This is a genomic window from Bacteroidota bacterium, assembly GCA_016720935.1.
Lineage (GTDB): Bacteria > Bacteroidota > Bacteroidia > AKYH767-A > 2013-40CM-41-45 > JADKJP01.
In genome coordinates, this window is record JADKJP010000006.1 from 576,714 (window position 1) to 692,056 (window position 115,343).

The window sequence follows — 115,343 nt, forward strand, 5'->3', positions numbered from 1 at the left end:
ACATTGTCGGAATAGGATATACCTTCACATCATTCTGATTTATTTTCTGAAAATTAACGCGACCGCGTAGCAGTGGATACCTTCTTCACGGCCTACGTAACCAAGCTTTTCGTTGGTAGTTGCCTTGATGGATATGTCCTCTGAAGGGATGCTCATTACGGTCGAGAGCGCTTCCTGCATTTTAGGGATAAAGCCAGCTATTTTAGGCTTCTCCAGACAAAGTGTAATATCCAGATTTCCTATCTCCCAGTCTTTCTCTAAAAGGAGTTCACATACTCTTTTAAGCAAAATTTTACTGTCGATATTTTTAAATTCTGAGGAAGTATCCGGGAAGTGCTTTCCAATATCTCCAAGGTTGGCAGCACCTAATAAAGCATCGCACATAGCATGGATCATGACATCTGCATCGGAATGTCCAACCGCACCTTTTGTATGAGGAATACGAATTCCGCCGAGCCAGAATTCCCGTTCATCCCTGAGCTGATGAACATCAAAACCAAAACCGATTCTTATTTTTTTCATATCCGTTTACAAAGAAAACACAAAAAAGAAAAGCGGATGAAGAATCACCCGCTTTTCTTTTAAATAAATATTTCATGAGCTTATTCAGTACTATCCTGATTTTCCTTTTTCAAGCCTTCAAAATCAAATATGAGGGTGAAGCGGAGAGTATTTTCAAGTGGGTTTCTTTGTGTGGTAGGAATGAGGTAAGCAAAATCAAGTCCGAATACATTGTAGCGCAAGCCTGCACCGATAGTGAAGAATTTACGGTTTCCTTTTGTACTTGCCTCGTGAAAATAACCGGCACGGATTGCAAATTGTTTATCATACCAATATTCAGCACCGATAGAGTAGGTGAATTCTTTCAGTTCTTCTTTGAATCCTGCGGGAGCATCAGACCATGAACTGAACAGAGCAGCCGGCACTCCGACATTACTCGGGTCTTTACCGGCCTGAACAATTTTATTGAAGTTCGCGTCAAGGCTGTCGCGGCCATCATTGGTTTTCAAATAAACCGGCGGAGTCGGAACAAGTAATTTATTGATATCCGCTCCGAAAGCGATGGTGTTGTAGTTATCCAGATCAATTTTCAGGTTCGTTCCTAAACGGAAGTTCATCGGAATAAAATCCTTTGATTTTGTATCTGTATAAGAAATCTTGGCGCCAATATTGGAGATATTCAAACCGATTCCAAGCAGTGATTTTTTATTTGAAATTTCTACATCCTTCCTGTAATAACCTGAGATGTCGGCTGCAACAGAAGTACCGGCGTGTGTTTGAATAGTGTTGTTGGCAATGGCCACACCACCGGTAAGGTTGGAATAGATGTAACGCAATGCGAGTCCACCGGAAATATTTTCTCCCAGTTTGCGTGCATAAGCCACATCCAACGCCCACTCATTAGGATTGAAAGAGCCGACTTTCTCAGCGTTGTCATTCGTGAAGTCAATGTTTCCGAGAGAGAAGTAAAGAAGGGAAGCGGCAATTGCCTGATCGCCTTTGAGTTTTTTGTAACCGGAAATATAAGCCAGGTTGATGTCATTCACCAGGGCACGAAGCCATGGGGTGTATGAGATCGAGAATCCGAAATTTTTATCGGCGAAAGCGAGTTTCGACGGATTCCAGTGAATGGAATTCGGATCCGGAGTGGTTGCAACACCATAGTCGCCCATTCCACCGGCACGGGAGTCAGGTGCGATTTGGAGGAAAGGAACAGCGGTAGTGATAGTGTTGATCTGACCGAGAAGAGAATCTTTAAAAGAACTGATCTGTGCAGATGAAGAACCTGCTGCCAGCAGGAAGCTAAAGATAGCTATAAAGGCCTTTTTTTGAGTAAAATGCATCTTGGTTCTAAAATGTGGACGGCAAATATACGTGAATTAACAAGAATGGTTTTGTTTAATTAACGCAGAATCACGAGTTTTTCAAATTTATCAGCATAATCTCCGTCTTCTGTGCGAACACGGAGCTTGTAAACATACACACCTTTTCCGATTCGGTCACCAAAATCATCCAAACCATTCCATTCCAGTTCATCTGAACGGTAACCCTCCGAATATATTCTGCTTCCGATGGTTTTTATCAGTTTTCCGGAAACAGTGAAAATCTGAACCTGGATATCCAAATTGGTATAAGGACGATTATGTTCAAACATAAAGGTCGTATGTGTTGTAAACGGATTCGGGTAATTCAACACATGTTCAAGCGCCAGTTTCGCTGATTCAGCTACAACAAAATCAGTGCTTGCTTCACTGGAATTATTGTACACATCCCAAACTTTGAAGTTGACAGTGTGCGGACCGGCTGCAAGATCCTTAAACGGATATTTCACTTTTCCTTTTTGGTAGCTGTTCAGATCATTTTCATAGTAATCATTCAGCACATAAATCTTGCTGTTGCTATTGTCGAGTTCTGCCGTTACATCATGACCAATACCGGTACCAACAGTATTTAATCCGCTGCTGTCAGTTACAACAGCATACAATACCGGGTTCTTGTCTGTCATTCCTCCGCGAACAAATTTATCATCATTGATATACAATTTGATTGCAGGTCCTTGTGCATCCGCGGGAACAGAATTGTCATAGCCGCCAACAATAACACTATTGCTGTAACCTGCCGCGTCCATCGAACCATTCTGAGCGTAATAGCTGAGCTTACCAAAACCGTATTGGAACTGGATATCTTTTGGAACCACAAAAGAAAATGAGAAGTCACCATTGACCACACTTGATTTACCACGATAGATAATATTCTTCTGAAGATCAAATGGAGCCGCGTAGGATGGATCATTCGTTACATTCCTGTCGTTACCAAGAGTATAATAGGTGACCCATTTATCATAGACTGTAGGATAGATGATTCCGTTAAAAGATGTCGCCTTTATGCCATTCACATCCAGGATTTCACCGGTGATGGTTATACGTCTCAAAGCTTTGAGTGTATCAACCGCGGAGGTGATATTGGTGCCGTTGATTGTATTGGTTTTTACAGACATTTTCGGATATGCCATGCGTAATGCGGGATCTCCAATCAGGATAAAGTTCCTTACATATTGATCGGTATACACATCGATTTTTGTTTGCTCAAAAATATCTCCGATGGTTGGCATGCGCCCATCAATTTCGGTAAATACATGAGTATAAAATTTCTGGCAAAGATTGTAGTTGGAGCTTGAGAAAGCGAGTCGGGAAGTGGTGAACAGACAAATTCCACCTCCGTTCGGATTAAGAAAAACCAATTCACCGGCGGAGGTTCTTGCAGGGTCATCAACACGAGTGAATTCACAAGTAGCTGTAAGAAAAGCGGGAAGAGCATTGATGTTCGTCCAGTTGTTGATGTCATCAACTTCCAGGAATCGTTCATGTCCCCATCCAACTTCACCACCATGTCCGATATAGGTTAATAATAGAGAACCTTTTTGTACGCGATCAACCAATGCTGCATGACCGTCAGGATAGCGATTGCCACCAGGGGTGGATTGCTGGTTGTAAGCATCCATGTAAATTTTATCAATGTTCAGCAGTGGGTAGTCTCTGCTGAATCTGCGCGCAAGCGTATCCGCTTGTTTAAAATGTGTATTGCTATCCTGATCATCACTTACAAAGGTGACAACATTGCGCCAATCACCATAAACGGTATTGTTAGTTCCATTCGTTGTTCCGGGATTGGTAATATCACCACCTGCATAATGAATGATTTTTCTCACCATTGCTTCCGCTTCCTGAACAGATTTCACTGGCAAACGACCGACACTCAGGTCAACAATTTCACCATTGTTCCATTCTCCTTCGGAATCATCCAGCAGTCCAAAGAAGTCATCCGACATATATGTTTGAGTCTGATTGAGTGATCCGGAGGATTGGTAGGAAGTAACAAAATTTGTGTTCGAAGAAACCCTTGATTTATTGTCGTAGGAAGCATCACCAAGAATCAGTAAGTACCTTGGAAGATCACCGGGAGCATAGGCTCTGTCGTAAAACATTTTTACAAAATCCCGGATAGCGGAAACATCCTGGGCACCCGAAGAAAATTCATTAAAAATTTGTTCTGTGGTCGCTACCATCGTAGTCATGTTGTCATGTGTACGATGTAAATCTGCAAGGTCGTTTGCCTGATTAATAAAGGATGGATTAGTAACAATTAGGAGGCTCGCTTTTGGAGAAGCATGCAGATTCTGGTTATCAATTTGTCTGCCGGGAAAAGGAGTGTATGCGGCACTTTCGCTGAAAGCGATAAATTCATGAAGTGTACCGGTTTCAGTGGTGAAGCTGGTCGTACCGGAATTAAAATCGGATTGTTGTATCACCACATTCAAAGGATCAGTCACATCGAGCAGTGTTACTGAAGCATTGGTGTTACTGATTTGAAACTGGCTGACATTTCCTGTACCGACTGATCTTGCATCACGGAAGTGAAATTGATTTCCCTGGTTAAGAAAGTTCAGGTTGCAGCGAAGATTCATTTCAATAAAATTTAGCCAGCCCTGACCATTTGGATCCGCGGAGCTCATTGAAACCGCAACATTGAGTGTAGAGGAATTTGGGAACAGGTATTTTGATATATAAATAGGGGCAGCGTAATTATCTTGTGGTGAACTTCCTACTGAGGAAAATGCCTGGGTAATAAACGTTTGTCCGTTCAACGCCATGCTGAAAGAATTGCTCGCGCTGTTCTCCGCTCTGCCAAGTAATGAGGATCGCAACAACAAAGTGTCTGAAGTAATGACACTCTGGAAATTGAAAGTAAATGACTGCGTATTGTTTACGTTGTCAAAATTTTCGCCATACCATTCTCTTCCTGATTTCAGGAGATTCACCGCGTCAATTTCATGAAACCCATATTCGTCAAAAGAGGTGACGGTGTTCGTTGGAGTAGCAGTTGAAGAAGCACGGGTTGTAATCCGTTTTCCCTGTCCAAGACTGGTGGTGAGGAAATAGAATGTTGTATCCGAATACAGGTTAATGACGTGACTGAATCTGTTGGTATTTGGATCGGGTAACCATTGAGTCTGGCTCGTACCGTAGAACAAAATATAGTCTGTTTGATCGAAATGTCCATCCGATTCACCGACAACCTGGACCGCATTTTCCTGGAGGTCATCACGGCGGGATTTGGAATTTGCCATGGGCACCATTCCGCCACCATTTCCATAAATCCTGATGTTCTGCGGATCGATGTTGTCAACATCGACACCCAGATTTTTCAGATCGGTGTAGGTCATTTTATAAACACCTTTTTTAATCAGACCAAACTTGAACCAATCACCATTTGCAAGCACACTGTTGGAAGTATAATACCTGGCCGGCGATTGGCGGTTTGCATTTGCAGTTGGAGTCAGTTCAAGATCAAATGAGACAAGACGTTCATAGCCGGATCCGTTTTTGTTTTTGCGAATCGGAAGAATCCTTACTGATGCGTAAGGGACTTTTTTTCGGTATACCACCGATGTAGTGACATTGAATTCGGTTTCAATTTTTTGAGGAAAAGGAATAAGCTGAGATTCACGAAGTGGTTCTGTTTCAATATTGGTAATTCTTGCCTGGACAGAGCTTGTGTTCCCGGAAAGTTTGACGGTTTGCACATATTCAGGAAGAAAATCGGCATTATAGGAACCTCCCTCGAAACGCAGGGAATGAACAGGGGTGCCATCCGGCATGGAAGTTTCCAGAGCTGGCTGCCAGTTGATTTTTTTTCTGTCTTGAGACAAGGATCCGGTGTCAGCCGACTGAGTCAGGAAAGGAACAAAAATGAACAGGATAGTCCATAGTCTTTTTTTATACATGGATCGAAACTGCGTTTGGTTTTGGTTAAATGGAAAAAATGAATGTGTAATCCTCGTAACGAAGACCGACCTCGAATATTTTGGTAAACAAAAATATTCAAAATTGCTGAAAGAGGACTTCTTTCGTGATGTTCTTTTTGTAAATCAACACTTTCTTACCATTTCATGACCCTGAGATTAGTTAAAAATCAGGACAAGGTATCTGGAATAAATTTTTCATCGGCCAATGAATCATTTTTTTTATCTTTAGCAGGATTTTCGGAGCCATTGTATTTAAAAATCATTAAAATTGTCGTCAAATCTTACACTGGGTTTGAAAGGTGGTATTTTGATCATCAGCAACGTGCGTAACTCTATAACTTCACAAGCGTAAGACGTAACTTAAAATAAGTTCAAATGCTCAGGAAAGTATTGTTGTGGTTTTTTCTCCTGTACTCAGGTGTTGCACTTGCGCAGGATCCTGAGTTCACACAATTCTACGCGAATCCACTTTACCTGAATCCGGCTTTTGCAGGAACTGCCCGTTGTCCAAGACTGGCCCTCAATTACCGGAATCAATGGCCCGCTCTGACCGGAACCTTTGTGACATACACTGCATCGTACGATCAGCATGTCGAGGCACTGGGTGGTGGCTTGGGTTTATTGGTATTGAATGATAAGGCCGGAGAAGCTACACTGACAACAACCAATGTTTCCGGAATCTATTCCTACCAATTGAATGTAACCCGTGAATTTTCCGTAAAATTCGGATTACAAGGAACTTATGTTCAGAAAAAGGTTGACTGGGATAAGCTGACTTTCGGTGATATGATTGATCCGAGATATGGATTTATCTATGAAACCCAGGAAATTCGTCCAAATACCAACAAAAGCTTCTGGGATTTCTCGGGAGGTATTTTGGGGTACAGCAATCGGTATTACGGAGGGGTGGCAGTTCACCACATGACTGAACCTGAGGAGTTTTATATAAAATCTTCACCGGGAAGTAAGCTTCCTATGAAAATTACAGCTCATATCGGAGCAGTAATTCCGATTGCAGGTAACAGGGATGGTACAACCTATATTTCGCCTAATTTCCTGTATCAGAAACAAAGAGATTTCCAACAGTACAACATCGGTTTGTATGTAGCAAAAGCCCCGTTGGTAGGCGGTTTGTGGTACAGAGGTGGTGATGCTTTTATCGCCCTGGTTGGACTTCAACAAGGAATCTTCAAATTTGGATATAGTTATGATGTAACTGTTTCCAAACTCTATAATGCTTCAGCAGGATCACACGAATTGTCGCTCGGTCTTCAATTTGCCTGTCATCCTAAGAAGAAGCGTTTCAGAACGATAAAGTGCCCTTCATTTTAGTAATTTCAAATAAAATAAATACATTTGGCAATCGTTTAAGCCCCTAAACAACAACCAATCACCCTAATGAAAAAACTCATTTGGAATAGCTTCAGCCTGGTTGCTGTTGCATTACTTTTTTCTTCCTGCGGGAAGGAGAAATCTTCCGTTACAGGTTGGAATTATAATGATCCCAAAAACGGTGGCTTTGAAGTAGTCCCTTACGATGAACAGGAAACCGGTCCGGGTCTGGTCCTGGTAGAAGGTGGTACCTTCACCATGGGTCGTACCGAGCAGGATATCACCATGGACTGGAATAACATTCCACGCCGTGCTACGGTAAGTTCATTCTATATGGATGAAACAGAGGTTGCCAATGTTCATTACCTCGAATATCTGTACTGGATCACCCGTGTTTTTGGCGCGGATTATCCGGAAGTATATAAAAGAGCATTACCTGATACATTGGTATGGCGTGATAAATTGGCATACAACGAACCATTGGTTGAGTTGTATTTCCGTCACCCTTCCTATCAGCAGTATCCTGTTGTTGGTGTGAACTGGTTGCAGGCAAGCGACTTTTGTGCCTGGAGAACGGACCGTGTGAACGAGCAAATTCTCATCCGCGAAGGTATCCTGCGAATCAACCCGAACCAGATTAACGAAGATAACTTCAATACAGACGCTTATCTGGCAGGACAATATGAAGGTCTTGTAAAGAGTGACCTGATTGACCTCAATCCAAGTTCAGGAGCAAACGGAACACGTAAAGTTCGTATGGAAGACGGTATCCTTCTTCCGCGTTACCGCCTGCCAACCGAAGCAGAGTGGGAATATGCCGCTCTTTCACAAATTGGAAATACTATTTACGAGCGTGTAACTGATCGCCGTCAATACCCGTGGAACGGACATATCGTTCGTAATAAAGAAGAAAAATACAAAGGTCAGATGATGGCCAACTTCAAGCGTGGTCGTGGTGACAATATGGGTACCGCAGGCTTCCTGAATGATAACGCGGATATTCCTGCACCGGTACATTCTTATTGGCCAAATGACTTCGGTCTGTATAACATGGCCGGTAACGTGAACGAGTGGGTAATGGATGTGTTCCGCCCTCTTTCTCCGGAAGATAAATCCGACTTCAATCCGTATCGTGGTAACGTGTACAAAACACAACAACGTGACGAAGAAGGTGCCATCACAGAAAAAGACAGCCTTGGTCGTGTGCCAATGAAAGATACAGATGAAAGTCCGGACCGTAGAAATTACACCAAAGCGGATAATATCAATTACCTCGATTCTGATGAGCCAGAAATCAAATACGATTTCGGTATCACTTCAATGGTAAATGATCAGGCTCGTGTTTACAAAGGTGGTTCATGGAAAGATCGCGCGTATTGGATGTCTCCGGGCGCCCGTCGTTTCCTCGATCAGGTACAAAGCACTAATGATATCGGATTCCGTTGCGCAATGACGCGTGTGGGTAGTCCGGTTGGTTTAGGAGCAAAACCGAAAACCAAGTAAAATAAAAAAGCATTCATGAAAAGAGCTTCCATTTTGGAGGCTCTTTTTTTTTGTCTAAACATTCGGGAAGTGATTCGCCAGAGTGTTTATTGAAATGATAAGTACTTGCCAGAAGCGTTCTGATGGTGCTGTTTCAAATCGTACAATCAGGGCGCAAATTATTTATTGCGGATTCTCCTTTACATTCTTCTTGAAGATGAAATAGATTGGAATTCCAATCAGGATGATTACCAATCCGTACAAACTGGATGTTGTCTGGTAAATCAGCATATCAAAAGCGACCATCGCTGCCATGAAAATGTATAAGGCAGGAATTACCGGATAACCAAAAGCTTTGTATGGCCTTTCCATGTCAGGTCTTTTCTTTCTCAAAATGAAAAGCCCGGTGATGGTAAGGATGTAAAACAACATCACAGCAAACATGATGTAATTCAGAAGATCACCATAGGTTCCTGAAAAGCAGAGTAAGCAGGACCAGATGCATTGCATGGTGAGAGAATTAGCAGGAACATTATTCTTGTTGAGTTTGGCTGCCTTTGGCAGGAACAATCCATCTTTGGCCATTGCATAGTAAACCCTTGCCGCAGTAAGGATGAGTCCGTTCAGACAACCGAATGTGGAAATCATAATCATTAGTGCCATGAAAAATTTTCCGTTGGTTCCAAGTATCGTTTCCATTAACAATGTCGCTACACGGTCGTTTTCTGCATGCTGGATGGCATTGATTGGCAATACATATATATATGCAACATTGGCGAGCATATAAAGAACCATAACCGTTCCGGTTCCGATGAAGAGTGAAAGCGGCAGGTTGCGCTGTGGATTGTGTACTTCCCCGGCGGTATAGGTTATGTTGTTCCATGCATCAGCGGAAAAAAGAGAGCCTGTCATGGCGGCGCCAAAAACACCAATCGTGGTAAGCGTGATCACACTTGGAAAAGCAGGAGAGAAGTTGGACCAGTTTCCTGCACCGTTTATTCCGAAATACAAACCAAGGATAACTAGCAACAAGAGCGCGATCACTTTGGATACTGTAAAGATGTTTTGAAGATAAGCTCCGGCTTTCACATCTTTAAAATTGTAAAGAGTAAGCAGGATAATTATGGTGATGGCAAGTAATTGTTGTGTACTGATATGAAAAGAAGATAAATGGAAAATGTAATTATCACCCGAAATCACAGGAAAGAAAACTCCTGTGAACTTCGCGAAAGCCACACCCACAGCGGCAATCGTACCGGTTTGGATAACGGAAAATAATGTCCAGCCGTAAAGGAATCCATACATTTTACCATAAGCTTCTTTTAAATAAATGTATTGTCCGCCGGCACGCGGCATCGCTGCTGCAAGTTCTCCATAACTCAGGGCTCCGAAGATGGTAATGATGGCAGTGACGACCCAAGCCAGGAGCAGCATTCCGGGAGTTTCAACCTGCCTTGAAATTTCAGCGGATACAATAAAAATTCCCGAGCCGATCATGGAGCCAATAATAATGGCGGTGGAATCAAAAAGGGAGAGGCTTTTTTTCTCTGTGGACATAAGTAAAGTTTATGGTTAGTAAGATATTTACTCCCTTCTTAATCCGCAAGATGTTTCGGGCTTTCATTTCAGGTATTTATAAACGCAGGTTTTGCTGCTTGTTTCCCATCAAACCGGAATACAGGTTTTGAAGGAAAACGTATCTTCACACCCGCAATGACCAGAGAAGAATTATACCAACAGATCATTAAAAAGAGTTCCTATTTGTGTATTGGACTCGACACCGATATTACCAGGATACCTTCCTTTTTGTTAAAAGAAGAAGATCCTGTGTATGAATTTAACAAGCGCATCATTGAGGCGACCAGTGAATATTGTGTTGCATATAAACCCAATCTTGCCTTTTATGAATCCTTAGGTCCGAAAGGCTTGATTTCACTGGAGAAAACAATGAACCTGATTCCGGATAACATTTTCACGATTGCAGATGCAAAGCGCGGAGATATTGGGAACACTTCAGAAATGTATGCACGTACATTTTATGATTATTTTCATTTTGATTCTGTCACGGTTGCTCCTTATATGGGGAAGGATTCCGTTACGCCATTTCTTCGTGAAGGCAAATGGGTAATTCTTCTCGCGCTCACCAGCAATGCGGGATCTATGGATTTTCAACTTTCCGAAATTTCATCTCCCGTAAACGGAAAGGAAGAGAAATTGTACGAACATGTTCTTCGTACATCACAAAAATGGGCGGATGCGGATAACATGATGTATGTTGTTGGTGCAACTCATCCGGATTTGCTTTCTTCTATTCGTAAAATTGTACCGGATCATTTTTTGCTGGTCCCGGGAGTTGGAGCTCAGGGCGGGAATTTGCAGGAGGTCTCAGCGGCAGGTATGAATAAACAATGCGGACTGCTGGTAAATTCTTCCCGGCAAATCATTTATGCATCGAATGGTGCCGACTTTGCAGATGCTGCTAGGGCTGAAGCCTCCAAAACGCGTGATGAAATGAAAATTATTCTGGAGAAATATTTTGCCTGAATAAAGCATAGCATTTGTTCATGAGATTGCCAGATGAAGTACCACTTTTCTCACATTTTAAAATCTTGCATTCAATAATATTTTTCGAAAACTAATTCGCTTATAGTGGACGGGGAATTTCTTTCTATCCTTTTATTTTGGAAAGAAAATATATTCCGATGAATGAAGCATTTTTACATTACCTGTGGCAGTACCGATTATTTGATTCACGTGAACTGCTAACCTCCGAAGGCAATTGTGTTGAAGTCGTCAGACCCGGGAAACTCAACACAGACTCAGGTCCTGATTTTTTTAACGCCCAGCTGAGAATCGATGGAACACTCTGGGCAGGGAACGTAGAAATTCACATTCACGCTTCCGACTGGCAAAAACATGGACATCATTTTGATTCAGCTTACGACAATTGTATCCTGCATGTTGTTCATGAGAGAGATGTGAAAACACTGCGCAAAGACGGAACCTGTGTTCCAACCATTGAATTGAAAGACCGCTTTCCCGCTCATCTCTGGTCGAATTATCTGCAATTACTTGGAACAAGAGGATGGGTTCCCTGTGAACATCGCCTGAAAGAGCTGGATAGTATCACTGTCAACAGCTGGCTGGATAGAATCTGTGTGGAGCGACTGGAAGAGAAAACAAAACAGATCCGGCAATTCCTTCATTTGAGCAGGAATGATTGGGAGGAAACATTTTACCATTCTTTGGCTAAAAATTTTGGCTTCCAGGTAAATGGTTTACCCTTCGAGTTACTTGCACGGTCGTTGCCACTTCGCCTGATTCATAAACACCGCTCAAGGCTGATGGAAGTGGAGGCTTTGCTTTTTGGTCAGGCCGGGATGCTGGCTAGGGAATTCCACGACAATTATCCGATCTCTCTTGCGACAGAATTCAGGCATCTGAGCCGGACATATAATCTGAAGCCGATCAGTGCCGCTGCCTGGAAGTTTCTCCGTTTGCGACCCTCCAATTTCCCAACCATCCGAATCGCGCAGTTCGCGCAATTGCTGAAATCGACAGAAAATCTTTTTTCTAAAGTGATGCAGATAGAATCTCTGCGGGACGGATATGATTTATTCAGAATAAACACTTCGGAGTATTGGTTGAATCATTTCGTCTTTGACAAACCTGCGGATGCAATCCAGAAGAATATGGGAAAAGGCTCGGTCGAAAATATCCTTATCAATACTGTAGTACCCTTCCTTTTTGCCTGGGGCAGTGAAAATGGTTCCGAGCAACACCGGAAAAAAGCACTGGAACTTCTGGAGAAAATTCCCGCGGAGGACAATCATCTGATCCGGAGCTGGAAGGATGCCGGAATCCCTGCTCATTCGGCTTTTCAGTCCCAGGCCCTGGTTCAATTGAAAATTCAATACTGCTCCGAGAAAAAATGCTTATCTTGTGCCATAGGAAACCAGCTTATCAACTCGCTCCCATGACACTAGTTTCTTCCATCCGCGATTATTTTGAAAGACAGGCATTCGGTGTTTGCTCCTATCTGGGAGATAAACTCAGCATGCGTACTTCTGTCATTCGTTTGTTTTTTATCTATGCTTCCTTCCTTACGGTAGGATCGCCATTGATCGTGTACATGATCCTGGCCTTTTTGATCAAGATGAAGTCGTATGTGCGCAATCGCAGGACTTCAGTTTGGGATCTCTGATGTCCATCTTTTGTTGATAGAATATTTTCCTGATTTTATTTGGGGAGATAGCTTATTAATCTTTTCCGGAATTTTTTCTGCTTTGAATTTTCTTCTCTACTTTCATCATTCATAATTGTTCAATGCGGAGGATTAATTTCTATTTGGTTTTTATCAATTGCTTTTTGTTGACGCTGTTGTCTGCAGTCAATGCGGATGCTCAACATTGGACTTCACTTGGTCCGGATAGTTTTCCTGCACTAATGCGTCCGTTTGATTATTCCCTGAAAATTGCAAACGGTATTGGTCGTGTCAGCGGCGTTTATTTTGCACCGAAAAAGAAATGTTTTTTATCAAAGAAAAAGAACCAGGAGATGTTTGCCGGAACTCCCTATGGTGGATTGTGGGTTTCTTCCGATTCGGGCAATCATTGGAGTTCATCAGGTTCGGACAATTTTCCAAATCCCGGTGTTGCGTCACTTGCGATTAATCCACGTGATCCGAAAATTCAGTTTCTCGCGACAGGTGATCCGGATTGTATTTTGAATCCCAATGAACCTTCGCTTGGTTCGGAATCCTGTCAGGGCAGAGGTGTACTAAAATCAATAGATGGAGGGAAAAATTGGAGCGCGCCAATAGGCCAGTGGTTTACTTGTGAAGAAAAAGAGGATACATCCTTTTGGTCATTTCCAAGCCACAAGATTTTAAGAAAACTTGTGATTCATCCACGTCAGCGCAATGTACTTTTCGCGGTGATCCATACTTATACAAACGCGACCAAATCATTTGACGGAATGGTTTACAGAACCAGCGATGCCGGAAAAACATGGCATCCGGTTTTATGCGCGCAGGATGGATTTTTAAAAGATCTGGAATTTCAGCCCGGGAATGACGATGTAATCTATGTTTCAGGACGGACCATTTACAAAAGCAGTGATAGCGGTTTGCATTGGGAAGCATTACCGAACAGAGGTTTGCCCGCAGATTCTCTCGTCCAACGCTGTGAACTTTCTTTCAGCGCCGCGAAACCTGAGAATGTATATGCTTTATTCATCCTGAAAAATTCATATCAAAGTGATTTTTATCTGTCGGAAAATTCCGGAGTATCCTTCAAGAAAAGATTATCGCTGCCTGCGAGTCCGGAATGGAGAACAGCACTCGCCGCCGATCCATTAAACGCCGATGAAGTTTATTTTACCGCAGGCAACAGAGTCAATAAACTGATTGCTTATGCCGGGAAATGGAATTACAAAAACGCGGGCAATGGTTTGCACGATGATGTACACGATCTGAATTTTGATCCGGAGAGAAAGACCTTGTATGCTTCAACAGATGGAGGATTATACAAGACAACAGATGGCGGAGAAAATTGGACCAGAATCAGCAAAGGCTTGAATATCGCGGAATGCTGGAGTGTGGCTGTTTCTCAAAAGAAACCATATCGTGTTTTGGCAGGAATGCAGGATTGCGGAACGCTTCAGTATCGACCGACCGGTGACTCATTAAATGGTTGGTTCCAGGTTCGTGGTGGAGATGGAATGGAAGCTGCATTTGATCCGATCGATCAAAAGATTCAATACTCGAATGACGGGAATAATAATCTCTTGTCCCGCACTGAGGATGGAGGAGTAACCTGGTCCAGAAATCTTGCAGCATCCCGCAAACAACAGGGAAATTATTTGCGTCCTTTTTTGATTGATCCTGTACATCCGAATGTACTTTATACTGCTTATCACGATGTCTTCAAAAGCACGGATCGGGGAGAGACCTGGAAAGTAATTTCTGCGTTCGATGTACCGGATCCGAAAGCGACAATTGTTGCTCTGGCTGTTGCGCCATCGGATTCTCTCACCATGTATGCCGCTTTTGCAGGCTGTGCATGGACAACCAAACCGGAAAAAAAATTATTTAAAACCACCGACGGAGGAATTACCTGGACCGACATCACCGAAGGTCTCAAAGGTGTAAACTATACTCAGATTTCTTGTCTGGCTGTCCAGCCGGATGATAAAAATACAGTGTTCGTCGGTTTTCGTGGAGGATGGATTTACAAGGTGATGAAAACGGTCAGCGGTGGAACCGGAAAAAATGCCTGGGTCAATTTTTCCTCCGGATTAGCTCCGGATGATGATGTGAATGCGATTCTGTTTGACCGCGATAAATTTCATACGGTGTATATCGGAACACATACAGGCGTGTTTATGTGTCGTGATAAAATTAATGCCTGGCAATCGTTCAGCAAAGGTTTGCCCCGAGTGATGGTTTGTGATTTGGATATTCTAAGTGAAACAAAGGAACTGTATATAGGAACTCATGGCAGGGGTGTGTGGAAAAGTCCTCTTTTTGGTGAATGAAAGTTCCTTTTCCTCAATACAAAGAGCTGATTTATAAGGCCTGAACATTGGATTTCAGATCTCTGAAACATTTTCACACATTAATTAATCATCATTGATTGTTGGAAATTATTTCCCGGTTCTTCCTGCCTTACCGAACAGAATTTTACATTTATACCAAATCTCATATAGGTTTCCGAAAATAATAGATAAGAAACCTTCTTAGAATTGGTTATTCCTCCAAACCAATTTCTAAAACAGAATTAAAGGCGGCATAAACAACCTATGGAATCCTTCGATTTCCAAAATATTCTAACCAATTTCAGGTATTTCAAGAAACTGTACTATGCTATCGCGATGGTAGTGCTGGTGCTGGTTGTCGGGATTGTTGGCTATTATACCATCGAAGATTATACTTTTCTTGATTCGGTTTTCATGACAGTGATCACCGTTGCAACGGTAGGTTACAGGGAAGTTAAGGAGCTGGATGACGCGGGGAAAATATTTACATCCATTTTGATTATCTTTAGCATTGGTACTTTTGCCTATGCGGTTTCAGTGATTACACGTTACATTATTGAAGGTGAATTTCAAACGTATTTCAGACACTATCGCGTGAACAAAGAAATCCAAAAACTAAAAAATCATGTTATTGTTTGTGGTTTCGGTAGAAACGGCAGACAGGCATGTGAGCAGTTGCGTTCGGGTGACGAAAAGTTTGTCGCCATCGAAGCAAAACCTGAGCTGGTCGCGAAGATGCGTGAGGAGGACAATATCCTGTTCATCGAAGGCGACGCGACAAAAGATGAAGTGCTGATACAGGCAGGAATTGATTCAGCCAAGGCATTGATTACCGCGCTTCCGAGCGACGCGGCAAATGTATTTGTCGTACTTACGGCGAGGGACCGGAATCCAAAACTGAAAATTATTTCACGAGCCTCGGAAGACGGTTCGGAGCATAAACTCAAACGTGCCGGTGCCGACAATGTCATCATGCCGGATAAAATTGGCGGTACGCACATGGCCGCGCTGGTGACCAAGCCGGATGTTCTTGAATTCATTGATCACATCACAGGACGGATCAATATCCGTCTGGAAGAAATACATTTCAGTTCGCTGCCGGAAAATATGCGCAACAAATCCATTCGTGATCTGGAGATCCGCAATAAAACCGGCGCGAATATCATCGGTTTTAAAACCGCGGATGGTGATTATGTCATCAATCCTCCGCCGGAAACGATCATGATGCCGGATGCAAAGCTGTTTGTGCTGGGTACACAGGAACAAGTGATGCGTTTTAAAGAAATTCTAATCAACAATTAATTTCCTTTTGGTTTGAAAACAATTCTGGTAACCGGAAGCAACGGTTTGTTGGGACAAAAAATTATTTATGCACTTCTTGGAAGAAGTGATGTTCGCTGTATCAGTACATCGAAAGGCGCGAACAGAATGAAAGTGAAGGAAGGCTATGTGTATGAGGAGCTGGATATTTGTGACAAAGAGCAGGTTCTGAAGATTTTCGAAAAACACCGTCCGGATGCGGTAATCAATACTGCTGCTTTAACCAATGTGGATGCCTGCGAGAACCGCAAAGAGGAAGCCTGGCAGCTGAATGTTACCGCTGTCGAAAACCTGATTGAAGCGAGCGCAAAATACGGAACACATCTGGTTCATCTTTCTACTGATTTTGTCTTTGACGGCGAAAACGGACCGTACGTTGAAACAGATGTTCCAAATCCGCAGAGTTATTACGCGATGACAAAATATGAAGCGGAGAAAAGACTCGCCGCGAGTAATTTGTCCTGGGCAATCTTGCGGACCATTATCATTTATGGTGTAGTGGATGATAACAGCAGAAGCAATGTTGTCTTGTGGACCATCAATTCATTACGTGATAAGAAAACCATCAACGTCATCAACGACCAGTACCGTTCACCCACCCTGGCGGAAGACCTCGCGGATGCATGTATCGAAGCCTCGCTGAGAAAAGCAAAAGGAATTTTTCATGTCTCCGGCCGGGAAGTGATGTGTATTCTCGACATGGTGCGTATTGTCTCCGGATATTTCGGACTCGATCAGGAATACATCAACCCGATTTCTTCCGCTTCACTTAACCAACCTGCTAAAAGACCACCGGTAACCGGATTTATAATTCAAAAAGCAGAGCGTGACTTGGGATTTAAGCCTGTTACTTTTTTGCAAGGATTGGAAGTGGTGAGAAAGCAATTGAAGAGTTGCGGGGTTGAGGTTTGATATTGTGGATGTTTTTCTGAAATTATTTTAATCCAACAGGCACCCAAATTTCCTCCTCCGAATCCGGATGATTTTGTTTGTACTTACTCCCGAGAATTTCAAAATGAGGCCGGGCGTCGAGGTGAAATTCTGATTGAGGCAGATATGAATTGAAAATATACTGAAAAGCCTCGGCTGCATTTTTTGTATCACCAGTATAAGTAAATACCGCGTACAAGCCGGATGATAAAATAAGTGTCTCCATGCCTTCGGGAACATTGTCAAAATTCTCAACCTCGACAGTTGCCCATCGTTCAAATTCTTTTTTTGGATCGAATTGAGAATGAAAATTCAAAGGAAACACAGCGACTGAATACAGCTCCTCTCCAATTCTGTTTGCAATAGAATTCCGCAAAGGCATAAACCTTTGCCAGAGCTCGGTGACGGTGTAATTTACATAAGACAAAGTCTTGTGCATTCCGACCAGTTTCTTTTCAGGAAGCATTTTAATTTCTGGTACCGGGTTTATCGGCATGTGAAAAATATTTTTTCCAAGATAAAGAATTTGAATTTATGAAAGTGATTTAAACAAATACGCTTTGCTCTAAATCGCCTGGTTCAAATTGAAAAAAAATCACAAAATGGATTATTGCACTTTAAAAAACTTCTGAATCCACAATCCTTTATCGGTTTCCATTTGCAAAATGTACAATCCTTGTTGAAGCGAAGAAGTATTTACCTCTATGTATTCTCCGTTTTTCAAAATTGAAAAATCAGATTGAATTGTTTTCCCAAGAAGGTCAGTGATTGCGAGACTTTTCAAAGGTTCTTTTGAAAAATTTTGAATGTATAAAATATCACGAACAGGGTTTGGGAAAAGTGTGTATCGAGTGAAATGGATAGTATTTGAAGAGATGTTGGTAGGCAAGCTGTCGCAGGATGTACCACCCATAGCTCCGAGCTCATAGAAGGGTAGGTTTGGAACAGAAGCCTCGTTGTAACATGGCAATACTATGCTGTGTTGTTGTACATCGCACGCAATACCAAGACTGTCGGGATGGTTAATCACATGCATATGTTGTGCTCCACCAAATGAGGCAATATATATTTTGCCGTCTGAGCCTAATTGGGACAATGCAAAGGCATTGGCAAATGGATCAGCAAATCCATCCCAAACAGCAACGGTATCCTTACTTGCTGAAATGTTGGTAGCCTGTAAATTGTACTGGTACAAATTCTGGCGATCTGAAATATATAGCAAATTAGAATTTGGTGAAAAACAGCAGCCCGCACCAACATAAAGATGAGGCATTGAAATATGGATGTGATTACTTAGCAGTCCAGTACATCTATCAAAATCGAACAATTCAAGATCATTGTAGCTATCATAACTTGCAAATTTTAAACCGTTAGACGAAAATATTGCCTGACCTACATCATGTTTGATGATACCAATATTTTGAATAAACGGTCCAATCAAGGAATCATTGGCAATTAGATAGGAATAGAATGAATCATTGTCCTGCCCATGAAAAAAGAGCCACCAGTCCCTTCCATTTCCATGTTTAACGGCTGAAATCTCGCCTTGCATAAATTGACCGGCAATGATGAATTGATTTTTTAAAGTAACGGCACCCAGCCCGGAATTTAGTGACATATCAATTACATGGAATAATAAGGAATCTCCATTTCGGGTGGTATAATCAACGGCCATCTGAAATAAAAAATATTTATTGCTGTCAGTACTAAAAGGAATTGCAATTGCACCTTGCAGATTAGGTAAACCAAATTCATAATAATCATCTCTAAATGGACCGGGTATTAATCCACTGCCATTCATCATCGTATCTCCGCTGGCATCTGCAATGAAATCTCCATTCGTAGAAAATAACATATTGCCCCCGACATCACAAATAGAAGCGTTCAATTCGAACATGTTAATTTGTGTGGACCCTGGTTGAGGAATGAGCGTCATGCTTCCTCCTGTAAAATCCATTTGAAAAACTGTTCCTCCTCCTTGCCAATATCCTATTTGCCATGCATTTCTTCTGCCCTGAGAGTATGAAGAATGGTTTAAAATAATAAGGATGAGGAACAGGTTTCTTCTCAAGACCTTCATGGAAACGAAATTTTAATATTATTTCTTCTAGGGTTTCAAAAAGTAAACACTGATGGTCCAGTCCCAAAGTTAGTCGAAAATAAATTGTAAAAAAAGAATACTTCAAACTTCCTGTTGATGGATATTTGTTTAGTGAGAAATTCTAAAGGTTTGGATTATGACTCATGTGATTTCAAATAGAATTTCAAACCTATTCGAGCCATAGATTTATTGAAAATAATCACCCGCTTATATTGGTTGCAGTTCTTGCATAATCTTGATTCATTTGCAAGACAACATTCCAAATCATCCTTCGAAAAAAATCAAATTGAAAAAGAAGAAAAGAATACTAGATCCTGTCTGGACAGATTATTTTACTTTTTCGAAACGGGAGAGAAAAGGTTTGATAGTTCTACTGGTCATCATCATAGCCCAATGCACTGGTATTTTCTTCTTGCATTATTTTCCTTATGAAAGAGAACCTATCGATCTGACTGCATATAATTCTGAACTGGAGAGATTGATCATCCGTGATTCGCTTGCCATCAAAAAACCAGATTCCTTTTCTTCATTTGAAAAAAAAGTTGATGCTTCTGAACAAATCAGAAAACTTTTCGCATTTGATCCGAATAGCATTGGCAAAACAGAGTGGGAGCAATTGGGTTTAAGTTCAAAGCAAGTCGCGACGATAGTGAACTTTGTTTCAAAGGGTGGAAAATTCAGAATGAAAGAGGATCTGAAAAAAGTTTATGGATTTAAAAATGCTGATTACAATCGTTTGCAAACCTATATCTCTTTGCCTGATTCAGGAACCTATTATTCCGATAAAAAGGCAGCGAAAGAAAAGAAGAAGGAAGCTCTTCATGTTGATTTGGCCAAAGCTGATTCTCTTGAAATTCTCAAGCTCCCCGGAATTGGTCCGGGCTTTACTCACCGGATCATTGCCTACCGAAACAAACTGGGCGGGTTCTACTCATTGGAGCAGTTGCATGAGGTGTGGGGATTCAGCGATAGTTTGTACACTACCTTAACAGGACTGGTGTATTTATCAGACACTGTTCCCTTCAATCCCTTGCGCATCAACACTATTTCAAAGGAAGAGTTAAAATCTCATCCCTATGTCGGTTACAAACTTGCCGGCTTGCTAATCAATTACCGGGACCAGCATGGTGCTTTTAAGAGTCTGGATGACTTCCGAAACCTGCCCTTGATAACTGAAGAAAATCTCCGTAAACTTGCGCCTTACTTAAAATTCAGGGACTGAGTTGCTCCTGAGCGTTTTTTCTGTTTGATTCTTTTTACAGGAAAATCGCAAAGGAATTTCTCTTTCCGGTCGCAAAATTTTACAATTCTGATTTTCTGATGTCACAAACCATTCAACCGGTATCTACACAATTGCAGGAACGTCTGCGTACAGTGATCCGTGATGTTCCGGATTTTCCAAAGCCGGGAATTCTGTTTAAAGACATTACGCCAATTCTGCTCGACGTAGATCTTTGTAAAGATATTGTCGATGGAATGTACAGTGCCTTCGCTGATCAGAAAATCGACGGGATTGTCGGAGTGGAAAGTCGTGGTTTTCTCTTCGGCTTAATGCTCGCGCAAAAATTCAGAGTCCCTTTTATCCCGATCCGGAAAAAAGGAAAGCTTCCATACAAAACCGTTTCTTACGAATATCAGCTGGAGTATGGTTCCGCTACGATGGAAGTACACGCGGATGCGATTTCCGCCGGAAGTAATTTGCTTGTTCATGATGATTTGCTCGCAACAGGTGGAACCGCAGCTGCTGCCGCGGAACTCATCCGCGGACAGGGTGGAAGTGTAGCGGGATTTTGTTTCCTGGTTTCTCTGGGTTTTCTGAATGGTCAACAGGTGTTGAACCAGTATTCACCAAAAACGATTAGTCTTATTAACTATTAATAAATTGATTTATGGAGTTCAAGCAGACTGAAAACCAGTCAATGATTGCGGAAACCATCCGGAAATTCGCGGAGACACACATCCGTCCGGATATGATGAAATGGGATGAAGAGCAGATTTTCCCTGTGGAAACATTCAAGAAAATGGGAGAGCTCGGATTGATGGGGATTCTTGTGCCACACAAATACGGCGGCGCGGAACTGAGTTATTTCGAATACATCACCGCGATTGTGGAAGTGGCAAAAGTATGTGGCTCTGTAGGTCTTTCCATGGCCGCGCACAATTCATTGTGCACCGGACACATCATGGCATTCGGAAATGATGAGCAAAAACAAAAATACCTGAGTAAACTTTCTACCGGAGAATGGATCGGCGCCTGGGGACTCACAGAAGCAAACACAGGAAGTGATGCCTTGCGTATGCGATGTGTCGCGAAACAGGATGGAGACCATTGGGTGCTCAACGGAACCAAAAACTGGATCACTCATGGTAAAAGTGGAGATGTAGCGGTTGTCCTCGCCCGTACCGGTGAACTTTTGGATTCCCGTGGAATCACAGCATTTGTTGTAGAAAGAGGAACTCCCGGTTTTAAAGCCGGAAAAAAGGAGAATAAACTCGGGATGCGCGCTTCAGAAACAGCGGAATTGGTTTTTGAAGATTGCCGGATCCACAAAAGCCAGGTTTTGGGTGAAATAGGAGAAGGCTTTATCCAGGCTATGAAAGTCCTGGATGGAGGTCGAATCTCCATTGCTGCCCTTTCAATTGGGATTGCCAAGGGTGCTTATGAAGCTGCTTTGAAATATTCCAAAGAAAGAGAACAATTTGGCAAGCCAATCAGTGAATTTCAGGCAATTGCGTTCAAATTGGCCGACATGGCGACCCAAATCGAGGCTGCAGAATTGCTCACTTATCAGGCTGCTGATCTGAAGAATAAACACCAGAAATGTACAAAAGAGAGCGCTTTCGCCAAATATTACGCTTCGGAAGTAGCAGTAAGGGTTTCCACGGAAGCTGTCCAGATCTTCGGGGGCTACGGTTATACCAAGGATTTCCCGGTTGAGAAATTCTACAGGGACTCCAAGCTCTGTACGATCGGGGAAGGAACCTCCGAAATCCAAAAACTGGTGATTTCTAGGGAAATTTTGAAGTAGAATTTGTTGATTAGAAGGATTTCACTATTTTTGCCGTCCTTATAAAAGAATAAACATGATCATTGTACCAATTAAAGAAAACGAGTCGATCGACAAAGCCCTTAAAAAGTTCAAAAAGAAGTTTGAACGTACAGGTGTTGTTCGTGAACTTCGTCGTCGTCAGACCTTCGAAAAGCCGTCAGTAACCCGCCGTCAGCAAGTGATCCACGCGCGTTACATCGACCTCATGAAGCGTAGCAACACGCTCTGAGCCTCGTGTAGGCGGTATCAGGATATTTGATTATCTTTACTATCAACTAATTTGTTCTGTTGAACATGTCAATGGTTGTAAAGAAATCTGAAGGGAAAAAATTAATAGCAGCAATGCATTAATTTTTTCCCTTTTTTAGTTCAGAGAAATCCTGATGAATATTCAAAGTTTCCTTCAATACCTTCAATTCGAAAAACGATTTTCTCCGCATACGCTGCTGGCGTATGAATCCGATCTGGAGCAGTTTTTCACCTATCAGAAAAAAGCGTACGAAGTTTCAGAGGTTTCTGAAATCAATCATCCCATGATCCGCTCCTGGATTGTGAGTATGATGGAGCAGGGGATCACTCCACGATCCATTAACCGGAAAATAACAACACTTAAAACATATTACAAATTTCTGTTGCGGAAAGGTGAGATTCACCTGAACCCGATGCTGAAAGTGTTGTCTCCTAAAACATCCAAGCGGCTTCCCGTATATGTAGAAGAACCAAAGATGGATCTGCTTTTTGATGAAGCAAATTTTAGCGGTGATTTTGAAGCCATTCGGGACCGGCTGATCCTGGAGTTTCTTTATGCCACCGGAATGCGTTTATCGGAACTAATTGGTCTTACGGATAAAGACGTTGATCCTTTCCAGGGACAGTTAAAAGTTCTGGGAAAAAGAAACAAAGAGCGCATAATTCCGTTTACTACTAAGTTAAAAGGTCTGATCAAGGAATACCGGGATGAGCGGGATCAACACTTTTCTGCCGTTCCCTCGTTTTTCGTTACAGATAAAGGCAAAACACTGTACCCAAAATTGGTTTATAGAATCGTCACACGCAGGCTCGGAGAGGTAACAACGCTGGACAAGAAAAGTCCGCACATTCTTCGCCATACCTTCGCGACGCATATGCTCAACAACGGTGCAGACATCAATAGCGTAAAAGAATTACTTGGCCATGCGAATCTAAGCGCCACCCAAGTATACACTCACAATACAATAGAAAAGTTAAAACAAGCTCACAAACAAGCCCACCCCAGGGCCTAAATTTTAGGAGGATTTCTATGAAGATCAGAGTTCAATCCATTCATTTTGATGCAGATTCTAAATTACTGCAATTCATTCAGGGAAAAGTTGATAAGCTGTTGCAATTTTATGATCACATCATCGGTGGTGAAGTGTTTTTGAAAATTGACAAATCAAGCGATAACAAAAATAAAATAGTCCAGATCAAAATAGAGCTGCCCGGCAACCATATCCTGGCGAAGGAGCAGTGTCATACTTTTGAAGAGGCAACTGATTTGTGTATGGAAACATTGTCACGTCAGATTAAACGTCACAAAGAAAAGGAAAGAGGAATCTGATCCTTTCCGGCTTCCAAACCTGTAAGATTTACAATGATTTTTAACGAACTCCGTTCCATACGAAGCGTATTCGTATGGATTAGGAGAAAATGTCTATGAAGAGGATTCTTGTCCTGTTATGTTGTATTGCTTTTTCATCTACGATGAGAGGGGAGACCATTGGTGCTACTCAGGTCGTGGTGAAAACTGTCATTACATCTAAGGACACTCTGCGTTTACAGTTTCTTCGTGATTCATCGTTGTACAAAGAAGGCTGGGATACACTTGCACAAGCCCGCTTCTGGCGCGATGTTATTTCCATGAGCAGCGATTCCTGTATCATCAATGTGGCATCTTGTCGCAAGCCTGTCGATATCGTGAGTCGTTCCATTTGGATGAATCAAACAGAATCTGAAAAGGACTTTTTTAAAGACAGCGTATGTGTTGCCAACTGTCTCGACAGCGCTACTAATTTGTATGTCACTGCGGGTAAAGGAGAATTTTACGAAGTAAAGAAAACGCTTCAGGATATCAGCAAAGCGATCACTGTTTTTGAAGAACAGGATTGTGATCCATGGTATGCGCAGGCGATTCTTTTGATTGAAAGTCCGGGTAAAAGCAAAGCTCGTTCCTATGTCGGTGCAGGCGGACCTTTTCAGTTGATGAAAAGTGTTGCCAAACGTTATGGTTTGAGAATTACCAAGACTCATGACGATCGTTCGGATTTGGAAAAAGCAGGAAGAGTTGCAGCAAAGTTGCTGAAAGCCGGCTGTATCGCCAACGTAAAGAAATATCTTGACGAAAGAGGCATCGTTTATAAAGAAACGGATATCTGGTTTCGTTTGCTGGTGCTGCATGCTTATCATGCTGGAGCAGGTAATGTACATTGTGTGATCAACGCGCTCAATCCTTCTCAGGGTGGAGTGCAGTTGTTTCAGCAGATCTGGCAAACTACCTGTGGAGGTTTTAAAAACGAGTCACAGAATTATTCCCAGATCGCCCTGGCTTCATTGGTTAATTTTGATCAGCTTGTTCAACAGGATGGTGACACTGTGTTTTTGGTACAGGGAGATAAATATCTCAGGAAGTATCACCGAAAGGGTTTGAAGCCCTGGGAGGCTTATGAATCGCTGACCAATATTCTTCGTCATTATGAGCAGGATTTCATCGACGACATGATCTCTTACGATTATTTCATGAAACGTGTGAATGCGATTCGTAAAGAGTATACTTACATTGCTTCGTCGGTCACCAACTCAGACAAAGAAATTTCCCTGAGAAAATATCCTGCCAGCGAAGAACACCTGAATCAGTTGGCTGCAAGTCTTACAAAACGCCAGCGTTATGAAGATGCTGTCAAAATGCTGAAACTGAATCTCGACATGAACCCGGATTCTCCGGCGATTCAGGACAGTCTTGAAAAAGCGATGCGTATGTCGGGTGCCAAAAGCACTATCCGGCAATCCAATTCCAAATCAGCTTCCGTTAGCCGTAATTCCTCCAAAGGAAAACGCTAATAAATCTCTTCCCCGCTTTCAGAATTATTTTACTTTTGATTCCTCACAAAGGATCAATTGAATGAAGCGTATCCGGCTGTTGCTGTTCACATTATTTTTATTTCAATTTTCATCTGCCTTAGCCGGAAAGACTTTCCTTCAAGTTTTTACGAATCTTGAATCCGTGGAGTCAGATATTTCATGGACAAACACGGAGTCCATCATTACCGGTGATGCCTATTCCGGAACTCATTTTTGCCGAACAGATTCATTGCATCCTTATGGTTTTGGGTACAAAGGAAAATTTCCGGGAGCATCAGCATTTAAAAATCTACACATTCGTTTGGATGCGCAAGTCAGGATGAACGGTGTAAATCCGAATTGCATGCTGGTAATCAGTATTCAAAGAGGAGATTCTACCGTGTACTGGGAAAGCTATCCTATTCGTGAAGAAAAGAAAATAATTCCCGGTTCCTGGTTTTTGAATCAACAGGAATTCAGTATTCCGTCGAACCTGACAGATTCTTCCAATACACTTGCGATTTATATCTGGAATTCTTCGAAGACCTCTTTGGTGGATCTGGATGACGTCAGTTTTTTGGTAGAAGAAAAAAATCTGCCTTCTTATCTGATCCCCGGGATTCCGAAAAGCACTTTGTCTTCCTCCGCATTTTCCAAATTATATTCCGGCAAATATTTTTCACTTGATTTTGATAAGCTCAATGGAAACCTGAAAATTTTTGGAGCTGATAATGGTATTCTGTTTGATCGATTCCTGTTGTATGCTGATGTGAAAAGTGGAGAGAAAGATGAAAAGTCGGACTTGGTTTTTTTTACAAGTCAATTTAAATTTCTTTCTGATTCCAGTATTGATAAGAGCAGAGTATTAAACTTTGAAGCAAGTAACAGTTATGCCAATACCAGAATTGTATTTGAGTTTTCTGAAAATGAATCCTCATTCGCGGTTCGCACGTCTACAGTTTTCATAAAGGGCACATTTGTAAATCGAATTGCATTGCTTGCTGATTTTGTTCCTTCATTAAAGGAAGTTTATCTTCCCTCCTCACTGAGTGATACATCAGGCTTTCAGCATGAATACTGGCTGGGGAAATGCGGATTTGCCGCAGGGGAGGATGAGTCTGGTTTTCGGATTGTTTCCTGCAGACAACTTTCGTCGATACAACTCGATGTGGATTCTCAACGATGTATTTTCAACCTGGATTATAATCTTGATCATCCTTTGTTACATTTTCCATTGAGTAAAAGAAAATTGGGTGTGTACGAAGATTATTCTTCATCTTACTATCAAGCCGGAGATACATTGTTCAACAGTGTTACAATTTATGGCAATAATGCGGCCGCATGTTTTCCTCGTATCATGAAAAATCCTGAGGGAAAAACAGCCGCGATTATCTGGACTGAGCATGCCGATTATACAGATTTGATTACACACCGTGCTGTTTATTTTGGTGCTGATACAATTGAAACAAGTGAAGGTGCAAGCGGAGGGTTTATCAAAAATAAAATCCCTGTCACCAAAAGTGTTTTTTATGCGAACCCTGATAAAGTTTCCAATGCTGTTAGAACCGGCTTTCTGAAAACAGAATCAGCCTCCATGATTTCTACTCCCGGCTATACGGATTTTTTAAAGGACCTTCAGAAAAATGGCAATGAAATTTGTCTGCATACACCGGATCATTACACTTGTACCCGAAAACTCCTTCAAACTTCACTCGAAGAGACCTCTCGTTTGTTTAATTCCACTACATGGATTGATCATGGATATGACAATGCTTTAAAGAGTAACCGTGAAGATCTGGCCTGCGATGGACTGGATAGCAGCTCGAAGTTTTATTCAGCTGATTTGTGGAAGCAATATGGGCTAAAGTATTTCTGGAACAGTTTCTATGAAGATTCCGGAATGTTTGCTCCATTTCATTTTTTCTCCTTTTTAACTGTGCCTTATTCCGGTTGGGGCGAACGTTTTCCAATGTCAGATTATTGGCGACATCCTACAAGAAGTGGTGATTTGATACACTGGAGAACCGTGAATACTGTTGATTTGCCGGATGGAAGCATGTGGAATTTTATTTTTTCGGAAACAAAATTAAATGACCTTGTTCAAACGAGAGGGACATACATTTTACACGTCTACCCTGCAAGGCTGGACTCAACAACCGGATTTTACAGAAGGGAAAACAATCATTTTGTAATTGATCCGGAATTTGAGAAAGCGCTTGAACGGCAGGCTGCGCTGCGTGACCAGGGAAAACTGAACCTCACAACTATTCGGGATTATTTAGACTACCAGGTTGCTCTTGAACATGTGGAGTTAATCCCATTGTCGGGAAATAGCGCAAGGATTAAGAACGCTTCCGGCTCGGATCTGAAAGGTTTGAGTTGCTCCATTAAATCAAACGAAGTGAAAGTAGAAGGGAAGGCCTATGAATCTTACAGACAAGATGGAGATTTGGTAATTTGGTTTGATCTGTCAAAAGGTGAAAGTGTTGTGGTCACCTGGAAATAAAATAGTGCAGGGATTTCTTTGATTGAAGGAAAATGCACTCGTACATCATACTAATTAATTGAGCCATTTATGATTAAAAAAATTTTACGAATCCTTTTAAAAACTGTGTTGTGGTTTCTGGGATTGAGTGTGGCCTCTGTCATTTTATTTCGTTTTGTTCCTGTTCCTGTTACACCTTTGATGCTCATACGATGTGTGGAACAAAAGTCGGATGGTAAAAGCATGAAATTGAAAAAAGACTGGACCCCCATTGATGAAATGAGCGCGACCATGCCATTGGCGGTGATTGCTTCGGAAGACCAGAATTTTGAGGAGCATTTTGGATTTGATCTTGACGCCATCCGGAAAGCTCAGCAATACAATGAGCGTCATAAAGGCAAACGAATGAAAGGAGCGAGTACTATTTCACAGCAGACAGCCAAAAATGTTTTTTTATGGCCATCGCGCTCCTGGATCCGAAAGGGTTTTGAGGTTTATTTCACTTTCTTAATCGAAATTTTCTGGAGCAAACAACGGATCATGGAAGTTTATCTGAATGTGATTGAAATGGGTGATGGTGTTTATGGAGCGGAGGCTGCAGCTCAGGAATATTTCCACAAACCTTCGAAAAAATTATCTGTACGGGAGGCTGCTTTGATAGCAGCAGTCTTACCCAATCCCAGAAAATGGTCTCCGGCGAAACCAACGGCGTACATCCAGAGAAAATCGGGTCGGATTGTGCATTTTATGAGTCGCCTGCAATTGGAAGATTTTTAATAAGTAATGTGCAGAAAGGGATGGACGACGTTTACCATGATTATAGTTCCATTCACGAAAGCTCAGAGTCCTCCGTCAAGCCGGGATATGGATTAGCGGATTCCTCTGAACGCTTCATCAAAGAATCCTGTTCTTACTTGTTTCCTTCCAATCTTTATTTCATCTTTGAATTCAGTTTCGGAATCTGCCTGCACTCTTGAAAGACAATTTTCAGAATATCGTCTTTCCGGATTCCGTTAAATGAATACAACAGGATTCAATTGAGTTTTCAAATCCAAACGTGAACGAATATATAAAAAGCGATAAGGTGCGCTTGAGCGCCTTTGTGTTGCTTGTTTTTTTGTCCAGGCTCCCATTCCTTTCTGCCGGTTACGGTTTGGATGGGGATTCTTGGGCTGTGGCGATATCAGCCATAAAATTGCATAGTTCCGGGAATTACATTGTTTCACGTCTTCCCGGTTATCCTGTTCAGGAGTGGCTCACATCACTTGTCATTGGTGGTGGCCCGATCGTGGTTAACGGGCTGACCGCTCTTATCAGTACAATTGGATTTCTATTCTTCGCACTCACATTACGGGCACTGCGTTTTCGATCCGTTTATCTTGCAAGTTATGCTCTTGCAGCCATACCGATAATTTATATTCACAGTACCACAGCTATCGATTATAATTTCGCCCTGGCTTTTATTCTGATTGCCTTATTCTTTGTCATAAAGGACAAACCGGTCATTGCCGGAGTTTTTCTCGGGCTGGCCATTGGTTCCAGAATCACAAGTGGCGCAATGTTGATTCCATTGGCCATCATGCTTACCAAGACAAGTGGGTTCAAGGATAATCTGAATCGAATATTGAAACTTGCAATACCGGCTATAGTATTGGGTGCTGTTTTGTTTATTCCTGTGTTTCTGCAGTACAGTTGGGGCTTTTTCACTTATTACGATGTTCCATACCCATCGATTCCCAAAGTGCTGTATAAGTTCTCTATCGAAGTCTGGGGGGTGCTTGGTTTTGTTTCTTTACTTGTTGCTACAGCCTTGTTATTTCTGCCTGTTAGGGAATCATCTCAAAAATATCTTTTCCCACGCTCCGTGAATGAACGATTTGTTGTTTCCTGGCTGGTGGCTGTAGATTTATACATCATCGCTTTTTTAAAATTACCGATGGAGTCGGGATACTTAATTCCGATCATTCCTTTTGTCCTACTTATTTTTGGAAAATATCTCTACCAGCGTGCCTTTAATTTTTTGTGTATCGGACTCATTCTTTCACCATTCTTTTTCAATATCTCTCCTTCTGAACGTTTTGATGCAAGTAGCCCGTCACCGGTTTCGTTTCGGTTTAGTGCGGGAGGCGAAGAACTTGTTTTTGATGTTCTGAAGGGGCCGGTATTTTCATACAATTCCCGCAGGGAGAATGGAATGAAATTTTGTTCTGATGTGTTGACAATGACGGATACTATTTCTCAGCGATCGGTGCTGGTAGCAGGGCGTTGGTATAATCAGCTGGTATCGGAAAATGGAGATACGCTCAGGAAGAATATAGTTTTTCGCTCTTATCTGGATGAAGAGGCTGTCGTAAATTATTTTGCAAAAGGCTATGTGATTTACTTTATGCCGAGACAAGATTTTTACAATCAGGAGATGCGTGGGGTAGATTTACACGTTTATGGTGCAGTTCCTTTTTTAAAAGAAACCCGTTATTAAATTCCGATTCCGAAACCAATTCTCAGCACTGGATTCCGGTAAGGCGAATACCTGGATTCATTGACATTGTATAGAAAAAGGATGTTGGCGGAAGCTCTTTCGCCCAGCATTTGACGATAACCACCACCAAGGAAAACGCTGGTGACATTTTTTCGAACGTAGCGGTAAATTTCCGGCACTTCCATATTCAGTACTTCCACTTCGGCATGTGCAAAAAGGTTTTCGACGATAGTATGTCTGGCAAAAACGCTGCCTCCATAAATATTAGTTGAGTAATTGTAATACGAATCCTTGAATTTATAATAGAGATATTTGAATCCGACTCCCATCGCGAATTTATCGGTGATTTTATATCCGAGGATGGGTGCGAGGTCGATGATGGTTTGACTGCCGAATTGTAAACCAATATTTCCTCCTGTGAAAACATGATCCCAGAATGGAGCGCGAGCGGCAGGTGCTGCCATTGGAGTAGGGGGTTCATTTTCCTGCGCAAATGCAGGAATGGAAACAAGGCAAGAGAGCAGAAATAGGATGAGGCAGTTTTTTTTCATAGATGAGCTTGGATGTAAAGATAATGAGTTTCTCTTCTTGTGCTACTCAATGCATGACTAAGAAATGCGATGACATGTGGCAATCATGAGTGGAGAAGAATTCGATTATGAATGACGATTATCACTTGTGATGAGTACAATTTTTTTCACCTTTGGAGAACGAATTCAAATCTTGAAAAATCTGTTTTATGAATATTATTGTTACCGGCGCAAGTAGTGGAATTGGTTTTCAGGTTGCCTTACAACTATCAAAGGATTCCAGAAATAAAGTATTTGCTGCCAGCCGGAGCAGTGAGCGTCTGGATACATTGAAAGAGGAAGCCGCGCATCAAAATTCAGAGTCACAGATTATTCCTTTAGTTGGTGATATTTCGAAACCGGAGGATATTCTTCGGTGGAAGGAGGAATTGATGAATGAATGCACACACATTGATTTCCTCGTGAACAATGCAGGAGCCCTGATCAACAAACCATTTCTCGAGTTGGACGACAGAGACTGGATGGAGGTTTACGATACGAACGTATTCGGTATTGTTAAACTGGTACGTATGTTATTTCCGTTGATGGAGAGGGCACCGGGCAAAGAGCGTTCCTCAGAAGTGAAGGGAGGAAAGGAAGTGCGTGCACATATCGTTAATATCAGCAGTATGGGTGGAGTACAGGGGAGTGTAAAGTTTAAAGGGTTGAGTGCATACAGTTCGAGTAAAGCGGCGGTTATTAATCTCACGGAGTGTTTAGCGGAGGAATTTGGTGAGGTGGGAATTGCAGTGAATTGTCTGGCTTTAGGATCAGTGCAGACAGAGATGTTTTCCGCGGCGTTTCCAGAATTCAAGGCTGCAACGAGTCCTGCATCGATGGCGGCATTTGTTGCTGATTTCACGATGAACGGATATCGTTTTTTCAATGGTAAAGTAGTGCCGGTTTCGTCATCGACACCCTGAACTTTAGTTTCAGTATTTTCCGTTCAGAATCAGCAGTTATCATAGGGGCAAACTGACGTTTGATCAGGGTTGGTGGTTGTTTTGATTTTCAGGGGAAAATGGAGGGATTAGGAAGCTTCCGGACTTGTTAATAAATATTATTCATCAATATTTGGATGGGAATGAATTCTTACTACATTTGCATCCCCTTTCACACCAGTTCTTTCACACAAAGGGGCACAGAAAAGCGGTTTTTTGATTATTTGAGCGAAAGCTCGCGTAGTTTTAGAGAAAAGCAAGATTTGTGATTGATAGTGTGCAAATTATGAGAATTTGAAAAAATATTTCATAATTTGTTTGGAAAGTAAAAAGTAGTTACTACTTTTGCATCCCCAAATTGAAAACTAAGTCCTCAACCCAACGGGGTTGATAGAGATAAAGTCAACGTTCTTTGAAGATTTGAATAGGAAATAACAAGCCCTGAACTTCGCAATTTCTTTGTGATTTTCAGATTAACGTAACAATCCCACAGAGCATTTAAGAATCAACTTTACAATGGAGAGTTTGATCCTGGCTCAGGATTAACGCTAGCGGCAGGCCTAATACATGCAAGTCGAACGGCAGCGGGTGTAGCAATACATGCCGGCGAGTGGCGCACGGGTGCGTAACGCGTATGCAATCTACCTATAACTGGGGAATAGCCTTCCGAAAGGAAGATTAATACCGCATAACATCACGAAACGGCATCGTTTTGTGATCAAAACTCAGGTGGTTATAGATGAGCATGCGTGACATTAGCTAGTTGGTGAGGTAACGGCTCACCAAGGCGACGATGTCTAGGGGGTCTGAGAGGATGATCCCCCACACTGGTACTGAGACACGGACCAGACTCCTACGGGAGGCAGCAGTAAGGAATATTGGACAATGGCCGCAAGGCTGATCCAGCCATGCCGCGTGAAGGATGAAGGTGCTATGCATTGTAAACTTCTTTTGTCCCGGAATAAACCCCTGATTTCTATCGGGGCTGAATGTACGGGAAGAATAAGGGACGGCTAACTTCGTGCCAGCAGCCGCGGTAATACGAAGGTCCCAAGCGTTATCCGGATTTATTGGGTTTAAAGGGTGCGTAGGCGGGTTGTTAAGTCAGTGGTGAAAGCCTACAGCTCAACTGTAGAATTGCCATTGATACTGACGATCTTGAGTATGGTTGAGGAGGGCGGAATGTGTCATGTAGCGGTGAAATGCTTAGATATGACACAGAACACCGATTGCGAAGGCAGCTCTCTAAGCCAATACTGACGCTGATGCACGAAAGCGTGGGGAGCAAACAGGATTAGATACCCTGGTAGTCCACGCCCTAAACGATGATCACTCGATGTGTGCGATATACTGTACGCGTCTGAGCGAAAGCATTAAGTGATCCACCTGGGGAGTACGACCGCAAGGTTGAAACTCAAAGGAATTGACGGGGGCCGCACAAGCGGAGGAGCATGTGGTTTAATTCGATGATACGCGAGGAACCTTACCAGGGCTTGAAAGTTAGTGAAGGATGTGGAAACATGTCCGTCAGCAATGACACGAAACTAGGTGCTGCATGGCTGTCGTCAGCTCGTGCCGTGAGGTGTTGGGTTAAGTCCCGCAACGAGCGCAACCCCTATCATTAGTTGCCAACAGGTTAAGCTGGGGACTCTAATGAGACTGCCCGCGCAAGCGGTGAGGAAGGTGGGGATGACGTCAAGTCATCACGGCCCTTACGTCCTGGGCTACACACGTGCTACAATGGCCGATACAACGGGCAGCCACATGGTAACATGGAGCTAATCCTAAAAGTCGGTCTCAGTTCGGATCGAGGTCTGCAACCCGACCTCGTGAAGCTGGATTCGCTAGTAATCGCGCATCAGCCATGGCGCGGTGAATACGTTCCCGGGCCTTGTACACACCGCCCGTCAAGCCATGGGAGTTGGGAGTACCTGAAGTCGATCACCGCAAGGAGTCGCCTAGGGTAAAACCAATGACTGGGGCTAAGTCGTAACAAGGTAGCCGTACCGGAAGGTGCGGCTGGAACACCTCCTTTCTGGAGAGGTTTGTTACGTCCTGATTAATTTCAGGAAAATAGGCTTGTTATTTCCTTTCTTTCTTCAAACATTATTGTAACCCAAAACGGGCTTTAGGGTGGTCCCTCCATTCTGAGAAAAGGTAAAGTCCCTTGTAAAGGGAATATAGTCCCGTAGCTCAGCTTGGTTAGAGCACTACACTGATAATGTAGGGGTCAGCAGTTCAAATCTGCTCGGGACTACTATTAAATTCGTTCTTGGGGAATTAACTCAGCTGTTAGGCATCGGGTTTTCTTGGGAGGGGTTTTGGGAGAAAGGGTTTCCCCATTAAAAAAAACTTGGGGGTTAGCTCAGCTGCAGAGCACCTGCTTTGCAAGCAGGGGGTCATCGGTTCGCCCGACATTCCCCCCCAGAAAACCCCCCCCGCGGGGGGGGGGAAAAAAAAAAAAAGAAAATAAATGGTTGCTAAGAGCCGGTTAACAACCGGGAGGGTCATCGGTTCGACTCCGATATTCTCCACCAGGGTTTTCACAACGGTGAAAATTGAAATTTGATCGGGGTTTACAATTAGAAATTCCGGTTTATTGATAATACAAGATCCTTTACAACGGTAAAGGTTAATTTGATAGAATGCGGTGAAAAGCTCAATGGATGAGCGGCCTGATGTTTACATTGGGAAGGCAACGGTTCGATTCCGGGTTCTCCACTAGTTTCTCCTTCCAGAGAAACAACGTTCTTTGACATATTGAAAGAAAACACAAGAAATTGTAATTAAGATTTATCGTTGAGATAAGAAAGTTATTAAGGGCGCATGGTGAATGCCTTGGCTCTCAGAGGCGATGAAGGACGTGATAAGCTGCGAAAAGCTCCGGGGAGGTGCAAACAACCTTTGATCCGGTGATATCCGAATGGGGCAACCCGTCATACTGAAGGTATGACATCTAATAGATGCCAACCCAGGGAACTGAAACATCTAAGTACCTGGAGGAAAAGAAAACAACAGTGATTCCCCAAGTAGTGGCGAGCGAACGGGGATTAGCCCAAACCATGATTGTTAAGGCAATCATGGGGTTGTAGGACTGCAATGTGAACATATGCGTTAAGCTGAATCTTCTGGAAAGTTGATCCATAGAGGGTGATAGGCCCGTAAGCGTAAGCAATTATGTTCTAGCAGTATCCTGAGTACCGCGAGGTCGGAGACGCCTTGTGGGAATCTGCCGGCACCATCCGGTAAGGCTAAATACTCCTGAGAGACCGATAGTGTACTAGTACTGTGAAGGAAAGGTGAAAAGAACCGCGAACAGCGGAGTGAAATAGAACCTGAAACCGTGCGCTTACAAGCGGTAGGAGTCCCGTAAGGGATGACTGCGTGCCTTTTGCATAATGAGCCTACGAGTTACTCCTCACTGGCAAGGTTAAGCTCCTAAGGAGCGCAGCCGAAGCGAAAGCAAGTCTGAATAGGGCGTATAGTCAGTGGGGGTAGACGCGAAACCTTGTGATCTACACATGGGCAGGATGAAGGATGGGTAACACCATCTGGAGGTCCGAACTGGTGAGCGTTGAAAAGCTCTCGGATGACCTGTGTGTAGGGGTGAAAGGCTAATCAAACTGGGAAATAGCTCGTACTCCCCGAAATGTCTTTAGGGACAGCGTCAAATGAATTGTCATAGAGGTAGAGCTACTAATAGGGCTAGGGGGCTTCACCGCCTACCAAACCCTGATAAACTCCGAATGCTATTGACAACTATTTGGCAGTGAGGCCTGGGGTGCTAACGTCACAGGCCGAGAGGGAAAGAACCCAGACCATCAGCTAAGGTCCCCAAATCTATGTTAAGTTGATCTAACGTGGTCCGATTGCATTGACAGCTAGGATGTTGGCTTGGAAGCAGCCATTCATTTAAAGAGTGCGTAACAGCTCACTAGTCGAGCGATCGGGCGTGGATGATAAACGGGCATTAAACATAGTACCGAAGCTATGGGATCGAAAGATCGGTAGGGGAGCATTCTAACTGCACCGAAGGTGTGCTGTAAGGCATGCTGGAGCGGCTAGAAAAGCAAATGTAGGCATAAGTAACGATAAGGCAGGTGAGAAACCTGCCCACCGAAAGACTAAGGTTTCCTGATCAACGTTAATCGGATCAGGGTTAGTCGGAACCTAAGGCTAATCCGAACGGAAATGCCGATGGCAAACAGGTTAATATTCCTGTACTGGTGCAATCAGTGAAGGGACGACGAAGGAGTGAAAGGTCTGCGTACTGACGGAAATGTACGTTAAAGCCAGTAGATTCAGGTGCTGTAGGTAAATCCGCAGCGCTTATCGATGGTGACAGTACCGAGAGTCTTCGGACAATCGGATAATGACCCTAAGCATACTTCCAAGAAAACTCTCTAAACTTATGATTGTACTGCCCGTACCGTAAACCGACACAGGTAGTCGAGAAGAAGATTCTAAGGTGCTCGAGTGATTCATGGCTAAGGAACTCGGCAAATTAACCCTGTAACTTCGGGAAAAAGGGTGCCCTCTTCGGAGGGTCGCAGAGAAATGGCTCAGGCGACTGTTTAACAAAAACACATGGCTATGCTAAATCGAAAGATGATGTATATGGCCTGACACCTGCCCGGTGCTGGAAGGTTAAGAGGAGATGTCAGTCGCAAGACAAAGCATTGAATCGAAGCCCCAGTAAACGGCGGCCGTAACTATAACGGTCCTAAGGTAGCGAAATTCCTTGTCGGGTAAGTTCCGACCTGCACGAATGGTGTAACGATCTGAGCGCTGTCTCAGTCATGAGCTCGGTGAAATTGTAGTAGCGGTGAAGATGCCGCTTACCCGCAACGGGACGGAAAGACCCCGTGCACCTTCACTACAACTTTGCATTGATTCTGGATAAATGATGTGTAGGATAGGTGGGAGACTTTGAAGCGGTGGCGCTAGCCATCGTGGAGTCAACCTTGAAATACCACCCTTCATTTATTCGGGATCTAATCCCGCTCAAGTGGGTGACATTGCATGGTGGGTAGTTTGACTGGGGTGGTCGCCTCCAAAAGAGTAACGGAGGCTTTCAAAGGTACCCTCAGCACGCTTGGTAACCGTGCGCGGAGTGCAATAGCATAAGGGTGCTTGACTGTGAGACTTACAAGTCGAGCAGGTACGAAAGTAGGATATAGTGATCCGGTGGTTCCGCATGGAAGGGCCATCGCTCAAAGGATAAAAGGTACGCCGGGGATAACAGGCTGATCTCCCCCAAGAGCTCACATCGACGGGGAGGTTTGGCACCTCGATGTCGGCTCGTCACATCCTGGGGCTGGAGAAGGTCCCAAGGGTTCGGCTGTTCGCCGATTAAAGTGGCACGCGAGCTGGGTTCAGAACGTCGTGAGACAGTTCGGTCCCTATCTGTTGTGGGCGCTGGAAGTTTGAGAGGACCTGACTCTAGTACGAGAGGACCGAGTCGGACGTACCTCTAGTGTACCTGTTGTGGCGCCAGCTGCATCGCAGGGTAGCTATGTACGGTTGAGATAAGCGCTGAAAGCATCTAAGCACGAAACTCGCCTCAAGATGAGACTTCCTTTAAGGGTCGTCGAAGACTACGACGTTGATAGGTTGCAAGTGTAAAGACAGTAATGTCAAAGCTGAGCAATACTAATTGCCCGTAGACTTTAGATCTCCACCTGAATCTCAATTATAATTTAGTGTGTTTTCTTTCTCCAATATGTCAAAAGTTATTTAAGACATTTATGGTGACTTTAGCGTTGGTGTCCACCTCTTCCCATTCCGAACAGAGCAGTTAAGCCCAACCGCGCAGATGGTACTACAGTAACATGTGGGAGAGTATGTCGTTGCCGTAAATTATAAACCCGTCATTCGTAAGATTGGCGGGTTTTTTTTTGCCCTGATTTTAGCGGGGAACTAATAAATTTCAGAGAATGTTTTTCTAATCGTAAGATTCAAAACGGATGTATTGCTTTTCATACCCCAATTTCATCAATCGCTCTTTTGATTCCCTGATCATTTCTTTCCAACCACAGATGTAAAAGTAAGCAGGACGCTTATCGGAAAACAACTCTTCGTAAACAGGATGGACATATCCCTTTCTCCCTGTCCATCCCGGATTGTCTCTGGAAAGAACAGGAATGAATTTGAATTCCGGTTTTTCTGATTCAAGTTTTTCAAATTCTTTTCGAAATAAAATATCCTGCTCAAACCTGTTGCCGTAAATCAAAGTAATCTTTTTGTGAGTTTGTTGCCTGGCAAAAAGATCAAGAATCATGGACCTCAACGGTGCTATTCCTGTTCCGGTACTGATGAAACACAATTCACGATCGATACTTTCAGGTAATGCATACTTGCCTAAAGCATTCATGGATACATTGAGCTTGTCACCAATCCGGACATGTTCCCACAAATATTGCGTGCCCTTACCGTGAGGCTTGAAAGATATCACAAGCTGTATGGTATTGTCGGAGGTGGGTGCAGATGCAATTGAATACGCCCGGTTGTGGTATTTACTGTCTATCGGAAGATTCAACATCACAAACTGGCCAGGCTTAAAAACAAAATGCTCCGGACCCGGAAATTGAATGGAGAAAATTTTAACCCTGTCAGATACCTGAAAGATGTCACTAACCAAACATTCCTGAAAAGTGTGAGGCATGAGATCAGAATTTCCTTAGTACTTCTTCAATTCTATCCAGCATCACATCATGTATATCGAGATGCGTAACCATGCGGATCTGTTGCTTACCAAATTGCATGGCTTTAATATTGTTGGTCATTAAATGCTCAAGCAGTTTCTTTAGATCGGTTGCCGCTGATACACGGAAGATGATGATGTTGGTATCTATTGGTAATACCTCTTCCACCCAAGACAATGTGTTCAGTACACTTCCGATTTGTCGGGCACGGAGATGATCTTTTTTCAGAAGTGGAACGTGATGATCAAGCGCATAAATACCGGCAGCGGCAAGATAACCCGCTTGTCGCATTCCACCGCCCCAGGCTTTTCGGATTCTTCTTGCTTTGAAAATATTTTCTTTGGTTGAAAGTAACAAGGAACCAACCGGTGCTCCCAAACCTTTGGAGAGACAAAATCCCACAGTATCAAATAATTTTCCGACTGCGTCCGCTGAATCACCGGTTTCAGTCAATGCATTGAAAATTCTTGCTCCGTCGAGATGGACATTGATCTTCTGAGCCCGGCACAGGTCGGAAATCTCCTGCATTTCTTTGAGTGAATAATAACTACCTCCGCCTTTGTTTGAAGTGTTCTCAACGCAAACCAGAGTAGTTGGCGAAATGTAAGAGAGGTTCGGAGGGTTGATATTTTCTTCTATCTGTGATGCTTTCATTCGACCACGATTACCTTCAATAAAACGAAGAGATACACCTGAATTAAAAGCGACTCCACCTGCTTCATAGTAAAAAATGTGCGCGAGTTTATCACAGATGACTTCATCCTGTGGTTGTGTCAGCACCTTAATGGCCAATTGGTTTGCCATTGTTCCTGATGTCACAAAAAGCCCGGCTTCTTTACCAAAAAGTTTCGCTGCCTTGGCTTCGAGCATTTTAACAGTTGGATCTTCTTCAAACACATCATCGCCAACATCCGCACGAAACATAGCTTCAAGCATTTCCGGGCCGGGTTTGGTCACAGTATCACTCCTTAAATCAATTATTGGATAGTTGCCCATAAATGTAAAGGTGGAAAGTTTTTTTCATAGAAAAAATTCCGTGACACAGAAAAGGCAGCTCTTTGGGCTGCCTTTTCTTCTCTCCAGGTTATTATATCAATGAGCTGTTGTGTCGGCAGGTTCCGTTTGTGGAGTATTTTGCTGTTGCATGGCTCTTCTATGGTCCATCATTTTCTTTCTCCGATCATCTTTCATCTGATTGTAATGATCCATTTGCTCTTTGCTCAGTATTTTTGAAAGCGCCTGATCAGTTTCTTCACGCTGCTTTTTCATGTTCTCACGATTTTTTTCTTCTGTCGCTCCTCTTTTCAGGAATAGTTCACGAACCTGTTGGGTTTGTTCTTCAGACAGATGAAGTTGAGATTTCATTCTCAAAGTTGCCTTTTCGGCTCTTTCGGCAGGGGTAAGATCTGAACGGTTCTGGCCTCTTTGGGCTAATACTGAACTGAACACGCTAAAAACAAGCAGACTGAATATTATGGCTGATCTTTTCATTTTCTTTTTTCTTTGTGACATAAAGAAAAGCCATAGGTTTAATCCGGTACTATTTTTTTCTGAGTACCATTAATCCGTCACGGACCGGAAATAAAACATTTTCAACACGGATATCGGTATGAACCATATCGTTAAAAGATTGCAATGCCCGGGTGTCTTTATCTAGCTGATCCGGTGGTAAAACAATTTTTCCGCTCCAGAGAACATTATCTGCAATGATGAAGCCGCCTTTTCTTACCCGGTCAATCACAAGATTGTAGTAATTGGAATAATTGATTTTATCCGCGTCTATAAAAACCAAATCAAATGTTTCAGTGAGTGTAGGTATGATGTCGAGTGCATTTCCGGAATGAGTAACAATTTTATCTTTCATGCCGGATAGTTGAATATACTTGTCCACCATTGCTTTCAATTCGTCATTGATATCGATGGTATGAAGCTTTCCTTCAGGAGCCAATCCTTCGGCCAGACAAATGGCCGAATATCCTGTGTAGGTGCCGATTTCAAGAATTGCTGCGGGTCGGATCATGTGACTGAACATACTCAATACACGTCCCTGCAAATGTCCTGAAAGCATTCTGGGCATTAGTACTTTTGCATTCGTCTCATGATTCAATGCCGCCAATACATCTGATTCAGGAGTGGTGTGCGATTCGATATAATCTGTAATCGATTGATCGAGGAAGTCCATAATACACGAATTAATAATTGAGAAAAAGCATGGTCACTTTTTCCGGATAAAAAAACAGAAAAAAAACAGACAGACTTAGTTCCAGTCTTTCGCTTCACCGATTTGTACCTTCTGTACATTTTCAATTCGGTGATTTAATCCTGTATCGCCATATTTATCTACAAATGCGATAATGGAAAAGGAGGAAGAACTGATACCGGTGAGGTCAACAGTATAAGTTTTTACAAAATCATTTCCCCGGGTCATCAGAGACTGAGGAATCGGATCACCGGCCAAACCATTGTCGGAAAGGATTCTGTGTAAAACATATTTATGGCTGTAATTCCGGATTGTATCATTCTGAAGATAAAGAGAGCTCGTTGAATCAGGAGTCAATCCCTCCTGGCTGTAATCATTCAGCTGTGAATACAATGAATCATTTGTTCGGATTACATTTTGAACAAGGTATACATGTACACGATAATCACCAAACATCGCGTCGCTGAAACCTGTGTGTACTGAAAGACTCAATCTGTTTCCGCTGATATTTTTAGCATCGATCGCCAGACCGCAACGGGGAATTGCACCGTAAAGAGAGGTGAGCTTTTGCCCCCAGAAATCCGGAATAAGATCTGAAGTACCGGTAACCTGGCGATTGATCATTCCGGAAGGATAAATGCCTGTTGGGTTGAAGAGACTGTCTATGTAATTCTGTCCATTCGTAAAATTAGTAATGGATGAATCAATCATGATATCCAGGGAATGGATGTCAACGAAATAAAAACGGTCAGCATACTGAGTGATCAATGAATCCCTGAGGAGGTGAGCCTTTGGACATTGTCCGCACAAGGAAGACGTAAATTCTTCCAAAAGCATTTTCTGGTCAAACCGGCCAGGAACCGCGGAAATATCCGGGGCATTGGCAGGATCTGCAATTTCAGGAGCATCGTTCTTACATCCCCAGAAAGAGAAAATTAGCAATAGGCTGTATATCCATTTTTTCATAAATCCTGTGCTTTTACTCCCGAAAAGTAAGCATTTCTGATACTTTAAAGAAAAATATTAAGTGTATTTTTTAGAGCAATTCCCGCCTTAAATTCTTTTATATTTGGCTCCTCAAAATCAAAAAGATGAAGAATTTATCATTTATACTGAATATTGTCCTCCTGATAGCGGTAGCGGTACTGTATTATCTGCATTTTTCTGACAGCAAAAGCACTGAACAGGCTGTAAGCCCTGCTTTACAGGTCGCAAAGGATCTTCCTTCGGTTCCCGGGGGCATTGTCTTTGTGAATTCCGATTCTTTGTTGGATAACTACGCGTATTTTAAGAAAAAGAAGTCTGAGCTCGAAAGCAAACAGGAGCGAATCAAAAATGAACTGGAATCAGAAAGTGCAAATCTGCAAAAAGATGCGGCTGAGTATCAGGAAAAAGCTCCCGGAATGACGGATTTGCAACGCCAGCAAACAGAAGAACAGTTAATGGCCCGCCAGCAAAAACTCATGGACAAGAAAGACATGCTCCTTGGGCAACTGGATGAAGAGAAAAACAAATCCTCTGAAGAACTTTATACTCGTGTTGCATCATTCATCCGCTCCATGAATGTAAATAACAAGTACAATTTTGTTTTGGGATATTCAAAAGGAGGAGGAATCCTTTTCGCGAATGATTCGCTCGATATCACACACCAGGTTATCCAGGGATTGAATCAGGAATACGAAGCAGCAAACAAAACAAAGTAAGACGACTGCTTCAATTTTCTTTTTTAAAAAAATAATGCCCCGATTGAATGTAAAAAATTCTTTGGGGCATTTTTTTATCTGTATATTATCACAATAATTTAATGAATGATTTAATCAAATCTATTTCATAAAATCAAATTTGATCGTTTTCAATTCTTCTCCTCTTTCATAATAAACGATGGAAGATAATTTTCCATCTTCATTATAGTATTCCCATTTTCCCTGGTAAAAATAGTGCAGGCTTTCACCTTCGTAGACCAGGATTGCATTCCCGGAGCTTTTTCTTTTTCCTGATTCATAATAATATTTTGTGCGAATCAGCCTCTTTCCAAAGCGTTCTTTCTTCCTCAGCTTTCCATTTTCATAATAATATTTCCATTTTCCTTTTTCATGTCCATGTTTGTAATGACCATGATATTCTACCTGTTTTTTAGCGGAATCAATGTAGGCGATCCAATAACCTTCAGGTATTCCGTTTATGTATTGATTTCTTTTTTTCTTCCAAAACTGAGCAGAAGTATTCATGTGTTGAATACTGAAAATGCAGATGAGACAGGTCAAAAATTTAGTGACTTGGTTCATTTGTTGAGAAGCAGTTTGATGTAGAAGGAAGGACTTCGGAGACGCGATCGCATGTCAAGGTCTTCAAACATGCAGGTAATGGATTCTCTCAGTGTTTTGCTTTTCGAAGCCTTGTTCACCACAAAATTGAACAGCCAGGCTTGATTGGTTAGTTTTTGCAGTGTGTGGCTCAATTTTAATTCACTCCACAAAGTCTCATAGATTTTGTCATCATACGTGGATAAAAAACCGGCATCAAATCGTTGTTCATGAATCGCTTTTGAAATAACTTCAGAAGCAATCATCCCGCTGGTCATGGCATTCCCGATGCCTTCACCGGTAAAAGGATCGATCAGTGATGCGGCATCACCCACGAGGAGAAAATGTTCTCCCGACAGTTTTCTTTTTTTTGATCCAAGCGGAAGGCCCCATCCTTTTCTTTCAGATACCTGTTTCGCAAATTGAAAACGTTTTTTCAAAACAGGGTTGGACGCGATGGCTTTGTCCATCTCAGCATTCAGATTAATTTTCTTCTTAGAGATGACTTCGCTCAACATACCAACACCCACATTGGCCATTCCATCGGGCATCGGGAAGATCCACAGATAGCCGGGAAGAAAATCTTTCAGAAAATGTAATTCTATAAAATTTTGTGGATGAAGATCACTTACACCTGAATAGTATGCACGTAAACCAGCGCAATAATGTTTGTTTTCTTTTTTGTAGCCTGCAAAATGTTTCGCGACGATGGAGCGATCACCTTCCGCGCCAACGACAATTTTTGATTCTACCTGTAGCTTTTCTCCGTGATTATCCAGCAGCACGCGCACACCGTCCGCGGAATATTCCAGATCGACAATTTCGGTATTCTCAAGAACGGTTGTATAGGTTGGATCAAGTTTGCGAAACAGGAAGTGGTCGAAATCTGTTCTTCTGGAAATAAATCCCGGTGCATGTTTAAGAGTTTCCGGATTAGAAGTAAATGGAATATCCAGCACGCGTCCGTTCGGTGCTACGAATTGAACTCCGTAACTTCCAAGGAATTCCTTTCCTGAAGAAAGTTGTGGGACATAGGATTTGTCAAGCTGGTTGAGTACATGTACAACTTTTCCACTCAGTGCATCCCCGCAAATTTTATCTCTTGGAAAGGAAGCTTTATCCAGGATGATGTGGTGGATTTTCTTCTTGCTTAAAAACAGGGAGGTTGCAGTACCGGCAGGACCTGCCCCGGCAATCAGAACTTCAGCTTGTATATCGGAAAATCGCATTCGGTCTCTGGCAATTCATTCACATTTTCTGATTTGATTAAAAATGTGTGAATGGCTAAAGATATGAAAATCGTTACGATCTGGATATGGGCTTGTAAATTGTATTTTGGATGTTTTGTCTGCTGAGAAGTATATATACTTCATTGCGGAATTTGTATCTTGGTGGGAGAAATTATTGAGATCAGGTTTGATGAAAAAATTTCCTTTTGTAATTCGGGTTTACGGGTTGTATATCAATCCATCCAATGAGGTGTTGGTGAGCGATGAATTTGTTTATGGTCATCGCGTCACGAAATTTCCCGGTGGCGGACTTGAGTTTGGCGAAGGGACGATTGATTGTTTGCGTCGTGAGATGATGGAGGAAGTTGGCCACTCATTTGTGGTGCTGGAACATTTTTACACTACCGACTTTTTTGTTCCATCCGCATTTAACCCGGAAATTCAGGTGATGTCAGTCTATTATTTGATGCAACCTCTTGGCGAATTAGATCTTAAGACATCATCAAAACCCTTTGATTTTGATTCACAGAAAGAGGGTGCGCAGTCTTTCCGCTGGATAGCTTTGGAGAAAATGAATACAGAAGATTTCCATCTTGTTATTGATCGCCATGTTGCCGGACTTTTAAAGAATCGGCATTCTTCCTGATGTCCTTAAACATACGGGCAGATATAAAACCATCCGCTTTCAATTGCGAGATGAGTGAATCGCATTCGTTTTTTTCTGTAAAATTGGAAACGAGTACCTGATATTTGCGATGTTGCAGATCTCCCGCAATCCTGATTTGCGCGGCCGGCAGGTGATAATCCAGAGCAATATGACTGGCCATGTAAAACGCGTGCTTCCAGTATTCAGTTTGCCAGACAAGAACTGTTTTGCCACTAAGTTCCGTTATTCTTCCAAAGCAATCCCAGATATCATTTTCAATAAAAGTGGAGTCCTTCCAGGGCAAATGATCAAACAGGTTCATTACCTGAATTGTTACCGGGGCGACACCAAATGGAACCATTTCAAGTTTCATCGCTGCTGAGTGGCTAAGGTCGATGATCCTGCTTCGAACAAATGGTCCGCGATCGTTGATGCGTACAATCGCGTGTTTTCCGTTTTTTTTATTGTAAACGTTAACGATGGAGTTGAAGGGGAGCGTCCGGTGAGCGGCTGTAAAATCATTTTTATCGTAAAACTCGCCGTTGCTGGTTTCCTGCCCCTGGAAACTATCATGGTAAAAAGAGGCTTTGCCGGAATTGGATATGGAATCTTTTTTCTGTGCGAATGCCGGATTCAATTGCAAAAAGGCAAAGCAAAGAAATAATATTTTGATGATAAATCTCAAGACCATGTTTATTGCTTTGCCGGAAGTGATAAAATCTGATTAAATTATACCTAATCCTTAATCAAATAAAATCTTTGCCAGGAAATTAATTTTTAATTCAATCGGCGTGAAATGATATGTTCAATTTTCAGGAACAACTCGGCAGGGCTGAACATTCTCCAGTTCATTTCATCGAGTTCTCCGCCAAAAACCATATAATAATCAAGATTGAATCTTTCCATTTCTATCATTACATGAGGACGGAAATTGATGGCAGCTATCCAGCCTTCTTCAACATCCTGAAACCATTCTTCGTAATAGCAATCGTCGGAGCCATGGAAATTCAAAACATTTTCACCAATCAGTATAAATTTACTTATTCCTTCCGTCATCATTGGCTCAATCACTTCACGTTTCAGGAACATGATGTCGTTGTACAAAGCGTCGTTCCATTCACCGATAAATTCAATGACTGCATATCCGCGTTCGTAATCCGCGAATATAACTTTCAGGTAGAGTGTCGCTGAACCGAACTCATCCCATTGCGGATGGATGTAATAATTGTAAACTGTATTGGTAAATTCAAATTCACTATACACCGTGCCGTGGAAAGGCGAGAGTTCGTCTTCCGAAGCAATGTAAAGCTCTCGCCAGTTATAGAAGGGTTCGATATCCTGCACGGTAAAAGAGGATCAATTGTTGTTTAACGCGAAGATAATAATAATATTTCCTGTGATGAAGGAAGTTTACCGGAAATCACAAAATGAAAGCATTGAAATAGAAAAAAGAAAGTAAAAGAAAAATGTTATATAAAAACAGAGGAGAAGAATGCTAAATCGAATTATTTTTTTACCGCGTCAAGCGCTTTTCTGACACTTCCATATTTATTCAGAAGTTGTCCGGCTTCAATCGCAGTAATGTTGAGTTCATTCATGAGCATGGACGTACCTCTTTTGATAAGTTTGTTATTGGTCAGTTGCATGTCGACCATTTTATTTCCTTTCACACGACCGAGCTGAATCATCACCGAAGTTGAAATCATATTGAGCACAAGTTTTTGCGCGGTACCTGCTTTCATGCGTGTGCTGCCGGTGACAACCTCCGGGCCAACAACAATTTCAATAGGGTAGTGTACATTTTTTGCAAGCGGGGAATCCGGATTGCAGGTGAGGCCAATACAAAGAATATTGTTTTCTCTGCAATGTTTCATTGCTCCAACAACATAAGGTGTAGCGCCGGATGCTGCAATACCCATGACGACATCATGTTTTGAAACACCATGCGATTGCAGGTCCTTCCAGCCTTGTTCCGGATCATCTTCAGCAAATTCAACTGCTTTTCGGATGGCTGTATCACCACCCGCAATCAAACCGATCACGCGACCATGTTCGAGTCCATAGGTCGGAGGCAATTCAGAAGCATCAACAATTGCCAGCCTTCCGCTCGTTCCGGCACCAAGATAAAACAATCGTCCGCCCTGCCTTAATTTCTCACTAATCAGTACTACAACAGTTTCGATGCGGTGCAATGATTTTTCAATGACATTTGGAACTGTTTTGTCCTCCTGATTGATCGCATGCAAAAGGTCATACACGCTCATTTTCTCAAGTGAGCTGTAATTCGAATCTTTTTCAGTTGTTTTTTCTTCCATGAAATTCTTACCCGAAACAATTTGCAAGGGAATAGTTTTAAAAAATGGTCTTCATTTTGAATCCAATTTTACCGGAAACCCGGAAAATCGTTAGGATTGTATTCCTGCATGAGTCCATATGCAGCGTCTACGATATCTTCGACAGAAGGTTTGGAGAAATAATCACCATCTGACCCATAGGCAGATCGGTGAGCCTTCGCTGTGAGTGTCCTTGGTGATGCATCCAGATAGCGGAAGCCATCCTGAACTTCAAGTACTTGCTGGAGGATATAGGCGCTTGCACCTCCAGGAACATCTTCGTCCAGAATGAGTAGCTTGTTGGTTTTCTGTAAGGAAGCGGCAATAGAATGATTCAAATCAAAGGGGAGTAAGCTCTGAACATCTATGAGTTCTACGGAAATACCCAGTTCCTGTAATGACCGCATTGCTTCCTGGGCAACTCTGACGCAGGAACCATAGGTTACCAGTGTGATGTCTGACCCTTCCTGTATAGTTTCCGTTACACCAATTGGTACCCGGAACTGACCGAGGTTTGCCGGGAGCTTTTCTTTCAAACGATATCCGTTGAGACATTCCACTATCAGTCCGGGTTCATCTGCGGCCAAAAGTGTATTGTAAAATCCTGCTGCCTGTGTCATGTTTCTGGGAACCAGAATATGCATCCCACGAAGCGCGTTGATGATCATGCCCATGGGTGAACCACTATGCCAGATTCCTTCAAGGCGATGACCACGTGTACGAATAATCACAGGAGCTTTTTGTCCGCCTTTGGTGCGGTACTGCAAAGTGGAAAGGTCATCACTAAGAATTTGAACCGCGTAAAGCAGATAATCCAGGTATTGAATTTCCGCGATTGGCCTGAGACCACGTAAGGCAAGTCCGATACCTTGACCGGCAATAGTAGCTTCACGAATACCAACATCGGAAATCCGGATCTCACCATATTTTGCCTGCAATCCGGCGAACCCTTGATTTACATCACCAATTCTACCCAGATCTTCTCCGAAAGCCACAAGCCTTGGGTCGTTGTTAAAGAGCACATCAAAATTCGCCTGTAATATTTCTCTTCCGTCCATCAGTGGAGCTTCCGCATCATATTGAACAGGAACAGCGGAAACATTTAAAGCCGCTTCTTTGGATTCACTGTGCAAATAAGAATTATAACGATCGAAATTTTTTGCGGTATAATCCTGGTTCCAGTGAATCAATGAATTTCTGGCATCAGAATTTTCATTTCTTGCCAAACGTAAAACACGATGAACAGCAGCAGCAATGTCCCGTCGTGCAGGATCCATCATGGCTTCGAGTTCAGATTTTACTTTAAGGATAAATGGACTTGCACTGCTGTTTGCAGCTATTGCTTCGAAGTGAGCGGAAACAACTTTTATTTCTTCCTTGATGGGATTCATGAAATCGTCCCAGGCCTGCTTCCTGCAAGCCGATGCATATTTTTTTGCTGCGGCATCAATCTCATCACATTCTTCATTGGATGCAATGGCAGAGGAAATCATGAATTCCCGCATTTTGCGCAAACCGTCAAATTCTTCTTCCCAGGCAAGACGCTCTTTGGATTTGTAACGTTCATGAGAACCGGATGTGCTGTGTCCCTGGGGTTGAGTAACCTCCTGAACATGGAACAAGACGGGGACATGTTGTTCACGACAGATTTTTATTCCTTTCTCATACATCTCACACAAGCCGGGATAATCCCAGCCTTTACCGCGAAGGATCACATAGCCTTCGCCTTTGTCGTTACGTTCAAACCCTTTGAGAATTTCAGAAATATTTTGTTTTGTTGTCTGGTATTTTGCGGGAACAGAAATTCCATAACCATCGTCCCAAACCGATATTGCCATTGGAATCTGTAATACACCGGCAGCATTGATCGCTTCAAAAAAGACACCTTCTGATGTACTTGCGTCCCCGATGGAACCGAAGGCGACTTCATTTCCATTCACAGAAAAACCATTTACAGTTTTTAATTCCGGGTTGTTTCTGTAGAGTTTGGATGCCCATGCTAAACCGACCAGACGAGGCATTTGTCCCGCAGTAGGAGAGATGTCCGAAGAAGAATTTTTCATCCGGGTAAGATCTTTCCAACTGCCATCGGGATTCAGACTGCGTGTGGAAAAATGTCCGTTCATAGAACGTCCGGCAGAAGAAGGTTCTGCTTCCACATCCGGATTGGCATAAAGCTGAGCAAAAAATTTGGTGATGTCGGATTGCCCGATAGCAAACATGAAAGTCTGATCGCGGTAATAACCCGCACGAAAATCCCCATCTTTGAATTGTTTGGCCATCGCAATTTGCGCCAGTTCTTTTCCATCACCGAAGATGCCGAATTTTGCCTTTCCGGTGAGGACCTCTTTTCTACCCAACAAACTTGCCTGACGACTTTCTGATGCGATACGGTAATCATTCAAGACTTCCTTTCGGAAATCTTCGAAACTTAAATCTCTATTAACAGAACCTGCTGGTGACTCTTTCATAAAAAAAATCGTGTTTGGTGTCCTTACAAATATAGGAATTTTTGGAGGTTGTAATGAGGTGTTAAGCTTTGTAAATATAACTAATGGTTTTTCATTTATTTGCTTATTGGGCAGTGCTTTATTGCGCTGAAGTTTAGATTTCTAATACGGAAGCCTTTCTATCCAACGGCCATTTTGTTCACAAAATTTTATCGATAATTAACTGAATCCTAATGAATGAATCATTTTCTTTCAAAGATCACCTTTTAATCACCAAAGCATGCCGATATTGTGCTCCAATTCAATAAAACGGTAAATGAAACTGGTGATTCATTTTGTAGGCTTCCTGACATTTGTCATCATCGGAACCTCCTGCGAACAGGCTGTAAGAAAGCCTGAAAATAAAGCTGTTCCTGTTGAAAGGATGATGCAGAAAAGCGAAGGTCTGATCCGGATTGATCCATCGGTATTAGTTTCTGAAAAAGATACCATTTGTGGAATGAGTCTTCGAGATGGTATTTCTGACACCCTTCATGTTCAAGATAAAATCTATGGCTTTTGCAGTCCGGGATGCAAGGCTACATTTCAAAAACAAATTGCAGTAAAATGAAATTATTTCAATCGGTCTTCGTTCGTTTTTTTATTGTCGGTCTGATCACACTTGGGTTCATGATTTATGCCTATACTATCCTGAATCCTGAAAAAGATGAAACAGAATTATTGCCGGTTTATGGTCCGCGCAACGAAGACAGCACAGATCACAAAATAGCCTCGTTTTCATTCATTGATCAGGAAGGTAAAAAGGTAACGGAAGAAGATGTCAATGGAAAAATTTATATAGCGGATTTTTTCTTTACCACCTGCCAGGGGATTTGTCCGATTATGTCAGGACAAATGCAAAGGGTGTACGAGCATTACAAAGGGGATGAGCGCATTCATTTTTTATCTCATTCAGTGAAACCGGTGGAAGATTCAGTTCCGGTTTTGGCGGCTTATGCAAAAGAACATGGGGCGGATGCAAAGCAATGGCAATTTCTCACCGGTGACAAGAAGGAGCTCTATGAAATGGCAAGGAAATCGTATCTTGTGAGTGTAACGGAAGGCAATGGTGGTCCGGAGGATTTTGTGCATACACAGTTTTTTGCACTGGTGGATCCGGAGAGAAGGATTCGGGGATTCTATGATGGAACGGATTCAACAGAAGTGAATAAACTCATTGATGACATTCATGTATTACTCGGCGAGCCACATTAATTTCATTTTTCGAATTGCTTTAATCGCATTTTTCTCTTTTCCTTTTTCCTCGTTCGCTCAACATACGTCTGAAACCGATTTTCAACAGTTATTAGACTTAGAAAAAAAATCCGCAGGTATTCATCAACGACAAGCCGTTTCGAATTTCATTCCATTGACTTATGATGTTACCGGAGCAAGATGTGAATGGAATCTGGATCCTGAGATTCGTTACATCAGCGGAAGTGTGATGACAAAATTTATACCGGTTGGAAATTCGCTTCAACAGATGGATTTTGATTTGTCACATTTGCTTACTGTAGATTCAGTACTTTATCACGGAGCATTGATTTCATTTCAGCATACTGCGTCGGATCATCTGATAGTAAATTTTCCTGTCGTTCTTCCGGTACAACAAATCGATTCCGTTGTGATTTTTTATCATGGTGAGCCGGGTGTTTCCGGTTTTGGGTCATTTGAAATTGATGATCACCACGGTTCTCCGATTTTGTGGACACTTTCCGAGCCTTATGGATCAAAGGAATGGTGGCCTTGTCATCAGGATTTGAATGATAAAATTGATACACTGGATGTTATTGTCACGACACCTTCTCAATACAAAGTCGCGGGAAATGGTGTATTGAAAGATGAATATACAATCGGAACAAACAGGATTACACATTGGCAATCGACCTATCCCATTGCTGCTTATCTGGTAGGAGTTGCTGTAAGTAATTATTCAATTATTTCGGACACCTTACATCTCAGCGATGGCACTTTATTGCCTGTTGTTAATTATGTTTATCCGGAAGATTCCGCGAGACAACACTCGAAAATAATCAATGACCGGTTTTATGATGTGCTTTTGTATTTTGACAGTTTGTTTGGAACTTATCCATTCAGCAAAGAGAAATACGGACAGACACAGTTTGGATGGGGAGGAGGGATGGAACATCAGACCATGAGTTTCATTGGCAATTTTGATCCTTCTTTACTTGCGCATGAACTCGCTCATCAGTGGTTTGGTGATAAGATTACCTGTGGAACATGGCAGGATATCTGGTTGAATGAAGGTTTTGCAACTTATCTGCAGGGGTTAGGACGAAAAAGAATTGTTCCTTCTACTTGGGCTTCCTTTCTGACAGGACTATCAAACACGATCACTTCCAAACCTGATGGCTCTGTTTTTTGCGCGGATACTACTGATGTTGGAAGAATTTTTGATTACCGGCTAACTTACAGCAAAGGTGCTTATGTTCTGCATATGTTACGTTGGGTACTTGGAGATTCTGTTTTCTATTCTTCGATTCGCAGTTACATCAGTGACCCTGGGCTTATTTATTCGTATGCAAAAACGGATGACCTGAAAAGACATCTGGAAACTGTAAGCGGAAAAGACCTGAGTGATTTTTTGATCAATGGTTTTATGGATCAGGTTATCCATCCTATCATTTGGAATGGAACCAACAGAATAATGTTGTTGATTTGACTATTGAACAGACACAATCCGATACTTCGGTAGAATTTTTTCAGATGCCTGTTCCTGTTGAGTTTTCCGGACTTAATGAAGACACGATCATTGTATTTGATCATCTTTATCCGGGTCAGACATTTTCTTTCAATTTGAATTTTGAAATAAAAAATATTTTCTTCGACCCTGAACGTTGGATATTAAGCGCTGAAAATTCAGTCATTTCAACCCGACAGAAGAACGCATCGGAATATCCGGTATTACTTTTTCCAAATCCCGCTCAGGATCATGTCTCCGTTTATTTTAGCGAACAGGGTTTCCCGGTTTTGTCGGCCCGAATTATTGATGCAACAGGAAGAATAGTAAAGAAAGTGAATTTTGATTTTCCTTCTTCAAATGTGGATTTTGAAATTTCTTCACTAGCCGTTGGTTTCTACATTATCGAAGTCGAAACCTTCGATCGTTTGACAAATCTTCATTTTGTGAAATCACGATAATTGTTGTCGTAGTTGTCCTTTTTCACCAAGTGAATCCTTCCATTCGCCTTGAAGTATCGTTTTTATTCAGATTTCAAGTGTTTTTTCATACATGATCTTTTTCCTTTTCCTTGCATTCAGGACCTTTTCAAATTATTTTTACAATCTGCGAAAACCCCCCATTTCCTGAGTGAATAGTTATGCCCGGTACATACCTTGAAGGTATTGTGCATGCGAATATTGTAATTGATACACAATGAAAAAGAAACCGTTATTCCATTTTTCTGAAATTACCTCCAAGGTGTTCCTTCTCTTGTTTGTGATCGTGTTCTTTTTACAGAGCAAATCATTTTCTCAGGGAAGTTCAGCTTCGCTCTGGAATGTGATACCTGAATCATCCATTGAGAACGCTGATAAAAGAGAGGAGAAGCCTGTCGCTTACAAAACATATTCACTGGATTTGCAAGCTATGCAATCTCTTTTGCAAAACGCGCCGATGGAAGGGACATCAAATGGAAGGATTAGTCAAACCGTTGTTGAAATTCCCATGCCGGATGGCAAGCTTTCGAGATTTCGTGTTGTTGAATCACCGGTGATGGAACCTGCATTGGGTAGAATGTATCCTTTCATTCGTACTTTTTCCGGACAAGGAATTGATGATCCGACAGCTGTAGCCAGATTTGATTACACCTTGTTTGGTTTTCATTCGATGATTATGTCGGCAAATGGCTGGTACTTTATTGAACCATTCATTTTGGGAAATACAAAAGATTACATCGTTTACAATAAAAAGGATACCAGAAGAACCGACAATTGGATTTGTGAAGTGGATAGTACATTTCAAATTTCCGGTATACAAAATCCGCAACAATCTTCAGTTTACAGAACCAATGGAGCTTCATTGAGAACCTATCGTCTGGCACTTGCCTGTACAGGTGAATATGCGGCTACTTATGGTGGAACAGCAGGTGGTGCGATGTCCGGGATGGTAACATCAGTGAATCGTGTGTCGGGCGTTTATGAATTGGAAGTTTCCATCCGTCTTGTATTGATTGCAAACGATAATTTACTTGTTTACACAAATGCCGCTACCGATCCCTATACAAACGGATCAGGCACGACGATGTTGACTGAGAATATCAACAACATTAATGCTGTCATCGGAAGCGCGAATTACGACATCGGACATGTATTCAGCACAGGTGGAGGTGGAGTAGCGGGACTGGGTGTTGTATGCGGAACATCAAAAGCCCGCGGTGTAACAGGACGAGGTTCACCAATCGGTGATGCATTTGATATCGATTATGTCGCGCATGAAATGGGACATCAGTTTGGAGGCAATCATACATTTAACAGTGTCACCGGTTCTTGTGGCGGAGGGAACAGAGCAGCTTCAGCGGCATATGAACCGGGGTCCGGTACAACGATTATGGCTTATGCAGGAATTTGTGGTGCGGATAATATCCAGCCCAACAGTGATGCAATATTTCATACTAAGAGTTTTGATGAAATTGTGATTTACAGTACAACAGGAACAGGTAACACTTGTCCTGTCACGACTGCCAATGGAAATACCGTTCCAACCATTACAAGTGCAGGAGCGAATTATACAATTCCTTATTCAACTCCGTTCAAACTTACAGGGTCTGCCACGGATGCAAACGGTGATGCGCTTACTTATCTTTGGGAAGAATACGATGTCACTGCGACAGGAAGTGCTCCGAATAGCCCAACGGGTAACTCTCCGATTTTTCGGGTTTTTGTTCCGACAACTGACCCGACACGTGTCTTCCCTCGCATGCAGGATATTGTAAATAATACACAGACACTTGGTGAGCTTTTGCCAACTTATGCGCGTACATTGAATTTCAGATTTACTGTTCGCGACAATCGTCTCGGTGGAGGAGGAGTGAACCATCCTGATACCACAGTGAAAGTAACAGTTGCAGTTACAACAGCACCTTTTGCTGTCACTGCACCAAATACCGCGGTCACCTGGAATACAGGTACAGTACAAACTGTTACCTGGCAAGTGGGAGGAAGTAATCTGTCTCCTGTAAGTTGCGCGAATGTGAACATCCTTTTATCAACTGACGGAGGTTATACTTATCCGATTACACTACTTGCCAATACTCCGAATGACGGGTCACAGGCAATCACGGTTCCGGTTGTTCTTACTTCCCAGGCAAGGGTAAAAGTTGAAGCTGTTGGGAATATCTTTTTTGATATCTCAAATACAAACTTCAATATCATTACTTCGAACCCTGTAGTGACTGCTATTTTCACTACAGCTCTTCCTTCGTCATCTATTTGTGCAGGCGGACAGGTCAATGTTGATTTCACTACTGATGGACCGGCTAATAGCGGAAACATTTTTACCGCTTATCTGTCTGACAATACAGGTGATTTCACAAATGGAGTCAGTATCGGTACACTTGCAGGTACAAGTGCCGGTACGATCAGTGCAATCATTCCTGCAGGAACTGTTTTGGGCGGAAATTACTTTATCCGAGTCGTTAGTTCAAATCCGGTAGTGACAGGTTCGAACAATGGAGCAAATCTGATTGCAATCGCGCCACCGGCAATTCCGGGAGCTGTCAGTGGTACTGCTACCGTTTGTCAGGGGCAAAGCGGAGTAGTATATTCTGTTCCTGCGATTGCGAATGCGACGGGCTACGCATGGTCATTACCCGCAGGAGCAAGCATTACTGCAGGGTCAAATACGAATTCCATTACAGTGACTTTTTCCGCATTAGCAGTTTCAGGTTCTGTTACAGTTCAAGGAACAAATGCCGGTTGTAGCGGATCAGTGTCATCGCCCTTTGCTGTGGTTGTGAATCCTATTCCTGTTTTAAGTGCAATCACCGGTTCGAAAACAGCTTGCGCCGGGCAGAGTTCTTATGTTTATTCAGTTACAGCTACAGCAGGAACTACAGGTTTCAACTGGACACTACCTACAGGAGCAACGATCAGTGCAGGAGCGAATACGAATACCATCACAGTGAATTATGCTTCAAATGCGGTATCAGGTACACTGATTGTATACGGGTCAAATTCCTGTGGGAATAGCACAACGGTTTCTTCTTTCATCAATGTTGTTCCGCTTCCACAGACACCTGTGATCAGTGCAGGTGGTCCGACTACATTTTGTTCGGGTGGATCCGTGCAACTTTCGTATGTTCCGACAGGAAATACAGTGTACAACTGGAGACAGGACGGTGTTTTGATTCCGGGTGCAACATCCAGCACATATAGTGCAACCACTTCAGGTAATTATGATGTAATTGCTGATTCAATAAAACCTTTCAGCATCGCGCCTGCGCTGGCTATTCCTGATTTCAATGCATGCGCGAATGCTACTAGCAGTATTGTGGTATCCGGATACACCGGGACAGTTACTTCTTCCGGTATCAGTGTTCGCATCAACATCACGCATACTTACGATGCCGATTTAAGTCTGGTGCTTATTGCTCCGAATGGAATGATCCTCGGATTAGCCAATCAAATAGGAAGCAGCGGAGATAATTTTACCAATACAGTTTTCTCGGATGCAGGAACAGCACAGATCCCTGCAACCGGTGCTCCTTATACCGGAACTTACAAACCTTACACGGCTGTATTCAGCAATACTTGTGTGACAACGACTGCTACTTCTTTCGCTTCGCTTGGCGGAGGTTCGATCAATCCCAATGGAACCTGGTCGCTCATCGCATATGATTTAGCGAGTGTAGATGTTGGAACAATCAATGACTGGACCATTTCTTTCCCCGCGTCCTTAAACAGCCCTTGCCCTAAAGTTTCAGCAACAATTCCTGTTACAGTAAATCCTGCTCCTGTTATTGTTTCGCTTTCACCGTCATCCGGATCAGTTGGAACTCCGGTTGTGATCAGTGGAAGCGGATTCTCCGGCGCGACATCGGTAAGTTTCAATGGTACCAATGCTTCTTTTGTAGTTGATAATTCTTCGCAGATCACAGCTACTGTTCCTGCAGGTGCAACGAGTGGAACCATCACGGTGATTACACCTTGTGGTACAGCTGTATCTCCTGTGGCATTCACTGTCACAACTTCTCCCATCACCCTTAATCTGACAGTATTGATAGAAGGATTTTATACCGGCGGTGGATTGATGAATGGCGTATTATCTCCATCAGTTTGCGATACAGTAACAGTGAAACTTGCAAATGCAATTTCCCCTTATGCTTTTGCAGCGACACAGAAATCTACCGTTAATACATCCGGACAGGGTAGTTTTGTATTTACAGGAATCAGTTCCGGATCGTCATATTATGTAGTTGTTCAGCACAGGAATTCACTGGAAACATGGAGCGCGAGCCCGGTGGTATTCAGTGGAAGTTCGGTGAACTACGATTTCACAATCGCGTTGAATCAGGCGTTCGGATCCAATCAAATCCTTGTTTCACCCGGACTCTATGCGATTCGTAGCGGTGATGTAAATCAGGATGGTATTATTGAAAACGCGGATTTCACTTCTATCCAAAATAACTCACAGCTCTTCACCGCAGGATATTTTCCCGGAGATATCACAGGAGACAACCTGATTGAATCTGCGGATTATTCATTGATCGAAAATAATTCTCAGCTCCTGTTGATGGTCGCGCATCCTTGAAGAAGGCAGATTTATTCCTCATTTCGATTGTTGGAAGAAAATATTTTCAATGCCAGACTGAAGCTGCAACTACGAAAGTCGCGAAGACGATGCTTGCTATTCCATTCGTTGTAAAGAATGCAAGGTTTACTTTGCTCAGATCATCCGGCTTGATTAAAGTGTGCTGATAAATCACCAATGCTGTGAATAAAGCGGCACCCACCCAGTAAAGGTTTCCGAATGTACCCTCTATTCCGGCAATGACGACAAAAAGGATGCAGAGAAAATGAAGAATTGAAGAAAAAATCAAGGCGTTTTTTCTTCCAAAAAAAGTCGGGATAGAATAGAGTTTTTCTGATTTGTCGAATTCATCATCCTGCAAAGCATAGATGATATCAAATCCACTCACCCAGGTAATTACAGTAAAGGAGAAGAACAAAGGCAGCCAGTCGAAACGGCTGGTGATCGCCAGGTAAGCTCCGATTGGAGCAAGTGACAAACCGAGTCCAAGCACAAGATGACAAAGCCAGGTAAATCTTTTTGTATAGGAGTAACCCAACACAACAAGCAGGGCGACAGGAGAGAGATAAAAGCAAATCGGATTGATGAAATAAGTAGTCAGCACGAAAAGCACTGAACTGAGAATCACAAGAAATAATGCGGCGCCTGCGGAAATTGTTCCTGCGGGAATTTCTCTCACTTTCGTTCTCGCGTTTTTTGCATCGATGGCTCTGTCGGCCCAACGATTGAAAGCCATCGCGGAAGTACGAGCCAAAACCATGCAAAGAATGACTTTTAACAAGAGCCAGACATCCGGATGGCTGTCGGGTTGGATAGCTCCCAATGTATATCCTATCGCGGCGAATGGCAGTGCAAACACCGTGTGGCTGAATTTAACTAAGGAGAGATAATTTTTTAGTGTTCTGATCACGACTCTGAATTCGGAGCGCTAATGTAGGGAATTCGTAATTTATAGCAGGCCACAAATAAAAAATGATGGCCTGGCCATCATTTTCTGTTCTATGTGAAATTCTCTTTTTATAGAATAATCAGTTTGTTGATTTTAATGGGCTTACCATCGAGCAGGAGGAAGCAATTGTACATTCCAGAAGTCCAGCTGTCACTATTCAGATCAATGGTATTTGCTTTGTCTTTTATTGAGATCCTTTTGATTTCCGCACCAACAAGATCGGTGATCACGATATCCGCTTTGTGATAATTTCCAGCAGTTGTCAGATCGTAATGAAGTGTCGTAGCATGTTCAAACGGATTCGGATAAGCTCCGAAATTTACATTCGCGTATTCATCCAGTTCATCGATTCCAACAGTACAACCTTTTACCACACCGTAAGCATTCACTTTTCCATAACCCCAGCGGTTATCAGGTAAACCATTTCCGGTGAATGCATCTTTGTCGGCACAGTTGATGATGGCTTCTTTTACTTCATCATAATAGGCTGTCGGATTTTTCTGGAGATACAATGCCGCGATACCCGCCACAACAGGGGAGGACATCGAGGTTCCGCTACTGCGTTTGTGTTTTTTTCCGGCAGCGACTTTTTCCGGTTCGATAGCGGCAAGCAGGTTCAGTTCCGATTGTGTTCCACAGGAGATCAGCCATTCGCCGGTCGCGGTGATGTCAGGCTTGATACGACCGTCACGCGTAGGACCATGACTGGAGAAACCTGACAATTGTCCAACGACAAGATTTGTGTCACGAGTGATCGCGTAGTTTGCGTTGGTGTAGAAATTTCTGTTGATATAACTACCAACGGTTATCACTTTATCACTGCAGGTAAATGAACTTACGATCGTTTGATCTGTATCCGGTTTTTTGTATTTCAGAATTTGTGGATAAGAAACAGTATCGGGGAGGTTGTCGAAAACCATGTCGTAACTCCATCCGTCGAGATGTCCCTGTCCTGTACTCATAAAGCGCCACAAATACCGACTGGTATCAGTTGGTGTAATGTTCGTGATAGAATCCGGTTCAATGAGAAATTCAACAGAGTAATTTCCGTTCCAGTATTGATTCAGACTTTGGATAATTCCCAAACGGTTTCCGTTAAGACTTAAAGTATCAGTCGAGAGCACACCGAGGTTGTGCATCACTGTATTGAAAGGTAAACTGTTCAGCGTCGTATATCCGTGATTGACGCGGTCAATGCCGAGTGAAAACTGTATGTTTTCAAAATCCGCTGAGTCGCCCCAGGCCTGGATGTAAATGCTCTGACTGCTCAATTGTAACCATGTAAAATTCGTATCCGTTCCGGCATCATAACCAAGGTGGAGTGGGGCGGAGCCTGCATTGCCGGCGGAACACACTACTACGTGTCCGGGTTTAGAACTAATCAGGTTGTCGATCGCCTGTGCCTGGATGTCTTTTCCGTCATGCGAACCAAAGTAAGTTCCAAGACTCACATTGATGACTGCAGGTTCTCCAAGTTCATCGGCTCTATCAAAGATGTATTTGATCGCATCCACCAATGAAGAAAGAAATTCATTGTCGGGACGATTCAGATTCATTTTCACAATGATGATATCCGATTTTGGTGCAACACCTTTGTAATTGTTCAATGCCAGTCCGCTGCCACAGGCAATTCCTGCTACGTGTGAACCATGACTGAATGGACTGTCGTAATGTTGTGTGGATGTATCAATCTGGTTACCGATGTATTCTTTTCCATAACCATAAGGTTGCGCCTGTGTTGCCGTATCAAAATTGATGATAGCCTGATCCCAGAGAAATTTAATTCGTGTACGTCCGTATTCATCCCTGAAATCAGGATGTGTGTAGTCGATACCTTCATCGATGATTCCTACAACAACACCTTCACCGTTGTAATCCTGCGGCAGATTGAATCCCTGCTGTACTTCAGTCACGTGATTGTTCACCAGCATCTGGTTGTTCATCGGCTGAAGTTTCATGTCGTTGTCTTCGATGCGTTGGATTTTTCCGGATGAAGCGAGTTGTGGGATTTTGCTCAGCGGAATTCTAACCGCCGCAATATCACCGGCCGCGTATTTGAAAACTCCTCCGACAGATTCCGTAAGCGAACGGATTTCGTTCACATCGCCTTTTATAAAAACCGCCACCTGGTGATCAGACTGTCGGGCCTGGCTCAGTTTCTTTTGAAGCGAAAAATTCAGTTTCGAACTTTGCTGTCCTTGTGCGGAGAAAATTAACATCAGCAAGGCGGAAGAAATTGCAAGTAGTTTTTTCATCGGAATGGATACAATCAATGGTGATTCTGGTCTCTTACAGAGCTTATCTTCCAATTGTTGCATTTTCACTCTTAATTTTGTCGTGTTTTCGGGTGATAAAGCATTAATTATTAAACATTTTTGTCGAAATTCGCGGCCGGGTCGCAAAAGCTTGCCCTCTGAATTTTAAATCAAAATCATATTAATCTAAATTCCTGGAAATCAGAATAATGTGTAATTTATTCATTTGCAATAAATTACAGTGATTCCTTAGGTCCGGAAGAACAAATAAGCATCAATGGCAGACGATAAAAAGATCATCTTTTCGATGGTCGGAGTGAGTAAAATTTATCCTCCGAACAAACAGGTATTGAAAGACATATACCTGTCGTTTTATTACGGAGCAAAAATCGGGATCCTTGGTTTGAACGGCGCGGGTAAATCTACGCTCATGAAGATCATTGCCGGTCTTGAAAAATCTTTCAACGGTGAAGTGGTTTTCTCACCGGGATATTCTGTAGGATATCTTTCCCAGGAACCCGATTTCGATCACAGCAAAACTGCCCGTGAGGTGGTGATGGAAGGCGCGCAGAAAGTAGTGGATCTCCTGAAAGAATTCGAAGAGATCAACAACAAGTTCGCTGAGCCGATGGACGATGACGCGATGAACAAACTCATCGCCCGTCAGGGTGAAGTGCAGGACGCGATTGACGCGGCCGGTGGTTGGGAGATCGATAACAAAATCGAAATCGCGATGGACGCTTTGCGTTGTCCGGATCCCGAAGCATCTGTTGCAAACTTATCAGGTGGTGAAAAACGCCGGATCGCCTTGTGTCGTCTCCTGCTCCAGGAGCCGGATGTGTTGTTGCTCGACGAGCCAACGAATCACCTCGACGCTGAATCCGTGTTGTGGCTCGAGCAACATTTGCAACAATACAAAGGCACTGTCATCGCCGTAACACACGATCGTTACTTCCTCGACAATGTAGCCGGTTGGATTCTTGAACTTGATCGCGGAGAAGGAATTCCATGGAAAGGAAATTACTCTTCATGGCTGGAACAGAAATCAAATCGTTTAGCTCAGGAAGAAAAAACAGAAAGCAAACGTCAGAAAACATTGCAGCGTGAGTTGGAATGGGTGCGTTTGTCACCGAAAGGTCGGCATACAAAATCCAAAGCACGTATCGCGGCATATGATAAAATGTTGAATGAAGATGCAAAGGAGAGAGAAGACAAGTTGGAGCTTTTCATTCCACCTGGACCAAGGTTGGGTTCCGTAGTCATCGACTTCGACAATGTCTCCAAATCATTTGGCGACAAAATGTTGTTTGAAAATCTCAGCTTCTCACTTCCACCTGCAGGAATTGTTGGTGTGATCGGACCAAACGGTGCCGGTAAAACTACTTTGTTCAAGCTCATCATGGGACAGGAGCAAGCAGATACAGGCACAGTAAAAATCGGCGACACAGTAAAGATTGCCTACGTGGATCAGTCACACGATGATCTGGTTTCCGGCAAAAGTGTGTATGAAATTATTTCCGGTGGAACAGATTCGATGATGGTTGGTGGACGTGCTTTGAACTCACGTGCCTATGTTTCCAAATTTAATTTCAGCGGAACGGATCAGAGCAAAAAGCTGGAAGTACTTTCCGGTGGAGAACGCAACCGCGTGCATCTCGCGATCGCGCTGCGTGAAGGTTCGAATGTACTTTTGCTTGACGAGCCTACGAACGATATCGACATCAACACGCTTCGCGCGCTCGAAGAAGCGATTGAAAACTTTGCCGGTTGTGCTGTGATCATTTCCCACGATCGTTGGTTCCTCGATCGCGTTGCTACACACATTCTCGCCTTTGAAGGTGATTCACAGGTTTATTTCTTCGATGGTAACTTCAGTGAATACGAAGAGAACAAGAAGCAAAGACTTGGGGATACTCAGCCGCATCGGATCAGGTACAAGAATTTAGTGCGTTAATTTTTTTAAGCAAAGACGCGGAGGGCGCAAAGGATTATTTCTTTGCGCCCTCTGTGTTTTTGCGTGAAATCATGGCAATTTTTTATTTGAAATTCTGACTCCAGTCATTTGAAAATTTTCGGAAGCAGTCTATTTTAATCAATTAAAATAGATTGAAAATGAAAGCCAATATTATCAGGAATCTGCGACAATTTCTGGTTTGTCTTGTTGCAACATTATTTTTCGGACTTAATTCTTCTTCATTAAAATCGCAAAGCTGGTCGGATGTCGGTGGCGGTGTTGGTGATTTTGTGAACGCGATGACGGTTTACAATGGAGAGCTCATTGTAGGCGGGCGATTTACAAACGCCGGTGGAGTTCCCGCGAATTATATCGCGGCATGGAACGGGACGAGTTGGCATGCTTTGGGTTCCGGTACCGACGGATGGGTGAATGCGCTTGCGGTTTATAATGGTGAACTCATTGCAGGAGGCGGTTTTTCAACAGCAGGAGGAGTGTCTGCCAGCAATATCGCGAGATGGGATGGAAGTTCATGGCAGGATGTTTCCGGCGGCACAAACGCGCAGGTTGCCGCTCTTACTGTTTATAACAACCAACTCATCGCAGGAGGATATTTTACAGACGCGGAAGGTATAGCAGTGAATTACATCGGTGCCTGGGACAACAACGGCTGGTATCCTTTGGGAAGCGGTATGGGTGGTTCGCAGGGACAAGTGATGACTTTGGATGTTTATGCCGGTGAATTGATTGCCGCGGGATTTTTTACAAGCGCGGGCGGAAATCCGGCCAGCCACATCGCGAAATGGAATGGCACTTCGTGGTCTACATTGGGAACAGGAATTACCTGGATCGTATACTCTCTATGCAATTATAATAATACGCTGATTGCCGGAGGATATTACACCAATGCCGGAGGAATCAATGCGAATAGTATCGCGGCCTGGGATGGGGCTTCATGGTCGACATTAGGAAGCGGAATGGGAGCAACCGGTGTTGGTTACGATTATGTATTTGGACTTGCAACGTACAATGGAAGTTTGTTTGCCGGTGGCATGTATCTCACTGCCGGAGGTGTAACCGCGAATGGCATCGCGAAGTGGGATGGAAATCAATGGTACGATTTGAATGGAGGCGTGTGGTTTGGAGGAAGCAATGCCTATGGCGTGAACGCTCTTGCGGTGTATGGAAATGAACTCTATGCCGGAGGACTTTTTACTTCGGCCGGAACAGTTGGCGCATCACATATTGCGAGGTGGTCAGAACCGCTTGTCGGTACCAGCGAATCGAGCAGTGGAAGCAAAGAACCTGAACTCTCGATGAATCCGGTCTATCATCTTTTGCAGATAAAATTTAGTAGTAGTATTCAAAAACCTGTCGGCCTGACTTTGTACAATCTTGACGGAAAAGTTTTAAGGTCCGAAACTTTTCAATCAACAGGCAAAGATGGAAGTTTATACATTGACATTCGGAATTTAGCTCCGGCAATTTATTTGCTCAGGAGTGAAACAGGTAAAGATCAATTTGTGCAAAAGGTTTTTATTCGGAATTAAAATTGCAAGGTTATCATTGAGAGTTTTGATTTAAACACATCTTATAATTTCTTTGCGTAGTTAGCGACTTGGCGAGAAATAATCTTATTGAGTTGAAAATCAACAGAAAACAAGCCTATTTGTTCGCCCTTCAATTGTGAATATCTGTGCTTTTCAGCGGGGAATGCGAGAGACAAATGGTTATTTTTGTACTCTGAAACCGGAATTCAGCTTTTTGCCTGGTGCCGGTTTTGATGTTGTAAAATCCTTATGAAACCTTCTATTCCCAAAGGGACCCGTGACTTTTCTCCTTCAGAAATGCTGAAACGGAATTTTATTTTTGATACGATTCGTTCCGTGTATCAGCGTTATGGTTACGAGCAGATTGAAACTCCTTCGATGGAGAACCTGAATACTCTGGAAGGAAAATACGGGGAAGAAGGAGACAAATTATTATTTCGGATTCTCAATAGCGGTGACCCCTTTGAGAAATATCGTTTGGCTCATCTTGAAATTAAAAATTCTGATGTCGCTGAAAAAGGTTTGCGTTATGATCTTACCGTTCCTTTCGCGCGTTATGTGGTGATGCATCAGAATGAAATTGTGTTCCCGTTCAAACGCTACCAGATTCAGCCGGTGTGGAGAGCTGATCGTCCGCAGAAAGGACGCTACCGCGAATTTTATCAATGTGACGCGGATGTGATCGGCAGCACTTCTCTCCTCAATGAAGTAGAATTACTGCGCATCATCACCGATGTTTTTGACGCGCTGAAAATTGATGTCCTGATAAAACTGAACAATCGGAAAATTCTTTCCGGTATCGCCGAAGTGATTGGCGAAGCGGATAAAATCATTGATATCACTGTCGCGATTGATAAGCTGGATAAAATTGGACTCGAAAAAGTTAACGAAGAACTAAAAGCAAAAGGATTGTCGGAAAGCGCCGTGCAGAAATTGCAGCCGATCATTCTGCTGAAAGGATCCAACGAGAACAAACTTGAATCACTCAAGTCGGTGCTGAAGGATTCCGCGATTGGAAAAAAAGGCATCGAAGAAATCGAAACGATTTTCAATCTGCTTCAGTCGGCAAATCGTAATTCTTCGAATGTCGAACTGGACATTACCCTGGCACGCGGACTGAATTACTACACCGGCGCCATCATTGAAGTGAAAGCAAACGATCAACGCAGTTCCTTCACCAGCAGCATCTGCGGCGGCGGACGCTACGATGACCTCACCGGAATTTTCGGATTGCCCAATGTTAGCGGAGTCGGAATTTCTTTCGGAGCGGATCGCATTTACGATGTGCTCGAAGAAGTAAAAGGCTTCCCGGATTTCTCGGGAATCTCTACGAAAATACTCTTTGTGAATTTCGGTGAAGAAGAAGCGAAATATTGTCTGCACCTTGTCGATCGCATTCGCCAGGACGGCATCAACGCCGAATTGTTCCCCGATTCAGCCAAGATGAAAAAACAAATGAGTTATGCTGACGCCAAAAAGATTCCTTACGTCGCGCTCATTGGCACTGAAGAAATGAAGAATGGAATCATTACAGTCAAAAATATGAGCTCAGGTGAACAAAGCAAGGTGACGATGGATGAGCTTTTGCATTTGCTGAAGTGAGTTGGTTTTTAGTGCTTGGTGCTTGGTGCTTAGTGGTTAGTTGTTAGTTGTTAGATGTTAGTTGTTAGTTGTTAGTTGTTAGTTGTTAGTACTGTTTACTTATAAATAATCCTCGCGCTCTTTGCGTCCTCTGCTTTTTTGCGCGAAATAATACGAACTTGATATGACTACCCACAAAATATCTCTTAAAGGTCTCGATTTCGATACGATTGAAACACTCATTCGTGATGAAGTAAAACTAGCTCTCGGTGAAGACGCGAAGATCGCGATCAACAAAGGCCGGAAATATCTTGATCTGAAATTAAAGGAACACAAAGAACCGATTTACGGAATCAATACCGGTTTTGGTGCTTTGTATAATAAATCAATACCCGAGAAGGACCTCGGCAAATTGCAGACGAACTTGATGATGTCACACGCCTGCGGTGTGGGCGAACCGGTTCCGGCAGAAGTGGTGCGACTCATGCTCATCCTGAAAATTCAGGGACTGGCATTTGGAAATTCCGGTGTACAGTTGCAGACGGTTGAACGCCTCATCGACTTTTTTAATCACGATATCCTTCCTGTGGTGTATCAGCAGGGTTCACTCGGCGCTTCCGGTGACCTGGCTCCTTTGGCGCATTTGTGTTTGCCATTGATCGGAGAAGGGGAAGTCATTTTTGAAGGCAAGCAATATGCCGCGAAAGATATCCTGAAGAAATTCAAATGGAAGCCAATTGAATTGCAAAGCAAGGAAGGTCTCGCGCTGTTGAACGGAACTCAGTTCATGTCAGCCTACGGTGTGTATTGTTTGCTCAGAAGTTATCAGCTTGCATCGCTTGCAGATTTTATCGGTGTGATTTCGCTCGAGGCTTTCGATGGTCGTCCTGAGCCTTTTGATAAACTCGTTCACAAAGTTCGCCCTCACCAGGGACAAAGCGATGTCGCTGAAAATATCCGGAACATTCTGAAAGGTAGTCAGCTGATCAAACGCAAAAAAGAACACGTACAGGATCCTTATTCCTTCCGTTGCATCCCGCAGGTTCACGGTGCTTCCCGCGACGCGATCAATTATGTCGCGAATATTTTGCTGACGGAAGTAAATTCTGTTACAGATAATCCGACCATTTTCCCCGATGATGATAAAATTATTTCGGCTGGAAATTTTCACGGGCAACCACTAGCTTTGGGAATGGATTTCCTGGCAATTGCTCTGGCAGAGTTGGGAAGTATTTCCGAGAGAAGAACCTATTTGCTTATTTCCGGACAAAGAGAATTACCTCCTTTCCTTGTAGCGAATCCCGGGTTAAATTCCGGGTTTATGATTCCGCAATATACAGCAGCGTCAATTGTTAGTCAGAACAAACAGTTGTGTACACCGGCCTCTATTGATTCTATTGTTTCTTCGAACGGACAGGAAGATCATGTGAGTATGGGAGCGAATGCTGCGACAAAATTATTCCGTGTTGTGGATAATGTATATTCAATTCTTGCCATCGAATTATTTTCTGCAACACAAGCACTGGAATTCCGCAGGCCGGCAAAAAGTTCTGATATGATTGAAGATTTCGTTTCCGGATTCAGGAAGCAGGTGAAGTTTGTGGAAGAGGACAGGGTGATGTACGAGGATATCCGCGCGGCGAAGGAATTTCTTGAGGCGTTTTAAATCTTAGTGTCCTTCGGGTCTTTGCCAGAAAAAATATCTCCCTATCGGGGCGAAGGACGCAAAGATGATAGATTAAGTTCGATTTTCATTAGTCCAAATTTGCAAGCAAATGGAAACAGTAAAACTCGGACTAAAAGAAAACTGGAAACAGTTTACTTTACTGGTTATCATTAACGGATTTGTGGGTGGCATGGTAGGATTGGAACGTTCCATTCTTCCACAGATTGCTAATCAGGAATTCGCCATCGCTGCGAAAACCGCTATTCTTTCCTTCATCATTGTTTTTGGGATTGTTAAAGCGTTCACAAATTATTTTACCGGCAGGCTTTCAAATAAATTCGGTAGAAAAAATTTGCTTGTCGCCGGTTGGTTGATAGGAATTCCCGTTCCATTCATGCTCATGTATGCCAACAGTTGGAACTGGATTATCGCAGCGAATATTTTACTTGGAATTAACCAGGGATTATGCTGGAGCACAACCGTTGTAATGAAGATTGATCTGGTCGGGGAGAAGCAAAGGGGATTTGCAATGGGTTTAAATGAATTTGCAGGATACTTTGCTGTTGCGTTTGTAGCCTTTCTTACAGGATGGATTGCCTCTGAATACGGCTTAAGACCTTATCCGTTTTATATTGGAATAGCGCTTGTATTTTTAGGTTTTTTCACAAGTTTGTTTTTAGTGAAAGACACGGGAGCACATGTAGCGCATGAGAGAAGGGAAAGCGCTATTACAAGATTAAAAAATCCATTTCTGGATACTACGTGGAAAAATAAAAATCTTGGTTCTGTAACACAAGCCGGATTGGTTAATAATCTGAATGATGGAATGGCTTGGGGATTGTTTCCGATCCTGCTCGCCACGAAAGGATTTTCCCTGGCGCACATTGGGATCATCACAGCTATTTATCCGGCAGTGTGGGGGATCGGTCAGTTGTTTACAGGACGTATGGCAGATTATTTCTGTAAAAAAGACTTATTGTTTCTGGGTATGTTTCTTCAGGGATTAACGTTGATCTCATTTCCTTTTGCAGAATCAATGACTTTTTACATTGTTCTTTCTTCCTTGCTTGGATTAGGAACTGCAATGGTTTATCCAACTTTTCTTGCAACAATAGCGGTAAATACCAACCCTGTTGATCGTGCGAACAGTCTTGGAGTATTTCGGTTGTGGCGGGATATGGGGTATGCTATCGGAGCCATTCTTACCGGACTGATCGCTGATTCATTTGGGATTAATGCTTCTATTGTATTTATCGGTTTACTTACGATAGTTTCTTCAGGAATTATATTTTACAGGATGCGATGCACAGAACATGGTTCAGTTAAAATTCTGGCTAGATTTTTTGGGAAACACAAGCATTCAGGGCCTGACTGCGGTACTCATTTGCCCTTCAATTCAAAACTTGATTCTTCGGTTGCAGCGTAATAAAATTCTAATCTATTGACATTATTTTTCAGCTTGGAATTACACGGGCATTTTCCGGATGACCCGTCCGTCTAATTTACAACCTCCTTTAGCATGCTGAGGATGGTTTTTATCGATGGTTGGATCCTCCGGATCAGAATTGAAGGACGGCTTTCCCCATTGCTTAAAAATGAATAAACCATCTGACTCTTCAAGTTGTTTTTAATATTCAAACTGCAATCCTTTTTAAAGGACTTTAGCTCAATTTTAGATTATTTATTCGCGAAGTGTGATTCTGACGTAATTGAACCCTTGGAAGTAAATTGTTTTTTATACAGTACTTATTAAAGCTAGAGAAATTGAATATTCTTTAAAATCAACCCTATCTCAGGTTTTCATTCATTTTTCAGGAAACCTGTATTGAGCGAATAAACCTACATTTTAGATGATTTCCATCAGTTTCCTGAAATATAGTTCAGAAAGGATTGCAATTCCGGTTTGAATATTTGTATCTTTGTAAGTGAATACTCACTAACATTGTCAGGATGGAAAAAATATACGGGAAGAACAACATCGCAATCGGTTTTTTGGTGATGGGTTTATTTATGTTCTATGGATTCCTATTGATTTACTTCAGGGACTTTGCACCGGGAAAAGCGGAGTGGGTGGATTCTTACAGTATTGGGAAGCATTTTGAAAGCAGGCTGGCTCATGTTCACGGGAACTTGTTTGCATTTTTGAATATACTGATAGGATACCTGCTTTTGCATTTCAGGGATAAGCTGAAGCATGTTAAAATAATTTCATGGTTGGCACTTACAGGTTTACTGATGCCGCTGGGCATTTTGTCAGAAGTATATTTTGGCTTGCCTCCTGTGCTGGTGCTGGTTGGGGCTTTGGCAATGACAGCTTCTGTTATCTGGCTTGGATTTAGTTTTGTAAAAATGCAGCAGATTCATTCTTAATTTGACAGATACATAAAGATGGATCTATCAGAAAGACAACTGGAAATAATTGAAGCAGCGGGGAGAATTCTAACTTCTTCCGGTGTGAGTGGTTTGACAATAAAAAATCTAGCTGCGGAAATGAAATTTTCTGAAGGTGCAATTTACAGACATTTTAAAAGTAAAGAGGATATTATCATTGCAATGCTGAATTACCTTGCCCAAACAATGGATTCCCGTTTGACAGGAACTCTTGCAACCGAATTGTCGGTGGAAGAAAAGTTCATTGCATTGTTTCGTAATCAATTTTCGTTTTTCAAAAAGAACCCTCACTTTGTTGTTGCTGTGTTTTCTGACGGCTTAATGGAAGCAAGCCAATCCATTAATGAAACCATCCTGAAAATAATGGACGTAAAGCTGAAGCATTTGTATTCTGTGCTAGCAGAAGGGCAGAAAAAAGGAGTCTTTACGAAAAGTATATTGACCGCTGAATTGGTGCACATTGCCATGGGTGCATTCCGATTACATATGTACAAATGGCGGGTTGCCAATTTCAGCTTTGACATTCAGCAAAGCGGGGATACTATGATTCAGTCAGTGCTTACTTTAATCAGAACCAAATCGAAATGAAGAAAATATTTCTCTATTTGTTTGCCGTCATCCTTGCTGCTTTTGGATTGCTTACTTTGTTTCTCAGCAGTTCAGTGATTTTTGATTTATTCGGTATCAGGGCTAAAGAAGGAAATTATGTACTCTTCATCGTCTGGGCGAATTTTATTGCCAGCTTTATGTATCTTTTTGCTGCATATGGAATTGTTAAGTCCAAAGCCTGGACGAGTTCAATTTTAAGTATAGCTTCTGTAGTTTTGCTGGTTGCATTTCTTGGATTGATGATTTGGGTTTACAAAGGTGGAATTCATGAAACAAAAACAATAGCCGCAATGATCTTCAGGATAAGCGTCACGGTGGTTTTTACAGCACTTGCATATTATATCATCAATAAAAAAAGCATCCAAATGAAAACAAAAATTCTTCCTCTGATAGCAGGGACATTATTTTTATTTAGTTGTGGTAACGCCACAAACGATAAGACATCGGTACCAACAGATTCCACTATCCATGAACAACACCATGAAGCAGCCGTAAGTAGTGCTCTTGAGTTGAACAACGGTGAGAAATGGACCGTGAATCCGGAGATGATGGTTCATGTTCGAAACATGGAAAACGAACTGAATTCTTTTGCCGGAACCAGATTAAGCGATTACCAGGGCTTAGCAACAAAATTGCAGCAATACAATGATCTGATCATTTCAAGTTGCACCATGAAAGACAAGGCCCACGAGGAATTGCATAAATGGTTGTTGCCCTATATTGATTCAGTAAAGGAATTATCTGAAGCGAAAGATGAAAGTGTTGCTTCCGCGCAATTTCTGAATGTTAAAAATTCATTCGCACAGTTTAATGAGTATTTCCAATGAAAAATATCGTAATTATCGTTTTAGTACTGACAATTGGTTTTTTCTCCGCCTGCAACAGATCCGGCACGGAACAACAAAGCAAATCCAATGAGTCTGGTTTGCCGCTAGATGAACAAGTTATTCCGGAGCCGGTGACAGATTATCTGGCATTGGGCAAAACGATTGCAACATCAACCCAGGCAGTTCTTGCTAAAAATCTGCTGGATGCAATGAACAAAAATGGAACGGAGTATGCTTTGCAATTTTGCAATACAAAAGCGATTTCTCTTACTGATAGTATGTCTCAAGTACTGATTGCAAGTATAAAGCGGGTGACTGACAAACCGCGAAACCCGGGGAATCAGGCTAATCAGGATGAGTTGAGCTACATGGAGGAACAAAAAAACAGAATGATGAATGGCGATAGTGCTATAGCTTCATTGAGAGAACTGGATGAAAAAATGATTGGTTATTACCCGATTGTTACCAAGGCAATGTGTCTTCAGTGCCACGGAAGAAAGGATGTAAATATAAGTCCGGCGACATATTCTACTATTCGCAAACTTTACCCATCCGATAAAGCGATCGGTTACAGTGAAAATGAGCTGAGAGGTTTGTGGGTAATTGAAATGGTAAAGAAATAAAAGGGGGCAAAACGATGAATATAAAAGAACTGCATACTACTGAAAAAGAAGTTTCCGCCGTTTCATTTTTCAAGAGTGATCAGGCAAATGCGACAGCATTGCAAATTCTGAGTGGAGGGAAGTTAAACGAGCACATCACAAAAGTACCGGCCTTGTTAATTTGCCTGGAGGGCAAGGTGATTTTCAGAAATGAAAATGGAATTGAGCTGCCATTATTTTCCGGGGATTTTATCATCATTGAACCAATGGTAAAGCATTGGATCGAGGCTGAAATAACTACTCAATTGGTATTGATAAAGTAGGATACCCTTCAATTCAGAACCAGAAAAACGATTTGACAGGAAGAATTTGATTGCAAATTGGTTAAAATTATTACTTTTGGCATGTGAGTTGCCGACATCAATTTTTTGCACGAATCCTTGTCATTTATCTGATGGCATTGTTTATAATGCCTTGTCACGATTCCTGTGATGCAGATGATCATTCAATTACAGTTACGATTGAAACCGCACAAGATCACCATGAATCCGAAAGTGATTTTTGCAGTCCTTTTTGTAGTTGTGCTTGTTGTGCTACGGCGATTCAGGGATTAACTTTTGTAGAAGTGAAGGCTCCTGCACATTTTTCAATTAATAATTTTGTGTTGTTGAACCCTGATTTTTGTTTTATCAGCAATAGTTCTATCTGGCAACCTCCAAAACTTGGTTAATGAAATTTTAATGGTCCATTTGGAGCATTTTATTTTTCACTGCAAATTTTCGCTGTGAGGCTTATTGCATTTCATTAAATTCAGAAATCATGATTGAAAAAATCATTCAGTTTTCCGTAAGGAATAAACTGATTACCGGAATATTCCTGATCCTCTTCGTTGCCTGGGGTGTTTATTCCACTACACAACTTTCCATCGATGCTCTTCCGGATGTAACCAATAACCAGGTGCAGGTAATCACGACTACTCCTAATCTTGCTACGCAGGAGGTGGAACAGTTCATTACCTATCCTATAGAAATGCAGATGAAAACAATTCCTGAAGTCGTGGAGTTGCGTTCTACTTCGCGTAGCGGGTTATCGGTAGTCACCATTGTTTTCAAAGATAAAGTCCCGGTAAACATAGCGAGACAACAAGTTTCCGAGCGCTTAAAGATGGCTGAGGAAGATTTGCCAAAACAATTTGGTACTCCAGAGATTGTCCCTCCAACAACCGGATTGGGCGAAATCTATCAGTATACAATTTCCGCGAAGGAAGGATTTGAAAAGAAGTATTCGATTATGGAACTGCGTACCATCCAGGACTGGATTGTTAAGCGCCAGCTCGTCGGTACTCCGGGAGTAGTGGATGTGAGCAGCTTTGGCGGATACCTGAAGCAATATGAAGTCGCGATTGCTCCGGAAAAACTCGTGAGCATGAATATTTCCCTCACAGAAGTATTTGATGCGCTTTCGAAGAACAATGAAAATACGGGAGGAAGTTATATTGACAAAGGACCGAATATCTATTTTATCCGGGGAGAAGGCTTGATTGAGAATACTGAAGATGTCGAGAATATTGTGGTGAAAAATCTCAATGGTATTCCGATTAAAATTCATGATATCGGAAAAGTTCAGTTTGGGTTTGCTCCACGCTATGGAGCAATGACACGAAACGGAGAAGGAGAAACAGTAGGTGGTGTTGTGCTCATGCTGAAAGGTGCGAACAGCGTAAAGGTGATTGCCGATGTAAAAGAGCGGATGCTGAAGATTGAGAAGAGTCTGCCGGAAGGATTGATGATTGACGTGTTTGTGGATCGAACCAAACTTATCGAACGAACCATTGGCACTGTGAGTAAAAACCTGATCGAAGGTGCCTTGATTGTAATCTTTGTATTGGTGCTTTTGCTCGGAAACTTTCGTGCCGGATTGATTGTCGCTTCTGTGATTCCTTTGTCCATGTTGTTTGCGATCTCCTTGATGAATGTCTTCGGAGTGAGTGCGAATCTGATGAGTATGGGGGCACTCGACTTTGGTCTGATTGTGGATGGGGCAGTCATTGTCGTCGAAAGTATGCTGCATATATTTTCTAAAAACTACCGCAGCAACACACTTTCCCAGAAACAAATGGATCATGAGGTAATTGCAAATTCATCAGGGATTATGACAAGTGCTGTTTTTGGACAAGTAATTATCCTAATTGTTTATGTACCAATTTTTGCATTAACGGGAATTGAAGGAAAAATGTTTTTGCCGATGGCACAAACAGTTTCTTTTGCAATCATCGGTGCCTTGCTCTTATCGCTAACGTATGTACCCCTCATGTCTAGTTTATTCCTGAATAAGCAGATTACTCATAAGGAAAGCTGGAGTGATAAATTCATTCTTTGGGTTTTGAAATTCTATACACCTTTTTTATCCAGAGTATTGAGAAATAAAATGAAAGTCATTTTAGGTTCTGCACTCATTTGGATAGCTTCCATCTTTTTGTTTAACTCTTTGGGCGGTGAATTTATTCCGGAAATGGATGAAGGAGATTTCGCTACGAATTATACAATACGACAAGGAAGTAATCTTCAGCAAACTATTCGGACAGGAACAGAATTAGAAAATATTCTTCTTAAAAAGTTCCCGGAGGTTCTGGAAGTTGTCTCGAAGATTGGTACTTCTGAAGTGCCTACTGATCCTATGCCGATCGAAAGCGCTGACTTAATTATTATATTGAAGGATAAAAAAGAATGGACCTCAGCAAGGGACAAAGAGGAGTTAGCGGAAATGATGAATAAGGAATTGAGTGTTCTTCCCGGTGTGAATCTGTCCTTTGAACAACCGATCCAAATGCGATTCAATGAATTGATCGCCGGTGTGAAATCGGATGTGGCGATTAAAATTTTCGGAGAAGATCTGGATGTGCTGTTCAAAAATGGGAATAAAGTTGCCTCCATTATCAGCACAATACCCGGAGCTACCGATATTAAAGTGGAGCAGGTGGTAGGGATGCCACAACTTGTTGTGAAATACGATAGGGATAGAATTGCTCAATATGGATTGAACATAGTTGATGTAAATAAAATCCTCAATACTGCCCTTGCCGGCGGAAAAGCAGGTGTTGTTTATGAAGGAGAACGCAGGTTTGATTTAATTGTACGCCTTGACAAAGTTCGCGATGCTGATGAAGAAAAAGTAAAAGGCATTTTTGTTCCATTACCCAATGGCTCACAAATTCCCTTAAGTCAGATTGCGGATGTTAGCTTTCAATCTGCTCCCGCACAGATTTCAAGGGAAGATGCGGAGCGAAGAATTGTAGTGGAAGCCAATGTCAGAGGACGGGATATCCAGAGTGTAGTGGAAGATATGCAGCATAAGCTTGATACAGAGTTAAAATTACCACCTGGATATTTTCTCACTTATGGAGGTACTTTTCAGAATTTGAAAGAGGCTAAAGCTCGTTTATTTATTGCAGTGCCTATCGCTTTGTTGTTGATTTTTCTGTTGTTATTTATTAGTTTCAGAAGTATCACAGAAAGCTTGATTATTTTTTCTGCAATCCCACTTGCCGCGATAGGAGGAGTTGTTGGGATATGGATCCGCGGTATGAATTTCAGTATCAGTGCAGGAATTGGGTTTATCGCATTATTTGGGGTGGCTGTATTGAATGGTATTGTACTGATCGCTTATTTCAATAAATTGAGAGAAGAAGGTGAGACTGATGTTAAAAAACGGATTTTGAAAGGGACTGCTGCACGGTTGCGACCGGTGCTGGCAACAGCCGCAGTAGCTTCACTTGGATTTTTACCAATGGCACTTTCAACTTCAGCAGGAAGTGAAGTTCAAAAACCTTTAGCAACAGTTGTCATAGGAGGATTGATATCCTCGACATTATTAACGCTAATTGTTTTGCCGGTTTTATATGGAATGTTCATCGACAGGAAAAGGCGACCGGGTAAAATAGTGCTGAGTGTTCTCTTCTTGTTTTCGGTATGTTCAGTAAACGCTCAAACTCCCCTGAGTCTGGACAGTGCTATCCAGTGTTCTTTACGAAATCATCCGATGATGTATTCGGCTGCTTATTCTGTGCAGCAGCAAGAAGCACTGAAGAAAACAGCAATCACTCTGGAGCCGGTCAATATTACGTATACAGCCGGACAGATAAACAGCAATTTGAATGACTACAATTTGAATGTTGGGAGTGGAATTAAATTTCCAACGGAAATGTCGGCACAATGGAATTTTCAGAAGGAGCAGGTCGCTTTGGCTAAAGCGCAACAGAACGTGAATAAAGGAACATTGATCCGGAATGTTTCGGCAGCGTATGTTCAATTGCAATATGGGATGCAACATTTTGCACTTGTGGATACATTGGAAAAAATCTATGTCAATTTTGCCCGATATGCAGATGTAAAATATACTTCTGGTGAAACCACTTTGCTTGAAAAATTATCTGCAGAAAGTAAATTGAAGGAGATTCAACTCAGGAAACAGGAAGCTGAAGCAAATCTGCAAATTTGCAGAAGTGCATTGCTGCAATGGATGGGGGAACCTTCTTCAAAAGAGCTGGTCCCTGTTGAAGCGGATAGACTCCCGATGCCGGTGATTGTTGAGAATGCCGGGTTGTCAGGGACTTCGTTCTTTCTGCTTCAGCAACAACAACTGGCTGTTTCACTTGCGTCCTACAATTTGGAAAGGTCGAAATACGCCCCGTCTTTTCAATTCGGATATTTCAATCAGAGTCTGGACCGGGTAAATAATTTCAGTGGATATTCTGTTGGTGCTTATATTCCAATTTTCAAAACAGGACAACAGGGCCGTGTAAAATCAGCCCGGCTCGGTGTAAAAATTGCTGAGCAGGAACAAAAGAATTTTGAATTGAATATGAATGCAGCGTACATCGAAGCAATACAACAATTAAATACGAACAAACAGAGCCTGGATTATTTTCAAACTGAAGGCCTCAGTTTTGCAGATAAGATTCTCAGTGTGGCGAATAAGAGTTATCTCAGTGGTGACATTGGATATACGGAATACATCTATTCTTTGGATAAAGCTTTCGAGATCCGGATGAGTTATCTTCAAAAATTTGCAGCTTACAATCTGGCTATTGTACAGCTCAGGTATTTACTCAATCAGTAATAACATATTCTAAAAATGAACAAGAAGAAATCCATTATAAAACTCCACTATTTGATCCTGATAATTGCAATTCTCCTGGCGGCTTGTAGCAGTCCTGAACAGAATGCTGTCACTACTAATGAGCATACAACAGAAAGGGAAGGTCTAATTCATCTGAGTCCTGAACAACAAAAGGCCATTGGTTTGACTACCGGAGAGATTATTCAACGAAATCTTAAAACTTCACTCAAGGTCAATGGCAAACTTATGTTACCGCCACAGAACCAGGCACAGGTAAGTTTGTTGGTAGGAGGAATTGTGAAAGATATCCTTGTTCAGGAAGGCGCATTGGTGAACAAAGGTCAGGTGTTGGCAACAATTGAGAATATTGATTTCATTCAAATCCAACAGGATTATCTCCAAAGTAAATCAACTCTCGTTTATCTCAAGGCTGAATTTGAAAGGCAAAAAGAATTGCAGAAGGAAAATATCAATGCCGGCAAAACCTTTCAAAAGGCAGAATCTGATTATATTCATGAACTGTCCAATCACAATGCGTTGAAACAGAAACTTTCTTTTTACAATACGGACGCAAATATTTTAAATCCTGATAATATCCGGTCAACTTTCAATGTACTGGCTCCAATTGCAGGAAATATCCACACCATTACAATCAATATTGGAAAATTCGCAGAGCCAAACAAAGAACTTTTCGACATTGTAGACAATCGTTATTTGCATATAGACCTGACCGTTTTTGAAAAGGATATATCTAAGATACACGAAGGACAAAAGCTGACATTTACAGATGCCAATGATCCAGGGCATCTTCACAATGCTACTATTTTCAGTGTTAACAAAGCATTTGAAGACGATCAGCAAGCAGTCATTGCACATGCAAAAATTGATCATGTGAGTGAAACACTTTTACCTGGAATGTTTATTGAGGCTCGAATCAATATTGACAGCAATACAACTGCAACACTTCCTTCGATTGCTATAGTAAATAATGGGGATGAACATTATATTTTCGTTGAAACAAAATCTGGTGAGTACAAACAAGTTGCAATCCGGATGGGTGCCAGTGATCAGGACTGGACAGAAGTCATTCCATTGCAAACATTGGATGAAAAGAGTAGAGTCGTGATGACCGGGGCTTATTATTTATTGAGTGAATTGACAAAAGGGGAGGGAGAGCATCATGATTAACTAAAAAAAACATTTCTGAGCAATTTTCGATCAGGATGACCAACATCACATTTCGATGGTTGGCTTGTACAATTCAAGCAGGAAAAAAGTGAGAAGGGTGATTTTAACATATGCTTTCAGTGATTTCAAGTTTTGTTACATGTTATCGTGATTCCGATCATAGGTAATCTTTTGTTTCGGTGGTAAATTCAGTGGTTTATTTATAGTTAACGATATAATTCTACAAAATCATGAAACAAAAATTTACTCTGCAATTAGTATTAATGATTGGAATGCTTGTCAGTTTCCAGAAGTCAAATGCACAATGCAATACAGCCGGAAGCGGAACGAACGGAAACGTTCATTGTTTGTATACTGATTCAATGAACAACTGTATGTATCTCGGCGGCGGATTTCAAACCTCCGGTATGGATTCAATGAACCATTGCGGATATTGGAATGATTCAACCTATCATCCTATGAATATGATGGGACACAATGGTTGCAATGATTCTGTATGGTGCTTTGTCATGTTTAATGGAGATTTGTATGTTGGAGGAAATTTTACTATGGCCGGCGGAGTACCGTGTAATCACATAGCACGTTGGGATGGAAATTCGTGGTACGCGGTTGGGAATGGCTTTAACGAAGCTGTTCATGCTTTAGCGGTATATAACAACGAACTATATGCCGGCGGAGAATTTACCTCATCAGGAGTTACACCAATTAATTACATTGCCAATTGGAATGGTTCGCAATGGAACCAGGTGGACGGTGGCGTAAATGATGATGTTGAAGCTATGTGTGTTTGGGATAGTGTCCTGTGTATCGGTGGCGATTTTACCATGGCAGGAAGCATTACCATGAACCGTATTTGTACATGGGATGGAGTTAATTTTGCAGCAATCGGCTCTGGATTTACTACTGGTATGATGGGTTCCTGTATGGTACATTCGCTTTGTGTATACAATGGAAATTTGTATGCAGGTGGGATGTTTGAACATGCGAGTAGTCAGGATATGCACAATATCGGAATGTGGAATGGTTCCAACTGGGTTTCTATTGGACATGTGGAAGGTTCAATGCATGGCGAAAATGGAGTGAATGCGATGTGTGTGTACAATGGTCAAATGTATGTTGGTGGTAATTTCGGTTCATGCGGTTCACAGGTTGCAAATAATCTGGGATGTTGGAATGGATCAACATGGTCCACCATTGGAACAGGAATGAATGGCGAAGTAAATGCCCTTTCTGTATTCCATAACGAATTGTACATGGCAGGCGATTTTACCAGTGCTGCCGGAACAGCTGCTAACAATATCGCAAGATATTCTGCAAATACTGGAATTCAATCATTCAATTATGATGAGACAAATCTTTCTACTTATCCGAATCCGTCTACTGATTTCATTCAGGTAAAATGGGTGAATAAGACGCTTTCTGCAGGAACACTGGATATTTTGGATATCAAGGGTAAAGTTGTCCTTAAGCTGGAAGTTGGTATGATGACAACTGGCAGCCATTCAAAAACTATTTCTGTAAAGGATTTAAGTGAAGGAATCTATTTTCTGAGATTGATTTCAGGTGCTTCAGTTTCACAAGTGCAATTTGAAAAAGTCAGATAGGCGTTTTATTGAAAAGTATAAAAACAAGAAGGAATGATCGGTATTTTGATCATTCCTTCTTGTTTTTATTTATGTGTGCATTTCGTTTATTTTCAGTATCCGGAATTTTAGTCATCCTCATGTTCATTCTTTCCTGACTGATTTTCATTGCCTTTATTCTTCTTTGTTTCTTTTTCTCTCCGATTCAAATCGCCAGTATTGACATTACTCCCCGCTTCATTGTTCATCCGTATATCATGCTCATTCGCGCTTTTGTGACAGTTGGTACATTTGCTGAAGTTTGAGATACCTTCTTCAACGTGCTCCTGCCTGATTTTATCGACGGAATGTTCATGACAACCATAACAAGTGTAAGCACTGAAATTTCCGGAGCTGTGACAGGTGTTGCACTCAACATTGTGATCTTTGTCGAGCTGGAAATATTCTGAATGATTGAATGTTGAAGGCTTCCATTTTTCTGTTCCGTGACATTTTGAACAGTTGTCCTTGAAGTTCCTATGATAAGCGTCATCCGGAGTCTTATGGCAGGAGGAACAATTGTTTTTTGCATCACTTGCAATCATGTCGTGATTGAAGATCACATCTTTTTTCCAGTCATTAGTGTTGTGACAGTTTTTGCAGGCGTTTGACAATTGCTTGTGGAGATTGTCAATTGGTTGTGTATGACAACTTGTGCAGTTGTTGATTATTTCGGCGCTTAGAAGTTCATGATTGAACAGTAATGTAGCTGATTTTGGATTGATCCCTTTGTGATCAGTATGGCATGCTGTACATTCCTGGTTTTTGAGTTGCTCGTGGAACAGTATTTTCTCCTGAACTGCCTGGATCCCCGGATGCAGCGTAACTTTTCCGATGTCGCTCAGCTTGTGACAGGCAATACATTTTTCTGAATCCGTTCCGCGAAATGGTGTATGACATGAAGCGCATTTGTTATTTAAATCCTGATGACCTTGTATCAGTTCACCAGGGTTCAGCATGAAGTGTGGATACTGTACCATCAGCCATACACACAAAAGAAGAGATCCGGTTACGATTAGCTTTTTCATTTGCTGTACATCAGAATGGTGACAATATGAAAAATGGACAGCACAAGCAGGATCAATGTGATCGGTAAATGGACCACTCTCCATTTTTTCATCAGGTCCACGGTGATGGAATCGAAGAAGAGCTTTTTATCCGCTTCGATTGGTTTCATTCCTGAAGTAATGAGAGCCTGTCTTCTTTCTTTCAGCGATTCATTCGCTTTCTTAAGCAGAAATTTTCCAATCAGTCCACTTGCCACAGCAATGAGTAACATCAGGATGGCGAGCCAGGGAAGGATGGCATTGAAATGAATTCCTGCATGAACCAGCAACATCACTGAACCTATCCATGCAAGGTATTCGTGTAATTCAAGGAGCTTTTTCGGAGAGCCGGATTCAATTATTTTCCGCTTTCGCAAAGAATAAATGAAAGAAAGTAAAATTACCAGTGTCCCGCCTAAACCAAAGTAGCGTCCAACAAAAACAAGGTTGAATCGGTGCAATAAATAATCAATAGCAATGGTCAGAAAAATCATCAAAGCGTACCATTGAAAAAAAGGTACAACGTATTTGAAAAAAATGGGTTGTTTCATCAGGGATGTATTTTCTTTCCGTGTAAAATTAAGTAATCCGGATTGAATGGGGGATGAGGAATGTCAGGGCGACTGTTTGGATTTTAGATTTTGGATTTTAGATTTTAGATTTGGGTGATTGGTGCTTAGTTTTGGTGTCTGGTATAGTGAATATTGGGGTTTGAGGGTTTTTAGGTGATGAAATGGCTTGTTTTAACAATTCTGATCCAGGTAACGAGTTTTTAACTCATATCTCATAACTCATAACTCATAACTCAGGACAAACGTCCCCCGTCCCTTCTTAAATTTGAATAAGCAGGTATTTTAAGCTAAATTTGCATAGATTCTAAACCCTTCAGGGGTCTGATTTCGTATTGATTGTAAAGGAATGATTCGAAGCCTGATTTTTTTCTGTAGTTTATTGATTCTGTCGGTTTCCGTTCGCGGGCAATTGGCCAGGATCGATGATTTGAATCTGTCGGCTTTTTCAAAAAGGAGCAGGGTAGAGGCACGTGAACTGCAACTCGTTCCTGAGAAATACAAAACGCATCCTGATTACGGTTTTATTCCTTTTTCCGGTCCGCCTTCAAAGAATTGTGTGGAGATGATCGATAAACGTGATGCTTCATCACGCTACTTTGTTGAGATCGGTAGTAATGGAAAACATTTTTACCAGCAAAGCGCTTATGGTGCGATCAATTACAAAGATGAAAACGGATGGTGGAGAGAAATCAATTATCGTTTGAGACCGGATGAAATTGTTGCCGGTAAGTTTCATGCGAAACACCAGCCAACCCCTTTATCCATTGACCTAAACAATCATTACACTGAATTTCTCATCGACGGAACGCTGATACAGTTCAATCGTGATTTGGATCTCGTTCATGTGGATGAAAACGGACATCAAAGCAGTCTGGGTACACCTGATTGGTCGCATTACACAGCCGGTGATGATGGTGTGCGGATCAATAATTTTTACCCCGGAATGGATGTTGTTTTCATGGTGAGACAAGGAATGCTGGAAACCTCAGTGATCCTTACGTCGAGACCAAATTTCAGTTCAGGTTATGTTGTACTGAAACAAAAGTTCGAAATGCCGGCTGATTGGAAAATGGAGATGGAACAATATTCCTCTTCCGTTATCGGTGATCCTGCTGAAGTGAGGATCCTCGATGAAAACAGAATTGAAAAGCTCAGCGTGGAGCGTTGTTATGCATTCGATAATCATGCTAATCCCACACGTTATGATCTTACCTCCAAGATTCAGAATGCAAATGAGTTGTTGGTGTTTACTCCGGTGAGTTGGCTGAACAATGCAGCTACTGCTTATCCTGTTGTCATTGATCCGGCTGTGATTACACAGAATACTTTCGCGTTGGGCGCGATTACCGGAACTCAGTTCAGCGCAGTATGCTGGACCAACAGTTGTGATTACAACCTGGCAGTGCCAACTCCTGCGAACACAACAGTGACAAATATTTACACCTCTTTTGAATATTTCGCGACAGGCGCATGTTTTGGGCAGGATGGAGGATTCAGTATTGATTACGGTGCCTGCCATTTTCCGAATGCCGCTCCGGGCGTAATCACATGTCCGATTCCACTGACGAATGTAAACTGCGGTGTAGTAAACAATACAACGCTTCCTGATTTTCAGGCTTGTTTGCCCACACCTTCCTGTGTGGCTCAGAATTTAAATTTCACCCTGCATTTCTATCGTTGCAATAACGATCCAAGTGCGGTGTGTGGAAGCGCATGTGTTCGTGCTTCGCAGCCCTGGATCATGTTTATCGAAGGCCGTACGCTTGAACTTAATAACATCACACCGCCTCAACAGATTTGCGGCGGGGATTCTATTTTGGTTTCCGGAGATCCATTGTATGGTGTAGGTCCTTATCAATTCACCTGGAATCCTGCCGCGGCTAACAACGATTCAATTTATGTACGACCACCATCTACAACTACCTATACGCTTACCGTTACAGATGCCTGTGGAACCACTGCCAGTGGCAGTTCGACTGTTACAGTAACTCCGAATGTGAATCCGGGATTTTCTTTTAGTCAGAATCCTGTTTGTATCAATCAGCCTGTTACCTTGTTTGGTGCAGGAGGTGGAGCAGTAGCAAGCTATGACTGGACATTGCCGGGATCGAGTGCGCCGGGTGGAGCGATTCAGAATAATAAACAACCCATTCTCACTTATGCAATTCAGGGTTCTTACCCGGTGACGCTGAATTTCAGCAATGCCGGTTGTGTTTTTGATTCTACTCTAACGCTGACAGTCGATGGCTTGAATGCCGCGACGGTTGCTTTGTCAACAGTTCCGGCAAGCGCGATTTGTCCGGGTGATACGATGCATTTTTATGCGGCACCGACAAACGGAGGATCCGCGCCGACATATACCTGGTATGTCGACGGAACACAGGTGCAAAGCGGCAGCGCGGATTCATTGGCTTATCACAACTTAAATAACGGAAGCCTGGTGCAGGTAGTGATGAATTCAAATTCTTCCTGTGCATCACCGACCATTGATACCGCTTCTGTATTTGTGAATGTGACCAATGCTGTTTCTCCTTCGGTGAGTATTTCTCCGGATACGACAGTTTGTCCCGGATCTTCGGTTACTTTTTCAACCACTCAATTTAATGGCGGTTCAACACCAACGTATCAATGGAGTGTGAACGGAGCGAATATCGGTGGAGCGAATGCCTCTACGTTTACGACAACCATCACCGCTACGGATACAGTAATTGGTGTGGTGATGACTTCTTCCCTCGGTTGTGTCGCGACTCCTACAGGTGCTGACACCGTGCATGTCGCCTTGACGACTCCTGCAACTCCGCTGGTAACTATTTCGGCCAATCCATCCGGTGCGATTTGCCAGGGTGATTCTGTTCGTTATACAGCTACTTCAACATACGGTGGAAGTAATCCTTCCTTCCAATGGTTTGTGAATGGAATCCCTGCGGGAGCAGCTTCATCGGATTCTACATTTTCCTTCCTGCATCCTGCAAATGGAGATTCTGTAAGTGTCGCGCTTACATCCACGGCTCCTTGTATAAGCACAAGCAATGCTTCATCTTATTCGATCATCAGTGTGAGTCCTGCCGCCTCACCATCGGTAGTTGTTTCAGCTGCACCTTCCGCTTCGGTGTGTCAGGGTGATTTGATTTCATTCACTGCCAGTTCCACCGGGACAGGAAGTGCTCCGGTTTTCTCCTGGTACATCAATGGTGTAGTGCAATCGGATACAGACAGTTTGTTTTCATCGTCTACATTGAGTGATCATGATTCGGTCAGCGTGATTGTTCAATCGTCTCTCAGTTGCGCGATTGTTACATCGGATACTGCGAATGTGGTAGTGAATGTAAACGCGACTGTTGCGCCAACAATTTCCGTAGTTCCGGCGACAGCCGGTTTGTGTGTCGGTGATATCATACAGTTGGTTGCGTCATTCTCGAATGGAGGATCTGCGCCGGTGATCAGCTGGACACAGAACGGAACGGCAGTGGGAACCAACAATGATACTATTTCTCTCGCTTTACAAAACGGGGATATCATCGTGGCCACGCTTACTTCCAACAGTGCATGCGCGACTGTTGCCGTTGTACAATCGAACAATTACATTGCTGCCTTATCCGCCTATGTTACACCGGCCGTAAGTATTTCCGCATCACCCGGAACAACCATCTGTCAGGGACAAACGGTGAACATCACCGCGCAGCCTTTGGATGGTGGTACCAATCCGGTTTACGACTGGCAGGTAAATGGAAGTTCTGTCGGTAGCGGAAGTTCTTATCAATCCAATACCTTTCAGCAGGGTGACCTGGTGAGTGTGGTGATGACATCATCATCGCCTTGTGTAACACAGACTACAGCGAATTCCAATGTCGTACAGATCTCAACCTTCCCCGCGCTTTCGGTGCAGGTGAATGGTGCGAATAATATTTGTCCGGGTACACCGGTTACACTCACTGCACTTCCTTCGGGAGGTGACGGTGGTCCTTACAGTTATATTTGGGAGGAGAGTATTCAGGATACTAATTCCATTTTTATTTTCCCGCAGAGTACTGCTTATCACAGTGTGACCATTACGGATCAGTGTGGTTCAACTCCAAGAACAGATTCACTGTTGGTCCAGGTCTTGCCCGGTCCGAATGCTGATTTTGTTTTTTCTCCTGAAGATCCAACCACCTTCAACAATACCGTTCAGTTTCTGAACCAGAGTACATTCGCGACTTCTCATACCTGGTATTTCAGCGATGGAGACACAACGAATGTGTTGAATCCAGTACACACTTTCCAGACACCGGGAACATACGATGTAATGCTCGTAACCAAGAGCCCTACGGGTTGTTATGATACTTTGCGTTACAGAATCATTGTGCAAGAAGATATTTCCGTTTTTTATCCGAACTCATTTACTCCGAACGGAGATCTCGTGAATGAAACCTGGTCACCGATAGGAGCGAGTCTGGGTGATTATGAATTCAGCATCTGGGACCGCTGGGGTGAGAAAATTTTTGACGGAAATAAAAATAAGCCCTGGGACGGAAGTGTTAACGGTTCCACTCATCCTGCACATGATGGGGTTTATGTATACAGAGTCGATCTGAAAGACCCGAAATTTGAAAAACAAGTCGTTACAGGGCGTGTGACGATTGTGCGATAAGATTTTAACATTTCATCAGTTTAATTGAATACCTGCGTTTTATTGCATGAGATTTTCATGAAATCATAAAAATCATCTAAATCCAGGTCTCCACTTGTTTTTTTTGGTGCTTTTACCTTAATTTTGCTTACCCTCTTCCCAATCATGGCTAAGAATTTTGTCAGTAACAAAGACGAAACAGTGCGGATGTTTGAACATCCCGTACTCGAATCATTGACGCGGATTCATTTTACGGTACCGCTGTTCATTTTCGTTCCGGTGATCCTGTATTTTGGTTACCAAAGTATTTTTAGTTACCAGCTAGCATTCATATCCATTGCCGCTTATATTTTGCTGGGTCTCACTGTGTGGACATTGACGGAATATGTCTTGCACCGTTTTGTTTTTCACTGGATGCCTCCTGGTAAAATAGGAGAGAGGATGCATTTTATTTTTCATGGTGTTCATCACGATTATCCCAGCGATAGTAAGCGTTTGGTGATGGTACCTACGGTGAGCATACCTTTGTCAGCATTATTTTATTTTCTATTTCGATTGATGTTAGGAGCAGCTCATGCAGCCCCATTTTTTATCGGTTTCATTGCCGGCTATTTGTTTTACGACATGACGCATTATGCCATTCATCATTTTAATTTTAAAAGTAAATTCTGGCTGAATCTCAAGCATCATCACATGTTGCATCATTACAAAGACATGAATAATGGTTATGGTGTGAGTTCCAAGATCTGGGATTATATTTTCCGGACTACTTTCCCTGAAAAGCATTCCTGATCTCTGCACTCTTTACGTTAAATATTTGGCGAAAAACTTGTCTCATCCTTTAACGGGAGGCGCAAAGGACGCAGAGATTTTTTTGGTTTTTTTAATTGGGTCTGATTATTTTCGACTCAACCGTGCTATGCTCGTACATGGTTTACAATTTTACAAGAAAAGATATTACCAAATAAACTAAAAGATCTCTTCGAGATGACAGCCGCTCATTCTGATGAGTGTCGTCCTTTCCCGCCGAACAAAATTGTTTCATTTTACTGAATTTATTTGGCGGGAAAGGACGACACAATCGTACACCATTCGATCGTCATCTCGCAGAGAACTTTTAGGTCAATTGAAAAAAAACGGTTACTTGTCTTTATGACCATGTCCTCAATTTTTCTTAGCTAGAAATCTTGATTTTGTTTTAGAAAAAGTACCGATAATATTGCTATCGTTCATTTGTCATTGGCTAGATAAGGGGCCAAGTCCGCCATCGCACAGGCTTTCGTTAAAGACTTGTCCCAGCAGGAGTATATTGAACAACACTTGGTAAGCTAACCCTGGGCGCAGCGAGGGACGAGCGAAGCACAGGCGGGGCGTGAGTGAGGAGGGTGAACTCGTCGTTCCAAAAAATCTATGTATCCTCCCATTGAAGGACGGGAGGCGCAAAGGACGTAAAGGTTATTCTTTGATAAATCGTAGATTGAATGAACGACTTGAAGTGGTAAGGGAAAGCAAATAGATTCCGGGTTGTGCGTGGAAGTCTGTGATTTTGTTTTTGCCGGCGGTGAGATTTTGATGCGAAGTGTAAATTATTTTTCCGCAAAGATCGAAAATCTGGATCAGTACTTTTTCATTGATGGTTTCGCTTACTGCAAGATTCAATTCGTTGTTTACCGGATTTGGGAAGACTGAAATTTCAGAACCTGATAAAATATTTTGAGAAAATCCGGTCGTTACATCCTGACGACAAACGGTGAAACCTGTTCCGCTCAAGAAGCGATCGCGTGCGGGAATGTTTCCACTGCTGATGGCATTTGGATAACCGATAGATGGCCATGTTCCGCTGTTGATCCAGAAGGATGGTTGTGAAGTTAAATAGTAAGAAGAATCATTGAGAGAAGATGTTCCTGACGGAGTAGTAGTTCCTTTTACGTTGTTGCCGTATTCAAAATGTCCGCTGCCTGTGAGCGCGTAATTGCCGAGGAAGGCTCCTGTATTTGTAATTTCATTACCTACGAAATTTTGTGAATCGGATTCAACGGTTCCGGAAGACATCAGTATTCCATATAAATCTACACGGTTGCGGAAAAATGTATTACGCGGTCCGGTTGGTCCCCAGGTCTGATCGATCTGGAGATTCTGAACGATATTGCTTTCAAATAGATTCGCGAAGGTGTAATGTCCGTGCATGGAAATGTCGGCTCCGTAATTCGCGGGAAATTCAGAACGGTTGGGTTCGAGACTATAATTGTATGCGATCACATTTCCATTCGCGCCACACTGCATTGAAAAACTATGACGAAGATGACGCATGATGTTGTTCTCAACTTTGCATTGTCCGGTATGTCTGAACAATGTGATTCCGTAACCGTGTGTTGAAGTGCCGTCATATTCGAAACAATGATGAATGTAACATCCGGTGATTTCGATATTGGAACAACCATCCAGCATAATGTGGCTTCCAATACTTTTTGAACTTTCTACTCCGCGTACCCAGCAATTTACGGCGTTCATGAAAAAAATATTGTAACAGGTGCCGGTATGAACACTATCCGCTCGTGAGATTTTCAGACATTCAATGCCAACTTCACGCTTGGGATCGAGGTTGTTCATACGAACATGCAAGGTGGAATCGTAACTGATACGAAGTGGTTTGTCAAAAAACAAAGTGTCTCCTGAAATGTTGGTGATGTGCAAGATTTGCCCAACGGAATTGTCGGCCCATGAAATCGGCTGTGTATCCCAGCTGCCGTTGTCCTCTAAAAAGTTGGCATAATCACCGGGTGCAAATTGTGTCGGGTCGCTGACGACGATAGAAGTACTTCCCTGAGTATAGCCGGATATAACAGGTGGATAAAGTCCGGAAGGATTACCGATCACATCGATGCAGTTTGTGGGAGAACCGTTCAGATTAAACAGAAGATGTGTTGAGTCCGCTGATGCTCCGCGCAGGATAATACTATCCGGAAGTCCGATCGTAGAGCCAATTAAATATGTTCCCGCCGGAAAATAAATTACAGCCCGTGATCCGCTTGCCGCACTGATGGCCTGATAAATCGCTGGGAAATCATTCGTGACTCCGTCACCTACGGCACCAAATGTTGTCACGTCAATTATTACCTGTGAATCCGGAATCGAATCTGGATAACCGGCACCGGTCCAGTCTGTGAATCGTTCAGCGGGAATGACCTGAGCAAATGATGCCTGAGAAAAAAGGAAGAATAAGAAAAACTTCAGGATGGGGGAGTAGAGATTCTTTTTCATGCGAGAAAAGATAATATCTTTTCCTCAATCCACGGCGGGGAGCATGAAAAAAATCAACTCAGGTGTTGGGTTTGTAAGAATAGGTAATGACTTCTCCCGGTTTTTTATTTTCTGTGTACTGGTATTTTACTGTTTGCTCCGGTTCCGGAAGTTTGGTCACCTCCGTCAGCCTGAAATGAATATTGATATTCTTGTGAAAGATGACACGCAGGCCTTTGTAAATTTTCTTTTCGTACTTCAGGAGTTTGACAAGGCGAATGGCTTCTTCATCGCAGCCATAACCGATGCCATGTTTTAATCTCGCGTCCGTAACCTGGCCATAAGCATCCAAATCGAATTCAACGGAAACTGTTCCTTCGATTTTGTTTTTGACAGCTTCTTCAGGATAGCGAAGATTCTCTTTGATGAACTGATCAATCGCTTTGTTCCCGCCGGGATAATTGGGCTGGCGGACAAAACTCTCAGGTTTGCGGTATTTATCTTTTTTCAAAGTCGTGTGTTGGGAAAGCTAAGATAGTCAGGGAAGGGCATTCAAGCATTTTATTTTGGCGAGAATCTTTCAAAACGTGGCAAAAAAAAACCTGTCCGGATGGGACAGGTTTCATATTTCTTCAAGAAAAATTATTTCACCTTACCGGAATAGCTCCAGTCACGTGTATCTATTTTAATGATTTCACCGGTGTTCACGAACAAAGGAACCTGAACAATAGCCCCGGTTTCAACGGTAGCAGGTTTAAGGGTGTTGGTGGCGGTATCGCCTTTGAGACCGGGCTCGGTGTAAGTTACTTCGAGTTCAACGAATGTAGGAGGTTCCGCGATGAGTGGCTGATCGTTTTCGAAAGCGATTTTTACGGTCATGCCTTCTTTCAGAAGTTTCGCGTTATCACCGAACATATCGGCAGGGATATGCATTTGTTCATAGGTTTCATTATCCATTACCACGATGTGTTCGCCTTCAGGATATATGAACTGCATTTCTTTGTATTCTACACGAGCGATTTCAACTTCTTCACCTGCACGGAAACGGTTTTCTACCACTTTTCCGGTCTTGAGATTCTTCATTTTAGCCTGGTAAAATGCCCGGAGATTGCCGGGTGTACGGTGCTGGAATTCGGTCACCTGACAAAGTTCTCCATTGTAACGCAGGATGCTCCCGACTTTCACATCTCCAGTATTAGCCATTTTATTGAAAATTAAAGGGTTTTGATTAATAAGGTTTGCAAAAATAGGATTTTTAGGCTCTGAAATCAAGTGAAAAGCCTCAATTTTCTGTGCTTTGTACGTATTATACAAAAATGACCGAAAAGTATGCTTAGGTGGGCAAAGCGGCCTCTTTAACCAGCAGATCCCGGTAATGTGAATAGATAGCGGATTTAGAGACAAAGCCGATGTATTTTCCATCTTCCACCACCGGCAGGTTCCATGCTCCGCATTGTTCGAAGGTTTGCATGACTTCATGCATGCTGTCCTTTATGTCCAGGATAGCGGGAGGAGAAATCATAAGGTCTTTGAGAAAGGTGACCGGATATTTTTCTTCCGAAAACATAATGCTTCGGATATCATCAAGCAGGATGACTCCGGCGAGAGATCCGTCTTCGTTGATGACGGGAAAAATATTTCGCTTCGAAACGGAAATGGCTTTTATTAAATCGCCGAGTGTTTGATCAGGATGAACGGCATTAAAATTTTTTTCGATGTAATGGGAAAGTTTCATGTGATTCAAAACGACATTGTCTTTGTTTGCTTCCGGAAGATTTCCCTGCTGAACAAGTTTTTTTGTGTAGACAGAATATGGATTGTAAAAACGTGTGATGAGAAAAGAGATGGATGATACGATCATTAATGGAACGAGCAAAGCATAACCGCTGGTGATTTCAGCGATGAGAAATATCGCGGTGAGTGGAGCATGGATGATTCCGCTCATGAGTGCAGCCATTCCGATTACGATGAAATTTATTTCGTTCAGTTCGGCAAAACCAAGTAAATTGATGGCTCTTGAATATGCGAAGCCGAACATTGCTCCCATAAAGAGTGAGGAGCCGAACATGCCTCCATTTCCGCCGCTGCCCATGGTGATTGACGTCGCGGTGACTTTGAGAAAGACCAGCAGGAAAGCGAGGACAACCATCAGCCATGGACCAATCGCTCCGGGGAGAAGCCAGTTTGGCCTAAGGAACTCCGCGTGATTCTGCAGCAGTTGTTGAACGCTGTCGTATCCTTCTCCGAAAAGTGGTGGCACGAGGAAAATAAAAATTCCGAGCAGTAATCCTCCTGCAATTGCTTTGGTGTAGGGTGCTTTGTATTTATTTGATAAATCTTCGAAAGCAAAATATATTTTCTTTCCGATGATGGAGATGAATGCGCAGAGCACCGCGAAGAGGAGATAATAAAATATATGCGATGCATTCCACGAATTGGTGATGAGTACGAAGGGTTGTCCGGAGAAAATAAATCGTGAGAAGAGTGCGGCTGTCGCGGATGAGATGAGCAAAGGTACAACGACCGGCAAGGGCATATCGACCAGCAAAATTTCGAGCGCGAAAATAACTCCGGCTATCGGAGCATTAAAGATCGCGGAGATCCCGGCTGCTGCACCGCAAGCGAGAAGTAGAATACGTTCCTTTGTTCCAAATCCAAATCGACGCGCGACGACACTTCCAATTGCTGATCCGGTAGATGCAATAGGAGCTTCCAATCCCGCAGATCCTCCAAAGCCAACGGTGAGAATACTCGTGATCATCTGGGAATAGACTTTGTCCTGAGGGATATTTCCTGAACGACGGGAAATGTTGAAGAGTATATTCGAAACACCTCGCCCCATATTTCCTTTCAGGAATGTCTGTACATAATACGTAGTGAGTACGATTCCAATTGCCGGTAACAGAATGTACAAAAACTCCAGACTGAAATGATAGACCACGAGCTGAATAAACAGGCGAATCAGGTGAATCCCGTTTTTCAAAACCACCGCACTCATCGCGGAGAGCAATCCAATGAGGATGCTACACATGATTAGCAGACGTTTGGTATTCGCGTACTTTTTCATGATGGTTTCATGAACCTGTGGCAGATGGTTATAAGAATCGAAATTACTGATTTCTTTTGAAGAATGTGCCCTACCGGAAAATAGAGGATTCCGGGAATGTTTCTATTTTTACGCCGGATAATGAAAGCCGGATGTTTGAACCTTTCTGTACAAGAAAATATCGATTTCTTCGTTTGCTTTCATTCCGGTTTTAAATCAAATTTCAGACGATGGCTTTTCAAAAGTTAATGAAATATGGACTTGTGTTTGTTTGTCTTCTGACTTTTCAGCAGATACGAGCTCAGGACAGCGTTCAGGTGATGATCTATGGAAAAGCCTATCAGAAAGGACATCCTGAGATTCGTCTTGATGATCTGATGATCATAAATCTTCGAACTTCGCAGGGAACATTTGGAAAGGCGGATGGATCATTTCAGGCCAGCGCGATGAAATCAGATACATTGCTGGTCGCGTCAACAGGATATGAATACAAACGGATTACGTTCAGAGATTCTGTTCTCAAGCCAGATTATACCATCGAAGTCCCCCTGGTGAAACTAAATGTAAAACTGAAAGAAGTAGTCATTTTCGCTCCACGTGATCTGGAGAATATTTACAAGGACATCGAAAAGCTTGGTTATAACAAACGTGATTTTCAGATTGGCGGTATTCCGGCATTGCAAAGTCCGATCACATTTTTGTACCAGGAATTCAACCGGCTGGAACGACTGAAACGTCACAACGCGGAAAGGATCAATAATGATAAACGCAGGGAATTACTCAAAGAATTGCTTGCCAACTATGTCGCAGCTGATATCATCAATCTCGACAATTCAGAGTTTGATTACTTCGTCGACTTCTGCAACGTCCCCGAAGAATACATGAAAACCGCGACACAGTATGATTTTTGTATTTATGTCAAGCAGAAGTTTGAGATTTATAATATGATGAAGCGAGGGCGGTAGTGAGTTCCGGGTTAGATGTTCAAAGTTCGAAGTTCAAAGTTTGTGGTATGAATTAGTAGTAACCACTAAGCACTAACCACTAACCTCTAAGCACTAACCACTAAGCACCAACCACCAAGCACTAACCACTAAAAACTAACAACTAACAACTAGTCTGCGCCTTCCCATTTGCTTACGACAGCCGTCGCGACGGCGTTGCCCATGACGTTAGTAGCGGAACGGCCCATATCAAGGAGCCAGTCGATGGCGAGCAAAAGTGTTAGTCCTTCCTGGGGAATATTAAAGGTTTGCAGCATACCCGCGATAACAACAAGCGAAGCACGCGGCACTCCGGCCATTCCTTTGCTCGTTACGAGCAGAATCAACATCATTGTAATTTGCTGCGCGACGGAAAGATGCATGCCATAAGCCTGAGCGATGGACATAGTCGCAAAAGTCATGTACATGATAGATCCGTCGAGGTTGAAGGAGTATCCAAGCGGCAATACGAAGCTGATTATTTTGTCCGGACAACCAAAGCGTTCCAGTCCTAGGATGGTTTTAGGCATCGCGGCTTCGCTGCTTGCAGTCGAGAAGGCAAGCAGCATAGGTTCTTTCACATGTTCGAGTAGTCGGAAGAAATTGATTTTAAACAATGCGCAGATTCCAAGCAGGATCACAAATACAAAGAAGATCAGTCCGCCAAAGAAGCATAGAATAATTTTTACATATCCTCCCAGTACATCCAGACCTTTACTCGCGATGACTGCTGTCATGGCTCCGAAAACCGCCAGTGGCGCGATTTTCATGACATAGGATGTTACTTTCAGCATGATGTGCGCGATGGAATCAAAAAAATCAATGACGATTTTTCCTTTTTCATGCAGAGAAGCAGTGGCCATTCCAAAAAAGAGTACGAAGATGATGATTGGCAGAATCTGGTTGCGCGACATTGCATCTGCGATACTTTCCGGAAAAATATGCGAGACAAATTCCCGTGCTTCAAATGGTTTTGGTTGGACGGGAACCAGACTGTGTGCATCCGGTTGTAACAATGCTGTTCCCGGTTCAAAGATGTTTACGATGATCAAACCGAGGACCAATGCGATGAGCGTAGCGCCTGTAAAATAGATCAGTGTTTTGAGCCCGATTCTTCCAACAGTTTTGAAGTCGCCTACTTTGGCGATGCCGGTGAGTAAGAGAGAAAAGACCAGCGGAGCGATAATCATTTTAATGAGTCGCAGAAAAATATCGCTGAGTACCTGCATGTTCTCCGCGAAAGGTTTGATATTCTCAGGATCAGGCCAGTTGTGTCGGTACCAGGCTCCCAAAGCTATTCCAAGCAGGAGTCCGATGATGATTTGTCCGGTTAAGGTTATTTTTCGCATGAACAGGTTCTGATTGAGTTCGATAATTAAAACGTTTAATCTGTCATTGTTTTCAAAGCTAAGATATTTCTATTATTCAGCCTGCGCTGAAATATTTTAATTCTTCACAAGGGATTCTGTACTTTGCAGGATGCAAAATTGGCCACAGCCCTTTTTAGAGCGGATGAAATCGGAGTTGGGAGATGAGTACCAGGCTTTTCTGGAATCGCTTTCAACTGTACCGCCTGTGAGTATTCGTCTCAATCCGTTCAAGCCGGGTTTTAATGTGGAAGGACTGAGTCCTGTTCCCTGGTGTAATTCAGGGTATTATTTACCACAGCGGCCTGCATTTATTTTTGATCCGCTTTTTCATGCCGGAACTTATTATGTTCAGGAGGCGAGTTCCATGTTTTTGGAAACTGTTTACCGGCAGGTATTTCCGGATGAAAGTCCAAAGCTTGCACTCGATATGTGCGCCGCGCCGGGAGGGAAGTCTACGCATCTTCTTGCATTGTTGTCATCTGAAAGTTTGTTGTTGAGTAATGAAATCATTCCGAAACGCAATGCCATTCTCCGGCAAAATCTGGTGAAGTGGGGAAATGCGAATGTTTTTGTAACGCAAAATAATCCGGAAGACTTCAGTAAACTTGGTTCTCTCTTTGATCTGGTTGTAGTGGATGCACCTTGCAGTGGGGAAGGCTTGTTCCGTCGTGATCCGGAAGCGGCAGAGGAATGGTCGGAAGAGGCAGTACAACATTGTGCTGTGCGACAAACGGATATTCTGCAACAGGCGATGTCCGCTTTGAAACGAGGAGGGATTTTAATTTACAGCACCTGTACCTTTGAAAAAGCTGAAGATGAAGATCAGATCCAATCGCTGATTGATTCAGGTGAAGCGGAATTGATTGAATTGGGAAAAACATTTGAAGGTATTGTGCAGACTTCATTTGGTCTGCGTTTTTATCCTCATAAAATCCTGGGTGAAGGATTTTTCATCTCCGCGCTTCGTAAAACCGGGAATGATGAGCATGCCAAAAAAGTGAAGAAAACATTTTTGCTCCAGAGAGTACCTGAAGCGATAGCAGGATATTTCCGTGACGCTTCCAACTTCCGGATTTTTGTACATGAAGAGCGTGTGTATGCAATACCTGTTCCCTTTGTGGATACATTTCTGCATCTTAGTGAGACTTTGTTTATTCGTCAGGCCGGAATTTTTGCAGGGACGGTAAAAGGGAAGGATTTCATTCCATCTCATGATCTTGCCTTGAATGTACAGGTGAATTCTGATAACAGAGTTGTTGATTTGGAAGAAGACAAAGCATTACTTTTTCTCAAAGGCGAGCCGGTTCCCGTTGATTCAGTTGAAAAAGGCTGGCATCTTGCCTCTTACAAAGGTCTTCCTCTGGGATGGATCAAAGTTTTGCAGGGAAGGGTGAATAATTATTTACCGAAAGAATGGAGAATTCACAAGGACCTGCCTGAGGAGTACCGTTGAACTGAAATCATGTTTTTTCAAAACCTGCATGTATATCTTTGTACTATGTTTAATTCCATTAGGAATAGGTTATTCGTAGCTGTATTTTTTATTATTGGAATTTCTTTCATCATTTCTTGTAGTGAAAATGCAAACAGAAATGAAGCAAATAATCATACAGAGATCGATACAAGCGGAAGTTTTCGATTACATCTGACAGATTTTTTTACGGATAGCTCCGGGATAGATTCTTTCATCAGCCGGCATCCGGAGTGTTATTCTGATTCTGGTTTACTTATTGAATTTTACAAACGCAGAAATTTTCGTTTCGCATGGATCAATAAGGATGGTATCATCGAACATTCCGCCCATTTGATCAACCTGATTTCGGGTTCAACAAGAACAGCGATGATGGACACTTCCATTGCCGCAAGACTGCAAATTTTATTTGATTCAGTGAAAGCTGTTCCTCTAATGGAATTACACGAAAGCGGAATAGCGGAAGAAATGGAGTTAAATTTCACGGCCGCCTTTTTTGCTTTTGCACGCAGTGAATATGTGGGTGTAGAGGATAGCGTTTTCCGAAATCTTGATTGGTTTATTCCAAGGAAAAAAATTGATTTCGATGGACTGCTGGATTCTATCCTGAATAAATCGCCGCAGGAGATGGTGAATAGTGAGCCTGTGTATTACATGTATAGCAGACTGAAAAGCTATTTGAATTTGTATACGGAATTAGCCTGTAACGAAACCTGGGATAGCTTGACTCAACCCTCGAATGATTTAAAGCCCGGCAGCAGGGATTCGATCATTCCTGTCATGAAGCATCGTCTGCATTTACTGGGAGACATGGGGATTCTTGATACATCCGATGTTTATTCTGATTCTCTCAGTATTGCCGTCAGACATTTTCAGTCCAGATATGGTTTGAAAACAAGCGGCATAGCGGATAAGGAATTTTTCGAAGCACTCAATGTTAAGCCGGAGGTACGTCTCCGGCAATTGCTCGTTAATATGGAACGCTGTCGCTGGCTTCCGATGCGACCGAAGGGAGAGTTTATTGTGATCAATTTGCCGGAATATAAAATGTATGTGAATTCGGATGAGACAACATTATGGGAATGCAATGTCATAGTTGGAAAAGCATCGAATAACACCGTGATTTTTACTGATAGTCTGGAGTATATTGTATTCAATCCATACTGGAATGTTCCGGATAAAATTATTTTTGACGAGATCGCACCGGAGATGGTCAGGGAGCCTTCGTATTTGAAAAATCATCACATGGAGTTGGTAAGTTATTCTAATCCTTCACGAGTGGTAGATCCCAAATCAGTTGACTGGAAAAATCCCGGACTGAAGAGATTTCCATATTTACTCCGGCAAAAACCGGGGCCATGGAACGCGTTGGGTAGTATCAAATTTTTGTTCCCGAATAATTATAGTATTTATCTTCATGATACACCGGAAAAGAAATTGTTTGATCAACACGAGCGATCCTTTAGTCATGGCTGCATACGTGTGCAGAAACCTTTAAAGCTTGCAGAGTTCTTATTGAAAGATGATTCACTTTGGAATAAGAAAAAAATACAATCTGCCTTAAAAAAAGGGAAAGAAAAATTCGTCAAACTTATTCACAAAGTTCCTGTTTCAATTTTATATTTCACAGCCTGGGTAGACGATGCCGGAGTATTGAATTTCAGAAAAGACGTGTATGGACATGATGTGAAAATGGAGAAAGCGGTGTTTGAATTTTAGATTTTAGATTTTTGATTGTAGATTTTCATGTTCATAAAACAATATTTTTTTTAATTACAATCTACAATCTACAATCTACAATCTACAATCTACAATCTACAATCTACAATCTACAATCTACAATCTACAATCCACAATCTACAATCTACAATCACCAATCAGCAATCTACAATCAAAAATCTTCAATCCAAATCCTCACTCATACGCCTTCATATCCACATTCTTCCCTCTAGTCCCTTTAAATCGTTTCCAGAATTTTTCTCTCTCCATGATGGATTTGAAATTTGGGTTGTAGGCACTTTGTGGATCTATTTTCGGGTCTGTTTTTACAGGATATGCGGCATTGAGAGAATCTATGACCATGGGAATTAAGCCTACAGAAGGTTCCAAAACTTTTCTTGAATAGCGTTTCAACATTCTGGTTTGAAATGGATCAGATGCTAATGCGATGCGTTTGAAACCAAGTTGTTTTGACTTCTTATAAGAATAGAAAATATTCTCGGTGCTGTGTTCGGCTTTTGTTTCAAAAAAGATATGTTCTTTCGGGATACCAAGTTTTTCGGCATAAAGCGCCATGATGATACCTTCATAATAGGGTGAATACACTGAGGAGCCGGAGTACATGACGTTTTTAGCAATGCCTTTATCATACAGGTATTTTGACCAATAGACTCTTCCTTTCATGGTTGAATCCCATTTAGCGTTGTTAAACGGAACTCCTGGAATAACAATGATGTCGTAAGGTTCTGAAGCAGCTTTACTCAGCAGATTGCGTGAAGCTTTTTGTGAGAAAGAACAGGAGTAGAGTGAAAATAAGATGGATATTAAAAATAACCCTGTGGATGTAGATTTCATGTTCAAGGAAAGGAATGTTTTGTGTTTCATCTTTATCTAAAGGCGGGAATAGAGTGATAAACAAGCTTTTCGCTAAAATGTTCAGACTTGTAGCAAAATTACCATTTCTGCGGAATCAGGCTATGAACCTTTGAAGAATCCTGCTTAACCTGACGTGCGTCAATTTCCGGACTCCCGGTCTGGCTTATCTTGTCCGCTTCTATCATCTTTTTGAATTACAGATTATGATTACAGAAGCATTGATTTCTCCTAAAAGTATAGTCATTGTTGGTGCCTCAAATGATACCTCGAAGCCGGGGGGGAAGGTTCTCAGGAATATTCTCGATCACAATTACAGCGGACAACTTTTTGGTGTAAATCCAAAAGAAAGTAATGTTCAGGGTGTACATTGTTTTCACACATGTAGCGAATTGCCGGAAGTCGACCTTGCAATTATCGCAATTTCAGCCACGCATGTGGAGGAAACAGTACGAATACTTGCTTATGAAAAGAAGTGTAAAGCGTATATCATATTTTCTTCAGGCTTTGGTGAAATCGGAGCGGAAGGTAAAGCGTTAGAGAAACGATGCGTTGATATTGTAGAGTCCGTTGGAGGTACACTTATCGGACCGAATTGTATAGGAGTGCTTACACCGACCTACAAGGGAGTATTCGCCGGACCGATTCCAAAGTTTAGTCCGCAGGGATGTGATTGTGTTTCCGCTTCAGGCGCTACTCTCGTTTTCATTCTGGAACAGGCGATACCGAGAGGACTTACCTTTTCTTCTCTATTCTCTGTCGGAAACAGTGCCCAGGTCGGTGTTGAAGAAATTCTTGAGTATTGGGATCAGACTTTTGACCCGGAAAAAAGTTCCAGGATCAAATTGTTGTACATGGAAGAAGTTTCCAATCCGGAAAAATTTCTCAGGCATGCTTTGTCACTTGTACGAAAAGGATGTCGGATTGCCGCGATAAAAGCAGGGACTACAGAGGCAGGATCCAGAGCGGTTTCTTCGCATACGGGGTCTTTAGCCGGATCTGATACTGCTGTGGGTGCATTGTTTAGAAAAGCGGGTATTGTTCGTTGTTACAGCAGAGTGGAGCTTGTTTATGTTGCCGCAATCTTTGCTCATCAACAGTTGAAGGGAAATCGTCTGGCAGTAATCACACATGCGGGTGGCCCGGGTGTGATGCTCACGGACATTCTGATCAAGGGTGGTATGAAAGTTCCCAAACTGGAAGGTCCGGCTGCGCAATCTTTGCTTGGTAAATTGCATCACGGTTCGTCGGTATCAAATCCTATTGATTTTCTTGCCACGGGTACTGCTGAGCAATTGGGAGCCATTCTTGATACAGTTGAAAATGATTTTGATGAAATAGATGGTTCTGTCGTGGTATTCGGTACAACGGGAATGTGGAGTGTCAATAATGTTTACGAAGTGCTGCATGAGAAAATGAAGACGTGTAAGAAACCGATTTTTCCCATTCTTCCTTCCGTGATTCAGGCGGCTGATGAAGTGAGTTTGTTTCAATCAAAAGGCGGTGTGAATTTTACTGACGAAGTGAGTTTTGGTTATGTGCTTTCGCGTGTTTACAGAACGCATGAAGCATTTCCTGAAGCTAAATTGCCGGAAGTTGATTTGTCAACGATCAGATCCGTTATTGATTCAGCAGATAAAGGTTATTTGCATGCGGGTGAATGTGTTCGTTTGCTAAAAGCTGTTGGCCTAGAACAAGCTCCCCAATATTTTGCAAGGAATGCTGAGGAGTTGCAGGATGCCGCAAATCTGCTGGGCTTTCCGCTTGCGATGAAAGTTTCTGGTCCCTTGCACAAAACAGATGTGGGAGGCGTGAAACTGTCTATCCGAACACATGAAGAAGCATTGATGAGTTTTGATAAGCTGATGCTCATTCAGGGAGCGGATGGTGTGATTGTTCAGCCCATGTTGTCGGGGCAGGAATTATTTCTTGGAGCTAGAAAAGAAGATAAGTTTGGACACATTATACTGTGCGGACTGGGTGGAATTTTTGTGGAAATCTTCAGGGATATTTCATCGGGATTATCGCCAATAAGTCGTGATGAAGCTTACGCTATGATCCAAAGATTACGTTCTTATCCTTTGATAAAAGGAGCGAGAGGAAAAGCGGGAGTAAATGAAAATATATTTGCGGAATCAATACTCCGCTTGTCTGCTTTGTTGGAAGCTGCCCCTGAAATTGTTGAACTGGATATCAATCCACTTCTTGGAACGATGGATTACCTGAAAGCTGTGGATGTACGAATCGCGATTGAAAAATAAGATTCGATTTTTTTTATTTATTCCTGATACAACTGATTGTTGTTGTATTCAAGTTCTTTTATTTCCACTTTAAACCAGGTGAAATCCCCATCCTTCAATTTCCAGGTAACCTCACTTTTCGAAGGGATGATGATTCCTGAAAAGGTTCTATAGTTGGAACAGCTGATGTGCCAGGGTTCAACAGAGTATTTCCCATTGAATTCTCCATAACGCATTCCGTCGAATGATTTTATATTTCCAAATTCATCGAAGGTAAAAACACCTGTGACCGATTGTCCATAGCAGGTCATGATTGCCCGCGCTGAAATAGAATCAATGGCTTCCCATTTCATATATTTTTCAAGCGCGCCTGATGGGAACCATGTCATTTCAGCAAGGTAACGCATCATGGAACCTTTGTCGATTTCTTCACCCTGACTATTCACGATATTGATCAGAGAATAGGCTTTGATGTTCATGCTACCTTTTCCATCTACATATTTATCACATCCGGCGACAGGCATGAATGCGGACATATCCATACGGACAGTCCATACAAATCCGGGATTTTGGACTGTAAAATATTGAAAGGCACTGGCAGGAGACCATTTTCCTCCCGGTGCAGTTAACATGGAGCAGGATTGTTGTAATCTGATTGATTTAATTTTTTCCCTTCCGACAACGCCCGAATGAATCAGCCATTTCTTCACCGGGGCAGGGAGTGAATCCAGATTTTCAGGACGGATGATTTGTTCTTCATTTGTGGATTGAAGTGAAAATAAATGAACAATATCCTCACGACTTTCTTTCTGAAAATTCCAATCAGACATCGCGATAATTGCAAAAGGCAGAATAATGATGTTGGCGATGGTTCCGGCTTTTGCATCTTTCCAGTAGAGTATGATCAGTAGTTGCGATAAAATAATGGCCGCTATTCCTGTTATCCACCAGGTGTTTGTTTCCAGGAGAAATGAAATTCCGGTGATGATGAAAAGTAAACAAGTTAGTCCCCAGAAGTAACCGGCAATTTTTGCGAAAGCAGGGGAGAGTGGTGCAATTGTTTTTCCACTGAACTTTGGAATTTCAGCAAGACGCAGTTCTCTTATAAAGCCAATGAGATGGATGAATCCATGAATAATAAGAATGATAATAAAAAGGATTCGGAGCATAGCCTGTCAGACTCAAATCTCCTTTCTCATACGATCTATAGAAGCGTGGTAAATAAGTGCGAAACTTTCTTCTTTCATGTATTCGGTCAGCTTCGGTTGCCATTCCTGTGCCTTGTCCGATAATTCCATCATCTTTTTATTGTTGAGGACATCATCCGGATAAGTTTTTTGTATAGCGATGACTTCAATGAATTCATCCATCCATTGTCCATATCTAAGCATGAATTCCTGTTGTTCCGGATTCAATTTGTGAATTGCCTGATGGTCTATAATCTTTGCCAAAGCTCCGGTGCTAACTAATCCGGCTCCGGCTGTAATGCCGAGAATTTTTAAGAATTTTCTACGGGTTGAATCTTGATCAGTCATGGGGTAAATTCTAAAATTTAAGAGAGTAAAATATATTGGATCATCAAATATCGCGACACTAAAATGTTAAATTATATCTGAATTTGCAAGACCCTTGAAGATTTATTTGCAGATCGATGTTGATTTGCCATTGGAAAAGCTGCTGTAAGGAGGCTCTTATTTGACGAGATTCATATGATGAATGTCATGATTTGATTTTGTGAAAATTCGACATTTGATACTTATGAGAAAAGTAATATTTTTCCTTAGCAGTTTTATGCTTTTGTTCCTGAATATGCCCGGAGCTGTTGCGCAGGATGTATCGATGAGTGATTCTATGGTTGTCAGTTGTCAGGCTAATTTTTTTGACAGCGGTACATCAGGCGCGGCATACTCTCCAAATGAAAATTACACTCTAACTTTTCAGTCGGCAAGTAACTGTATTTTGGACATTGTTTGGACTAATTTTGATTTGGGTGCGGGGGATACGCTGTTTATCTATGATGGATGTGATCTTTCGGCCTTACTTATTGGAACATTCACTCAGACGTCTTTACCTCTTGCTATTCAATCTACCGGAAATTGTCTGACATTTCATTTTACTTCTGATGGTACAGATGAGGGATCAGGTTGGGCGGCGGAAGTATCTTGTCCAACTACTCCGGTTGCAGGCATTCTCACTGACGGTCCAACGGAATTCTGTGGGGGAGACAGTGTGCATCTGATTGCAAGCGGAACAGGTACCGTTCATTGGAATACACTTTCAAATGAAGATACTATTACCGTCAGTTTTCCCGGTACCTACGTCCTTACAATTACCAGTGCAGGCGGATGTTCCGATACAGCGGTGCAGGAAATTACTGTATACCCATTACCACCGGTTGGATTCATTCTGGATCAGGATACTTTTTGCACACAAGACCCTGCTTATCCAATGACAGGGGGATTTCCTGTCGGAGGGGCCTATAGTGGAACAGGAGTGGTCAATAATACATTTTTTCCATCACAAGCCGGGCAGGGAGTTGTAACTGTGTATTATACCTACACCGACAGCAATGGCTGCAGCAGGACCATTCCGCAGTCGATCACTGTATTAATTTGTCAGGGAGTAAAACAGTTTCAAGTAATTCCGCTTGTACAATTAATGCCTAATCCTGTCCATGATAATCTGAATATTGAAATCCAAAGTTCAGATGAATTTGAGATGTTGGTGGTGACGGATATCCATGGAAGATGTATTCAAACAACTTCGCTGAATCATCTTTCCAATGAATTTCAAATGGATGTTCATGATTGGATTCCCGGATTTTACTTTTTCAGATTCGTTGGGAAGAATCAGGCATGCTTTAAAGTGGTAAAAACTGAATAATGTTGATAAACCTGTTCATTTTCCAGGATTTCTAATTATAAAAAAATCATCTTTAGTACAAATTTTAAGGATACTTTGTTGCCCATACTTAATCCAATATCTATGAGAAAATTGCTACTTCTGATTTCAGTAATGTTTTCAATTCAGTCACAGGCACAGACCATCAAGATATTATTTGATGCTTCGAGTGCGCAAATGGCAGCTAATGCTGATTGGGTGATTGACGCAGACACCAGAAATTTAAAAACAGGTTCAGGTGGGTTGATGGTGACAGGTGGCAATGAATCGAATCCTCAGCGAATTCCTACTCCGGCTCAATCCGGAATTACGGCAAATACATCTGAAACTTATTGGGCCGGTGCATTATCGGCATGGGCTGTTGATTGTGCCAAGAAGGGATATATTGTTGAGACTCTTCCTTATAATGGTTTGATTACATACGGTGTGACTACTAATGCACAGGACTTGAGTAATTATAAAATCTTTATTATAGACGAACCGAATATCCGATTCACCACTGCTGAGAAAACTGCGATGTTGAATTTTGTAAACAATGGTGGTGGATTGTTCATGATTGCAGATCATACTGTGAGTGACCGGAATAATGATGGATGGGATTCACCTGCAATCTTTAATGATTTCATGACCAATAATGGTTCCGTCAGCAATCCTTTCGGGATTGCCTTTGACCTGGCAAATTTTTCACAGACTTCTTCCAATATTCTGAATTCTGCTACTGATCCGATCCTGCATGGAGTAATGGGGAATGTAACAGGATTGCAGTTCAATAACGGCACAACCATGACCCTGAATCGTACAAAGAATTCTACTGTGAAGGGATTGATTTTCAAAACCGGCTCGTCAACAACCGGAACGACAAATTCCATTTTTGCTGCTGCAAATTATGGCAGCGGAAAAGTTTGTGGAATTGGAGATAGCTCTCCAATGGATGATGGAACCGGAGATCCGAATGACGCATTGTATTCCTCTTATAAAACAGCCCTTAGCGGTTCACATCAGAAGTTAATGATGAATGCTACAATTTGGCTTGCAACTCCCGGAACAGCACCAAGATTGTCCGCCACTGATTTGTCCGAAGCGCCTTCTATCGGTATGAAATTGTATCCAAATCCGGCTGATAATCAAATTCATTTGTCTTATGTTTCAAATGAGGAGAATGCTTCTATTGTGACTGTAATTGATTTGACCGGACATATTGTTTTTAGCCAGGTTCTTGATCAGACAGGAAGCGAGGGCGAACTTGTTTTGGATCTGTCAGGTTATTCTGAAGGAATGTACGTGGTTACACTTCAGAATGGAAAAGATCTGATAACCCAGAGATTTATTCGTCAGTAAACTAAAAGAATTGTATGAAAAACGGCGTTGTAGATTCTACAACGCCGTTTTTATTTTAGATGCGCCCTTAAGATAAAATTAATTCAGGATTTATATAATCAGTTTTTTTACCGGAATATTTTCATCCGGAAATTGAAGGAAATAAACTCCTGAAGAGAGTTCATTCAGCGGTATCTTTTCAGGAGATCCTGTTACGATAAAAAATTCCTTTGCAATTTGTCCCTGGCTGGTTAAAATTAATGTCCTGATTCTGCCGGAATTTCTGTTATTTAAAACAATCTCCAGGTTCAGACCATCTTGAGTATACTGAAAATTAATTTCAATTTGCTTCCGCTGGAATTCAACAGGAACAATTGAACTGAATTCGTATTTTCCATCATAATCTACTTGTCTTAATCGGTAAAAAAAGATTCCGGAATGCAGATCCGGATCGATGAAAGTATACCGATGAATCTGACTGCTGGTTCCTGCACCGGTGACTCTTCCAATTTCTTCGAATGCAGAAGCATCTTCTGATTTTTCGATCACGAAATAATCATTATTGAGTTCAGTCGCGGTGGTCCATTCAAGTGAAACATTATTGTTATTCACCAAGGCGTTAAAGGATAATAATTCAACGGGAAGAGGAAGTGAAAGGCTTACAGTAACGTCATCGACAAAATAATATGCAGCATTCGGTGACCCGCCGGAAGCCAGAACTCTTGTTGTCAATGCGTCCGCATAGAAGTTGCCTATGGTCATTGTCGTATAACTCACGGAAGGAATTATGGTAAATGAATACAATTGCCAGACTGAATCATTCGCAACCGTAGTAATGTTGCATTGAGGAATTACATTAATCGGATTTGATCCGGTCTGACTCAAAGGAGAAGCAGAAAAATAGATTCCTACGTTGTTGGATCGGTAGGAATAATATGTTGCTTTTCCGGTTGTGAGCCAAAATGAAACTGTGTATTGTTGACCAACAATCATGGGTGATGAAAGTGTTGTTGAAACATATTCTCTATAGTTGGCGATCAAAGCAGACCATGTACCGAATCCTATCATTGCGTTTCCGGTGTGTGCAGCACAAACTCCGAATATTGAATTGGGAATACTTACAGGATAGGTGCCGAGGGTGTGTAAAAAATCAGGGCTCCCTGTTCCCGCTACCATCGTACAGGAACCATTTGGATTCGACCATCCCAATGAACGGCATGGTTGACCGTAATTGTTTGGAACGGCACTATAAGTTTCGAAACTACTGTTTGTGACCAGATTTTGAGCAGATAAAGGGATTATCCCTGCTGAGAAAAACAGCATGATTAAAAACAGACTACCAATTACTCCCTTTGAGCAAGTCATGGACCTTTATCTTTTTGCTCATCAAATCTGCAAACTTTCGAATGATTCTGCAGACAAAACTTCCTGAATGGGAAAAATGTGCTTCTGAACTGGAGGAAAATAAAATCAGGGACTTATTATCCTGCCAGAAGTGAAATTTGACGGGGGTAGATATTGACATTCATAATGAATACCGCTGTTCATTTGTAGGATTAGCACTTGTCACTGAATCAAATTTTATTACTGTTTTTTGGTGAATATTAATCTTTTATCACCGGATTGATTAAGGATGTACACTAAGTATAAGGAGTCCGATATTATTTTCAAGCAGACTATAATCCGAAGATTCTACGAGACCGTCACCGGTAAGGTCGCCGATGTCATATCCGGAGGAAATTGAATTCACGGCAGATTCCAACAATGAAAAGTCGTTATCATTAATGCCACCATCTTGTATTCCATAGTTGATTCCATCGCCAATATCTCCGCTCCAGAAAGCCCATATTCCCGTACTTACTTCCACCATGTTATTTCCATAAGCCTGTGAGCTATTGGTGCTGAAATCATAACTTACAGCAGCATTCATGCTTACCGGATTGGCGCTCCAGGTTTCAATTGCATTCCTGTGTTTTACCCGGATATAATAACTGTTTCCAAAAACAGCAGGAGGGAATACGCAGGAGGTTTCTCCATTTGCATTTAATACTACTTCCATACATTCAACAGGAAGTAATGTTGCTGAGTCAATCAGGCATACCTGAATAGTATCACAGTCAGCAGGATTACCGCTGATGCCGGAATTGTAAAGAGCGGCATTCATGGTAAGTCCGGAATTGAAGTAACCCTGTATGTAGAGTTTAAGATTCAGCGTATCATGTAAAGGAAGTACGGTTACAACTTGTGTGCAGGAAGAGAAATTTCCGGAGGCATCAGTAATTGTCCAAACGACACTGGTATTACCATATGGATAAACAGATGGAGCGTTGTTTACTACAGAATAACCGCCGCAATTATCGGAAACAATTGGTGTTCCGAGAGCGGGTGTTGTACTATAACTTATCACAGGAGAAGGACAGGTAATTGAAGGAACTTCTGTATCTGTGACGATGACATTCTGATTGCAGTTTGTCGTGTTGCCATTTGCATCCGTAGCAGTCCAGGTGACGACAGTAGTTCCCACAGGGTATGGTCCTGCTGGCGTTGCAACAAGAGAGCTAACTGAACAATTGTCGGTTGCGGTAGCCGTACCAATAGAACCTGTTGAACTACACAGTCCAAGATCAGCTGTCAATGTTATTGTTACAGGACAAGTAATTTCCGGAACTACAGAATCAACAACAAGAATGTTAAATGAGCATTGCGCATTACCACATGCATTGGTTGCAGTCAGGGTTACGACGGTTGTTCCTGAATTAAAATACGAACCGCTTCCGGAACCTGAACCGCTTCCGGAAGTACTTCCGCTAAACGAATAGCTGAGTGAAGGTGATGTTCCCGAAAGAACAGGGTTGGAGTAATTCAAATCAATTCCGCAAGATGTTGCAGCCGTATTGCTGGACAGATCCTGGATGCAGGTAATTTGAGGAGCGGTACATGCAGGATAAAATGTTGCATGAATAGTGTGATTAGTTCCTACGATTGTGAAACTATAAGTAGAAAGTGCTCCAACACTGATTCCATCTACAATTACATCCTGAATCAGATATGCTGAATCAGGTGTGATGGTAAATGTCTGACTTCCTCCGCAAGTAACATTTGAAATACCCAATGGAGAAACAGTGCCACCTGATCCGGCACTCGCGGTGATTGTATAAACAGGTTGTGAGAATATAACATGAATCGTATGTGACGCTGTTACATTGAGAAAACTGTATGTTGTCATGGCACCGGAAGACAGGCCATCCACTATTACATCCTGAATAAAATAACAGGAGTCCGGAAGTATTGTATATGTGATAGAATCACCACAGAGAACACTGGAACTTCCATTTGGTGATATAGTCCCTCCAACTGATGTTGTGGCTACAATCGGGAATTCATCCCGTGTAAAATTAGCGTGGATGGTATGTGTCGAACTGATATTTGTGAATGTGTAAGAGCTGACAGCACCTTGAGAAATTCCATCGACAAGAACATCCGCGATACTGAAGCAGGGATCAGCCTGAATTGAATACGATAATGAATCACCACAAAGTGAGGATGTCGTTCCATTTGGGCTAACACTTCCATGCAAACCGGAACTTGCAACGATTGGATACGAAATCTGAACAAATGTTGCCTCAATAGTGTGCGAGGTGGTGATAGAAGTAAATGTATAAGCGGAGACAGGCCCAATGGAAACACCATCAACCAGAACATCTTCAATAGCAAAGCATGAAGCCGGTGTAATGGTATAGGATTGATTACTACCGCAAGCTAATGTTAATGTTCCGGGGTCTGAAATACTTCCATTTGCTCCGGATGAAGCGGTGATTGTATAATTCAGCAATGTGAAGGTAGCGCTGATGGAATGTGCCGTTGTGACATTTGTAAATGTGTAGGAGCTAACCGGGCCTTGAGAGACACCGTCAACAATAACATCTTCTATAGTATAACAAGGGTCAGTTATAATTGGCAAAGTAAGACTATCACCACAATAGGCGATTGTATCGTTGCCGGTGGAGATTTGTCCATGTGGACCTGCAGCTACCGTGACAGGATAATTGAGTTGCTCAACAACCACATGAATACTCATAGGTCTTTCAACATCTGTAAAAGTAAAGGAGGTCAACGGACCGTAAGAATCTCCATTGACAATAACATCTGTAATCATGTAGCATGAATCAGCGGTCATCGTATAAGACTGATCCTGTCCACAAATTACACTAGTAATTCCAGCGGGTGAAATAGTACCGTGTGGATCAGAACTTGAGGTGATATCGAAAGTTTGTTGAACAAAAGTTGCGGATATGGTATGCGGACTATCAATATCCGTGAACATGTATGAGGCAATGGGTCCCTGAGATATTCCATCTATCAACACATCGGCAATGGAATAACAAGGGTCGGGTGTAATAAAATATTCCTGATTGTTGCCACATCCGTAAGCGTTGGTCCCTGCAGGGGATACATTACCATTTGGACCTGAACTCGACGTAATTTGATATGAAAATTGAGTGAATACTGCACTGATTGTATGAGGAGCAGTGACATTTGTAAAAGAATACGAAGCTAAGGGGCCTTGAGAAACACCATCCACAATCACATCTCCTATAAAATAGCAGGCATCCGGAGCAATTGTGATGGTAAGATTTTGTCCACAAGTAATGATATTGCTGCCGGAAGGGCTCAAGGATCCATGTGTACCGCTATTTACCGTCACTGTATAGTTCAATTGAACAAAATCGACATGAATAGTATGAGAGGTGTTGATATTTGTAAATGTATAACTTGAAATTACACCTGCGGAAATACCGTCGATCAGAACATCGGATATCGCATAACACGGATCAGGTGTGAATGTATAAGTTTGATTATTTCCGCATAAAATATTCTGAATTCCTGAAGGTGAAATATTTCCATTTGCGCCTGAACTGGCAGTTATTGAATATGAAATTTGACTGAATGTAGCAGAGAGAGTATGTGATGTCTGGATATTTGTAAAAGTGTAGGAAGAAACCGGGCCCTGTGAAATTCCATCTACCAGGACATCTGCAATGACATAGCATGGGTCAGGAGTAATTGTATAGGTCTGGTTGCTGCCGCAGGGTAGAGATCCTGATCCAGCCGGACTAACATTTCCACCGGTTCCACTCGTGGTGGAAATAGAATAGGTTATTTGGATAAAGCTTGCACTGATTGTATGGGGTGCATTAATATTTACAAATGAAAAAGATGATACAGCGCCTTGTGATACACCGTCAACCAAAACATCTTGTATCATGTAACAGGTATTTGGAGTGATCGAAAATGTAATTCCTGACCCACAATTTACTATCGAGGTTCCTGAAGGAGAAATGCTTCCATTGGGTCCGGCAGTGGCAGTGACAGAATAGGTTAATTGTTGGAAAGAAGCTGTAATTGTATGTGGGGCTGTAGTATTAACGAAAGTGTAGCTGTTAACCGGTCCTTGTGAAATGCCATCTACTACAACATCCAGAATTGTGTAGCATGGATCAGGACTGATGGTAAACGTAGAATTTGTTCCACATAAAACCGATGTTACACCTGATGGTGAAATAGAACCATTGGAACCGGCAGTGGCAGTAATGTTAAACGATTGCTGAATAAAACTTGCACTGATTGTATGGTTGGCGCTGATATTTGTAAATGTGTAAGAACTGACAGGACCAACAGAAATTCCATCGACCAGTACATCGTTGATTTGATAGCACGCATCCGGAGTGATGTTGTAAGTAAGATTTGATCCTGAATTTACTGTACTGTTACCGGAAGGAGAAATAGTTCCGTGCGAACCGGCACTTGCGGAGATTGTAAATTGAAGAGTACCTGCAGCAGTCCACCAATTGTTCACATCTGAAAGTGAATTCGCCTGAACACCGAGCACCTGTGTAGTTTGTGTGCCCGGTGGAGGGTTTGTCCAAACCGAAGTAGAAGATAACCAACGTATGGCGCGAAAATCAGCTATACTTCCGGCTTCCGCAGCGGTACATTTAAACAGCACGTTCATCACCGGTGATGAGGTAGTTTTTAAATACCAAAAGCGATCGATTGTGCTTGAACTCATGTCGAAACCGGAAGGATTATTCAGATGAAGAACTCCGGGAGGGTAGGGTGTATTGGTTCCAGCGGAATGATAAGTGCCTGCATAGAAATTTCCTGCAGTTCCACTGCTCACCGTTGCTGTGAGTGGAATGTAATTGGTTGAATTGTATCCGAATGGAATCACATGGTTAGAAGTATTCGAGCCAATGATCCATTTGACAAGCCCGTTTCCATTTTCGGTCTCACTTCTGATGTAACCGGAAGTACGTGAAAGAGCTGCCGAGCTTGGTGATTCAAGGACAATCCATCTGCCTCCACCATTGGATGGGTTGTGATCATCATCAAGATTAAGTTCACCTGAAAGAAGAGAAAGCGTATTCCTCACCATCACAGCTGAATCATTCGGATTGTTGGTGGGGTATACATATTCAAGATCCGCAGTTCCTGTGAAATTAATCGCCAGGTTGAAATATTTGTGTGAAGTGGTTAGCGCTTTGCCTAAACCAATTCCGGAAATAATCTGGTTGTCTGTACCGTTGTATTCAATAGTTGATCCGGACGAAAGAAAATAATCCAGACTGTCCGCCAGAGTTGTGGAAAAGGCGGCATTCACCGTTCCATTGTAGAGTCCATTCGGGTGCTGCAGTTTTACTCTGCCCAATACCGTGATCCCTGAATACGTATTCAGACGGTTACTTTGCAAATGATTTGTTCGCATGTTCAAGGTACCGAGAGACATCACAGTACACCAATCGGGAAGTGTTGGTCGTTTCGTATTGTTGGATGCAATGATCAGATCGCCTGTGATGAGGTCTAGTGTACAATTGTCCTGAATTGTTTGTAATACCTGCTGGATCACATAGGAACCTGTTCTGTTGTATAGGATGGTTCCATTTCTGGAAAAGGTGAGGTTGGCATAAACTGCTCCTGTTCCTGCATTTGACATGGTCATCAGACCAGTCCCACCAAGAGTGTAATTCGGACTTTTTATATTTAAAGAGAGATTCAGAGTAGATGGTGTTGTGGCAGCATTGTCAAAATAAAATGTTCCACCTGTATGTGAAAAATCACCTGCATTATCCGCATTGGAGTTTACTGTCATGGTAATGCTTGCGCCGGAGTTGAGCTCATCAGTCGGGGCATTGTGAAAATAAAAATCACCATTACTTTGAGAGTATCCACCAAGTATATTCAATGCAGATGCTGTTGAATTGTCGCCGCCTTTCATAGATACAGTTCCTCCTGACAATGTAAAATCTCCATTCACAGTCATCGTGATTGCCTGTGTTGCCGCGGAGAAATAAGTACTTCCTCCTGAAACAAGTACATTGCCGGTTACCGTGAAATTGACAATGTGGCCGTTACCAAGAGTTGATCCTGGAACAGTGTTGAAGCTGTTGTTTCCCGTTCCTATGGATATTGAACCCATAGAAATGGTCTCTTGTCCGAGGGCCAGACTGGAAATGAATGTGCCATTAGCACCACTTATTGTAAACGCTCCGCCAATAGTGATGGAAGCGATCAGGTTATTGATATCAAAACCTGTTTTTGCGACACCTACAAATGAAAACTGGTCAGATATGGAAGCAAAGTTAACCTTGCAATTGCCCGTAATATTAAATACTCCGTTACTGTTTGCATTGTTACATGCATTGTAAACACTGAAAAACCCGCCGTCATAATCAATACTATTTACAGTAAATGTGATGTTACCGGGAATTGAAGATGTTGAGTTTGAAGTACAGGTAAAGTTTCCTGCATTTACGTCAAGCATTCCTGTCGTAGTGAATGTTACATTACCACTTCCATTTTGATTTCCACAAAACCTTCCTCCGTTTTGAACAAAACTTCCTCCGACCGTAAAAGTCATATTGGAAGCGGATGAATCAACTCCGATAACACCCTGGTTGTTTAAAGAACCCGAATTCTGTACAGTGAAACTTCCGGTAGTTTTAAAAATCAGATTTCCCTGTCCGCGATTGCCTTTGAAAAAATCTGATGCTGTAACCGAATTAAATAGGAAATTTCCTCCAACGATGACAGAATCCACATCTGCGTTCTGATCGAAATCCTGGGCGATCAGTTTGCCATTTGTGTGTGTGTAATTTCTTGTGGCTTTAAATGTCAGCTGACCATTGGTATGCCCAACAATAAATTGCGCATCGGCACTCATGAAGACATCCCTGCCAACATTGAATTTTATTGCATTGGAATTGGAGTCTGACCAGGCTGCGTAAGTGGTAGAAACCCCATTCACCGTGAGGTCATTGGTAACGGTAAATGTTCCCGCCCCTTTGCAGTACATGATCGAAGATGGACTTCCGAAAAGATAATTATTTGTCCCGCCGGAAATAATCATGTTTGCAGTGGTCACCGTGAGACCGAAATTTCCTCCATCGAGAAAAGAAACCTTCCCGCCGGGAGTGCTGTTGTTCAAAGTAGTTGTACCATTGACGGTGACACGCAATGGAGCGTCCACACGGGTGATAAAATTGAAATCTCCACCGGTAACAGATAAATTTCCGGAGACTGTGATTCGCCCATCACTTCCCAGCTGACCCACGGATCCGCGTATACCTGTGAAACTCGAATTCGCGATGAAATTTCCGCCAACATTGAATGTAAGGATTCCCATCGAAGAGTCCATCATGATTGTTGGCTGGGCAGACAAACTATTGACCGTGAAATTGGCTGTTGTAATAGCGAGATTCCTGTCATAACCTTTTTGGAAAATGATATTTCCGGTTCCATTTACGAGGACTTCAGCAAGAAATATCTGCGTAGAGTTTCCGGTTCCGTCATCCATCACAATTGTGCCGGTTGAAACTGTCAGTTTTCCCCTGATACGATTTAATGCCGGGAATGCGAAATAACCATCCTGGTCCCAGACCCCTCCCGGTACATTTGCATTCAGTGTGAGGTTCCCAAAAAAGCTGCTCGCAATACGACTTTGATCACCAAGCGGTATGGATCCGTCATTCCATTTGAGGATAGTGAGATTGCTGGAGGTGGAAAAAGTTTCTATTGAATTATAAAAGATACTCTCGTCCACCGAATCACTCAATAAAGGATTATGGATATAGGTTGCAGTACCATTCATTAAAAAGATCTGCCTAGCGTTACGAATTCTATTCGGCCATTATTTTCCAGTGAAGCTCCTGTACTAACTGTAATGTTTCCTCCGGCGATCAAATCAGCCTGTGAAGTATTATTGACCACTACACGGCCGTTGATAATCAGATCACCGGTTTGAGGTGTGATACTGTCAATCGTGAGAGTTACTCCGGCATTTACTGTTATAAATTGTCCTGCAACCGGAGCTGCTGGCGACCAGATGGAAGGTGAAGTGAAGTTGCCGGATGCAATACAGGTGACTTGTGCCGAACAATCAGTACGGAATAAGAACACTATGAATGTGATAATAATTATCAGTGGCTTGACAGAGTGCCGGATCGCAGAAAGCATAAGGTAATATTTTCCCGATTGGGGTGTTGTTTTAATAAAATAGAGGGATACGAAATGTAAACAAAATATCTCAAAGGTCATAGTTGAAAAAAGTTGAAAAAATGAAAAAAAACGTACGTTTGGACTGACCAGAGCTTTTGAAACTGTCTTGATTAAACCTCCGGAGGCCTTGTTTTACGTGGATTCCCGAGGTTTTTGCATTGCAGGAAAATACAACCAAACAGAATTTGATTCGAATATGAACCTCTTTGAAGAATAAAAATTCTAATGGAAAGCTGATTTCTATTTAAAACAGAAACTTAAGGTTAAATGTAAATTGAACAATTCCAACTTCTATCATTCTTCGAAT

Annotated in this window: 81 protein-coding genes, 3 tRNA genes, 3 rRNA genes and 1 pseudogene (1 of these 88 only partly in view); 55 read left to right on the forward strand and 33 right to left on the reverse strand. The window is 42.3% G+C overall.

Annotated features, from left to right (window positions below; translation table 11 throughout):
- Window positions 1-38: the 3' portion of a DUF2490 domain-containing protein gene (locus IPP86_10785; protein ID MBL0139002.1), read on the forward strand. The gene continues 637 nt to the left of window position 1, outside the view; only the last 38 of its 675 coding nucleotides appear in the window; its start codon lies beyond the left edge, outside the window; it ends in the stop codon at window positions 36-38.
- 1 nt (window position 39) lies between these two features.
- Here the strand turns inward: IPP86_10785 and IPP86_10790 are convergent, their stop codons facing one another.
- The 3 genes from IPP86_10790 to porU form a co-directional block, all read right to left on the reverse strand.
- A complete protein-coding gene (locus tag IPP86_10790) occupies window positions 40-522 on the reverse strand; it encodes a 2-C-methyl-D-erythritol 2,4-cyclodiphosphate synthase (GenBank protein MBL0139003.1) in 483 nt (160 codons plus the stop codon).
- 80 nt (window positions 523-602) lie between these two features.
- The gene (porV, locus tag IPP86_10795) at window positions 603-1,844 is read right to left on the reverse strand and encodes a type IX secretion system outer membrane channel protein PorV (GenBank protein ID MBL0139004.1); all 1,242 of its coding nucleotides are present in this window, start codon (window positions 1,842-1,844) and stop codon (window positions 603-605) included.
- A 59-nt stretch (window positions 1,845-1,903) separates the two neighbouring features.
- A complete protein-coding gene (gene porU / locus IPP86_10800) occupies window positions 1,904-5,785 on the reverse strand; it encodes a type IX secretion system sortase PorU (GenBank protein ID MBL0139005.1) in 3,882 nt (1,293 codons plus the stop codon).
- 396 nt (window positions 5,786-6,181) lie between these two features.
- Here porU and IPP86_10805 point away from each other — a divergent pair, with 396 nt between their 5' ends.
- Window positions 6,182-7,138, forward strand: a complete 957-nt coding sequence (locus IPP86_10805) for a type IX secretion system membrane protein PorP/SprF (GenBank protein ID MBL0139006.1) — start codon at window positions 6,182-6,184, stop codon at window positions 7,136-7,138.
- A gap of 66 nt (window positions 7,139-7,204) precedes the next feature.
- A complete protein-coding gene (locus IPP86_10810; GenBank protein ID MBL0139007.1) occupies window positions 7,205-8,641 on the forward strand; it encodes an SUMF1/EgtB/PvdO family nonheme iron enzyme in 1,437 nt (478 codons plus the stop codon).
- A 162-nt stretch (window positions 8,642-8,803) separates the two neighbouring features.
- Here the strand turns inward: IPP86_10810 and IPP86_10815 are convergent, their stop codons facing one another.
- Window positions 8,804-10,177, reverse strand: a complete 1,374-nt coding sequence (locus tag IPP86_10815) for an amino acid permease (GenBank protein ID MBL0139008.1) — start codon at window positions 10,175-10,177, stop codon at window positions 8,804-8,806.
- Between the two features lie 156 nt (window positions 10,178-10,333).
- Here IPP86_10815 and pyrF point away from each other — a divergent pair, with 156 nt between their 5' ends.
- From pyrF to IPP86_10845, 6 genes are all read left to right on the forward strand, one after another.
- Window positions 10,334-11,164, forward strand: coding sequence for an orotidine-5'-phosphate decarboxylase (gene pyrF, locus IPP86_10820; protein MBL0139009.1), 831 nt, complete (start codon window positions 10,334-10,336; stop codon window positions 11,162-11,164).
- Between the two features lie 158 nt (window positions 11,165-11,322).
- Window positions 11,323-12,600 carry a DUF2851 family protein gene (locus tag IPP86_10825; protein ID MBL0139010.1) on the forward strand — a complete coding sequence of 426 codons (1,278 nt, stop codon included), beginning with the start codon at window positions 11,323-11,325 and terminating at the stop codon, window positions 12,598-12,600.
- Window positions 12,597-12,824 (forward strand): PspC domain-containing protein, encoded by a 228-nt coding sequence (locus tag IPP86_10830; protein ID MBL0139011.1) that lies wholly within the window; start codon window positions 12,597-12,599, stop codon window positions 12,822-12,824. Before IPP86_10825 ends, IPP86_10830 begins: the two co-directional genes overlap by 4 nt.
- 167 nt (window positions 12,825-12,991) lie before the next feature.
- Window positions 12,992-15,157 carry a hypothetical protein gene (locus IPP86_10835; GenBank protein ID MBL0139012.1) on the forward strand — a complete coding sequence of 722 codons (2,166 nt, stop codon included), beginning with the start codon at window positions 12,992-12,994 and terminating at the stop codon, window positions 15,155-15,157.
- Window positions 15,158-15,421: 264 nt separating this feature from the next.
- Window positions 15,422-16,459 carry a potassium channel protein gene (locus IPP86_10840; protein MBL0139013.1) on the forward strand — a complete coding sequence of 346 codons (1,038 nt, stop codon included), beginning with the start codon at window positions 15,422-15,424 and terminating at the stop codon, window positions 16,457-16,459.
- Between the two features lie 12 nt (window positions 16,460-16,471).
- Window positions 16,472-17,389: an SDR family oxidoreductase gene (locus tag IPP86_10845; protein MBL0139014.1), complete on the forward strand. Its 918-nt coding sequence runs from the start codon at window positions 16,472-16,474 to the stop codon at window positions 17,387-17,389.
- A gap of 22 nt (window positions 17,390-17,411) precedes the next feature.
- On the opposite strand, the gene IPP86_10850 is transcribed toward IPP86_10845, so the two are convergent.
- Both IPP86_10850 and IPP86_10855 read right to left on the reverse strand, forming a co-directional pair.
- The gene (locus tag IPP86_10850) at window positions 17,412-17,873 is read right to left on the reverse strand and encodes a GyrI-like domain-containing protein (protein MBL0139015.1); all 462 of its coding nucleotides are present in this window, start codon (window positions 17,871-17,873) and stop codon (window positions 17,412-17,414) included.
- Between the two features lie 141 nt (window positions 17,874-18,014).
- Complete coding sequence (locus tag IPP86_10855; protein ID MBL0139016.1) at window positions 18,015-19,487, reverse strand: T9SS type A sorting domain-containing protein; 1,473 nt, start codon at window positions 19,485-19,487, stop codon at window positions 18,015-18,017.
- Window positions 19,488-19,794: 307 nt separating this feature from the next.
- Between IPP86_10855 and IPP86_10860 the strand changes: the two genes are divergently transcribed.
- The 10 genes from IPP86_10860 to IPP86_10905 all read left to right on the forward strand — a co-directional run bounded on the left by IPP86_10860 (window position 19,795) and on the right by IPP86_10905 (window position 30,597).
- On the forward strand, window positions 19,795-20,730 hold the full coding sequence (locus IPP86_10860; GenBank protein ID MBL0139017.1) for a helix-hairpin-helix domain-containing protein: 936 nt from the start codon (window positions 19,795-19,797) through the stop codon (window positions 20,728-20,730).
- 98 nt (window positions 20,731-20,828) lie between these two features.
- The gene (locus tag IPP86_10865) at window positions 20,829-21,386 is read left to right on the forward strand and encodes an adenine phosphoribosyltransferase (GenBank protein MBL0139018.1); all 558 of its coding nucleotides are present in this window, start codon (window positions 20,829-20,831) and stop codon (window positions 21,384-21,386) included.
- An 11-nt stretch (window positions 21,387-21,397) separates the two neighbouring features.
- Window positions 21,398-22,537, forward strand: coding sequence for an acyl-CoA dehydrogenase family protein (locus IPP86_10870; protein MBL0139019.1), 1,140 nt, complete (start codon window positions 21,398-21,400; stop codon window positions 22,535-22,537).
- 55 nt (window positions 22,538-22,592) lie between these two features.
- Complete coding sequence (locus tag IPP86_10875; protein ID MBL0139020.1) at window positions 22,593-22,787, forward strand: 30S ribosomal protein S21; 195 nt, start codon at window positions 22,593-22,595, stop codon at window positions 22,785-22,787.
- A gap of 154 nt (window positions 22,788-22,941) precedes the next feature.
- The gene (locus IPP86_10880; protein ID MBL0139021.1) at window positions 22,942-23,820 is read left to right on the forward strand and encodes a tyrosine-type recombinase/integrase; all 879 of its coding nucleotides are present in this window, start codon (window positions 22,942-22,944) and stop codon (window positions 23,818-23,820) included.
- Window positions 23,821-23,837: 17 nt separating this feature from the next.
- The gene (raiA, locus tag IPP86_10885) at window positions 23,838-24,137 is read left to right on the forward strand and encodes a ribosome-associated translation inhibitor RaiA (GenBank protein ID MBL0139022.1); all 300 of its coding nucleotides are present in this window, start codon (window positions 23,838-23,840) and stop codon (window positions 24,135-24,137) included.
- Between the two features lie 95 nt (window positions 24,138-24,232).
- Window positions 24,233-25,633 carry a transglycosylase SLT domain-containing protein gene (locus IPP86_10890; GenBank protein ID MBL0139023.1) on the forward strand — a complete coding sequence of 467 codons (1,401 nt, stop codon included), beginning with the start codon at window positions 24,233-24,235 and terminating at the stop codon, window positions 25,631-25,633.
- A gap of 163 nt (window positions 25,634-25,796) precedes the next feature.
- Entirely contained in the window at window positions 25,797-28,139 is a 2,343-nt protein-coding gene (locus IPP86_10895; protein MBL0139024.1) for a hypothetical protein, read from the forward strand.
- 69 nt (window positions 28,140-28,208) lie between these two features.
- On the forward strand, window positions 28,209-28,895 hold the full coding sequence (mtgA, locus tag IPP86_10900; GenBank protein MBL0139025.1) for a monofunctional biosynthetic peptidoglycan transglycosylase: 687 nt from the start codon (window positions 28,209-28,211) through the stop codon (window positions 28,893-28,895).
- 280 nt (window positions 28,896-29,175) lie between these two features.
- Window positions 29,176-30,597 (forward strand): hypothetical protein, encoded by a 1,422-nt coding sequence (locus tag IPP86_10905; GenBank protein ID MBL0139026.1) that lies wholly within the window; start codon window positions 29,176-29,178, stop codon window positions 30,595-30,597.
- Here the strand turns inward: IPP86_10905 and IPP86_10910 are convergent.
- Window positions 30,594-31,148, reverse strand: coding sequence for a hypothetical protein (locus IPP86_10910; GenBank protein MBL0139027.1), 555 nt, complete (start codon window positions 31,146-31,148; stop codon window positions 30,594-30,596). The two genes, IPP86_10905 and IPP86_10910, sit on opposite strands and share 4 nt — an antisense overlap.
- 188 nt (window positions 31,149-31,336) lie before the next feature.
- Here IPP86_10910 and IPP86_10915 point away from each other — a divergent pair, with 188 nt between their 5' ends.
- The 7 genes from IPP86_10915 to rrf all read left to right on the forward strand — a co-directional run bounded on the left by IPP86_10915 (window position 31,337) and on the right by rrf (window position 37,965).
- The gene (locus IPP86_10915) at window positions 31,337-32,089 is read left to right on the forward strand and encodes an SDR family oxidoreductase (protein ID MBL0139028.1); all 753 of its coding nucleotides are present in this window, start codon (window positions 31,337-31,339) and stop codon (window positions 32,087-32,089) included.
- A gap of 531 nt (window positions 32,090-32,620) precedes the next feature.
- A 16S ribosomal RNA gene (locus tag IPP86_10920) occupies window positions 32,621-34,142 on the forward strand.
- A 147-nt stretch (window positions 34,143-34,289) separates the two neighbouring features.
- Window positions 34,290-34,364, forward strand: a tRNA-Ile gene (locus tag IPP86_10925).
- A 98-nt stretch (window positions 34,365-34,462) separates the two neighbouring features.
- Window positions 34,463-34,534 (forward strand) — tRNA-Ala (locus IPP86_10930).
- A gap of 21 nt (window positions 34,535-34,555) precedes the next feature.
- A tRNA-Ser gene (locus tag IPP86_10935) sits at window positions 34,556-34,644 on the forward strand.
- 269 nt (window positions 34,645-34,913) lie between these two features.
- Window positions 34,914-37,783: ribosomal RNA gene (locus IPP86_10940) — 23S ribosomal RNA — on the forward strand.
- Between the two features lie 70 nt (window positions 37,784-37,853).
- Window positions 37,854-37,965 (forward strand): 5S ribosomal RNA (gene rrf / locus IPP86_10945).
- The 16S, 23S and 5S rRNA genes sit together here with 3 tRNA genes alongside, the layout of an rRNA operon.
- Window positions 37,966-38,051: 86 nt before the next feature.
- On the opposite strand, the gene IPP86_10950 is transcribed toward rrf, so the two are convergent.
- The 5 genes from IPP86_10950 to IPP86_10970 all read right to left on the reverse strand — a co-directional run bounded on the left by IPP86_10950 (window position 38,052) and on the right by IPP86_10970 (window position 41,977).
- On the reverse strand, window positions 38,052-38,771 hold the full coding sequence (locus tag IPP86_10950; GenBank protein MBL0139029.1) for an oxidoreductase: 720 nt from the start codon (window positions 38,769-38,771) through the stop codon (window positions 38,052-38,054).
- Between the two features lie 4 nt (window positions 38,772-38,775).
- Window positions 38,776-39,807, reverse strand: coding sequence for an aminotransferase class I/II-fold pyridoxal phosphate-dependent enzyme (locus IPP86_10955; protein ID MBL0139030.1), 1,032 nt, complete (start codon window positions 39,805-39,807; stop codon window positions 38,776-38,778).
- 96 nt (window positions 39,808-39,903) lie between these two features.
- Window positions 39,904-40,302 (reverse strand): hypothetical protein, encoded by a 399-nt coding sequence (locus IPP86_10960; protein ID MBL0139031.1) that lies wholly within the window; start codon window positions 40,300-40,302, stop codon window positions 39,904-39,906.
- A gap of 49 nt (window positions 40,303-40,351) precedes the next feature.
- Entirely contained in the window at window positions 40,352-40,993 is a 642-nt protein-coding gene (locus IPP86_10965; protein ID MBL0139032.1) for an O-methyltransferase, read from the reverse strand.
- Window positions 40,994-41,068: 75 nt separating this feature from the next.
- Entirely contained in the window at window positions 41,069-41,977 is a 909-nt protein-coding gene (locus tag IPP86_10970; GenBank protein ID MBL0139033.1) for a hypothetical protein, read from the reverse strand.
- A 125-nt stretch (window positions 41,978-42,102) separates the two neighbouring features.
- On the opposite strand from IPP86_10970, the gene IPP86_10975 reads away from it, so the two are divergent.
- Window positions 42,103-42,714 (forward strand): OmpH family outer membrane protein, encoded by a 612-nt coding sequence (locus tag IPP86_10975; protein MBL0139034.1) that lies wholly within the window; start codon window positions 42,103-42,105, stop codon window positions 42,712-42,714.
- Between the two features lie 120 nt (window positions 42,715-42,834).
- Here the strand turns inward: IPP86_10975 and IPP86_10980 are convergent, their stop codons facing one another.
- Window positions 42,835-43,239, reverse strand: a complete 405-nt coding sequence (locus IPP86_10980) for a hypothetical protein (GenBank protein ID MBL0139035.1) — start codon at window positions 43,237-43,239, stop codon at window positions 42,835-42,837.
- Between the two features lie 53 nt (window positions 43,240-43,292).
- Entirely contained in the window at window positions 43,293-44,543 is a 1,251-nt protein-coding gene (locus IPP86_10985; protein ID MBL0139036.1) for a geranylgeranyl reductase family protein, read from the reverse strand.
- A gap of 190 nt (window positions 44,544-44,733) precedes the next feature.
- On the opposite strand from IPP86_10985, the gene IPP86_10990 reads away from it, so the two are divergent.
- Window positions 44,734-45,189 carry an NUDIX domain-containing protein gene (locus tag IPP86_10990; GenBank protein ID MBL0139037.1) on the forward strand — a complete coding sequence of 152 codons (456 nt, stop codon included), beginning with the start codon at window positions 44,734-44,736 and terminating at the stop codon, window positions 45,187-45,189.
- On the opposite strand, the gene IPP86_10995 is transcribed toward IPP86_10990, so the two are convergent.
- The 4 genes from IPP86_10995 to IPP86_11010 form a co-directional block, all read right to left on the reverse strand.
- A complete protein-coding gene (locus IPP86_10995; protein MBL0139038.1) occupies window positions 45,140-45,874 on the reverse strand; it encodes a septal ring lytic transglycosylase RlpA family protein in 735 nt (244 codons plus the stop codon). The two genes, IPP86_10990 and IPP86_10995, sit on opposite strands and share 50 nt — an antisense overlap.
- 92 nt (window positions 45,875-45,966) lie before the next feature.
- Window positions 45,967-46,533: a hypothetical protein gene (locus IPP86_11000; protein ID MBL0139039.1), complete on the reverse strand. Its 567-nt coding sequence runs from the start codon at window positions 46,531-46,533 to the stop codon at window positions 45,967-45,969.
- Window positions 46,534-46,694: 161 nt separating this feature from the next.
- Window positions 46,695-47,504 carry an N-acetylmuramic acid 6-phosphate etherase gene (locus tag IPP86_11005; GenBank protein ID MBL0139040.1) on the reverse strand — a complete coding sequence of 270 codons (810 nt, stop codon included), beginning with the start codon at window positions 47,502-47,504 and terminating at the stop codon, window positions 46,695-46,697.
- 68 nt (window positions 47,505-47,572) lie between these two features.
- Window positions 47,573-49,993, reverse strand: a complete 2,421-nt coding sequence (locus IPP86_11010) for a transketolase (GenBank protein MBL0139041.1) — start codon at window positions 49,991-49,993, stop codon at window positions 47,573-47,575.
- A 295-nt stretch (window positions 49,994-50,288) separates the two neighbouring features.
- Here IPP86_11010 and IPP86_11015 point away from each other — a divergent pair, with 295 nt between their 5' ends.
- From IPP86_11015 to IPP86_11035, 5 genes are all read left to right on the forward strand, one after another.
- The gene (locus tag IPP86_11015) at window positions 50,289-50,582 is read left to right on the forward strand and encodes a hypothetical protein (protein MBL0139042.1); all 294 of its coding nucleotides are present in this window, start codon (window positions 50,289-50,291) and stop codon (window positions 50,580-50,582) included.
- Window positions 50,579-51,226, forward strand: coding sequence for an SCO family protein (locus tag IPP86_11020; protein MBL0139043.1), 648 nt, complete (start codon window positions 50,579-50,581; stop codon window positions 51,224-51,226). Before IPP86_11015 ends, IPP86_11020 begins: the two co-directional genes overlap by 4 nt.
- A 154-nt stretch (window positions 51,227-51,380) precedes the next feature.
- A complete protein-coding gene (locus IPP86_11025; protein ID MBL0139044.1) occupies window positions 51,381-52,694 on the forward strand; it encodes a M1 family metallopeptidase in 1,314 nt (437 codons plus the stop codon).
- Window positions 52,691-53,173, forward strand: a complete 483-nt coding sequence (locus IPP86_11030; GenBank protein ID MBL0139045.1) for a T9SS type A sorting domain-containing protein — start codon at window positions 52,691-52,693, stop codon at window positions 53,171-53,173. Before IPP86_11025 ends, IPP86_11030 begins: the two co-directional genes overlap by 4 nt.
- 235 nt (window positions 53,174-53,408) lie before the next feature.
- Window positions 53,409-57,782, forward strand: a complete 4,374-nt coding sequence (locus IPP86_11035) for a proprotein convertase P-domain-containing protein (protein ID MBL0139046.1) — start codon at window positions 53,409-53,411, stop codon at window positions 57,780-57,782.
- 46 nt (window positions 57,783-57,828) lie between these two features.
- On the opposite strand, the gene IPP86_11040 is transcribed toward IPP86_11035, so the two are convergent.
- Both IPP86_11040 and IPP86_11045 read right to left on the reverse strand, forming a co-directional pair.
- Window positions 57,829-58,689 carry a UbiA family prenyltransferase gene (locus IPP86_11040; protein ID MBL0139047.1) on the reverse strand — a complete coding sequence of 287 codons (861 nt, stop codon included), beginning with the start codon at window positions 58,687-58,689 and terminating at the stop codon, window positions 57,829-57,831.
- A gap of 110 nt (window positions 58,690-58,799) precedes the next feature.
- Window positions 58,800-60,986 (reverse strand): S8 family serine peptidase, encoded by a 2,187-nt coding sequence (locus IPP86_11045; GenBank protein MBL0139048.1) that lies wholly within the window; start codon window positions 60,984-60,986, stop codon window positions 58,800-58,802.
- 277 nt (window positions 60,987-61,263) lie between these two features.
- Between IPP86_11045 and ettA the strand changes: the two genes are divergently transcribed.
- The 14 genes and pseudogenes from ettA (at window position 61,264) to IPP86_11115 (ending at window position 80,076) form a co-directional block, all read left to right on the forward strand.
- A complete protein-coding gene (ettA, locus tag IPP86_11050) occupies window positions 61,264-62,940 on the forward strand; it encodes an energy-dependent translational throttle protein EttA (protein ID MBL0139049.1) in 1,677 nt (558 codons plus the stop codon).
- A gap of 158 nt (window positions 62,941-63,098) precedes the next feature.
- Window positions 63,099-64,490, forward strand: coding sequence for a T9SS type A sorting domain-containing protein (locus IPP86_11055; GenBank protein MBL0139050.1), 1,392 nt, complete (start codon window positions 63,099-63,101; stop codon window positions 64,488-64,490).
- Between the two features lie 243 nt (window positions 64,491-64,733).
- The gene (locus IPP86_11060; GenBank protein ID MBL0139051.1) at window positions 64,734-66,092 is read left to right on the forward strand and encodes a histidine--tRNA ligase; all 1,359 of its coding nucleotides are present in this window, start codon (window positions 64,734-64,736) and stop codon (window positions 66,090-66,092) included.
- Window positions 66,093-66,255: 163 nt separating this feature from the next.
- Entirely contained in the window at window positions 66,256-67,737 is a 1,482-nt protein-coding gene (gene hutH / locus IPP86_11065) for a histidine ammonia-lyase (protein MBL0139052.1), read from the forward strand.
- A gap of 109 nt (window positions 67,738-67,846) precedes the next feature.
- A complete protein-coding gene (locus IPP86_11070; protein MBL0139053.1) occupies window positions 67,847-69,163 on the forward strand; it encodes an MFS transporter in 1,317 nt (438 codons plus the stop codon).
- A gap of 533 nt (window positions 69,164-69,696) precedes the next feature.
- On the forward strand, window positions 69,697-70,107 hold the full coding sequence (locus IPP86_11075) for a hypothetical protein (protein MBL0139054.1): 411 nt from the start codon (window positions 69,697-69,699) through the stop codon (window positions 70,105-70,107).
- Window positions 70,108-70,125: 18 nt separating this feature from the next.
- Complete coding sequence (locus IPP86_11080; protein ID MBL0139055.1) at window positions 70,126-70,716, forward strand: TetR/AcrR family transcriptional regulator; 591 nt, start codon at window positions 70,126-70,128, stop codon at window positions 70,714-70,716.
- Window positions 70,713-71,093: pseudogene (locus IPP86_11085) on the forward strand (hypothetical protein). Before IPP86_11080 ends, IPP86_11085 begins: the two are co-directional and overlap by 4 nt.
- Before the next feature lie 467 nt (window positions 71,094-71,560).
- The gene (locus IPP86_11090) at window positions 71,561-72,187 is read left to right on the forward strand and encodes a DUF3365 domain-containing protein (protein ID MBL0139056.1); all 627 of its coding nucleotides are present in this window, start codon (window positions 71,561-71,563) and stop codon (window positions 72,185-72,187) included.
- A gap of 14 nt (window positions 72,188-72,201) precedes the next feature.
- On the forward strand, window positions 72,202-72,489 hold the full coding sequence (locus tag IPP86_11095) for a hypothetical protein (protein MBL0139057.1): 288 nt from the start codon (window positions 72,202-72,204) through the stop codon (window positions 72,487-72,489).
- A gap of 131 nt (window positions 72,490-72,620) precedes the next feature.
- Window positions 72,621-72,896, forward strand: coding sequence for a hypothetical protein (locus tag IPP86_11100; protein ID MBL0139058.1), 276 nt, complete (start codon window positions 72,621-72,623; stop codon window positions 72,894-72,896).
- 89 nt (window positions 72,897-72,985) lie between these two features.
- On the forward strand, window positions 72,986-77,284 hold the full coding sequence (locus IPP86_11105; protein MBL0139059.1) for a CusA/CzcA family heavy metal efflux RND transporter: 4,299 nt from the start codon (window positions 72,986-72,988) through the stop codon (window positions 77,282-77,284).
- A gap of 15 nt (window positions 77,285-77,299) precedes the next feature.
- The gene (locus IPP86_11110) at window positions 77,300-78,472 is read left to right on the forward strand and encodes an efflux RND transporter periplasmic adaptor subunit (protein MBL0139060.1); all 1,173 of its coding nucleotides are present in this window, start codon (window positions 77,300-77,302) and stop codon (window positions 78,470-78,472) included.
- 230 nt (window positions 78,473-78,702) lie between these two features.
- A complete protein-coding gene (locus IPP86_11115; GenBank protein MBL0139061.1) occupies window positions 78,703-80,076 on the forward strand; it encodes a T9SS type A sorting domain-containing protein in 1,374 nt (457 codons plus the stop codon).
- Between the two features lie 107 nt (window positions 80,077-80,183).
- On the opposite strand, the gene IPP86_11120 is transcribed toward IPP86_11115, so the two are convergent.
- On the reverse strand, window positions 80,184-81,122 hold the full coding sequence (locus tag IPP86_11120; protein ID MBL0139062.1) for a class III cytochrome C family protein: 939 nt from the start codon (window positions 81,120-81,122) through the stop codon (window positions 80,184-80,186).
- On the reverse strand, window positions 81,119-81,691 hold the full coding sequence (locus IPP86_11125; protein MBL0139063.1) for a hypothetical protein: 573 nt from the start codon (window positions 81,689-81,691) through the stop codon (window positions 81,119-81,121). Before IPP86_11125 ends, IPP86_11120 begins: the two co-directional genes overlap by 4 nt.
- A 367-nt stretch (window positions 81,692-82,058) precedes the next feature.
- Between IPP86_11125 and IPP86_11130 the strand changes: the two genes are divergently transcribed.
- Together IPP86_11130 and IPP86_11135 are read left to right on the forward strand one after the other, a co-directional pair.
- The gene (locus IPP86_11130) at window positions 82,059-86,342 is read left to right on the forward strand and encodes a gliding motility-associated C-terminal domain-containing protein (GenBank protein ID MBL0139064.1); all 4,284 of its coding nucleotides are present in this window, start codon (window positions 82,059-82,061) and stop codon (window positions 86,340-86,342) included.
- A gap of 144 nt (window positions 86,343-86,486) precedes the next feature.
- On the forward strand, window positions 86,487-87,113 hold the full coding sequence (locus tag IPP86_11135) for a sterol desaturase family protein (protein MBL0139065.1): 627 nt from the start codon (window positions 86,487-86,489) through the stop codon (window positions 87,111-87,113).
- Window positions 87,114-87,776: 663 nt separating this feature from the next.
- On the opposite strand, the gene IPP86_11140 is transcribed toward IPP86_11135, so the two are convergent.
- From IPP86_11140 to IPP86_11155, 4 genes are all read right to left on the reverse strand, one after another.
- Entirely contained in the window at window positions 87,777-89,582 is a 1,806-nt protein-coding gene (locus IPP86_11140) for a T9SS type A sorting domain-containing protein (GenBank protein ID MBL0139066.1), read from the reverse strand.
- Window positions 89,583-89,640: 58 nt separating this feature from the next.
- Window positions 89,641-90,072 carry an energy transducer TonB gene (locus IPP86_11145; protein MBL0139067.1) on the reverse strand — a complete coding sequence of 144 codons (432 nt, stop codon included), beginning with the start codon at window positions 90,070-90,072 and terminating at the stop codon, window positions 89,641-89,643.
- 131 nt (window positions 90,073-90,203) lie between these two features.
- Complete coding sequence (efp, locus tag IPP86_11150; GenBank protein MBL0139068.1) at window positions 90,204-90,764, reverse strand: elongation factor P; 561 nt, start codon at window positions 90,762-90,764, stop codon at window positions 90,204-90,206.
- 130 nt (window positions 90,765-90,894) lie between these two features.
- Window positions 90,895-92,628 carry a chloride channel protein gene (locus IPP86_11155; protein MBL0139069.1) on the reverse strand — a complete coding sequence of 578 codons (1,734 nt, stop codon included), beginning with the start codon at window positions 92,626-92,628 and terminating at the stop codon, window positions 90,895-90,897.
- A 209-nt stretch (window positions 92,629-92,837) separates the two neighbouring features.
- Between IPP86_11155 and IPP86_11160 the strand changes: the two genes are divergently transcribed.
- Entirely contained in the window at window positions 92,838-93,572 is a 735-nt protein-coding gene (locus tag IPP86_11160) for a hypothetical protein (GenBank protein MBL0139070.1), read from the forward strand.
- 149 nt (window positions 93,573-93,721) lie between these two features.
- On the opposite strand, the gene IPP86_11165 is transcribed toward IPP86_11160, so the two are convergent.
- Entirely contained in the window at window positions 93,722-94,939 is a 1,218-nt protein-coding gene (locus IPP86_11165) for a dicarboxylate/amino acid:cation symporter (protein MBL0139071.1), read from the reverse strand.
- A gap of 163 nt (window positions 94,940-95,102) precedes the next feature.
- On the opposite strand from IPP86_11165, the gene IPP86_11170 reads away from it, so the two are divergent.
- Window positions 95,103-96,413: a hypothetical protein gene (locus IPP86_11170; protein MBL0139072.1), complete on the forward strand. Its 1,311-nt coding sequence runs from the start codon at window positions 95,103-95,105 to the stop codon at window positions 96,411-96,413.
- 9 nt (window positions 96,414-96,422) lie between these two features.
- Window positions 96,423-98,150, forward strand: coding sequence for a L,D-transpeptidase family protein (locus tag IPP86_11175; GenBank protein ID MBL0139073.1), 1,728 nt, complete (start codon window positions 96,423-96,425; stop codon window positions 98,148-98,150).
- Window positions 98,151-98,345: 195 nt separating this feature from the next.
- Here the strand turns inward: IPP86_11175 and IPP86_11180 are convergent, their stop codons facing one another.
- Window positions 98,346-99,005 carry a YdcF family protein gene (locus tag IPP86_11180; protein MBL0139074.1) on the reverse strand — a complete coding sequence of 220 codons (660 nt, stop codon included), beginning with the start codon at window positions 99,003-99,005 and terminating at the stop codon, window positions 98,346-98,348.
- Between the two features lie 224 nt (window positions 99,006-99,229).
- Here IPP86_11180 and IPP86_11185 point away from each other — a divergent pair, with 224 nt between their 5' ends.
- Window positions 99,230-101,284, forward strand: coding sequence for an acetate--CoA ligase family protein (locus IPP86_11185; protein ID MBL0139075.1), 2,055 nt, complete (start codon window positions 99,230-99,232; stop codon window positions 101,282-101,284).
- A 17-nt stretch (window positions 101,285-101,301) separates the two neighbouring features.
- Here IPP86_11185 and IPP86_11190 read toward each other — a convergent pair whose 3' ends face one another.
- Complete coding sequence (locus tag IPP86_11190; protein MBL0139076.1) at window positions 101,302-102,432, reverse strand: hypothetical protein; 1,131 nt, start codon at window positions 102,430-102,432, stop codon at window positions 101,302-101,304.
- 12 nt (window positions 102,433-102,444) lie between these two features.
- Window positions 102,445-102,798 carry a hypothetical protein gene (locus IPP86_11195; protein MBL0139077.1) on the reverse strand — a complete coding sequence of 118 codons (354 nt, stop codon included), beginning with the start codon at window positions 102,796-102,798 and terminating at the stop codon, window positions 102,445-102,447.
- Window positions 102,799-103,021: 223 nt separating this feature from the next.
- Here IPP86_11195 and IPP86_11200 point away from each other — a divergent pair, with 223 nt between their 5' ends.
- Together IPP86_11200 and IPP86_11205 are read left to right on the forward strand one after the other, a co-directional pair.
- Window positions 103,022-104,146, forward strand: coding sequence for a T9SS type A sorting domain-containing protein (locus IPP86_11200; protein ID MBL0139078.1), 1,125 nt, complete (start codon window positions 103,022-103,024; stop codon window positions 104,144-104,146).
- A 102-nt stretch (window positions 104,147-104,248) separates the two neighbouring features.
- Entirely contained in the window at window positions 104,249-105,502 is a 1,254-nt protein-coding gene (locus IPP86_11205; GenBank protein ID MBL0139079.1) for a T9SS type A sorting domain-containing protein, read from the forward strand.
- A gap of 90 nt (window positions 105,503-105,592) precedes the next feature.
- Here the strand turns inward: IPP86_11205 and IPP86_11210 are convergent, their stop codons facing one another.
- From IPP86_11210 to IPP86_11220, 3 genes are all read right to left on the reverse strand, one after another.
- On the reverse strand, window positions 105,593-106,846 hold the full coding sequence (locus tag IPP86_11210) for a hypothetical protein (GenBank protein ID MBL0139080.1): 1,254 nt from the start codon (window positions 106,844-106,846) through the stop codon (window positions 105,593-105,595).
- 262 nt (window positions 106,847-107,108) lie between these two features.
- On the reverse strand, window positions 107,109-114,629 hold the full coding sequence (locus tag IPP86_11215) for an HYR domain-containing protein (protein MBL0139081.1): 7,521 nt from the start codon (window positions 114,627-114,629) through the stop codon (window positions 107,109-107,111).
- A complete protein-coding gene (locus IPP86_11220; protein ID MBL0139082.1) occupies window positions 114,629-114,994 on the reverse strand; it encodes a hypothetical protein in 366 nt (121 codons plus the stop codon). The genes IPP86_11215 and IPP86_11220 overlap by 1 nt, the downstream gene beginning before the upstream one ends.
- Between the last annotated feature and the right edge of the window lie 349 nt (window positions 114,995-115,343).

What these genes read in the sequence shown, in the direction of transcription:
- IPP86_10950 (MBL0139029.1), bottom strand. Translation starts at nt 38,771, where the DNA reads ATGCCTCACACTTTTCAGGAATGTTTGGTTAGTGACATCTTTCAGGTA.
- IPP86_10985 (MBL0139036.1), bottom strand. Translation starts at nt 44,543, where the DNA reads ATGCGATTTTCCGATATACAAGCTGAAGTTCTGATTGCCGGGGCAGGT.
- IPP86_11155 (MBL0139069.1), bottom strand. Translation starts at nt 92,628, where the DNA reads ATGAAAAAGTACGCGAATACCAAACGTCTGCTAATCATGTGTAGCATC.
- IPP86_10915 (MBL0139028.1), top strand. Translation starts at nt 31,337, where the DNA reads ATGAATATTATTGTTACCGGCGCAAGTAGTGGAATTGGTTTTCAGGTT.
- IPP86_11120 (MBL0139062.1), bottom strand. Translation starts at nt 81,122, where the DNA reads ATGAAAAAGCTAATCGTAACCGGATCTCTTCTTTTGTGTGTATGGCTG.
- IPP86_11195 (MBL0139077.1), bottom strand. Translation starts at nt 102,798, where the DNA reads ATGACTGATCAAGATTCAACCCGTAGAAAATTCTTAAAAATTCTCGGC.
- IPP86_11140 (MBL0139066.1), bottom strand. Translation starts at nt 89,582, where the DNA reads ATGAAAAAGAATCTCTACTCCCCCATCCTGAAGTTTTTCTTATTCTTC.
- IPP86_10805 (MBL0139006.1), top strand. Translation starts at nt 6,182, where the DNA reads ATGCTCAGGAAAGTATTGTTGTGGTTTTTTCTCCTGTACTCAGGTGTT.
- IPP86_11205 (MBL0139079.1), top strand. Translation starts at nt 104,249, where the DNA reads ATGAGAAAATTGCTACTTCTGATTTCAGTAATGTTTTCAATTCAGTCA.
- IPP86_11020 (MBL0139043.1), top strand. Translation starts at nt 50,579, where the DNA reads ATGAAATTATTTCAATCGGTCTTCGTTCGTTTTTTTATTGTCGGTCTG.
- mtgA (MBL0139025.1), top strand. Translation starts at nt 28,209, where the DNA reads ATGATTAAAAAAATTTTACGAATCCTTTTAAAAACTGTGTTGTGGTTT.
- IPP86_10965 (MBL0139032.1), bottom strand. Translation starts at nt 40,993, where the DNA reads ATGGACTTCCTCGATCAATCGATTACAGATTATATCGAATCGCACACC.
- IPP86_10810 (MBL0139007.1), top strand. Translation starts at nt 7,205, where the DNA reads ATGAAAAAACTCATTTGGAATAGCTTCAGCCTGGTTGCTGTTGCATTA.
- ettA (MBL0139049.1), top strand. Translation starts at nt 61,264, where the DNA reads ATGGCAGACGATAAAAAGATCATCTTTTCGATGGTCGGAGTGAGTAAA.
- IPP86_11215 (MBL0139081.1), bottom strand. Translation starts at nt 114,629, where the DNA reads ATGAATGGTACTGCAACCTATATCCATAATCCTTTATTGAGTGATTCG.
- IPP86_11010 (MBL0139041.1), bottom strand. Translation starts at nt 49,993, where the DNA reads ATGAAAGAGTCACCAGCAGGTTCTGTTAATAGAGATTTAAGTTTCGAA.
- pyrF (MBL0139009.1), top strand. Translation starts at nt 10,334, where the DNA reads ATGACCAGAGAAGAATTATACCAACAGATCATTAAAAAGAGTTCCTAT.
- IPP86_10825 (MBL0139010.1), top strand. Translation starts at nt 11,323, where the DNA reads ATGAATGAAGCATTTTTACATTACCTGTGGCAGTACCGATTATTTGAT.
- IPP86_11055 (MBL0139050.1), top strand. Translation starts at nt 63,099, where the DNA reads ATGAAAGCCAATATTATCAGGAATCTGCGACAATTTCTGGTTTGTCTT.
- IPP86_11115 (MBL0139061.1), top strand. Translation starts at nt 78,703, where the DNA reads ATGAAACAAAAATTTACTCTGCAATTAGTATTAATGATTGGAATGCTT.
- IPP86_11200 (MBL0139078.1), top strand. Translation starts at nt 103,022, where the DNA reads ATGAGAAAAGTAATATTTTTCCTTAGCAGTTTTATGCTTTTGTTCCTG.
- IPP86_10870 (MBL0139019.1), top strand. Translation starts at nt 21,398, where the DNA reads ATGGAGTTCAAGCAGACTGAAAACCAGTCAATGATTGCGGAAACCATC.
- IPP86_11210 (MBL0139080.1), bottom strand. Translation starts at nt 106,846, where the DNA reads ATGACTTGCTCAAAGGGAGTAATTGGTAGTCTGTTTTTAATCATGCTG.
- IPP86_10865 (MBL0139018.1), top strand. Translation starts at nt 20,829, where the DNA reads ATGTCACAAACCATTCAACCGGTATCTACACAATTGCAGGAACGTCTG.
- IPP86_10970 (MBL0139033.1), bottom strand. Translation starts at nt 41,977, where the DNA reads ATGAAAAAATGGATATACAGCCTATTGCTAATTTTCTCTTTCTGGGGA.
- IPP86_11165 (MBL0139071.1), bottom strand. Translation starts at nt 94,939, where the DNA reads ATGCGAAAAATAACCTTAACCGGACAAATCATCATCGGACTCCTGCTT.
- IPP86_10955 (MBL0139030.1), bottom strand. Translation starts at nt 39,807, where the DNA reads ATGGGCAACTATCCAATAATTGATTTAAGGAGTGATACTGTGACCAAA.
- IPP86_10790 (MBL0139003.1), bottom strand. Translation starts at nt 522, where the DNA reads ATGAAAAAAATAAGAATCGGTTTTGGTTTTGATGTTCATCAGCTCAGG.
- IPP86_11100 (MBL0139058.1), top strand. Translation starts at nt 72,621, where the DNA reads ATGGCATTGTTTATAATGCCTTGTCACGATTCCTGTGATGCAGATGAT.
- IPP86_11175 (MBL0139073.1), top strand. Translation starts at nt 96,423, where the DNA reads ATGTTTTTTCAAAACCTGCATGTATATCTTTGTACTATGTTTAATTCC.
- IPP86_11080 (MBL0139055.1), top strand. Translation starts at nt 70,126, where the DNA reads ATGGATCTATCAGAAAGACAACTGGAAATAATTGAAGCAGCGGGGAGA.
- IPP86_10960 (MBL0139031.1), bottom strand. Translation starts at nt 40,302, where the DNA reads ATGAAAAGATCAGCCATAATATTCAGTCTGCTTGTTTTTAGCGTGTTC.
- IPP86_11005 (MBL0139040.1), bottom strand. Translation starts at nt 47,504, where the DNA reads ATGGAAGAAAAAACAACTGAAAAAGATTCGAATTACAGCTCACTTGAG.
- IPP86_11180 (MBL0139074.1), bottom strand. Translation starts at nt 99,005, where the DNA reads ATGAAATCTACATCCACAGGGTTATTTTTAATATCCATCTTATTTTCA.
- IPP86_10875 (MBL0139020.1), top strand. Translation starts at nt 22,593, where the DNA reads ATGATCATTGTACCAATTAAAGAAAACGAGTCGATCGACAAAGCCCTT.
- IPP86_10975 (MBL0139034.1), top strand. Translation starts at nt 42,103, where the DNA reads ATGAAGAATTTATCATTTATACTGAATATTGTCCTCCTGATAGCGGTA.
- IPP86_11095 (MBL0139057.1), top strand. Translation starts at nt 72,202, where the DNA reads ATGAATATAAAAGAACTGCATACTACTGAAAAAGAAGTTTCCGCCGTT.
- IPP86_11190 (MBL0139076.1), bottom strand. Translation starts at nt 102,432, where the DNA reads ATGCTCCGAATCCTTTTTATTATCATTCTTATTATTCATGGATTCATC.
- porU (MBL0139005.1), bottom strand. Translation starts at nt 5,785, where the DNA reads ATGTATAAAAAAAGACTATGGACTATCCTGTTCATTTTTGTTCCTTTC.
- IPP86_10830 (MBL0139011.1), top strand. Translation starts at nt 12,597, where the DNA reads ATGACACTAGTTTCTTCCATCCGCGATTATTTTGAAAGACAGGCATTC.
- IPP86_11170 (MBL0139072.1), top strand. Translation starts at nt 95,103, where the DNA reads ATGAAATCGGAGTTGGGAGATGAGTACCAGGCTTTTCTGGAATCGCTT.
- IPP86_11185 (MBL0139075.1), top strand. Translation starts at nt 99,230, where the DNA reads ATGATTACAGAAGCATTGATTTCTCCTAAAAGTATAGTCATTGTTGGT.
- IPP86_10980 (MBL0139035.1), bottom strand. Translation starts at nt 43,239, where the DNA reads ATGAATACTTCTGCTCAGTTTTGGAAGAAAAAAAGAAATCAATACATA.
- IPP86_10990 (MBL0139037.1), top strand. Translation starts at nt 44,734, where the DNA reads ATGAAAAAATTTCCTTTTGTAATTCGGGTTTACGGGTTGTATATCAAT.
- IPP86_11015 (MBL0139042.1), top strand. Translation starts at nt 50,289, where the DNA reads ATGAAACTGGTGATTCATTTTGTAGGCTTCCTGACATTTGTCATCATC.
- IPP86_10855 (MBL0139016.1), bottom strand. Translation starts at nt 19,487, where the DNA reads ATGAAGGTCTTGAGAAGAAACCTGTTCCTCATCCTTATTATTTTAAAC.
- raiA (MBL0139022.1), top strand. Translation starts at nt 23,838, where the DNA reads ATGAAGATCAGAGTTCAATCCATTCATTTTGATGCAGATTCTAAATTA.
- porV (MBL0139004.1), bottom strand. Translation starts at nt 1,844, where the DNA reads ATGCATTTTACTCAAAAAAAGGCCTTTATAGCTATCTTTAGCTTCCTG.
- IPP86_11070 (MBL0139053.1), top strand. Translation starts at nt 67,847, where the DNA reads ATGGAAACAGTAAAACTCGGACTAAAAGAAAACTGGAAACAGTTTACT.
- efp (MBL0139068.1), bottom strand. Translation starts at nt 90,764, where the DNA reads ATGGCTAATACTGGAGATGTGAAAGTCGGGAGCATCCTGCGTTACAAT.
- IPP86_11135 (MBL0139065.1), top strand. Translation starts at nt 86,487, where the DNA reads ATGGCTAAGAATTTTGTCAGTAACAAAGACGAAACAGTGCGGATGTTT.
- hutH (MBL0139052.1), top strand. Translation starts at nt 66,256, where the DNA reads ATGACTACCCACAAAATATCTCTTAAAGGTCTCGATTTCGATACGATT.
- IPP86_10910 (MBL0139027.1), bottom strand. Translation starts at nt 31,148, where the DNA reads ATGAAAAAAAACTGCCTCATCCTATTTCTGCTCTCTTGCCTTGTTTCC.
- IPP86_10890 (MBL0139023.1), top strand. Translation starts at nt 24,233, where the DNA reads ATGAAGAGGATTCTTGTCCTGTTATGTTGTATTGCTTTTTCATCTACG.
- IPP86_10815 (MBL0139008.1), bottom strand. Translation starts at nt 10,177, where the DNA reads ATGTCCACAGAGAAAAAAAGCCTCTCCCTTTTTGATTCCACCGCCATT.
- IPP86_10850 (MBL0139015.1), bottom strand. Translation starts at nt 17,873, where the DNA reads ATGCTTCCTGAAAAGAAACTGGTCGGAATGCACAAGACTTTGTCTTAT.
- IPP86_11090 (MBL0139056.1), top strand. Translation starts at nt 71,561, where the DNA reads ATGAAAAATATCGTAATTATCGTTTTAGTACTGACAATTGGTTTTTTC.
- IPP86_11035 (MBL0139046.1), top strand. Translation starts at nt 53,409, where the DNA reads ATGAAAAAGAAACCGTTATTCCATTTTTCTGAAATTACCTCCAAGGTG.
- IPP86_10840 (MBL0139013.1), top strand. Translation starts at nt 15,422, where the DNA reads ATGGAATCCTTCGATTTCCAAAATATTCTAACCAATTTCAGGTATTTC.
- IPP86_10880 (MBL0139021.1), top strand. Translation starts at nt 22,942, where the DNA reads ATGAATATTCAAAGTTTCCTTCAATACCTTCAATTCGAAAAACGATTT.
- IPP86_11045 (MBL0139048.1), bottom strand. Translation starts at nt 60,986, where the DNA reads ATGAAAAAACTACTTGCAATTTCTTCCGCCTTGCTGATGTTAATTTTC.
- IPP86_11220 (MBL0139082.1), bottom strand. Translation starts at nt 114,994, where the DNA reads ATGCTTTCTGCGATCCGGCACTCTGTCAAGCCACTGATAATTATTATC.
- IPP86_11110 (MBL0139060.1), top strand. Translation starts at nt 77,300, where the DNA reads ATGAACAAGAAGAAATCCATTATAAAACTCCACTATTTGATCCTGATA.
- IPP86_11160 (MBL0139070.1), top strand. Translation starts at nt 92,838, where the DNA reads ATGGCTTTTCAAAAGTTAATGAAATATGGACTTGTGTTTGTTTGTCTT.
- IPP86_11125 (MBL0139063.1), bottom strand. Translation starts at nt 81,691, where the DNA reads ATGAAACAACCCATTTTTTTCAAATACGTTGTACCTTTTTTTCAATGG.
- IPP86_11105 (MBL0139059.1), top strand. Translation starts at nt 72,986, where the DNA reads ATGATTGAAAAAATCATTCAGTTTTCCGTAAGGAATAAACTGATTACC.
- IPP86_11130 (MBL0139064.1), top strand. Translation starts at nt 82,059, where the DNA reads ATGATTCGAAGCCTGATTTTTTTCTGTAGTTTATTGATTCTGTCGGTT.